Raw genomic sequence first — 110,685 nt, forward strand, 5'->3', positions numbered from 1 at the left:
AAACCACACAGGCCTCACGGACCTGCCGCTGACGCCGTTCGGTGAGGACCAGGCGCTTGAGGCAAAGCGGCACCTCGCCGGCATCGACTTCGACCTGGTGATGAGCTCGCCGCTCCAGCGTGCCGTCCGGACCGCCGAGCTGGCTGGATTCCCCAACCCCGAGATCGTTCCGCACGCCCACGAATGGGATTACGGGGACAATGAGGGCCGCAACAGCGCCCAGGTGCGCCGGGAAAACCCCGACTACCTGATCTGGAAGGACGGCGCCCCCAACGGGGAGAGTCTCGAGCAGGTTGCGGCACGGGCCGACCGCATCATCTCGCGCGTCCAGGCCGGCTGCCACACCCCGGCGGACCAGGACCCCGATGCTCCGCCGGTCCAGAACGCCCTGCTGGTCGCACACGGACACTTCCTCCGCGTTGTGGCTGCCCGCTGGCTTGAGTTTGCTCCGGTGGAGGGGCGGCGGTTCGTCCTCGGTACGGCGGCTGTCTGCTCCCTGGGCTGGGACAAGCACACGCCGGCCATTGTTCAGTGGAATCTCTAGGGCGAAATAAACCGAGAAATTTTTGAATTAATTAGTTCGACCCCTATGCCAACGCCTCAGCATGGGGTAGATTGACTGTCGAGCCACTGGTCCTCCAGAACATTCCCCAGAGAGGACCAGGGCCTACGGTTCTATTAGTTATCTTTCGGACAGGAGGTAGGGATTGTGAATAACATGTCGAGCGGCCTTCTGACCCGCGGACCCAATCCGGCCTTCGTCATCCGCGGCCACTAGCGGCCTCCTGCGCCTGCACGGCGCCTTCCGGGGCATCCCGAACCACCTAAACGGCGGTCTTTCTCCCGCTGCTCCTCCCCGGTATTGCCGCGCCGCGGATTATTAATTCTTTCCTCTTAATTCCCCTTGCCGAAGGATAACCGTGTCAAAGTCCCAATCCCTTTATGGCCAATTACCCTCGAATGTAGAAATACCCAACGCTGGACAATTCATCATGTCCGGATCATTCACCGTCCTTCCCGCTGTGCCATCCGACGCGGTCAGCCGCACCTCCCTGGGTGGCGGACAGGACGCCACGGCCATGCCGGGCTTCCATCGGAAGCGGAAGGTGAAGCGTACGCTGAGGGCGCTCCGGCGGAATTTCGCCCGCTGGCAGCAGATCCAGGGCCCCGAAGCGGGATCCGCACGCGAAAGTGCGGACCGCCTCCTCCTGCCCCAGCACTTCCTGAACATCCGGTGAGCACCGGCCTCCCGGCCGGAGGAATGTGGAGGCGCCCCGCGGCGTTGTATCGTTCAAGACGCTAGTCGCAAGCGGACCATGGGGAGAGGAGGAACGATGCCCCCCGTGAGACGTGTGGCGATGTTGTCCCTCCATACCTCCCCCCTCGAACAGCCGGGAGCCGGTGACGCCGGCGGCATGAACGTCTACGTGCGTTCCGTGGCGCTGGAGTTGGCGAGGGTGGGTGTCGAAGTCGACATCTTCACCCGAAGGACGGGCGAGGAGCGGCCCTCCTGGGAAGAGATGGCGGACGGCGTCCGGGTGCATCACCTGGCCGCCGGCCCGCCACACCGCATTCCGAAGGAAGCCCTTCCCCAGCTGACCGGAACCTTCACAGCGGCCCTGGCCGACGTCGCCGGCGCCCTGGCCGGCGGCGGCGTCGACGTGCTTCACTCCCACTACTGGGTGTCCGGAACGGTGGGCCTGACCGTCGCCCGCAAGCTGAGACTGCCCCTCGTCCACTCGATGCACACCATGGCGAAGGTCAAGAACCTGAGGATGAAGAACCTTGGCACGGCGGAACCGCCGGTCCGGGTCAGTGGTGAGCAGGCCGTCGTCTCCGGAGCCGCGCGCCTGATCGCGAACACCTCGACGGAGGCCTCGGAGCTTGAATCCCTCTACGGGGCGCACGCCGAGAGGATCGACGTGGTGGCCCCCGGCGTCGATCTCGAAACCTTCAATCCCGGCTCGCGTGAGGTCTCCCGGTCCCTGCTGCAGTTCCCCCAGCGTTCCTTCCATGTCGTGTTCGCGGGACGAATCCAGAAGCTTAAGGGACCGCAGGTGCTTGTGGCCGCCGTGCGCGAACTCGTGGAGCGCCGTCCCGACATCCCCCTGACCGTCAGCATCCTCGGCTCCCGCAGCGGCTCCGACGCCCTGAAGCTGCAGCCGCTGATCGATGACGCCGGGCTCCACGACATAGTGCGGCTGTATCCGCCGGTCAAGGCCGCCCAGCTCGCCCACTGGTTCCGTGCGGCCGACGTCGTCGTCATGCCCTCCTTCAGCGAATCCTTCGGACTTGTGGCGCTCGAGGCGCAGGCCTGCGGCACACCGGTCCTCGCCGCCAATGTGGGCGGGCTGCCCCAGGCCGTGAGCGACGGCCGAACGGGCCTGCTCGTTGAGGGCCACTCCGCCGGGGGGTGGTCGGCCGCCCTTGAAAAGCTGTTCGACGACACCGCCTACCGGGAGGCGCTCGGGCGCGGTGCCGCCGTGCATGCGCTTGCCTTTGGCTGGCAGCGCACCGCCCTGCTGACGGCCCAGAGCTACCGCACCGCCGTGGAGCGATTCTCCTCCGTTGCGGCGCGGTGATCCGGCCGCCCTAGGATAGGACCGTGAACCGCGACGAACTTGCCAGCTACCTTGATTCCGTCCGCATCACCGGGGAGGTGGCCACCCCGCGGGAGAACAACCTCGACCACATGCGCCGATTCCTCGACGGGAATGAGCACCTCGAGTTCGGCGTGCGCACCACGCACCCCTGGACCTTCGACGAGGTCTTCACCCTGATGCATGAGAAGGTCGGCACCAGCGCCGACCCGTCCCACACCACCGGCCAGGACACCATCGACGCCGCCAAGTGCGTGGCCGCACTCGACCGATTCGCCGATCGGCTGGGCCGCTCGGTCCGGGCCGGGGAACGCATCCTCTTCGCCACGGGCCATCCCGGTGGTCTCCTTCCGGTCCACGCGGCCCTCGCGTCCGCCGCCGCACAGGCCGGCGCCGAGGTGATGGAGATCCCGCACGGAATCCGGTTTCGGGAGGGCGACGTCCGCCAGGTCCAGAGGGTCCTGGCCTGGCACCAGCACGGGAACCTGATGCACACCCACTACCCGCAGCCGATGCGCCTCGTGCTTGCGTCCCTCGCTGCCGCCGGCAGGCCGGGGCCCGAGCTGGTGGTCGCCGACCACGGCTGGGCGGGAGAAGCCGCGGCCGCCGGCGTGCCGGCACTCGGATTCGCCGACTGCAACGACCCCGGCCTCTTTGTTTCCGAAGCCGAAGGCCAGCTCGAGGTGGCCGTCCCCCTCGACGACAACGTGCCGCCCGTCCTGTATGTGCCACTAACGGAATATGTATTGGAGCGGGCAGGGCTTGCCGGAGCGCCGGCACTGCGCTGATAGGTTGGCCCCATGAGCGACCTTGAGATTGCGCGCCGCGCGGCGATCCGACCCATCGAGGAAATTGCCGATGCGGCGGGGGTCCCGCGGGATGCCCTGGAGCCCTACGGCCGGTACAAGGCGAAGATCGATCCCACCCGCCTCGCGGACCGCCCCGGGCGCCCCGGGCGGGTTGTGCTGGTGAGCGCCATGAGCCCAACCCCCGCCGGCGAGGGGAAGTCGACCTGCACCGTGGGGCTCGCCGACTCCCTCGCCCGGGCAGGTCAGCACGTGATGATCGCCCTGCGGGAGCCTTCCCTCGGCCCGGTGCTTGGGATGAAGGGAGGCGCCGCGGGCGGCGGATACTCCCAGGTGCTGCCCATGGACGAGATCAACCTTCACTTCACCGGGGACTTCCACGCCATCACGTCGGCAAACAACGCGCTCGCGGCGCTCGTGGACAACTCAATCCACCAGGGCAACCCGCTGAACATCGACCCGCGGCGGATTACCTTCCGGAGGGTCCTCGATATGAACGACCGGGCCCTGCGCAGCGTCGTGGTGGGCCTCGGCGGTCCGGCGGAGGGCACGCCCCGTCAGGACGGCTTCGACATCACGGCCGCCTCCGAGATCATGGCGGTGTTCTGCCTGGCCACCGACCTCGCCGACCTGCGGGAGCGGCTCTCGCGCATCACCTTCGGCTACTCCTACGACCGCAAGCCGCTCACCGTCGCCCAGTTGGGGGTCGAGGGGGCGCTGACCCTGCTGCTGAAGGACGCCTTCAAGCCGAACCTCGTCCAGACGATCGCTGGAACCCCCGCCCTGGTGCATGGCGGGCCGTTCGCCAATATCGCCCACGGCTGCAACTCCGTGGTTGCCACCCAGACCGCCCGGCGCCTGGCCGACATCGTCGTCACCGAGGCCGGTTTTGGGGCCGACCTGGGCGCCGAAAAGTTTCTCGACATCAAGGCCCGCTCGGCCGACGTCGCACCCGACGCCGTCGTGATCGTGGCCACCATCCGGGCACTTAAGATGCACGGCGGCGTGGACAAGGCAGACCTGGCTGAACCGAATTCCGCGGCGCTCGAGGCGGGCACCGCCAACCTGCTGCGGCACGTACGCAATGTGGAGAAGTTCGGATACTCCCCGGTCGTGGCGATCAACCGCTTCGCCACCGACGGCGACGCCGAGCTCGACTGGCTGCTGGGCTGGTGCGCCTCGCAGGGCATCGCCGCCGCCGTCGCCGACGTGTGGGGCCAGGGCGGCGGCGGACCCGGGGGAGACGACCTGGCCGCGGCCGTCCTGGCCGCCCTCGACCAGCCGGCGGACTTCCACCATCTGTACCCGCTGGAGCAGCCGGTGGAAGAAAAAATCCGGACCATTGTGCAGGAGATCTACGGAGCCGACAACGTCGACTTCTCGGTGCCTGCGCTGCGCCGCCTCGCCGAGATCGAGGCGAACGGCTGGGGGGAACTGCCGGTGTGCATGGCCAAGACCCAATACTCGTTCTCCGATGACGCAACCCGGGTCGGAGCACCCACCGGATTCACGGTGCACGTCCGGGACCTCATCCCAAGGACCGGCGCCGGATTCATCATCGCCCTCACCGGAGCAATCATGACGATGCCGGGGCTGCCGAAGGTCCCCGGAGCCCTCGGCATGGACGTCGACGCCGACGGCAACGCGGTCGGGCTCTTCTAGGCCCCTGCCCGCCGACCGGGCCGATCGGCGGGCCGCGTCGCCGGAGCTGCCCAGCAATCGGCGGCGCTCGGTGGCCGGAAGCGGGCCGGATGGAAAGCCGCCGGCCGTGCCTTAAACGGTCCGGCCGCCTGCCTGAACCAGGAAGACGGCCGGAACCTGCCTCGGGCGGAGCCTAACGCTCGAGGTCGCCGCGGATGAACGCCTCGACCTTTTCGTGGGCAATGTCATCCGCGTACTGCTCAGGCGGGGACTTCATGAAGTAGCTCGACGCCGACAGGATCGGACCGCCGACGCCACGGTCGAGGGCGATCTTCGCCGCCCGGATGGCGTCGATGATGACACCGGCGGAGTTGGGGGAATCCCACACCTCGAGCTTGTATTCGAGCGACACGGGGGCGTCGCCGAAGTTGCGGCCCTCGAGGCGGACGAACGCCCACTTCCGGTCATCGAGCCAGGCCACGTAGTCCGAGGGGCCGATGTGCACATCGTCGGCGTGAAGTTCGGCCTTCACGTTCGAGGTGACGGCCTGGGTCTTTGAAATTTTCTTGGACTCCAGGCGGTCGCGCTCGAGCATGTTCTTGAAGTCCATGTTGCCGCCGACGTTCAGCTGGTACGTGCGGTCCAGGGTCACGCCGCGGTCTTCGAAGAGCTTCGCCATCACGCGGTGCGTGATGGTTGCGCCGATCTGGCTCTTGATGTCGTCGCCGACGATCGGCACGCCGGCGGCGGTGAACTTGTCGGCCCATTCCTTGGTGCCGGCGATGAAGACGGGCAGCGCGTTGACGAAGGCCACGCCGGCGTCGATGGCGCACTGGGCGTAGTACTTCGCGGCGTGCTCCGAGCCCACCGGCAGGTAGCAGACGAGGACATCGGCCTTGGTGGCCTTGAGCTGGCCCACGATGTCGACCGGTTCCTCGTCGGATTCCACGATGGTCTCGCGGTAGTACTTGCCCAGGCCGTCGAGCGTGTGGCCGCGCTGGACGATCACGCCGGTCGGGGGGACGTCGGCGATCTTGATGGTGTTGTTCTCGCTGGCGCCGATCGCTTCGGCGAGATCGTGGCCGACCTTCTTGCCGTCGACGTCGAAGGCCGCGACGAACTGCACGTCGCTGACGTGGTAATCGCCGAACTTGACGTGCATCAGGCCGGGGACCTTGGCCGACGGATCCGCGTCCCGGTAGTAGTGCACGCCCTGTACAAGGGACGCGGCACAGTTGCCGACGCCGATGATTGCCACCCGGATGGGGTTAGTTCCCACAGTTCTCCTCAAAAAGCACGCTGAAGTGTAATAGGCCCGTTCAGCCCCGTAATAGAGGGTCGGGCAGAGAGTGTCCAGTCTACGTCCATTTGGGCGTATGCCGGTTGGACTCTATCAACCTTGCAGGGTCCCCGTTCACCGCACCCGGTCCGGGCGGGCCGCGGCGGGGTCGAAGGCCACTGCCGGATCCTGTCCTCGAGGTTCCGGTGCGGGCCCCGTCGATGCCGCGGATGGCTCGGGTAGGCTGGGGCGAGCACGGATTCCCAGCGAAAGAACCCACGTGAGCGCAGCTTCATTCCGATACGAAAAACTTGGCCCGGAGGACTTCGACCGGATCGCCGGCGGGCACCCCGACGTGGTTGTTCCGCTTGAGCAGACCCCGGACTGGGCCGGGTTCGAGACCGCCCTCGGTCGCCGCCCCTACGGGATCTGGGGGTACTACGACGGCGAAACACTCGTTGCCATCGCCAGCTACCTCCTCATCCAACGGCGTCTGAGGACTTCCCTTGTGGTGGTCAACGGGCCTGTGTGGTTCGCGGAACGGACGCCGGCCGCCGAACGCACCCTGATGACGACTGTCCTTTCGCAGTTCGCGGCCGATCCCGGGGTCGACCCGCTGTATATACGGATGCAGGTATCGACACCACAGCCACCGGCGGAGGGCCCCCTGGAGCACGGCTGGTTCGAGCGGGAGATTGTCGTCGATCTCACGCCGGAAGAAAAGGACCTGTTCCGGAGCTTCAAGCCCAACGCCCGCAACAGCATCCGTCGGGCCCAGAAATCCGGGGTGGAAGTCCGAAGTATTCCCCGCGAGTTATGGAGCGAGACCTTCCGGCAGGAGCTTTTCCCGATCATGAGGGAGACCGCCGAACGCGATGGATTCGAAAGCTTCGCGTCCGACTACTACGAGACACTCCTGGCCGAACTGGGCGACTACCTCCGCCTGCTCGTCGCCTACCTCGACGGAAAGCCGGTGAGCTGGCTCATCACCAGCGAGTACCGGGGCTCCGCGGTTTACTACTTCGCCGGCAGCACCCAGCAGGCGCGCAAGATCTTCGCGCCCTACCTCCTGCTCTGGGAAGCCTTCCGGGAGCTCAAGGCCGCGGGCAACGGCACCTGCGCCCTGACCGGCATCGTCAGCGAGAACTACCCGCAGCTCGCAAACGTCACCACCTTCAAGCGGAACTTCTCCAAGAACGTCGTCGTGGTGCCCACGACGTATGACCTCCCCGTGAAGCCGCTGCAGTACCGCACCCTCGCTGCGGCCCTCCGCGCCCGGCGGAGCCTGCCGGGACAGGTACGGGCTGCACGGAAGGCGCTGGCCGCCGCGCGCGGCACCATCGCCGCCAAGGTCAGGCCGGCCACCGCCGCGCCCGCCCAGCCCGGCACTGTCCAGCCCGCTACTGACGCACGGCCCGCCTGAGGAAAGTGAGAACCGATGGTTGACGTCGAGGTTGTCGGTTCCGGGCCCAACGGGCTGGCAGCGGGCGTGGTGTTGGCCCGGGCGGGTCTGAGCGTACGCGTGCACGAATCGGCGGCGACCATCGGAGGCGGATCGCGCACCCTCCCGCTGATGGAGGAGGGGGCGGTCCACGACGTCTGCTCGGCGGTCCACCCCATGGCGCTTGTCTCGGAGTTCTTCACCTCCTTCGAACTTCGCCGCCGCATCGGGTTCGCCATCCCCGAGGTTTCCTACGCGCACCCGCTCGATTCCGGGCGGGCAGGAATCGCCTATCGCAGCCTGGAGCGGACCGTGGCGGAACTGGGTGTTGACGGCCCGGCGTACCGGCGGCTGATGCAGCCCCTCATCGATTCCCGGGACGGCATCCTCGCGCTGACGCTGAATCACCTGCTGCGCGTGCCGAAGAACCCGCGGGCCGCGGCACGGCTCGCGGCGGCCGTCCTCGACCAGGGCTCGCCGGCCTGGAACCGGCGGTTCCGGGGCGAGGAGGCCCCGGCGATGCTGACCGGGGTCATGGCGCACCCCGTCGGACCGCTTCCCTCGCTCACGGCCGCCGGAGCCGGCATGGTCCTCGGCCTGCTTGCGCACGCCGGCGGCTGGGCCATCCCCGTCGGCGGCTCCCAGGCGATTGCCGACGCCATGGCCCGGGACATCGAAGACCACGGCGGCGAGATCCTCACCGGCTCCCGGGTGCGCTCCCTCGCGGAGCTCGGCGGTGCCCGGGCGGTCCTGCTGGACGTTGCCCCGCCCGCACTGGTGGAGATGGCGCGGGGACGGCTTCCGGGAGGGTACGCGCGGGCGCTGCGCAGGTTCCGCTTCGGCAACGCCGCCTGCAAGGTCGATTTCCTGCTCTCCGGCCCCGTGCCGTGGACCAATTCCGAGGTGGCCCGGGCCGGCACCGTCCACCTTGGCGGAACCCGGGCCGAGGTGGCGGCGGCCGAGGCGGACGTCAACGCCGGACGCCACCCGGAGCGCCCCTACGTCCTTGTCTCCCAGCCGTCGCTGTTCGACCCGACCCGGGCGCCGGCCGGCCGGCACACCCTCTGGACCTACTGCCACGTGCCCCGCGGCTCCACGACGGACATGACCGAGGCCATCACCGCCCAGATCGAACGCTTCGCCCCCGGCTTCCGCGACCTGATTGTCGACTCGCACTCCTCGACGGCCGCCCAGCTCGGGGAGTACAACGAAAATTATGTCGGCGGCGACTTCGGCTCGGGCGCCGTCGACCTCCGCCAGATGATTGCCCGCCCGGTGCTGGCGGCCCACCCGTGGGCGACCCCGCTGAAGGGGGTCTACCTCTGCTCCCAGTCGGCCCCGCCCGGACCCGGCGTCCACGGCATGGCCGGATTCCACGCCGCGAAGCTTGCCCTGCGGCGCGAGTTCGGGCTGGGAATGCCCGAACTGGGAATCGGCTGAAGGCTCAGCCGCCCAGCAGCGGCGCGAGTGCCTTCACGAGCTGCTGGCCGCCGAGGACGAGGAAGAGCAGCGCCGTAATGCCCAGGGCGATATTCGTCGACGGCTTGTTGGCCCAGCGGGCGGGAATGCGTTTCCCGTTCAGCAGTCCGAGCAGGGTCACCGCGAGGAACGGCATGAACAGCGAACCCAGGACGCCGTAGGCGAGGATCAGGCCGATCGGCTGGCCCAGGGCGAACAGGATCATCGGCGGGAAGGTCAGCCACAGCACATAGAACCGGAAGTATTTCCCTCCCACCCGGGTGTCGGGATGGCCCGATTCCTTACCGCGCATATTTCCCCAGAAGTCGGCGAACATGAGGGAGACGCCGTTCCATACGCCGAGGATCGAGGAGAAGGATGCGGCCCAGAAACCGACGAGGAATCCGGTGCCGACGACGTCGCCGTATTCGTCCTTCAGCACTCCGTACAGGTCCAGCAGGCCCTCGTCCCCTGCGCTGATCGAGACGCCCGCCGAACGCACCACCTCCGCGCCGACGATGAGCATGGCGACGACGAAGATACCGGTCATCACATAGGCCATTGAGTTGTCGATGCGCATCACCCGCATCCATTTCGGGGTGTACCAGCCTTTTTCCCGCAGCCAGTAGCCGTAGGCGGCCAGGGTGATGGTTCCACCGACGCCGCCGGCGAGGGCGAGGGTGTAGAGGACCCCGCCGTCCGGAATTCTCGGGAGCAGGCCGGTGAACATCGCCGGAATGTTGGGCAGCGCGATGACGGCCAGTCCCACGACGGTGATGAACATCAGCCCCACCAGGACGGCGGTGATCTTCTCGAAGGTCGCATACTTGCCGAACCAGACCATCACGAATCCGAGCAGGCCCATGGCAATCGCCCAGGCCCACAGCGGCAGCACCGGGAAGACGGCGGCCAGGGGCAGCGCCGCCGAGGACATGGCGGTGGCTCCGTACACGAAACCCCAGATCATGATGTAGGGGCCGAAGTACCACGTGGTCCACCGCCCCAGCGACCGCCACCCCTCAAAGATCGTTCGTCCGGTGGCGAGAGTGAACCGTCCGACGCCCTCCACCAGGATGATCTTCAGGACCACGCCGAGCACCACGGCCCACAGCAGGCCGTATCCGAAGCGGGAGCCGGCGACGAGCGTGGCCACCATGTCCGCCGCGCCGACCCCCGTGGCGGCAACCACGAGTCCTGGCCCGACGAGCTTCCATTTCGCGGGAGCACCGCCGTCGTCGTCGATCCTGTCCTCGTGCTCAGTGGGAGTGGGGGGAGTGCCGCCGGTAGTCGCCATCGACCAGGGGTCCTAACTGTTGATACCTTGTGCGGATGAGACCGCCCGAGGCGGGTCCGCCGGTCGTGTGCATTCTGTCACAGGCCCGGTGTTGGACCCGGGATGCCCGGCGTGCCCGCCGCGGTCCGGGACACCGCCCTAGGAGGCACCGATGGACACTCAGACAGCAGGCGACCCCTACCGCCTGGAACGCTTCGTCACCGCCCAGGACGTGGGCGGCACCTACCCGCGGGCCCTCCGCGAAATCCGGGCCGGGCGCAAGCAGAGCCACTGGATGTGGTTCGTCTTTCCCCAGATCCAGGGCCTCGGGAGCAGCGCGACGGCCCGCGAGTTTGCCATCTCCTCCCTCGCCGAGGCGCAGGCCTATCTCGCCCACCCCGTGCTCGGGCCCCGGCTGCTCGAATGCGCCGCCGCGGCCGCCGCGCTGCCGGGGCAGAGCGCGGAAGCCGTCTTCGGCGGCATCGACGCCCGGAAACTGCATTCGAGCGCGACCCTCTTCCACCGGACCGCCCCCGGCGAGCCGGTGTTTTCCGACCTCCTCGCAAAGTACTTCGACCTCCAGCCCGACACCGCCACCGACGAACGCCTCTAAACAGTGATCCTGGGCAGCGCCGCCGGCCGGCGGGCGCCTTTGCCCGGCCGGGGTTGCCAAGGTAAGATCGATGTGGTTTCGACCACAATTTCATATGCCTTTGACCTGCAGCGGGAGAGTCCTGCCGCGAATATCCACTCGGCAGGCGCCGTAGGAGCAAATCCTCCCCAGGAATCTCTCAGGCCCAGTACCGCTGCGGTTAGGCAACTCTGGAAAGCAGCGCACCGGCCCCGAGGGCAGGCAGCGCTCACCGAAGGTGCAAGCAGGCACGGAGCCCTGCGGAAACTCTCAGGTCCAAGACACAGAGCGGGGAGGAACTCGAAAAGGGACGCGCTTCCAGCGCTTGAACGTACGGAGTTTCCATGACCGCCCATGCCGACCTGGCTTCCACCTTCGCCGACCGCCACATCGGTCCGCGCACCTCCGACGCCGCGCAGATGCTGTCGGTCCTCGGATACCCCAGCATCGACAAGCTCGTCGACGTCGCCGTTCCGGCAAGCATCCGGTCCGCCAAGGCCCTTGATCTTCCTGCTGCGCTCAGCGAACCCGAGGTGCTGGCGCAGCTGCGCCGGATCGCCGGCCGCAACCGGACCGCTGTGCAGATGATCGGCCAGGGCTACTTCGACACCGTCACTCCTCCGGTGATCCGCCGCAATGTCCTCGAATCCCCCGCCTGGTACACCGCCTACACGCCCTACCAGCCGGAAATCTCCCAGGGCCGCCTCGAGGCCCTCCTCAACTTCCAGACCATGGTCCAGGACCTCACCGCCCTGGACATCGCCAACGCGTCGCTGCTCGATGAAGCCTCGGCCGTCGCCGAGGCCGTGCTGCTGATGCGCCGCTCGGGCAAGAACAAGTCAGGCCGCACCGTCCTCGACGCCGACTGCCTCCCGCAGACCATCGCCGTGGTCCGCGGCCGCGCCGAGGCGCTCGGCTTCGAGGTCGAGATCGCCGACCTCGCCCAGGGCCTGCCCGACGGCGACATCAACGGCGTCGTCCTCCAGCAGCCCGGTGCCTCCGGTGCCCTGCGCGACTCCACCGCGGTCATCGCCGCCGCCAAGGAGCGCGGGGTCCTCGTCACGGTCGCCGCCGACCTGCTGGCCCTGACCCTGATCACCGCCCCGGGCGAGCAGGGCGCCGACATCGCGGTCGGCTCCGCCCAGCGCCTTGGCGTTCCGCTGTTCTTCGGCGGACCGCACGCCGCCTACATGGCGGTGCGCAAGGGCCTCGAGCGCATGCTGCCCGGCCGCCTGGTCGGGGTGTCCAAGGACGCCGACGGCGCCCCCGCCTACCGGCTGGCCCTCCAGACCCGCGAGCAGCACATCCGCCGCGAAAAGGCGACGTCGAACATCTGCACCGCCCAGGCGCTGCTGGCCATCACCGCCAGCATGTACGGGGTCTACCACGGCCCCGAGGGCCTGAAGGCGATCGCCGAGCAGACCCACCGACGTGCCGTCGACCTCGCCGGCCGGCTGACCGCCACCGGAGTGAAGATCGTCCACGACACCTTCTTCGACACCCTGCTGGTCAGCGTGCCCGGCCGGGCCGCTGAACTCGCGGACCGCGCCGAGGAGCTCGGCTACAACCTGCGCCGCGTCGACGCGGACCACCTCGGCATTTCCTGCGATGAGACCACCACCGAGGACCACATCGCCGCCGTCGCCGGCGTGTTCGGCGCCGGCAGCGACGCCGGTTCCGGGGCAGCGGACACCCGGACCCGGATCCCGGCCGGACTGCGCCGCACCTCGGCCTACATGACCCACCCGGTGTTCTCGCTGCACCGTTCGGAAACGGCGATGCTGCGCTACCTGCGCCGCCTCTCCGACCGCGACCTGGCCCTCGACCGGACCATGATCCCGCTGGGCTCGTGCACCATGAAGCTCAACGCCACGGTGGAGATGGAAGCGATCTCCTGGCCCGAGTTTGCCTCGATCCACCCGTTTGCGCCCGCCGCGCAGACCGAGGGATGGCGCGAACTCATCACCGATCTCGAGGAGCGCCTGGCCGAGATCACCGGTTACGCCAAGGTGTCCCTGCAGCCCAACGCCGGCTCGCAGGGTGAGCTCGCGGGCCTGCTCGCCATCCGCGGCTACCACCGCTCACGCGGCGACGAGAACCGCACGGTGTGCCTGATCCCCTCCTCGGCGCACGGCACCAACGCCGCCTCCGCCGTCCTCGCCGGTATGAAAGTGGTTGTCGTGGCCACGGCCGCCAACGGCAATATCGACCACGACGACCTCAAGGCGAAGATCGAGCAGCACGCCGAGAACCTCTCCGCGATCATGATCACCTACCCCTCGACCCACGGTGTGTTCGAGGAGGATGTCCGCTGGGTCTGCGAGCAGGTGCACGCGGCCGGCGGACAGGTCTACATCGACGGCGCGAACCTTAACGCCCTCGTGGGGCTGGCCAAGCCGGGTGAGTTCGGCGGTGACGTCTCGCACCTGAACCTGCACAAGACGTTCTGCATCCCGCACGGCGGCGGCGGCCCCGGCGTCGGGCCGGTCGCCGTGGCTGAGCACCTCATCGACTTCCTGCCCGGGGACGCGAACCGGGACATCACCACCGACGAGGCCGCCGGCGGCGCCCCCGTGTCGGCGTCGATGTACGGCTCGGCCGGAGTCCTTCCCATCTCCTGGGCGTACGTGGCCCTGATGGGCGCGGAGGGCCTGACCAGCGCCACCGCGCACGCCCTGCTCGCCGCGAACTACATCGCCGCACGCCTCGACGGGCACTTCCCCGTGCTGTACACCGGCGCCCAGGGGCTGGTGGCGCACGAGTGCATCCTGGACCTGCGCCCGCTCACCGCGAAGACCGGGGTCACCGCCGAGGACGTCGCCAAGCGGCTCATCGACTACGGCTTCCACGCGCCCACGCTGTCCTTCCCGGTCGCGGGAACGCTGATGGTGGAGCCCACCGAGTCGGAAAACCTCGCCGAGCTCGACCGGTTCATCGACGCCATGATCGCCATCAAGGGCGAGATCGACCGGGTTGCCGACGGCGAGTGGACCGTCGAGGAAAGCCCGCTGCGCCAGGCCCCGCACACCGCCACCACGCTCATCGGAGACGACTGGAGGCAGTCCTACCCGCGCGAGCTCGCCGCGTACCCGCTGCGCTCCCTGCGGCACGACAAGTACTTCCCGCCCGTGCGGCGCATCGACGGCGCCCACGGTGACCGCAACCTGGTGTGCTCCTGCCCTCCCATCGAAGCCTTCGAGGACTAAACCCAATGCCCAAGCAGACCCCGCTCTACACCCGGCACGAAGCCCTCGGTGCCTCCTTCACCGATTTCGGTGGCTGGCAGATGCCGCTGAAGTACGGCAGCGAGCTCGAAGAACACCACACGGTCCGCCGAGCCGCCGGCCTGTTCGACCTCTCCCACATGGGTGAGGTCCTGGTCACCGGACCCCAGGCGGCCGAGTTCCTCAACTACGCGCTCGTGGGCAACCTGGCGGTGATGCCGGTGGGGAAGGCGAAGTACTCCCTCATCTGCAACGCCGACGGCGGCGTGATCGATGACCTCATCACCTACCGCCTGGCTGAGGACCGCTTCCTCGTGGTGCCCAACGCCTCCAACGCCGACACCGTCGCTTCGGAGCTGCGCGACCGCGCCGCCGACTTCGACGCCGTGGTGGAGGACCAGTCGGAGTCCACCGCCCTGGTGGCCGTCCAGGGGCCCAACGCAGAGGCGATCCTGCTGGCAATGGCGGCCCCTGGCGACGCCGAGGCCATCACCTCGCTGCGCTACTACGCCGCCGTCGAGGTCGAACTGGTCGGGGTGCCGGTCCTGCTGGCCCGCACCGGGTACACCGGTGAGGACGGATTCGAGCTGTTTGTCGGCAACTCCTTCGCGGTGCGCGTCTGGGACGCGGCCCTTGAGGCGGGTGCGGGCCACGGCCTGATCCCGTGCGGCCTTGCCTCCCGGGACTCCCTCCGCCTCGAGGCCGGCATGCCGCTCTACGGAAACGAGCTAGGCCTCTCAACCAACCCCTTCGAGGCCGGTCTCGGTCCGGTGGTGAGCCTCAAGAAGACCGAGGACTTCGTGGGCCGCTCCGTCCTGGAGCCGCTGAAGGCCGCCGGGCCGGCACGCCGCCTGGTCGGGCTGCGCGGCACCGGCCGGCGCTCCGCGCGCGCCGGGTACGACGTCGTCATTGACGGCGCGGCCGTGGGCACGGTGACGTCGGGGCTGCCCAGCCCCACCCTCGGCTACCCGGTGGCGCTGGCCTACGTCGACTCGGCCCTCGCGGAGCCCGGCACCGAAGTCCAGGTCGACCTCCGTGGCCGCCCTGAGCCCTTCACCGTCGTGGAGACACCGTTCTACAAGCGCGCCAAGTGACGCCGATCGACGGCTCCATCGCACCAGGGGGACTTCAGTGACCATCAGCGCATTCGACCTGTTCAAGATCGGCATCGGCCCGTCCAGTTCACACACCGGCGGGCCGATGACGGCCGCCTACCTGTACACGGAACTGCTGCGGGGAGAGGACCTGCTCGAGCGGGTCGACCGCCTCCAGGTCGAGCTCTTCGGATCGCTCGGCGTCACCGGGCACGGTCACGGCACGGTGAAGGCGATCCTGCTTGGTCTTGAGGGCAGCCAGCCCCATCTCGTCGATCCGGCCACCGCCGATGAACGGGTGGGACGCATCGGCGAGCTGAAGTCGCTGCGCCTTGCCGGAGAACGTACCATCGGCTTCGATCCCGACCGGGACCTCATCCTGCACCGGCGTCAGCGGCTTGAATATCACACCAACGGAATGCGCTTCCAGGCCTGGGACGCCGAGGGAACCCTGCTTCGGGCGCGCGACTACTTCTCGGTGGGAGGCGGATTCGTCCTCGACGAGAACCAGATCGGCGTCGAGACGCAGCCCGGACCCGAGGTCGTCGTGCCCTTCCCGTTCAATACAGCCGACCAGCTGCTTGAACTATGCCGCAAGCACGATATGTCGTTTTCCGAGATCGTGCTCGCCAATGAGAAGGCCTTCCGGAGCGAGGAGGAGGTCCGGGCGGGCCTGCTGCAGATCTGGGAGGTCATGCAGGACACCATCCGCCGGGGAACCAGCACCGGCGGCGTCCTGCCCGGAGGGCTTGCCGTACGGCGGCGGGCCGCCCGCCAGCTGGAACTCCTCGAGAAGGCCAACGACCCCGAGGACCGGCTCGGAACCATGGAATGGGTGACCCTGTTCGCTCTGGCGGTCAATGAGGAGAACGCGGCCGGCGGCCGTGTGGTCACCGCGCCCACCAACGGCGCCGCCGGCATCATCCCGGCCGTCCTCAAGTACTACGTCGACTTCGTTCCCGGCGCCAGCGACGACGGCGTCGTACGCTTCCTGCTGGCCGCCACCGCCGTCGGGGCCCTGTTCAAGAAAAACGCGTCCATTTCCGGTGCGGAGGTGGGATGCCAGGGCGAGGTCGGCTCCGCCTGCGCCATGGCGGCCGGCGCCCTGGCCGAGGTGCTCGGGGGCACTCCGGAGCAGGTGGAAAACGCCGCGGAGATCGGGATCGAGCACAACCTCGGTCTGACCTGTGATCCGGTCGGCGGGCTGGTGCAGATCCCCTGCATCGAACGCAACGCGGTCGGCGCGATCAAGGCCATCACCGCCGCGCGGATGGCGGTCCGCGGCGATGGGCAGCACCACGTCTCGCTCGATATCGCCATCAAGACGATGCGCGACACCGGGGCGGACATGATGGACAAATACAAGGAGACGGCCCGGGGCGGGCTCGCCCTGAATGTGGTGGAGTGCTGAGCGGGAAGGTTCCGCTCGGCCGCCCCCAAGATGCTAGACGGCAGGGACTAGACGGCAGGGACTGGACGGCAGGGACTAGACGGCGGTCTGGACGGCGGCCTGGACCGATTTGCTCCGCTGCGGGGCGAGTTCGATCACGATGTCGCGCAGGAGTCCGCGCAGCTCCTCGGACTCAAGGCCCTCGCCGGTCATGAGGGACCGCTCGATGTCCTGCGCCTGGGCGAGGGCCATCAGCCCGGCTTCGGTGATGGTGATGCGCTGGCTGCGGCGGTCGCGGGTGTCTCGGATGCGGGAGATGAAGCCCTGCCGCTCGAGCTTCTCAAGGGTCTTGCCGATGGTCTGGGCCTGGACATGCACGGCCAGGGCGAGCCGCGCTCCGGTCATGGTGCCCTCACGGGACAGGACGCCCAGGGTGGTGTAGCCAGCGTGGGTGATGCCGATATCGAGGAGTCGCTCGTTCCACGCATGGTCCACCAGCCGGGCGGCGGTGGTGAGGAGGCGGCTTGTTGACCACTCGTTCAGGTTCGGCATGACGGTACTTCTTCCAGACGCTAGTTGATCCCTGTCTCTCCACTATGAACCTAAATCTTCAAGTTTTCCCTGTGATCCGCCCAAAGCTTTAAGCAAGGGTGCTTAGGAAGCGGGATGCCTGGGCCTGAATTTCCCCCGACCATCGTCGAGCCCGCGCCGGTGATGTGTGAGGAAGGTCTCGATGGCTCCACGTACCTGATCAGGAGCGGTGTGCTGGACGACGTGGGGCTTACCTGCAATCTGCACAAGCGACCCAAGGCGCGCGGCCGCGGCGAGTTCCCGGCACCAGGGCTCCCGTGCCACGGGATCCCGTGAGCCGCGCATCACCAGGACGGGACATTCAACGGCCCGGACCGCCTCCTCCAAGGCGTATGCCATCATGGGTCGCAGCTCCTGCAGGTACCAGCGCGGGCCGGTCCGCAGGTAGTCGGTGAAGACCATGAGGTTTACTGCCGGTGGTTCTCGAAGGGTGTCGAGCGCAAGGTCCGCCGCCTGCCGCCAGACCGAGCGGCGCCTCTTGTCCACCACCGGGCCGATCAGCACGATCCCGGCAACCCGCTCGGGGTCCTGAAGTGCGGCCGCGGTGACGATCTGCGCTCCCATGGAATGGCCGATCAGCACGCAGTTGGCTACCCCAGCCCCGGCCAGGGCGTCCAGCAGGACGGCGGCATGGTCCTCCACGGAGAGCGCGGGGCCGGGGGACGGGTTGGGCCCGAAGCCCGGCAGGTCCACGGCATAGGTGTCGGCCGTCGCTGTGAGTTCGGCATGCAGGCGGTCAAGGTAGCGGTGCGACATTCCGATGCCGTGGATCAGGATAAACGGCGGTTCTGTGCTGCCCGTGGGCCCGGGGGAAAAGTGGATGCGGAGGATGTGCCCGCGCAGGCGGACAGTCGAGACAGTGCGGGAGACCATTTGGCGAGTGTAGCCCGGCCTTCCATCCGCCAAAGTTCAAGGAATCCTCAAGTTTGGACAGCGGTTCCCCGGATTTTCTGGCAAGGTATTGCTATGCCCGATATCCATGAACCACGCACCGCCCTCATCGTCGAGGACGACGAGGACATCCGGGAGCTGCTGGGCACGGCACTGCGGTTGAAGGGATTTTCGATCCTCGAGGCGGCGACCGGGCACGAGGGCCTGGCGAAGGTGCGCGAGCATCAGCCCGACCTGATCACCCTGGATTTGAACCTCCCCGACCTCGACGGGGTCGAGGTCTGCCGCCAGTCAAGGGCGATGAGTGATGCCTATATCGTGATGGTGACCGCGCGCCAGGACGAGATCGACCGGCTGCTGGGCCTGGAGACCGGCGCCGACGATTTCATCGGCAAACCGTTCAGCCCGCGCGAGTTCACGGCCCGCGTCTCGGCCATGTTCCGCCGGCCGCGCACAGGCCCCGGCGTGGCCGGCAACGGCAGCTCCCCATTGCTGCGCCACGACGGACTGCTGATGGATGTCGAGGGTCGCACCGTGAGCCTCGACGGCGAGGAGCTGGCCCTGACGAGGATCGAGTTCGACCTCCTCGAGGCCCTGCTCGACGGCGCGTCGCGGGTGTGGTCCCGCGAGGCACTCCTCGACCGGGTCTGGGGGGACGGCTGGGCGCTCGACCACCACCTCGTGGAGGTGCACATCCGGAACCTCCGCCGGAAGCTCAGCGACGACACCAGCAATCCGCGGTTCATCCGCACGGTCCGGGGCGTCGGGTACCGGTTGATTCCGCTGACACCGGTGCGCTGAGGCCGCCGCGGCCGACCAGCTCTACAGCAGGCTGAGCTCGTCGAGGGCATCACGCAGCCCCGGCGCGCTTCCCCGCTCGTCATCGATGCTTTTCCGTTCGCTTTGAACGACATCGGGCCGGTCGGTGATGATTCCGTCGACCGGCACCCGCAGGAACGTCCGGATCGCATCGGGGTCGTTCACCGTCCACACCCACAGCTCCTTGCCGCGGCCGCGCGCGAGGGCGGCGAGTTCCTCGGTGAAGAAGGACTGCTCCACCACGAGGAAATCGCCCGGCTCCCCCTCCAGGGTGCCGACATTGGCGGCCACGGTGTAGCCCACCCGAAGCGCGGGCCGCTTCTCCTCGATCTCCCGGACCACCTCGCTGCTCAGGGAATGGTAGATGTGATGACCGGTCGCGCCGATCGAATCGAGCTCCGCCAGGAGCCGGTCCACCACCTGGGGCGATTCGTGCCCGTGCAGCTTGAGTTCGATCAGGAGCTTCACGCCGAGCTCCTCGGCCCGGAGGACGTAGTCAATGAGGGAAACCATCGAATCGCTGTACCCGCCGACACTCACGTCGATCGCCTCGGCCTCGGCGAGGGTCAGCTCGTAGGTGTTCACGTTGAGCCCCGAGACGATCCACAGGTTGACGTCGTGGCTGAGGATAAAGCGCCCGTCCCGGGTCTCCTGGGCGTCGATCTCGACGAAATCCGGGCGCACCCGCGCCGCCGCCTCGAGGGCGCCGATCGTGTTTTCCACGCCTCCGCCGACGAACCCGCGGTGGGCGATGATCTTGGTGGACCCGGAGTCCGCGGGCACGCTTCCGGCCGCCGGGAGGATCGACGCCGACTGGACGGCCGTGGCTCCCATCACCGTCAGGCCGAGGACCACGAGGGCCGCCTGCCGCCGCCTGGAGCGGCCCCGCCGGTGGGGTTCCGGGGGCGCCGGGGCAGGCGGCGGTGCCCCGTCGGGAAGGCCAGTGCGCCGGTGGCTGTAGGCGGCGGTCAGGGCGTGGAGGATCACGACGAGCGCGAAACTCAGCACCACCGCGGAGCCGACATTGGCGATGCCGTAGCCGGCGGCCGCCACGGCGGGGGCGATGGGCGGGGCGAAGCGGTCCGCAAGGGCGGCGCCGAACACCACCGCCTCGGTCAGCAGGGTCGAGAGCGCACCGGCGCCGGCGGCGACGATTCCGATGACGGCGGCAATCCGCCAGGACTGGCGTCGGGTCGCCGCCAGGCTGCCGGCCACGGCGCGGCCCGGAGACTTTCCTTCGATCACCAGCAGCGGGAAGGTGAAGATCAGGCGGAGATTCACGTACAGGAGTACGGCGAGGACCGTGCCGTACAGGGCGGCGCTCACCGGCGCCTTGAGCATCTCGCCGCTGACGAACAGCGGCACGGCGATGCCCCGGGTGACCGTGGAGAACAGGCCGAATCCGCCCAGGGGCATGACCAGCAGGACATAGACGATCAGCAGGGGGGACTGGTAGTGGACCACCGCCCGGATGGCCCGGGCCACGTCCTCGATCACCGGCCGCAGCTGCAGGGGCAGGGCGCACTGCTGGCGGTGGACCAGCACGATCAGGGTGACAAGCTGCACGCTCACCACCGCGAGGGCCGCGACCACCAGCAGGATCATCAGCAGCAGCGCCACGGGGTGCGCCAGCACCATCCCGAGGTTCTGGTCACTGATGCGGGGCAGGCCCGATGCGGCCAGGACGAGGCGGAAGAGTGCCGACAGGGCCGGGAGCGCCAGCAGGATGGTGGCGCCGTTGAGGACCAGGGAGGCGAGCTGAAGGGGGAGGAACCCCCTGAGCGCCTCGGTCAGGGCCTTGCGCAGGGATGTCCGCAGGGGAAAGGGCGCCGATGGCACGCGGGTTTCGGGCGCGCCGGTTGAGCGCCCGATCCGCTTGGCCATGTACATCTCGCGTATCCCTTCGGGTCTCCGGAGCCCCGGAGCGCGCGTCGGTGGGCCGCCAGCGGAGCATTTACCGAACCACTCTAGGCCCAGCGGGCCGCCGCGGGGACCGCCGCTAAGCTTTAGGGGTGGCTCACCTTGACGTTTCCAACATTGATTATTTCCTCTCCGACGGACGGCAGCTGCTCAATGCGGTCTCCTTCCGGGTCGGGGAAGGCCACAAGACCGCCCTGATCGGGCCCAACGGCACGGGCAAGACAACGCTGCTGCGGATCATCGCCGGAGACCTGACCGCCGATGAAGGGGCGGTCACCCGCTCGGGCGCCCTGGGCATCATGCGCCAGTTCGTGGGGCAGGTGCGTGATGACACCACCGTCCGCGACCTCCTGGTCTCCGCCGCGCCGCCGGCCCTCGCGCGGGCGGCGAAGGCCGTCGATGACGCCGAGCTGGCCATGATGGAAACCGATGACGAACCCACCCAGATGCGCTACGCCCAGGCGATCGCCGACTGGGGGGACGGCGGCGGGTATGAACTGGAGACCACCTGGGACGAGGTGACCATGGCGGCCCTCGGCATTCCGTTCGACCGCGCCCAGCACCGGGCGGCATCCACCCTCTCCGGAGGTGAACAAAAACGCCTGGTCCTCGAGGCGCTCTTCTCCGGGCCGGACGAACTGCTCCTGCTCGATGAGCCGGACAACTACCTCGATGTGCCAGGCAAGCGCTGGCTCGAGACGAAACTGGCCGAGTCGCGCAAGTCGGTGCTCTTCGTCAGCCACGACCGGGAGCTGCTGGCCAACGCCGCCACCCGCATCGTCACCCTTGAGCCCGGCGTCCTCGGGGCGTCCGCCTGGACCCACGGCGGAGGATTCGAAACCTACCTCAAGGCCCGGCAGGACCGGAACGCCCGGTTCGAGGAGCTGCGGCGCCGGTGGGATGAGGAGCACCTGAAGCTCAAGGAACTCGTGAACATGTACAAGAACAAGGCCGCGTTCCGCTCCGATATGGCCAACCGTTACCACGCGGCGCAGACGCGGCTGGCGAAATTCCTTGAGGCGGGCCCGCCGGAGGCCCTCCCCATGGAACAGAACGTGTCGATGCGGCTGCGCGGAGGACGGACGGCGAAGCGGGCGGTGGTGGCCTCGAAACTGGAACTGACGGGCCTGATGAAGCCGTTCAGCACCGAGATCTGGTTCGGCGACCGGGTCGGCGTCCTGGGCTCCAACGGGTCCGGCAAGTCCCACTTCCTGCGGCTGCTCGCAGGCGGGGGGACCGACCCGGACAAGGAACACCAGCCGGTGTCCGACGTCGACATCGCAGAAGTGCCGCACGAGGGGACGGTCAAGCTCGGGGCGCGCATCCGTCCGGGATTTTTCGCCCAGACCCATTCGCGTCCGGACCTGCTGGGCCGGACCCTCCTCGATATCCTGCACCGCGGCGATGAGCACCGCTCGGGCCTGGGACGGGAGGCGGCTTCGGCCGTTCTCGACCGGTACGGCCTGGCGGGACAGGCCGAACAGCGGTACGACTCGCTCTCCGGCGGGCAGCAGGCGCGGCTGCAGATCCTGCTGCTCGAACTCTCCGGCGCCACCCTGCTGCTGCTCGACGAGCCGACCGACAACCTCGACCTGCACTCGGCCGAAGCGCTCGAACACGCCATCGACGCCTTCGAGGGAACCGTCCTCGCCGTCACCCACGACCGGTGGTTCGCCCGCAGCTTTGACCGGTTCCTCGTCTTCGGCTCCGATGGGAAGGTCTATGAAAGCAAGGAACCCGTCTGGGATGAGGGGCGGGTCGCCCGGGCCCGCTGAGCCGGGCACCGGACGCCGGCGGCCGGTTCGTCCCTGCCGGCGGGTTTCGTCCGGGCCGGGACGGAGGGCGGACCGGTTTGAAAGCCACCGAAGGACGCGGCTACGGTGGCAGGGTGAACCCCAACCTGAAGTCCGCCGTCTGGGCCACCTTCGCCATCTTCGGGCTCAACGGCCTTGTCTTCGCGAGCTGGGCCGCCCGGATCCCCGCTGCTTCGGCAGCGCTTGAGCTCAGCTCGGGCCAGATGGGTGCGCTGCTGCTGGTTGGGGCGGTGGGTTCGGTGCTGTCCCTGCCCCTTGCCGGTTTGATCTCGGCACGCGTCGGCACGGCGAACACCGTGCGGATCGGAGGAGCTGCAGCGGCGCTCGCCGCGGTCACCGTCGCCGCCGGCCTGCAGTTCCAGTCGGTGCCGCTGACCGGGGCGGGACTGTTCCTCTTCGGTTCGGGCGTGGCGCTCTGGGACGTCGCCCAGAACATCGAGGGCGCCGACGTCGAACGCCGGCTGCGGCGCACCATCATGCCGCGCTTCCACGCCGCCTTCAGCGGCGGCGCGTTCCTCGGGGCGCTGCTGGGCGCCGGCCTTGCCGCCGTCGACGTCGACCTGCCGGCGCACCTGGTGGCCGTTGCGGTCCTGTCCCTCGCCGTGTCTCTGTGGATGCCCCGGTATTTCCTGCCCGTGGCTGCGCCCGGGCACACCGCGCAGGTGCCGGTGGCGGGCGGCAGGTTCTCCGCCTGGCGTGAGCCGCGCACGCTGCTGATCGGACTCGTGGTGCTGGGTGCAGCGCTGACGGAGGGCGCCGCCAACGACTGGGTGGCCAAGGCCACCGTTGACGGGCTGGGCAGCAGTGAAAGCGTCGGGGCCCTCATGTTCGCCGTCTTCGTCGCCGCAATGACCCTCGTCCGCTTCGTCGGCGGGGGATACATCGACCGCCACGGGCGGGTCCGGGTGCTTCAGGCGAGCCTGGGAACCTCCCTCGCGGGCCTCCTCCTGTTCGTGCTCGCCCCCAATGTCCTCCTGGCGGGGGTGGGGGCCGTGCTGTGGGGTGCCGGGGCCGCACTGGGCTTCCCCATGGGCATGTCCGCGGCCGCCGATGACCCGCGCCACGCCGCGCTGCGGGTCTCCGTCGTCTCGACGATCGGCTACACGGCCTTCCTCGCGGGCCCGCCCCTGCTGGGCTTCCTCGGTGACCTCGTGGGGATCCGCACCGCCCTGCTCGCCGTCGGCGCCGCAGTGCTCGCGTCGTTCCTCGTCGCCCCCGCCGCCCGCGAACGGGCCAGCGAAGAGCACACGGCAATTTTGGATAAGGACAGAACCTGACCTGATTGGTGCGGGGTCGTGGGAGTGCGCGCCTAAGCTTTTCCGCATGACAATGATTGAGGCCTCCGGTCTGAAGAAGACCTACCGCTCAAAGAGCGGCCCGGTCCATGCCCTTGCCGGGATGGACCTATCCGTGCCCCGCGGAACGGTGAAGGCGCTGCTCGGCCCGAACGGCGCCGGGAAGACCACAGTGGTCAAGGTGCTGACCACGCTGATCCGGCCCACCGAGGGCACCGCCCTCGTCGACGGAATCGACGTCCTCTCGAACCCGAAAGCGGCCCGCCGCATCATCGGGGTCTCGGGCCAGTATGCGGCCGTCGACGAGAACCTCACCGGCTTCGAGAACCTTGAAATGGTGGGCCGGCTCTACCACCTGAGCGCCCGCGAGGCCAAGCGCAGGGCCCAGGACCTGATCGAACAGTTCGAACTCACCGAGGCGGGCAACCGGCCGGTAAAGGGTTTCTCGGGCGGCATGCGCCGCCGGATCGACCTCGCCGGGGCACTGGTGATCAACCCCAAGGTGCTCTTCCTCGACGAACCCACCACGGGACTCGATCCGCGCAGCCGCCTCTCGCTCTGGGGGATTATCAAGAACCTGGTCAGCGACGGCACCACGCTGCTGCTGACCACGCAGTACCTCGAGGAGGCGGACCAGCTCTCCGACGACATCGCCGTGATCGACGGCGGGCGTGTCATCGCCGAGGGAACGGCAGATGAACTCAAGGCGCAGATCGGCGGCCACCGGGTGGTGGTCACCCTGGTGAACCCGGCCGACGCCGGAGCGGCGCGGGAAATCCTCGGCCGCCACGGTGACGGGGAGGCCACCGTCGGAACCGACGGCCGCACGGTCGAGGTGGGCGTGATCAACGGGCCGCGGGCCCTGCAGTACGTCCTCGGCGACCTGGGGCAGGCAGGGGTCGAACTCCACGACGCCGGCATGCGGCGCCCCAGCCTCGATGATGTCTTCCTCAAGCTCACGGGCCGGCACGCCGAGAACACCGATGAGAACGCCCCTGCTGAGAAGGAGAACGCGAAATGAGCGTCCTGGCCCCCGAAAACCGGCAGGCCCGGCCCGCGCCCGAGCCCGGTGCCGCCTCGATGTGGCTGTCCGACGGATGGACGGTCACCAAGCGCAACCTGACCAAGCTCAAGCGGTCCCCGGACATGCTTGTGTTCGCCGTGCTGCAGCCGATCATGTTCGTGCTGCTGTTCAGCCAGATCTACGGCGGCTCCATCCAGGTCCAGGGCACCGACTACACCCAGTACCTCATGGCCGGGATCTTCGCCCAGACCGTGATCTTCGGCTCGACCTTCTCCGGCTCGGCGATGGCCCAGGACCTCAAGGACGGCATCATCGACCGGTTCCGGACCCTGCCGATGAGCTCTTCGGCGGTTCTGGTCGGACGCACGAACAGCGACCTGGTGCTCAACGGCATCTCCATGCTCATCATGATGGCGACCGGGTTCGTCGTCGGCTGGCGGGTGAACGCCCCCTTCAGCAGTTTCCTTGCCGGCATCGGGCTGCTGCTGCTGTTCTCCTATGCCTTCAGCTGGGTCATGGCACTGCTGGGCATGAGCGTGAAGTCACCGGAGGTCATCAACAACGCCTCCTTCATGATCCTGTTTCCGCTCACGTTCATCTCCAACGCCTTCGTCCAGAGCCAGACCCTTCCGGCGCCGCTCGAGGCGTTCGCGAACTGGAACCCGGTCTCCGCGCTGGTCCAGGCGGCACGGGAGCTCTTTGGGAATGTCGGTTCGGTGCCCACCCCGGATGCCTGGCCCATGCAGAACGCCGTGCCGACGGTCCTGATCGGCGCGATCCTGATGCTGCTGATCTTCGTTCCGCTGTGCATCCGCAAGTTCGCCTCGATCAGCTCCCGCTGAACGCTGTCTCCACACCCGGTCAGGCGGGTTTCATCCGCCTGACCGGGTGCGGGCGGTTTCTCCCCCTAGAGTGGCAACCGGGGGGCCTTGTCCGACCGCGCCTTCCTTACCCGGCAATCCAGAGGACGTTCCCATGATCGAGGCCCAGGGCCTGTTCAAACGCTACGGCGACAAGACGGCCGTCAACGGCATCTCCTTCACCGTCCACCCCGGCAAGGTCACAGGGTTCCTAGGGCCGAACGGCGCCGGGAAATCGACGACGATGCGCATGATCGTCGGACTCGACACGCCGAGCGCCGGCTCCGTGAGCGTGAACGGCCGCCGGTACGCCGAGCACCGGGCACCGCTGCGGGAGGTGGGCGCGCTGCTTGAGGCGAAGGCCTTCCACACCAAGCGCAGCGCCTACAACCACCTGCGGGCCATGGCCGCCACCCACGGGATTCCGAACAGCAGGGTGCACGAGGTCATCGAGATGACCGGGCTCGGGCCGGTCGCCAAGAAGCGGGTCGGCGGATTTTCGATGGGGATGGGCCAGCGCCTGGGGATTGCCGTGGCGATGCTCGGCGACCCGCAGACCGTCATCCTGGACGAACCCGTCAACGGGCTCGACCCCGAGGGCGTCCAGTGGATCCGGCACCTCGCCCGCGGCCTCGCCGCCGAGGGGCGGACCGTCTTTCTCTCTTCCCACCTCATGTCCGAAATGGCGATGACGGCGGACCACCTGATCGTGATCGGTCGCGGCCGGATCATCGCCGATGCCCCGGTCTCCGAGATCATCGCCGGCCGCGGACAGCTTCGCACCCGCGTCCGCACCGACCGGCCCTCGGAGCTGCTGGCGGCGCTCGGCGGGGACGGCACGACCTCGACCCTCCTTGAGCCCGACCTGCTCGAAATCACGGGTCCCGATCCGCGCCGGATCGCCGAGGCGGCCCTGCGCCAGCAGGTGCTCGTATACGAACTGACCCCCCTGCAGGCCTCCCTCGAGGAGGCGTACATGGAACTCACCGCCTCCGAAGTCGAATACTCCTCGCACGACCTGCCCCTCGGCGCACGGGCCCAGGATGTCCCCGAAGGAAGCCGATCATGAGCACCTCGACGTCAACCCCCGCCGCTCCGGCCGGGGCCCGCCGTTCCGACGGACCCCGGCTTAGCTTCGCGCGCGTGCTGAGGTCCGAATGGATCAAGGTCACCACGGTGCCCTCGACCGTGATCCTGCTCGCGAGCACCCTCGTGGTGATGGTCGGCCTGGCCGCCCTGGCCTCCTGGTCCCTCCAGACGGGCCAGGCCCAGCTTGACTCCGGCGGACCACCGCCGCAGATGGGTCCTCCGGGGGATCCCCTGCCGGACTTCGGCGACCTCGCCCGCGGCACTCCCTCCTCGGGAATCATTTTCGGGCAGCTCCTCATCGCCTCCCTCGCCGTGGTGCTGATCGCCTCCGAGTGGGCCACCGGGATGATCCGGTCGACAATGGTGGCCGTGCCGAAGCGGGTGCCGGCCCTGCTGGCGAAGAACGTTATCGTCGCCGCCGTCTCATTCCTGATCGGAGCCGCCGCCGCGCTCCTGTCCTATGTTGTTGCCCAGCCCATCCTGGCCGTCGAGGACCTCGATTTCGCCCTCACCGATGACAAGATCGTGGCGAGCATCGTCAACACCGGCACCTATCTTGCCCTGATCGCGGTGATCTCCATGGGGATCGGCACGCTGTTGCGCAATACCGCAGGGGGAGTCGTGACGGCCGTCGGGCTCTTTTTCGTCCTTCCCGTAATCGTGGTGAACCTGATCTCCGGGCTGGCCGACTGGATCCCCGACGCCGCACGCTTCCTGCCGACCAACGCCGGGGAACAGCTCGTCGCCGTCGTCGCCGAAGAAGGGGCCCTGACCCAGCTCGAAGGCGGCCTCGTGATGGCGGCCTGGGCCGTCGTCCTGCTCATTGCCTCACTGCTGGTGACCCGCAGGCGCGACATCTGACGCAGCCGCTGCCGACCGGTTTCCGCCCGGTCCGGAGCCCGTTCTGCGGGCTCCGGACAGCGGAACCCGGCCGTTCTCTGATGTAATCGAAGGCATGTCCGACGCACTGACCCACATCAATGACCTCGGCGCGTATGTCAGCGCCTCCCCCTCAAGCTTCCATGCCGCGGCCGAGGGCGGCCGGCGTCTCCAGGCAGCCGGTTTTGTCCGCCTGCTCGAGGAGGAGGTCTTCCCCGCGGAGCCGGGCAGCTACTTCGTGATCCGAGATGGAGCGCTGATCGCCTGGGTCCTCCCCGCGGACGCGGGCGCGACCACCGGCTTCTCCATCCTCGGCGCCCACACGGACTCGCCCTCGTTCAAGCTCAAGCCGAAGCCGACCACCGGCCGGTACGGGTGGCTTCAGGCCGGCGTCGAGGTCTACGGCGGACCCCTGCTGAACTCCTGGCTGGACCGCGAACTCACGCTCGCCGGGCGCATCGTCACTCTCGACGGCCGGGAGCACCTCGTCGACACCGGGCCCCTGCTGCGCTTTCCGCAGCTGGCGATCCACCTGGACCGGGCCGTCAACGACGGACTCGCCCTGGACAAGCAGCAGCACATGTTCCCCGTGTGGGGCCTCGGGGACCCGCGGGAGGCGGACCTGCTCGGACTTGCCGCGTCGACGGCGGGGATCGACCCGGCCGACATCGGTGGCTTTGACCTCGTGGCCGCCGACACGCAGGCGCCCCGGGTCTTCGGTGCCGAGGCGGCCTTCTTTGCGTCGGGCCGGCTGGATAACCTCACCTCCGTGCACGCCGGGCTCGCCGGCCTGCTCGAGGCGGCCACCGGGGAGGAAGAGGGACGCCCCATCGCCGTGCTCGCCGCCTTCGACCACGAGGAGGTGGGAAGCGCCTCCCGTTCCGGGGCGAGCGGGCCCTTCCTTGAAGACATCCTGCTGCGCATCTCCGGTGCGCTGGGTGCGAACCTCGAGGACCGGATGCGCGCCCTGGCCGCCTCCTTCTGCATCTCCGCCGACGCCGGCCACGCCGTCCACCCGAACTACGCCGAACGGCACGACCCGGCCAACCACCCCGTGCTCAACGGAGGCCCGCTGCTGAAGATCAACGCCAACCAGCGGTACACCACCGACGCCCACGGCGCCGCGCACTGGGCGGTCCTCTGCGGCGAGGCCGGAGTGCCGTACCAGGAGTTCGTGTCGAACAACTCCGTTCCGTGCGGCTCAACCATCGGGCCGCTCACCGCCACCCGCCTCGGCATCCGCACCGTCGACGTCGGCACGCCCCTGCTGTCGATGCACTCGGCACGCGAGATGTGCGGGGTCGAGGACCCGGAACGCCTGGCGCGCGTGCTCTCCCGGTTCTTCGTCCGTCCCGCGGCTCAGTCCTGACCGGAGCCCCGAGGGGCGCCGTTCCGTGCAGGGCCAGCTATCCGGTAGTATTGGCAGGTCTGTGCTGATTCCGGCGGCCGGGAAATCCCGTCCGCAGCGGCCAGGCCAACGCTAAAGAACCTCCTGTTACGGAAAGGCCGTGACCGTTTAGCCCAAAGGAGGTGGGTTCACACATGCGTGCATATGAATTGATGGTAATCATCGACCCCGATGTCGAGGAACGTACCGTCGAACCAACACTTGAGAAGTTCCTGAATGTCGTCCGCAACGGCGGCGGCACCGTGGACAAGGTGGATATCTGGGGACGCCGGCGCCTTGCCTACGAAATCCAGAAGAAGGCCGAAGGCATCTACGCCGTCGTCAACTTCACCGCTACCCCCGCCGTGGCAGCCGAACTTGACCGCCAGCTTGGTCTGAACGAGACCATCATGCGCACCAAGATCATCCGCCCCGAGGAGCAGAAGGTAACGGCCGAGTAGTTCGGCACCCTTTCTACTGAACCTATCCCGCCCCGGCGGGACGTGACCCAAGGAGGCACCATGGCAGGCGAAACCACAATCACGGTCGTAGGAAATCTCACCAACGACCCCGAGCTTCGTTTCACGCCGTCCGGCTCGGCGGTGGCGAACTTCACCATCGCATCGACGCCGCGGACCTTCGACCGCCAGTCCAACGAATGGAAGGACGGCGAAACGCTGTTCCTCCGTGCGTCGGTCTGGCGCGAGGCTGCCGAGAACGTTGCGGAGACCCTCACCAAGGGAACCCGCGTGGTCGCCCAGGGCCGCCTCAAGTCACGGTCGTACGAAACCAAAGAGGGCGAAAAGCGCACCGTCATGGAGCTTGAGGTGGACGAAATCGGTCCCTCCCTGCGCTATGCGTCGGCGAAGATCAGCCGTACCCAGCGCTCAGGCGGTGGCGGCGGAGGATTCGGCGGCAACAGCGGGGGCGGCTTCGGCGGGAATTCCGGTACCAACTCCAACTGGGGCGGCGGCCAGCAGGCCCAGCAGCCCGCGGACGACCCGTGGGGCGCACCCGCAGGCGGCGGCTCCCAGGGCTGGGGCAACGGCCCGGATTCCTCCGAACCTCCCTTCTAGGCTCTCCCGAAGTCGGGGCCCGCTCCGTCCCGGAGCCCCTGACTCAAGATTTACCCCGCACATCCCATCCCGCAGAACAGTTCTGCGGGCTCCAATAGATCAAGGAGCACCACGATGGCTAAGGCTGAACTCCGTAAGCCCAAACCAAAGTCCAACCCCCTGAAGGCCGCTGACGTCACCGTCATCGACTACAAGGACGTAGCCCTGCTGCGTAAGTTCATTTCCGACCGCGGAAAGATCCGCGCGCGCCGTGTCACCGGTGTCACCGTCCAGGAGCAGCGCAAGATCGCCCAGGCAATCAAGAACGCCCGCGAAGTTGCACTCCTGCCCTACTCCGGCGCCGGCCGCGGCTAAGGGAAAGGAACCTTTTAATGGCAAAGCTCATTCTGACCCAGGAAGTAACCGGCCTCGGTGCCGCAGGGGATGTCGTCGAGGTGAAGAACGGTTACGCACGTAACTTCCTTCTGCCCCGCGGCTTCGCCCTGACGTGGACCAAGGGCGGCGAGAAGCAGGTCGAGTCGATCAAGGCCGCGCGTTCTGCCCGCGAGCACGCCTCACTTGAGGATGCCCAGAAGCAGGCTGCCGCCCTCTCGGCCAAGCCGGTCAAGCTCACGGTCAAGGCGGGCGACTCCGGCCGCCTGTTCGGCACCGTCAAGGCCGACGACGTCGCGAAGGCAGTTGAGGCCGCAGGCCTCGGCAGCATCGACAAGCGCAAGGTTGAACTGCCGGCCCACATCAAGTCGGTCGGCTCCTACCAGGCGAATGTCCGTCTCCACGAGGACGTAGCCGCCGTGATCGATCTGGACGTCGTCGCGGGCTAGTTCCGCCTGTCCAGCAGTACACCCAAGGGACTCCCGCCACGGCGGGGGTCCCTTGTGGTTAACCGCCGGTTGCGCTCTCCACCGGTGCGTCCGCGCGTCCCGGAGGTATGCGTACTCCGGAATCGATGGTCCCGCCGCAGGAGGGCCCTCCATCCAGCCCCGGCTATTGATCCTCATCACAGCCCCGGGCAACCGCACAGGGCCCTAGAGGTGCCATGCAGGAACCCGGAAGGTGCCTTTGGCGACCTCCCAAGCGGGGATGTCAACATGCAACCTGTGGATGAAGGTTCCGGGGAAATTAGTTTTCCTCCACAGGCACTGGATAAAGTCTGCCCACGTCAGAGGCGGTTTGGTGGGAAAAATAGTTTGTTGTCCACAGGCTTTTCCACATCCTGTGCACAAGACACGCCGCGGAGTCCACAGGTAATCCACAGGGCCTGTGGGGAGCGCGCTTGGTGCCGTGCCCGGCGGCGGCTAGCGTTGCGGAGGATCCCTCACGAATGGGAGTGCCGGGTGATACATCTTCAGTAACCGACCCCGGCCCAGCCGGTCAGCCAGGGGGCTGGCAGGCTGTCGAGGGGAGAGCTTAACGGAAGAAGGCGGCGCCCGTGTCCTTGGCACATGCAGACTCATCACAGGACACCCGGTCGCCGGAATTCGCCCGGACCCCTCCCCAGGACCTGGTGGCCGAGCAGTCGGTGCTTGGCGGCATGATGCTCTCCAAGGACGCCATCGCAGACTGCGTCGAGGTGCTCCGCGGCATCGACTTCTACCGGCCCGCCCACGAGAGCATCTACGAGGCGATTATCGACCTCTACGGCCGGGGCGAGCCGGCGGATGCCGTGACCGTCTCTGACGAGCTCACTAAGCGCGGCGAGATCTCCCGCATCGGCGGGCCCGCCTACCTTCACACCCTCATCCAGTCGGTTCCCACGGCCGCCAACGCCGGGTTCTACGCCGAGATCGTGCGGGAGCGGGCGGTCCTGCGCCGCCTCGTCGATGCCGGTACCAAAATCGTCCAGCTCGGCTACTCCAATGACGGAGAGGTCGACGACATCGTCAACGCAGCCCAGGCGGAAGTGTACGCCGTGGCTGAGCGGCGGACGGCCGAGGACTACGTCGCCCTCAAGGACATCATCGAGGGCACCGTCGACGAGATCGAATCCGCCGGGCACCGCGGGGAGGGCATGACGGGTGTGCCCACCGGCTTCTATGAACTCGACGAACTCACCCAGGGCCTCCACGGCGGCCAGATGATCGTCGTCGCTGCGCGTCCGGCTATGGGTAAGTCGACCTTCGCGCTCGACTGGGCGCGCTCGGCGGCCATCAAGCACAACCTGACAACGGTCTTCTTCTCCCTCGAAATGGGGCGCAATGAGATCGCGATGCGCCTGCTCTCCGCGGAGGCGACCATCGGCCTCCAGGACCTGCGCAAGGGAACCATCAAGGACGAACAGTGGGGCAAGATCGCCACCACCATGGGCCGCATGAACGACGCGCCGCTGTTCATCGACGACAGCCCCAATATGTCCCTGATGGAAATCCGCGCGAAGTGCCGGCGCCTGAAGCAGCGGCACGACCTCAAGCTCGTGGTCCTCGACTACCTCCAGCTGATGTCCTCGGGGAAGCGGGTCGAATCACGCCAGCAGGAGGTCTCGGAGTTCTCCCGTGCGCTCAAACTGCTGGCCAAGGAGCTCAATGTCCCGGTGGTGGCCCTGTCCCAGCTGAACCGTGGCTCGGAGCAGCGGACTGACAAACGCCCCCAGGTCTCGGACCTTCGCGAATCCGGCTCGATCGAGCAGGACGCCGACATGGTGATCCTGCTTCACCGCGACGACGTGTACGACAAGGAATCGCCCCGGGCCGGCGAGGCCGACGTCATTGTGGCCAAGCACCGTAATGGCCCCACGAAGACGATTGTGGTCGGCTTCCAGGGCCATTACTCGCGCTTCAACAATATGGCGGCGGACGGCGGAGGTTTCTAGGCTCCGCGCCTGCCTACTTGTGCGGTCCCAGCTCGTTGATGACGGTCTGGAGCCGGTTTCGCAGATCCTGTGAGGCAAGTCCGTCCTCGGGCATCAACTCGTGCTCGATATTCTGGGCCTTCTCCAGCGCCTTGAGGCCCGCCGACGTGATCGTGATGCGCTGGCTGCGCCGGTCCGCGGTATTCCTTAACCGGGTCACCAGTCCGCGCTTCTCCAGGCGGTCAAGGGTCCGCCCGATCGTCTGCGCCTGGACGTGGACCAGCTGCGCCAGCCGAACGCCGGTCATGGTGCCTTCCCTGGCCAGCACCCCGAGGGTCGTCAGGCCAGCGTGGGTGATCCCAATGCTCAGCAGCTTTTCGTTCCAGGAGTGTTCCACGATCCGGGCGGCGGTGGTCAGGAGGCGGCTGGTCGACCATTCGTTCAGCTCCGGCATGAGGGAGTGTCCTTCCACTAGGTGGTTGCGGTCGTCCTACCCACCACTCTAAACAAATGTTGAGTGAATAGGAAGCATACTTATTATCTCTGCCCCTGATTGGTTCAGCCCGGCGGCCGAGCGGGAACGTCAAGGGGCAGCGCGAACGGGAAAGGCCCGGAGCGTGCTGCTCCGAGCCTTCCCATCCGGCTGCCTGCCCGGTTAGATCCGGCCGTCGCGACGGTCCGAATCGTTCAGTCCGTTCCTGCCATCGCCGTCCACGTCGATCTGCTCCTTGCGGACCTCCTCGTTGACCGTGTGGTCTTCGGTCACCGTCTCCTTGTCGAGGCGCACGCGCTCGACGGGTACGGCATCCTTCTGGATGACCGGCTGCTCTTCGTGGAGGATCACTTCGTGCTCCTCCTCGCTGATCGCGGGCCCGTCCATTGCCGCTCCAACATTGGCGTCGGTGATGGGCTCACGCTCGATGCGCACTTCCTCGCGGCTCACGGGGACCGTCTTGGTGACGTTCTCCGTGACCACGTACTTGCGCAGCCGGGCCCGGCCGGCCTCGCGGCGTTCGGTACCTACACGCAGCTGCTCCTCGGAGAGGGTCATCGCGTCGTCGGTGGTCGGGCCGGAGGTGTCGTGGCCGACGGTGTCGCGGCGGCCGGTCTCGACGTAATCCGTGTCGCGTCGGTCGCTGTCGACGTAGTCCGTGTCGCGTCGGTCGGTGTCGACGTAATCGGTGTCGCGTCGGTTGGTATCCGTCATGCCCGTCGCCATGCCGGCGGTTCCGGTGGTGTCGGTGTATCCGCCGCCGGTGCCGCCAAGCTCATAGTGGCGGTAGAGGCGGTCCTCCTCCTCCGGGCTGAGGTTGCCGTCGGACTCGATGCGCGGTGCGTCCTTGACCTGCGCCTTGGTGTAGGGGACGCGCACATCGTGTCCCTCGACGTCGGCGCCCTGCAGCGGGACGAAGGACTCCGAGGTGCCGAACAGGCCCGTCTTCGCGGTGACCCAGCTCGGCTCACCGGTCTGGTCGTCAAGGTAGATCTGTCCGATTGACCCGATCTTGTCGCCGTCGGAGCCGATGACGTTGCCGCCGCGGCTGAGAATCGTGTCGATGTTTTCCTGGGTAATCATGTCGTTCTCCTTTTGCTGTAGCTCGTGGAAGAGGTCCTGATTTTTTCCTGGCTCTGAGGTCAGCGGTGATGGGATTTTCGAACTCTCCCCCCAAGGGACCACCGGCCTCTAGAGTAAGCACACTTAGTAGTTAATTGAAAGCGTGCTTAGCTTTTATTCAAAGAAAGTTCGACGCGGACGCACCGGCGAGCGCCGGTGCCGGTACGGCGTGGCTTCGCAAATCCGGGGCGTTCTCCGTAGAATCGAGGAAAGGTCCAGCCAAAGGCCACGGAGGATCCCCCGCGGGAGATTCCCGGACCTTCCCGCTGCCTTATTGGCCTGGAAAGGATTCCGGGCTCCTTGGTGGGGCGTCCGAAGCGATGCGTTGACGCCCCCGTCTCTTTCGGGTTGTCTTGCACTCTGCTTCCGGCGGACCTTCTTCTGTGCTCTCGCTGCTCCTGCCATGCTCAGCTCCAGCGCCCGCCCGGGCGAAAAACCGAAAGGCCCGCTATGCCCGACTTGGACGACGAGCGCATCAAGCGCATCATGGTCGCAGCAGCCGACCTGGAAAACGCCGAATTTGAACGCGACCGGCTCGCGCTGGTGTGCCAAGAGGCCGTCGAGCGCGCGCTTGAAGCGGGGGTGAGCCCTGAGGACGCGGCTGCGGCCGCCGGCATTGCCGAGCGCGACGTGGAGCGCCTCGTGGATGCACCGCAGGCCGACGAGGTCGTGCCGCTCCTGACAGCCGAGCCCCTACCGCCCGTAGTGGCGCCCGTATCGCCCGCAGTGGCACCCGTACCGCCCGTGCCGGTGGCTGAGAGTGGAATGGCCGCCGCCGAGGGGTAATCCCGAGGTTGGGTGGTACGTGCAGGACCGCGGGAGCGCTCCGCACGCCCTGAACCCAGCCCGCGGAGGGTAAGTGAACGACCGAGGAGACAGCCGTGAAACAAGCATTGCTGATCATCGACATGCAGAACGCCTACTTCGAGGACGGAACGCTCGAACGGCACCGCCCGGCGCTGACCCGCGAATGCAACCGCCTGGCCCGCCACGCCGCGGAGGCGGGCTCCGAGGTGCTGGTGGTCGTCACCGAGCACCAGCGTGACCGGTCAACCTGGACCCTGAGTATGCTCGAGGACGAGCAGGGCTTTCTCTTCACCGGCAGCCGGCAGGCGCAGCTCGTCGAGGGGCTGGAGGTCGACGGATTCGGGCGGGTGGTGAAGACCCGTGACAGCGCCTTCTTCGGCACCGACCTGGCCGGCAGGCTGCGGACCCTTGGGGTGGAGGGGCTGGTGCTGGCCGGCGTATCGACACACAACTGCATCGCGCACACCGCAGCCGACGCCTTCGCTTCCAACTTTCGAGTGGCCTTCGCCGAGGATGCCATCGCCAGCACCAATGAGGACTACGCCTCCTCCATGCTCACGATCCTCTCGGACGAGTACCGCCAGCCGGTGCTCTCCGGAGAGCCGCTCCTGCAGGCGCTCAAGTCCTCGTCCTAACCTCAAGTCCTCGTCCTGGTCGCGGCGGCGCAGGGGATGGATGACCATGGGGGAGACGTGAAAGGGGAGGGCGCTCGGCGCCCTCCCCTTTCACGTAGGTGCAGTCTGTTCCCGCACCGGGGTGATTAGAACCCGCGGGGGGTGGAGCTCGTGCTGCTGGAGCTGCTCGAGTCCTGGACCTGGCTCTTGGCGTCCTGAGCCTTGTCCTTGACGTCGGAGGCGGCCTGCTGGCCCTCCTGCTTGACGTTCTGTGCGGACTGGGCCGCGGTCTCCTTGACGGATTCCATTGCCTCCTGGGCCGGCTCCTTTAGGCCTTCGACAACCTGCTTCGCCTGATCGGCGACACCACTGGCGAGCGGGGCGGCCTGCTCCTTCAGGTTGGAGGCAGCCTCCTTTTCCTTTTGGCTTGCCGGGATCAGCGAGGCGGTCAGCAGACCTGCGCCGAAGGCGATGAGCCCGGCGGCGAGCGGGTTGCCCGCGGTCTTGTTGGTGATCTGCCGCGGCGCGTCCTGCACGGCGTGACCGGCCTGCTGGGCGGCCGACTTCGCCGAGCCGGTGGTCGAGCCGGTCTTGTCGGAGACGCCGGACTTCAGGTCGTCTGCCTTGCCCATCACGTTCGACTTGACGTCGTCTGCCTTGCCCATCACGTTCGACTTGACGTCGTCTGCTTTGCCCATCACTGAATCCTTGACGTTGCTGAAGGTGTTCTTCACCTTCTCGGTCTGGCGGTGCGCGATGTTGGACGGGTTGACCTTATCGGCCACTGCGTCAACGTCGGTACCAAGTTCACGGCGGGTGCGCTCGATGTCGGCGCGGATTTCTTCTGGCGTCTGGCTCATGGGGTCTGCTCACCTGGTTTCAGTGTTGGCGGAATTTCCTTGACGGTTTCGGCCGTGGTCGGCAGGCCGCGGATCTGTTTCATTTCCTTCTTGCCCATCGCCGCGAGAATCGCGGCGATGATGCCCCAGATAACCGCGACGATGACCGCGGCCCATCCGATCGGCATGATGACATCCAGTCCCCACATCAGAGCGAGGGACAGGAACAGGAGCACGAAGTGTCCTCCGACGGCGGCACCGGCAAACATTCCGGCGCCCTTGCCTGCATTTTTGCCGGACTCGGTCAGCTCTGCCTTGGCGAGGGCAACTTCCTGGCGCATCAGCGTCGAGAGGTTGCGGGTCACGTCCGAGAGCAGCTCGCCCACCGAGTTGTTGGCGGCCCGCTGTTCAGCCTCCGAGGGAGGCGGCGGAGCGGCGGAGTGGGCTCCGCCGGTGTATGCGTCGCTCATTAGCGCAGATCCCTTTCATCAGGAAGCGTGCCCACGGGCGGGGTTCCCGGGGGAATGGTCGGGTAGTCGGAGGCCGGGTCGACGAAGGCCGGTGAGGACTCGGCGACGTGGGTGCCCCGTGACGTCTGCGGGATAGAGGCCGTGGTGCCGGTGTAGGCGGGGGTACCCGTGTAGGAAGGGGCGCCGTAGCCGTAATCGCTGCCCGGCGTCGTGTTCAGGCGATCCTGGCCCGACTTGGCGTCGGCCTGGGCTCCGGCCAGTCCACGGGTCAGGCGGCCTACGACGAGGCCCGCTCCTGCCGCAATCGCGAGGAAGGCTCCCGGACGGCGGCGGGCAAAGCCCTTGACGTCCTCGAGGATGTCGGTGGCGTCACGGTTCTCAAGCCAGCCGGCGACGGAGTTGGTCCGCTGGGATGCCTGCTGAACCAGGTTGGACACCATCTTGTTGTCGGACTTGTCCGCCATCGAGCGGAGCTCGTCGCTGATCGAACGCAGGCCCTCGGTCGCCTTCTGCTGCTGCGCACCGGCCTGGTTCTTGAGGTCCGATCCGAGTCCGCTGACGAGGCCCTTGGCCTGGGTGCCGGCTTCGGCGGCGACGTTCTTGGCTTCCGAGGCGGCGGTCTGCGCTACGTGCTGTGCGGCGCCCGCGCCTTCCTTGCCGACCTCCTTGGCCTGGCCCTTGGCGACCGAGGTCGTCGACTCGCCTGCCTGGGTGCTGCCGCTCTCGTAGTTCGAGCCGGTGGTTGACGGAACCAGTGGATCCTGCGGCCAATTCTGCGTAGTCATGTTAGTTCCTTACGTTGATATTGCCGGTGAAACGGATGCTCCATCGTGTAAGCGATGCGTTCGTCCGGCGGCGTCCGCCTGACTTACTTCCTAAAGCTAAGCATGCTTACTTTAATCGCGCAAGCCACTCGGGGCATTCCTGCAAGTTTTAAATAAGTACGCTTACTATCTTCCGGAAATGCTAATCAAAGGTCTAGCGTCGAAGCAAGAGGTCCGGCGGATGCCCTGCCTTCGAGGGCGGGGTGCCGCAAGGCCGGACCGGAACGGGGAAGGTGTCCACCAGTGTTTCTTCACAAGCAGGAACTGCAGTACAAGGCCTCTCCGGATGCGCCCGACGCCGTCTATGCGCGGAAGCTGCAGGAGGTTCTCGGCGGCCAGTACGGCGAAATCACAGTAGCCCTCCAGTACAGCTTTCAGGCTTGGAACGCCCATGTTCCTGGGAAGTACAGGGACCTCCTCTTCGGGATCGGGGCCGAGGAGTTCGGCCATGTCGAAATGCTCGCGACCATGATCGCCCAGCTGCTGGAAAAGGCCCCGCTTGGCATTACGGAGGACGCCGTCCAGTCCGATCCGGCCGTGGCGGCCGTCCTGGGCGGTACGGACATGCAGCACGCCATTGTCGCCGGTGCGGGCGCCCGGGCAGTGGACAGCATGGGGAACCCCTGGCAGGGAAGCTACATCACCGCCAGCGGAAACCTGCTGGCCGACTTCACGGCCAATGCCAACGCGGAAATGCAGGGCCGCCTCCAGGTGGCACGGCTCTATCACATGACGGATGACCACGGGGTGCGGGACATGCTCTCCTTCCTGCTGGCCCGGGACACCATGCACCAGAACCAGTGGATGGCGGCGGCTCGGGAACTGCAGGAGTCGAAGATGGAAGAACTGCCCGTACCAAGCAACTTCCCCCTGAAGAAGGAAGCCCGGGAGGTCTCCTACCAGTACCTCAACTTCTCCGATGGCAAAGCCGCGGCCGAGGGGAGCTGGGCGTCCGGCCCGACTCCGGACGGGAAGGGCGAGTTCAGCTATCACGAGGGACCCACGACGCGGGCTCCGATGCCGTCGGCGACCCACCCGGACTCACGTTTCTACGGCACCACAGAAATACCCAATGTCGTGGAAAAGGCTGCGGGAACACTGCAGGACAAACTGAACCGCGAATAAGACTCTGTCCATATCAACCCATGAAAGGGAGAAGCAATGACATCGAACAATAGGGTGGCCACGGGGAAGACCACCGTGCAGAAAGCGGCTCAGGCGGTCGGGGCGGTATTCGTCCTGGTCGGAATCCTCGGCTTCATCCCGGGCATCACCACCAACTACGCGTCCCTGGCATTCGCCGGGCACCAGTCCGGGGCACTGCTCCTCGGCCTGTTCCAGGTCTCGATCCTCCACAACATCGTGCACCTGCTCTACGGGATCGCCGGCCTTGCCATGGCCAAAACAGCCTCGGGGGCGAAGAACTACCTGCTGTGGGGCGGGGTCATCTACCTCGTCCTCTGGCTGTACGGCCTGTTCATCGACAAGGCCTCGGCGGCCAACTTCGTGCCGCTGAACACCGCCGACGACTGGCTGCACTTCGTCCTGGGCGTCGGCATGATCGCCCTCGCCCTGCTGCTTGGCCGCGGCGCGAGCCGCACGACGACCCGGTCCGCAACCCGCCGGTAACCTCCTATCCGCCGTCGGCCACCGCTGGGGGTGGTCGGCGGCCCTGCTGCCGGGGCGTCCACCTACAGGGTGGGTGCCCCGGCAGTTCCCTGTCCGGGAAGGAACCGGCAACCGCCGAAGGAAAACGAAGTATGCTTAGCGTTCAGTTGTGACCCCGGCTCTCCGGCCTGAATCAGAAAGCCGGCCCGAAAGAGAAAGAGTGTCCGATGAAGCAGCCCACGGCGCGCGGAAATGTCAGCGCACTTCTCCTGGAGATCACCACCGGCGAGCCGCCCGCCGCGGCTAAGGCTCAGGACCTGGAGGATGCGGTGCGGAACGCGCTCGCCCGCACCGCCGACATCGTCGTCGACGATGACCTCCAGTTGGCCCTCTTCTGCCTGTACGAGCTTCACTACTCCGGCCTCGACGGTGCCGCCGAGGGCTGGGAGTGGGACCCTGGCCTGATCCGGGTCCGCCAGCTGATCGAGGCCGTCTTCGAGGAGCGGCTGCGAACCGCCGTGGTGGTTGACGCGGCTCCGGAGCCCACCAGCGAGGCCGTGGCGGCTGAACTTTTCCGGATGACCGGAGAGGACACCGGCCCGAGCATGTCGCGCTTCGTCGCGAGGGAGGCAAATGCGGAGCAGCTGCGGGAGTTCCTGATCCAGAAGTCGATCTACCAGCTCAAGGAGGCGGACCCGCACACCTGGGCCATTCCCCGCCTGACCGGGCGCGCGAAGGCCGCCCTCGTTGAAATCCAGGCGGACGAGTACGGCGGAGGACATCCGGACCGGATGCATTCGGCGCTCTTCGCGCGCACCATGCGTGCCGTCGGCCTCGATGACACCTACGGGGCCTACATTGACGCGGCTCCTGCCATCACGCTCGCCTCGACGAACATGATGTCGCTGTTCGGGCTGAACCGGCGCCTGCGCGGCGCCATCGTGGGACACCTGACCGCGTATGAGATGACCTCCTCCCAGCCCAACCGGCTCTACGCCCGCGGGTTCGCCCGCCACGGCTACGGGGAGGACGCCACCGGATACTTCGAGGAGCACGTCGAGGCCGACGCCGTCCACGAGCAGATCGCCGGGCGGGACCTTGCCGGGGGCCTGGTCGAGGCCGATCCCCGGCTCCTGGGAGACGTACTCTTCGGAGCGGCGGCTGCCCTGCTCGTGGACTCCTGGATGACCCGGCACATTATGGATGCCTGGGCCGAGGGCCGCTCCTCGCTGCAGCCGGACCGGTCGTTCGCCGCATGAGCCCCGCCGATCCGGCCCCGCGCGCCGGGGACGCCCGCAGCGGCACTCCGGCTGCCTCGATCGTCGCCTGCCCCGACGGTCCGCTGCTGGTCCGCGGCGAATTCGAGGTGGTCACCCCCGACGGCGAGGCGCTGCCGCGGACCCGGCGCACCGTGGCGCTGTGCCGGTGCGGGGCCTCGGTCCTCAAGCCCTATTGTGACGGGTCCCACAAGCTGATCGGATTCAAGACCGAGCCTCCCGCGCCATAGCTGCGCCGGTGCTGGCTCCGCGTTTATGCTCGAGCCGGGGCCCAATCCGGTCCCGGGCGCGAAGGGTGGCGGTGATCGAATGGATCTGAACAGCGACGTAGGGGAATCCTTCGGCAACTGGACCTTCGGCGACGACGCCGCGGTGATCCGGTCGGTCTCCAGCGTCAACGTTGCCTGCGGCTTCCACGCCGGCGACCCCACCGGCATCCGGTCGACCTGTGCGGCCGCGGCGGCCGCGGGCGTGACGGTGGGCGCCCACCCGGGATACCGCGACCTGGCCGGCTTCGGGCGCCGGTTCCTGGACGTCGCGCCCGCAGAGCTCGCGGACGACCTCATTTACCAGATCGGCGCGCTCCAGGCGCTGGCCCGCGCGGCCGGCACCAGGGTTTCCTACGTCAAACCCCACGGCGCGCTCTACAACACCATCGTCCACCACCAAGGCCACGCGCGGGCGGTCGTGGATGCGGTGCGCGGGGTGGATGAAACCCTGCCGCTGCTGGTCCTCCCGCACTCGGAAATCGAACGCGCCGCCCGCGCGTCGGGCCTCCGGACCGTCGTTGAGGCCTTCGCCGACCGTGCCTATACCCCGGAAGGAACGCTCGTCGACCGGCGCGAGGAGGGCGCCGTGCTGCACGATACCGGCGAGGTCGTCGAGCACGTCCTGCGGATCGCCACCGAAGGGAGGATCCGGGCGGTGGACGGATCCTCGGTGGACATCGCCGCCGAAAGCATCTGCGTCCACGGCGACACCCCGGGGGCGGTGCGGATGGCCGCCGCCGTGCGCGACGCCCTCACCGGCGCGGGAGTGGCCATCGCTGGATTCGCCTGACATGGACCCGGGTGTTCCGATCCGCGCCGTGGGTGACCGCGCCGTCCTCGTCGAGCTTCCCGGCCTGCCCGAGGTGCTCAGCCTGCAGGCGCAGCTGGAAGCGGAGCCGTCCGAAGGCCAGCTCGACGTCGTGGCCGCCGCACAGACCGTCCTGGTCACCGCCGGGTCTCCGCGGCAGGCCGCCGGGATCGCCCGGCGGATCCGCTCCCTGGACTTCTCGGTTCGGCCCCGCGCCGAGGAGGCCCACATCGACATTGAGGTGGTGTACGACGGCGCCGACCTCGCGGAGGTGGCCCGGCACGCCGGGCTCAGTGAATCCGGAGTTATTGAGGCCCACACCTCGCAGGACTGGACCGCCGCCTTCGGGGGCTTCGCGCCGGGATTCGCCTACCTGACCGGCGGCGACCGGCGGCTGGAGGTGCCGCGCCGGGCGTCACCGCGGACGTCGGTTCCGGCCGGCTCGGTGGCCCTCGCGGGAGGCTACTCGGCCATCTATCCGCGCGAATCCCCCGGCGGCTGGCAGCTGATCGGGCGTACGGACGCCGTGCTGTGGGACCTCGGCCGGGACGTGCCGGCCCTCATCCGGCCGGGCCACCGGGTGCGTTTCACCGCCGTCCGGGAGTCGGTCAGCACGTCGGCGCGGCCCGGCGCTGCGTCCGGCGGTCCCGCGACCCAGCCCGCCCGGCGGCGCCGTGGAGCGCCCCATGACGTTTCCGTTCCTGCCTCCGGCCCCGGGGCGTTCGTCGTGGAGACGGGGCTGTCCAGCGTGCTCGAAGATCTTGGGCGTCCCGGATACGCGGCCCTCGGCGTGGCGGGTTCCGGTGCGCTCGACCGGGGGTCCTGCCGCCAGGCCAACCGGCTGGTCGGCAACCCGTCCGGCGCCGCCGTCGTCGAATCGCTCTTCGGTGGCCTGGTCCTCGAGTCCCGGTCGGAACTGGTGCTGGCGGTGACCGGGGCGCCGGCACCCTTGGCGGTGACCTCGCCCGGGGGGACCCGGCGGAGCGTTGACACCTGCGCTCCCTTCCTGCTGCGGGCCGGGGAAAGGCTTGCGGTCGGGGCGCCCGCCGAGGGGCTGCGCACCTATACCGCGGTCCGGGGTGGCTGGGAGGCGGCTCCGGTCCTGGGGAGCCGGTCAACCGACGTCCTCTCCGGCCTCGGCCCCGAGCCCCTGGCCCGCGGCGGGTTCCTCCGCGCGGGCACCGACCCCGGCAGCGCGGTGGGAAACCCCGAGCTGCCCTCGGCTGTGTCCCGGCCGGCGGTGCTGCGGATCGTGCCGGGGCCCCGGGCCGACTGGTTCGCCGACGGGGAACCCGCCCGCCTGTGCGCGGCGCGGTGGACCGTCACACCGCAGTCGAACCGGGTCGGCCTACGCCTCGACGGCCCGGCGCTGCGGCGGGTGGAATCCGGAGAACTGCCCAGTGAGGGCGTCGTGCGGGGAGCCCTTCAGGTGCCGCCGTCGGGCCTTCCGGTGCTGTTCCTCGCCGACCATCCCGTGACCGGGGGATACCCGGTGATCGGCGTGGTGATTTCCGAAGACCTCGACCGGGCGGCGCAGCTGCCGCCCGGAGCGGAGGTCCGGTTCGAGGCGTCCCCCGGGCACTCGCCCTTCCCGGCCGGTCCCCGGGTCAGCCCCCTGCCACCGACTGGATGACCATCACGGTGTCGCCGGGCTCCACGGGCGTGTCAAGGAGCTCCAGCCGGCGCACGTCCTCGCCTCCGACATAGATATTCACGTAACGCCGCAGCGCGCCGGTCTCATCGCGGATCCGCCGCTCAAGCAGCGGCCTCCCTTCGGACAACCGGTCGAGGAGGCCTCCGACGGTCATCGGTGCGTCCGCCGGCAGCACCACCTCGCTGCGCCCCTCGACCAGCGGGCGCAGGAGGGTCGGAATCAGGACGCTGACGGAATCCACGGCGGAACGCTCAATCCGCGACGACGGCGGCGCGCACCGTGAGGACGTCGGGAAGGTGGGAGGCGACCTCCACGAAGGATTCACCCTCGTCGGCGCTCGCATACACGCTGCCACCGCGGGTGCCGAAGTACACGCCGACGGGGTCGGCGGCGTCGACGGCGGCCGCATCACGCAGCACGGCGTTGTACTCCCGGGTGGGCAGGCCGCGGTGCAGCCGGGACCACGACCCGCCGCCGTCGTCGGTGCGGTGCACCGCGAGTTCGCCGTCCGGCGGGATCCGCTCGCCGTCGGCCTTCAGCGGAATGACCCACGCGGTGCCTGGCCGGCGCGGATGGGAGAGCATGACGAAGCCGAAGTCCGACGGCAGCCCCTCGGCGATTGAAGTCCAGGTGTCGCCGGCGTCAGGTGTGGCGTAGACGCCGTGGTGGTTCTGCGCATACAGGTGCCGCGGGTTTCCGGCGTCGCGGGCGATCTTATGCACGCACTGCCCGAACTCCGGCTGCGGATCGGGCAGGAAGTAGGCGGAGATGCCGCGGTTGCGCGGCTCCCACGAGGTTCCGCCGTCCACCGAGCGGTAGACCCCGCCGGTGCTCATGGCGACGTGGATCGAGTCATCGGCCGGGCTGGGGAGGACGGTGTGGGCCGCGGCCCCGCCGTACCCCGCGCCCCACTCACTGCGGTGCGGGTGGTCCCAGAGGCCGCGGTTGAGTTCGAAGTGCTCCCCGCCGTCGGTGGATTTCCAGACGGAGATCGGCTCGCACCCGGCCCACACCACACCCGGCCGGCCTTCGGAGTCCGGCTGGATCTGCCAGATCCGCTCAAGGGCGGCGCCGTCGTCCGAATCGAAACCGATGCTTCCGCGTTCCGGCTCGGTCCAGGTGGCGCCCAGGTCGTCGGAGTGGACGACCGACGGCCCCCAGTGCTCCGACCGCGTGCCCACCAGGATGCGGGTGCGCCCGCCCCGCGTGTCGATGCCGACGCCGGGGACCTCCTGCATGAGGAACAGCGGATCGGACAGGGTCCAGGACCGGCGGTTCCGGCTGGTGGCCAGCCAGAGTCCCTTCTTGGTGCCGATGGCCAGCACCGTGGTCGCCTGGTCGTTCATAGCTGCCCCCAAATGGCTGCGTGAGCGGGATGTCGCAGGAACATTGGAAGAATGGCATACGCCACCGGATCTGTATAGGGTCGTCGGGCCCGCCGCGGTACCCGCCACGGCGGCGGCGGCATCCCGGGCCGGAACCGCTCACTAGACTTCCCTCATGGCCATCTTCATCGACCCGCCCCGGTGGCCGGCCCACGGTACCGAGTTCTCCCACCTCATCTCCAATGACTCGCTGGCAGAACTTCACGCCTTCGCGGCGGATGCCGGAGTGCCGGAGCGGGCCTTCGACGAGGACCACTACGATGTGCCGGCCCGCCGCTACGCCGATCTCGTGCGCCGGGGCGCGGTGGAGGTGAGCGGAGGGGACCTGACGCGGATCCTCGTCGCCAGCGGACTCCGGATACCGGCCCGCCGCCGCGCCAAACGCCTGAGGTCGGTGCTGGCCGGCCGGTGGGAGGCCCTCCTGCCCGGAACCGCGGACCTGGGGGCGGGCCTGGTGGAGCGGTGGAGTGAGCCGCACCGCGCCTACCACGATCTCCGCCACCTGCTCGCGGTGCTCGAGGCGCTGGACACCCTGCTGGAGCCCGACGACGCCGGGCTGCGCCGGCCGGTGCTGCTGGCGGCGTGGTTCCACGACGCCGTGTACGCCGGGCAGGCCGGACAGGACGAGGATGCTTCGGCCGCGCTCGCCGCGGACCTGCTGCGCAGGGTGCTGCCTCCCGCCGAAGTCTCCGAGGTGGAGCGGCTGGTGCTGCTGACCCGCACCCATGCACCGGCCGCCGGCGACCGGGCGGGGGCCCTGCTCTGCGACGCGGACCTGGCGGTGCTCGGCGGCAGCGGGGGAGACTACGACGCGTACGCCGCGGCGGTGCGCAAGGAGTACGCCCACGTCCCGGACGACGCGTTCACCGCCGGGCGGGCCGATATCCTCCGCCAGCTGCTGGCACTCGACACGCTCTTCTCCACCCAGAAGGGCGCGGCGCTCTGGGACGGGAGGGCCCGGGAGAATCTGCAGGCCGAACTGGCCCGGCTGGAGTCGCCGGGATCCCCCACGGCCGGTTAGCGTCCGGTCGGGCCGGCTCCGCCGTCGCCGTCGCGTGGGCGCAGCGGATGCTCACGCCAGTCCGGGGTTTCCGGCCGGCTGCCGTAGCCGGGACGGAAAAGTGGCTCATCGGGGTCCTCCACGGGACCCCTCGGCGGGGCCCCACGCCGGTGGGTGAGCCAGTAACCCCAGGCGAGCAGGGCCGCTGCAGCAAGGACCATCGCCATGCCGACCGCAAGGTTAAGCCCCGCCGTCGGGGCAACCGGTTCGCCCGTGGCCGCGGAGGTGGCAAATTCGGAGACGCCCTGCGGGACGAAGAGGGTGCTCGTAAGCAGCAGTGCCGCGCCGGAAACGTATTGTTTCACGCCGATTCTCATGATCTTCCCCTGGGTGTCGTGCCCGTGCTCCGTTGTTCCATCAAGCCTAGGTGATGCGGGGACGGCCGGCAGGCAGGAACGGCTCAATGCAACCCCGGCCACCGGGAGTCACCGGGCGGCGCGGCACCTCCCGACCGGTCCTGGAGTCCGTCATCTAGGGAAGTTCTGCTTCCTAAAATCTCCGCGGTCCTCTACAGTTCTTCGTAAATGAATGCTATTCATTTTGTGATCTAAGTCATTTCAACTCTGGAGAATTCCCATGCGGACCATCACAAGCGACGTCGTCGTTATCGGCGCCGGCCCCTCGGGGCTCACAGCAGCGCGCCAGCTGCGCCGGGCCGGCCATACCGTGACGGTCCTGGAAGCCCGCGACCGGGTCGGTGGGCGGACCCACACAGATGTCATCGAGAGTGCAACGCTCGAAGTCGGGGGCCAGTGGGTGTCACCCGACCAGACGGCCCTGCTGGGGCTGCTCGGAGAACTTGGCATGGAGACCTACTCCCGGTACCGCGAGGGAGAATCGGTCTACATTGGCGCGGACGGAACGCCTGTGCGCTACACCGGCGAGATGTTTCCGGTTTCCGCCGGCACGCAGGCCGAAATGGCGCGTCTCATCGATGTCCTTGACGGGCTCGTCGGCCAGATGGACGTCAAGGCACCCTGGGAGCACCCGCAGGCCCGTGAGCTCGACACCATCTCGTTCCATCACTGGCTGCGCCAACAGTCGGACGACGAGGAGGCCTGCAACAACATTGGCCTGTTCATCGCCGGAGGCATGCTCACCAAGCCCGCCCACGCCTTCTCCGCGCTCCAGGCGGTCCTCATGGCGGCATCGGCCGGATCCTTTTCGCACCTCGTGGACGAGGACTTCATCCTCGACAAGCGGGTGGTGGGCGGCATGCAGTCGGTCTCCGAACGGATGGCCGCCGAGCTCGGAGAGGCCGTCCTCCTCAACAATCCCGTGCGCACCCTGCGCTGGTCGGAGCATCCGGATGGAAGAACCGAGGTGACCGCCGAGGCGGACAACGCCACCGTGCGGGCCCGTTACGCCGTGGTCGCGGTGCCACCGAACCTGTATTCGCGGATCTCCTACGTGCCGGCTCTCCCACGCCGGCAGCACCAGATGCACCAGCATCAGTCCCTCGGACTCGTCATCAAGGTGCACGCCGTCTACATGACTCCCTTCTGGCGCGACAACGGCCTGTCGGGCACCGGATTCAGCGCAGGATCCATCGTGCAGGAGGTCTACGACAACACCAATCACGGCGACAGCCGCGGAACACTCGTCGGATTCGTGTCGGACGAGAAAGCCGACGCCATGTTCGACCTCGAGCCCACCGAACGCCGGCAGCGGATCCTCGAATCGATCGCAGGCTTCCTCGGGCCCCAGGCACTTCACCCCGAGGTGTACTACGAATCGGACTGGGCATCGGAGGAATGGACCCGCGGTGCCTATGCCTCCAGCTACGACCTCGGCGGCCTGCACCGGTACGGGCGCCACCAGCTCACCCCGGTCGGACCCATCCACTGGTCCTGCTCGGACCTTGCGGCGGAGGGGTACCAGCACGTGGACGGAGCGATCCGCATGGGCCAGCTCACCGCCACCCAGATCATCGCGGCCCTTGCCGCCCAAAGCGCTGCAACCATCCACTAGTCAGCGCACGGCGGCCGCCTCCGGCCCATCAGCCCGGGAGGACAGCCGTCGACAACCCATCGAAATGCACAACTGACAGGTAAATCGAGGAGTTCTTGTGGAAGGAATGAATTCCCGTGGATCCAGCGCCGCAGCGGCGCCGGAACGGGAGCAGGCCCTGCGCCGGGTGATGGGAACCCCCGCGCTGGTTATTTTCGGGCTGGCCTATATGGTCCCGCTCACGGTCTTCACGACCTACGGTCTTGTCACGACCCTCACCGAGGGCCACCTGCCGGCGGCATACGTCGTCACCCTCGCGGCCATGATGTTCACGGCCCTCAGTTATGCCTTCCTCGTCCGGGTCATACCTTCGGCCGGATCTGCCTACAGCTTTACCCAGCGCATTTTCGGGGGCCACGTAGGTTTCGTGACCGGGTGGACGCTGATGCTCGACTATCTCCTCCTTCCACTTATCAACTACCTCCTGATCGGCCTGTACCTGAACGCCCAGTTCCCCTCAATACCGATGTGGGTGTTCACCGTGGCAGCGATCGCCCTGGTCACCGTGCTTAATATCGTCGGAATCTCCGTCGTGCGGAATGCGAACCTGGTCCTCGTCGGCATGCAGATCGTCTTCGTTGCGGTGTTCATCGTGCTGACAGCCGGCAGCATCTCGACGGGCCAGTCACTTGTGGCGCCGTTCTTCTCCCCTGACCTGCGGCTTGGCCTAATCCTGAGCGGTTCGGCGATCCTCTGCCTTTCCTTCCTTGGCTTCGATGCGGTTTCCACAATGTCCGAGGAAGCGAAGGACCCGCGGCGCACGGTGCCGCGCGCCGTCCTGCTGACCACGCTGATCGGCGGAGCGATGTTCATTCTGATCTCCTGGGTGGCCCACCTTGCGTTCCCGGACTGGCAGGAGTTCACCGACCCCGATGCGGCCGCCGTTGAGATCATGAACAGTCTTGGCGGCAACGCCATGGCTGCCTTCTTCCTGGCCGCCTACATCGCCGGATGCGTCGGATCCGCCATGGCGTCGCAGGCAAGCGTTTCACGCATCATGTTCGCGATGGGGCGGGACGGTGTGATTCCCAGGTCCGTCTTCGGCCGGGTCAGCGAGCGCTTCCGCTCTCCGGTCGGGGCGATCCTCGTTGTGTCGGCCGTCTCCCTGCTGGCACTTGTCCTTGATCTTGGAACAGTGGCATCGGTCATCAGCTTCGGTGCCCTGTTTGCCTTCTCGCTGGTGAACCTTGGAGCCATCAAGCACTTCCTCGTCGACCACGGCCGGAGGAGCGGACGCGACCTGCTCAAGTACGGGCTGGTCCCTGCCATCGGGTTCCTCCTCACAGTGTGGCTGTGGTTCAGCCTTTCGGCATCGGCCTTCGCCGTGGGATCGATCTGGCTGGTGATCGGGGTCGCCTATCTCGTCGTCCTGACACGCGGTTTCCGACGCCCGCCACCTCAGGTCGACCTCGACGAGAAAACAGTCAGCCCGGCCACGAGCAGTGCCTGAGCGCTGCGTCCACGATGAAGGAGTGGATCCAATGAAAGCCGACCTGATTGTCCTGGCCAGGACGGTCCACACGCTGGACGGCGGCATGCGGCCGGTCGAGGCGGTGGCCGTCCGGGACGGTATCATCACGGCGGTCGGCAGCCGGGAGGACATGGACGGATGGAGGTCCGCTGACACCGAAGTGGTCGATTTCGGTGCCGGAACCCTCACCCCGGGGCTTGTTGACGGACACCTCCATCCGGTGATGGCGCTGGACACCGTCCGGGGCTGCGACCTGTCCGGCGTGCAGACCATCGAGCAGCTGCGGGAAGCGCTGCACCGTGAGGCAGCCGCCCAAGGGCCGGGGGAGTGGGTGTTCGCCTGGGGGTTGGACCCCACGGTTTTCGGACCGGTGCCGCTGCACCGGAAGGTGATCGACGACGTCCTTGGCGGCCGCCCCTGCCTGGTGAGGGTCTTCGACGCCCACTCGGCTCTGGCCAGCAGCCGTGCGTTGGCCGCAGCGGGAATCGACGGCCCGCTGACGGCCGACGCGGACCCGGGCATCGTGCGTGACGACACGGGCGCCCCCACCGGGCTCCTGCTTGAGTGGGATGCGATCAGCGCTGTCACCTCCGCTCTTCCCGAAGACAACTTTGCGACGCGCAGGATGCGGCTCAAGGAATTCCTTCGGGCCCTGTCCCGGGCCGGACTGACGGCCGGGCACGTCATGGACCTGAATAAGGACTCGCTTGAACTCCTGGCAGCGCTCGAACGGGACGGTGAACTGCCGCTTCGTCTCTACTGCGCCCCATGGTGCATGCCGGGAAGCACCGAAGCCGATCTGGGTGCGATCGCCGATCTCGTGCAGCTCAGCGGCCGGCGGTGGTCCGTCAACGCGGTCAAGTTCTTCATCGACGGCACCATCGACAACGGCACGGCGTGGCTCTCCTATCCCGACGTCAACGGAGAATCAGCCGCGCCGTTCTGGCCGGATCCGGCCGACTACACCAAGGCCGTGCACTATTTCGCGTCCAGGGGCATCCGGACGGCGACCCATGCGATCGGCGACGCCGGCATCACCCGTGCCCTGGACACCATCGCGTCGATTGCGTCCTCGGCGCCTGCCGTCATCCACCGCATCGAGCACATCGAAACGGCCTCCGATGAGGTAATCCGGCGTTTCGCCGCCGCGGGGGTGGCGGCGAGCATGCAGCCCACCCACTGCACCCACTACACGCGGGCCGACCACAGCGACAACTGGTCGACGCGGCTGGGTGACGAGCGGGCCGACCAGGCGTGGCGCTGCCGGGACCTGCGAGAGGTTGGGGGGACCCTCGTGCTTGGCTCTGATTGGCCCATCGCACCGTTCGAGCCCCTGCCGATCCTGGCCGACGCCCAACTGCGGCGACGGCACGACCGTCCCCTCGAGGCGGCGGTTGGGCCGGCCCAGGCCCTTACACCCCTCCAGGCGCTCGAAGGCTACACAACCCATGCCGCCCGTGCCGCGGGGCTCTCCGAGATCACCGGATCCATCACCGTGGGCAAACGCGCGGACTTCACCGCGTTCGAATGCGATCCCCTGGCGACGCCCCCGGAAACGCTCGCAGCCAGCAGAGTCCTTGGCACCGTCGTCGGCGGTGTCGTGCAGTTCACCGACGGACTCGAGCTCGCCGCACCAACAATAGGAGGAGCACCATGACCCGCCATCAATCCACACGCCGTCACCTCTCCGCAGTCCGCCACACCGAGGCCCGGACCCTTCCGGTGGGCAGCCAGGGCGAAACCGCCTCGGAGCGCGGCCAGGGCACACGGGATGCACTGCAGTGCGCACCCGGCTGCGCGTTTTGCACCGGGCCGGAAACGGACTGACCCCTGACCCGACCGACCCGGTGAAGACAATGCTGGAGTGGGGGCGATCCGGTCAGGCAGGTGCGCTCAGTGGGTGCGGCCGGCTGCGGAGGCGGGCCGCTCAGAGGACCTTTGAGAGGAACTGGCGGGTCCGGTCGTGCCTCGGATTGGAAAATACCTGATCGGGCGCTCCACTTTCGATGATGGTGCCTGCGTCCATCACCACAACGCGGTCCGCGACTTCCCGGGTGAAGCCCATCTCGTGACTGACGACGATCATCGTCATGCCCGCTTCGGCAAGGTCTTTCATCACCGTGAGGACCTCGCCCACCATCTCCGGGTCCAGCGCGCTGGTGGGTTCATCGAACAGCATGAGGGCGGGGCGCATGGCAAGGGCCCTGGCGATGGCTACCCGCTGCTGCTGACCCCCGGAGAGCGAACGCGTTCGTGCATCCGCCTTGTCCGAGAGACCTACGCGGGCGAGCAGTTCCCGGGCGTATTCATTGACCTTCGACTTCGGCTGATGCCTCACCTCCACGGCGGCGAGGGAAATGTTCTCAAGCACGCTCATGTGTGGAAAGAGGTTGAAGTGCTGGAAGACAAAGCCGATGTCGGCCCGCTGGCGGGCGAGGTCGCGGGCGGAACGTTCAACGACCTTGCCGTGCTTATTCACGCGCTGGCCGATGAGTTCACCGTTGACGCGGATCTCGCCCGAGTCGATGGACTCGAGCCGGTTGATCGTGCGGAGCATCGTTGTTTTGCCGGCGCCGGAGGGGCCCACCATGACGACGACCTCCCCCCGCGCCACGGTCAGGTTGACGTCCGACAGGATGCGTTTGTCGCCAAACGATTTGCATACATCGACGGCCTGGACAATGTTGTCGTGCGGGTCGGAGGGCGGAGTCGATGCTGAGGTCGAGGCGGCGTGCTGCGTAGTCATTTTCACTCCGTTAGGCGGCGTCGGCGGGCTGCAGTGCGAGGGCGGGGGCCGGGGTTGCCTGCTTGCGGCTTCGGATGCCGAACAGGCGCTTGAACACCGGTTCCGCGCGCGGCAGGCCGGCCCTGACGTTCAGTGTGTTCTCGATCGCTGTCTGGATGAAGGTCCACACCGTCGTCAGGAGAAGGTAGTAGAGCGCGACCACGATGTAGATCTCGAATACCTTGAACGTCGCGGCGCTCATGGTGCTCCCGACCTGGAACATCTCGCTGACACCAATGATCGACAGGATCGACGTACTCTTCATCAGGCCGTTGAACGAATTGCCCAACGGCGGCACCATGATCCGGATGGCCTGCGGAACGATGATCTTGCGCATCGAATGCATGGGTGTCATGCCAAGCGACAGCGCCGCCTCGTTCTGGCCGCGGTCCACGGATTCAAGGCCGGATCTGACGATTTCCGAGATGTAGGCGCTCTCATTGAGCATCAGCCCAATGATCGCGGCCTGCACCGCGCCCTTGATGAGACTGCCGAGGACATCCGTATCCTCGAACCGGAAAATGTTCGCGGCGGCGAAACCGGTATAGATGATCACGAGCTGAACCAGCAACGGCGTGCCACGGATGACCCAGATGTAGAGGCTCGCAAAGAGCTGGAACGGCAGGAACCGGCTGCGCCCCATGAGTGCGATGACCAGTCCGAGAAGAAGGGCGAGAGCCATCGCAACGACCGAAATGATAACCGTGAGCGCGAGGCCGTTGAGGAACTGAGGGCTCGGCGAGAGAAGGCTCTCCCAGAAGTAAGGCCAGTCGAATTTCATGTGGTTGCTCCAGTTATTTATTCGGCGTTTGCAATGTCCTGGGCCTCAAATCCCCACTCCTTCAGGATTTCGGCATAACGGCCGTTTTCGACGATCGTGCCGAACGCGTCCTCAAGGGCTTCATGCAGTTCGGCGTTCTCCTTGAGCGTCGCTGCTCCGATCTGGACCTGGCCCACGGGGTCGCCCACGACCTGGAAGTCACCATCGGACTGCTTCTCGTAGTACTTCATCAGCTCGTAGGTGTCCACGAACGCATCCGCCTGTCCGGCAACCACCTGCTGGAGGGCGTCCGCACTTCGGTCGAGAAGCGAGATTTCCACGGGTTCCATGCCGGCGCTCTCGCATTCTGCGGATTTCTCCTCCAGCAGACCTGCGCCCGTGGCGCCCGTGATGGCGGCGGCCCGGACTCCGCACAGGGTGTCGTCAAAACCCGTCACGCCGGCGGGATTCTCCTTGGAGACCGAAACGCCGGAGCCCGAGAGCAGGTAGGGGACGAAGTCGGCAATCTCCTCCCGCTCCGGTTTGATGTACAGGGTCGACATGATCACATCGCACTGCTTGGCCTGGAGGGCGGGAATCAGGCCGGCGAAAGCGTATTCGGGGAAAGCCGTCTCGAGGCCCATCTCCTCGGCCATGCTCTTCGCGATGTCGACCTCGGCACCGACCGGTGTACCGTCAGCCTCCGCAAAAATGTTGGGCGGGGTGCTGAAATTAGCACAGGAGGTGAGGACGCCGTCCTTCACAAGCGGAAGGTTCGCCGACCCGGAGCCCTGGCCTTCCGCGGATTCGGCCTGACCGCCCCCGCAGCCGGTGAGGGCCAGCGCTAGAACGGCACTGCCGGCATAGGCGAGACGCTGCAAGGGGGAGGAAAACGTGCGAATCATGATGTGCCTCACATTCTGGACGGTGTTCCAGAACTTTGACAGTTGGTAGGACCAACTGTCAAGCTATCTAAATCTGATTATGCGAAGGGGCTCGTTGGACCTTCGGGAGGAGCGAAAGTGGAATGGTCATCAATGCGGCGGTCGCCCGCCCTGTCGGTCCCTGACCGTCTGGCGGTCGACCTTGAGCGGCTGATCCTCGAGGGGGAGTTGAAGCCAGGGGACCGTCTGCCAACCGAACAGGAACTGGGGCAGCTTTTTGGGGTTTCCCGCGTCTCCATCCGTCAGGCGCTCCACCAGCTTGATGCCCGGGGCCTCATCGACCGGAAGCCCGGCCGCGGGACAATCGTGCGCTCGGCTGCCTCGCGCGGCGGTCAGGCCGGTACCGCGCTGACGACCCTGTTGAATTCCTCGGCCAACGGCACGGCCAACGGCACAACCGAGCTCGCCCGGATCATGGAACTTCGCGCCATTATCGAGCCACCGATCGCTGCGCTGGCCGCGGATAGGCTGACCCAGGCGGACACCGAACAGCTCCGTGGTCTGGTCGAGGAGATGGAGCGGGAAACCGACCTCGAACGGTATGCCGAACTCGATCGGATCTTCCACCAGGCGATCTCCCAGTACACCCATAACCCCCTTTTGGCGCAGCTGACGGAGCTGATCGCCACCGAGATCGCCCCCAGCCGGCGCCGCTCCGTTCAGAGCCCGGAGCGGCGGGCCGCATCAAGTCTTGCCCACCGGCGGATCTTCGAGGCCCTGGCGGAGCATGACGCGCCGCGCGCCGAGACCGAGGCGCGTGCCCATGTCGAGTCGGTGCTCCGTGAGGCACTGCGGGCCGCAGCCGCCACCGAACCACAGCCCATCCTCAAGGAGCAGGAATGACCCAGGCCTCCACGCCACGGCGCCCTCCGGTTGGAGGCGCGGTCTCCACCTCCCACTACCTCGCGACGGAGGCCGGGGCCCAGGCCCTGCGCGACGGCGGCAATGCGGTCGATGCCGCCATCGCGGCCGCCGCCGTCCTCTGTGTTGTCTACCCGAATAATGTTGCCCTTGGCGGAGACCTCGTCGCCCTGGTCCGCGACCCGTCGGGCCGGGTCAGCTTCGTGAACGCAACCGGTCGGGCCTCCAGGCAGGAACGGCTGGAGACCCTGAGGCAACGCCACGGGGACGCCCTTCCCGACCGCGGCATCGACACCGTCACTGTTCCGGGGGGTGTCCGTGGATGGATCACCCTTGCGGGCCTGGGCGGACGACTTGGCTGGGAGGACCTGCTTTCCCCCGCCCTGAGCTGCGCGCGCGACGGCGTTCCGGTGGCCCGCTCACTGGGACGGGCGATCCGGCTCGAGCGTCAGGCCCTCAATGCGGACCCCGGGTGCCGCGACGTTTTTCTGCCCGGCGGAACCGCCCTCGTGGAGGGGGATCTGCTGGTTCAGCCGGCACTTGCAGATACCTTCGAACAGTTGATTGCGAAGGGTCTTGACGACTTTTATGCCGGCGGCGTGGCACGCCAATGGATCGATGGGCTTCGGCGGCGGGGAAGCGCAATTGCCGAAGACGAGGTGTCCGGGTACGCCCCGACGGTCGAATCTCCCCTCACTGGAAAGGCGGGTGGAACCGAGGTTCTGACCAGTCCTCCCAACACGCAGGGCTTTTCCCTGCTCCGCACGCTGCGCGCGCTGGAAGACGACAACCTCGGTGACCCCCTCGGTGCCGATGCAGGCAGGCTTGCTGAGATTTTCGCCTCGAATAACGGTGTCCGCGCGCGTTGGCTCTCCGACCCGGACACCGCACGGCTTTCGGCCGAGGAACTGATCTCCATGGCCGTGAACGACGCGGAGAGTGATGCGAGGGCGGCCACCGGGGACACTGTCGGGCTGGTGGCCGTCAGCGACGACGGCTGGTCGGTGTCGCTGGTGCAGTCGGTGTTCTGGGCTTTCGGCGCCGCAATCCTTGAACCGTCGACAGGCATCCTCTTCCAGAACCGCGGAACGTCGTTCTCCCTGGACCCCGACCACCCTGCGGCGTTCGCGGGCGGACGGCGGCCACCCCATACCCTGATGCCTGTGCTGGTGCTCCAGGACGGCGAGCTCGCCTACGCGCTGGCGACCATGGGCGGCCAGGCGCAGCCGCAGATCCATGCCCAGCTGCTGCTGCGGCTGCTCAACGGCGCGTCCGCCATTGAGGCGACCAGCGCGCCCCGTTGGGCCGTCGGTGCCCAGGACGACGGAGACACCCCTGCGACGGTGACCGTCGAAGCGGACGCGCCCGCAAGCGCCCTCAAATCACTCCGCGTCCGCTCCAACAGGCTCAAGGTGGTTCAGCCGCGGGACGAACTCCTGGGGCACTCCAATGTCATCCGCGTCCTGCCCTCGGGCTTCGACGCGGCCAGCGACCCGAGGTCCGACGGTTCGGCCATCGTCGTCGGTGCCCGACCCGATCTGGATCCGAACCTGTGACGCGGCAGGCCGAAATCCCTCCCGGTACTGCCGACCCGGCAGGATCGCCGCTGGCACTCATATCGCTCGGTCTGGTCGCCGGCTACCTCTCCGGGCTTTTCGGCGTGGGAGGCGGCGTCGTTGTCGTTCCTGCCCTGCTTCTGCTGGGAGTCGATCAGCGCATCGCCGTCGGAAGCTCTGTGGCCGCAATTCTCCCCACCTCGATCGTCGGAGCCACCGGGTACGCCCTGTCCGGCAACGTCGACTGGATCGCCGGGCTCATGCTCGCGCTCGGCATCGTTGCGGGAGCACAGCTTGGGTCCTACCTGCTGGCGCGGCTGCCCCGGGACCTGCTTTTCTGGCTGTTCATGGCTTTCATGGTCGTGGTCGTGGTCAGCCTGTGGATCGTCATCCCGGAACGCGACGACGCCATCTCGCTGACGCCTCTGAGTTCCGTGGCTCTCGCCCTCACGGGTGTGGTCACCGGCATCCTGTCCGCACTGCTTGGAGTCGGAGGCGGCATCATTATCGTGCCCATCCTCATCTTTTTCTTCGGAGCGAGCGATCTCGTCGCCAAAGGGACATCGCTGCTGATGATGGTCCCGGGTTCAATTTCTGCCACCCTCGGCAATGTGCGCCGCAATAATCTGAGCATGCGGCTTGCGGCATATGTCGGTATCAGTGCTTGTCTTGCCTCCCCCCTTGGCCTGTTGACGGCCCACGCCATCTCGCCGCTATGGTCCAACGCGGCCTTCTCGGCGCTCATGGCCCTCGTCGCGATCCAGCTTCTCGCCAAGCGGCTTCGGGCCCGGGGCAGCACTGCATGATTCAGTGCATGCCGGCCCGGTAATCCACGGCGCACGAGGGAAGGCGGACAATGCGAGCAGCACACGAGGGTCAAGGATCCGCAGCAGGCTCCTCTCCGGTTCCGTCCCGGACCGCCCGTCGGCGCCCCGGCCGGCCGGCGGGGACCGTCCTCGATAAAGCCAGCATCACCAGGGCCGCACTCACGGTAATCACCAGCAAGGGCTACGACGGCCTCACCATGGCGGCCCTGGCGGGGACACTGGGGGTTGCACAGTCGGCCCTCTACAATCACGTGGCCTCCAAACAGGACGTTCTGCTGCTGGTTGAGGATCATCTGATCTCGGGAGTGGACGTCTCCCGGTTCGGTTTGGACACCTGGGAGGAAGCCGTCGGGACGTGGGCGTGGAGCTACCGGAACGTCTTCGCGAACCACACCCCGCTGATCCCCGTCATCGCCGTACTCCCCGTCACTGGTGCCCCCCGGACCCTGGCGATGTACGAGGCGGTCAGCAAGGGATTCCTGGATGCCGGTTTTCCGCCGGAGCGCATCGTCTCCGCCATTGTGGCCCTTGAGTCCTTCATCTTCGGCTCCGCCTATGACGCATCGGCCCCGGCGGACATCTTCAATGTGGGCTCCATGACGGGGTCAACCCCCTCCTTCCGCGCCGTCGTCCGTGCGCAGGATCTGAAGCATGCCGGCCGGCCGGCGGATGCTGCTTTCGGCGCCGGCCTTGAGGCCCTGATCAATGGGCTGCGGATCCAGCAGTAACACGGCTCCGCACTCCTTCCCGGCGGGCGAAGCTCCAGTGGCGCGGCACGCCGGGTCTCAGGAACGGCCCAGCGCTTCCCGGACCCGTGGGGCCACTTCGGTGCCGAAGAGGCGGATGTTCTCAAGCAGGACATCCTTCGGCATCGGCCCCAGCCCGTACTTGAGGTCGAACCGGTTCACCCCCAGTGCCTTCATACTCCGGACCATCCGCCGCGCCACCGTCTCGGGGGATCCCACATAAAGCGAGCCGACGGCGATCTCCTTCTCGTAAAATTCCCGCGTGATCGGCGGGAAGCCGCGCTCGTAACGCGCCTCCAGCTGGAAGGTTTCGTACGTCGGCCAGTACTCCTCGATGGCCTGCTCGTCGGTGGCCGCGACATGACCGGTCGAGTGCAGCCCGATCGGGAGCTCACCGAAGCCCGCCTCGGCGGTCGCCTGCCGGTACAGCTCGCTCAGCTTGGCAAAACGTGCCGGGTTGCCGCCGATTACGGCAAGCATCAGGGGGAAGCCGTACTGCGCCGCGCGCACCACCGACGCGGGGTTCCCGCCGACTCCGATCCAGGTAGGCAGGGCACCGGCCGTGGTCCGCGGGAAGACCTCGAGGCCGTCCAAGGCGGGGCGGGTGGTGCCGGACCAGGTGACAGGCTTCTCGGACCGGAGCCGGGAGAACAGCTCAAGCTTCTCCTCGAACAGGCGGTCATAGTCCTCGAGGTCGAAGCCGAACAGGGGGAAGGATTCCTTGCTGGAGCCGCGGCCGAGAATCACCTCGGCCCGACCCTGGGAGACGGCATCGAGGGTCGCATACCGCTGGAAGACGCGGACCGGGTCATCCGAACTCAGGACCGTAACGGCCGAGCCGAGCCGGATGCGGGAGGTCTGGCCGGCGACGGCCGCCAGGACGATGTCGGGCGCCGAGAGCGGCATCTCCTCAACGTGGTGCTCGCCGAGGCCGAAGAAATCGAGGCCTGATTTCTCGGCGGCCACACCTTCACAAACCAGGGCGTGGATGCTGCGGGGCTGGCTGAGCAGCTCTCCGTTCCTGTCTGTGGTCACGTCGCCGAAACTGTCGACGCCGATCACGATCGGGTACTGCTCGAGGATGTCAGCCATTTCATCTCCAACGCTTTGAGTCTGCAGTTGATGTGTCAACTACAGACGAAGATAGGACGGACTAGTGGACATGTCAATAAGGCTCCCTTCTCCTCGGCAAGTTGACATATCAACTACCAAGGCTTATTGTGGACATGTCAACAACACCTGGAGGGAATGTCATGGCTGCCTACAGCGCCGCGAAAGAAAACCGGGGCAACCATCCAGCCCGTCGAAGCCCCACGGGCACCGAGCTCGCCGTCTGGCGCAGACTCCTCGATACGACGGCCGAACTCCGGCGCCGCATGGCCACCGTCCTGAGCGCCTCAAACCTGTCAGGCCAGGACTACGAAGTTCTTCTGGCGCTCGTCGAGGCCGACGGCCGCCAGGTGCGGTCCTCGGAGCTTGCGGGGGCGATCAACTGGGAACGCAGCCGGCTCTCGCACCACGTTGGCCGGATGGAGAAGCGGGAACTGGTGCGCCGCGAGGAATGCCTGACGGATAACCGGGGCGCCTTCGTCCGGCTCACCGACGCCGGAGCCGACGCATTCCGGCGGTCCTCCGTGCCGCAGCTGCAGGCGGTGAAGGAGCACTTCGCCGACGCGCTCACCCCGGCACAGCTTGAGAACCTTGCCGACATCCTCGACTCACTCCAGCGACACTTCCAGTCCGATTCCTCCAAGGAGGACCCACGATGACCAGCCCTACTTCAACAATCACCCTGCCGCGGATCGGAATCCTCGGAGCAGGCCATGTCGGCCCGGCCATCGGCCGGGTTGCCATCGAGGCCGGCTACCCGGTCTCCATCGCCGGGTCCGGCGACCCCGCTAAGATCGCCCTCATCACCCAGATCCTCGTTCCGGGGGCGAAGGCCGACTGGCCCGCACAGGTGGCGGCCGAGGCCGACATCGTGATCCTGGCGATCCCGCTGCACAAATTCAGCACCTTCGACCCGTCCCTGGTGGCGGGCAAGGTGGTCGTGGACCTCATGAACTACTGGGCACCCATCGACGGCACGCAGCAGCTGTTCGAGGACCCGCGCTATGGCAGCAGCGAAATCATCCAGCGGCACCTCAGCGGATCCCGGGTGGTCAAGTCCTTCAACCACGCCGGGTACCACGAGATCGAGGCGGAACGCCGCCCGGCCGGTTCCCCCGACCGGCTGGCCCTGGGGGTGGCCGGTGACGACCGGGAGGCGGTGGAGCTGGTCGCCGCCCTGGTGGAGAACATCGGCTACGACGCCGTCCTGCTGGACAGCCTCCACGAGGGTCGGATCCTCGAACCCGGCGGGCCGGTCTTCGGCGCTTCGCTCACTAAGGAGCAGTTCGCGCAGGTCCTTACCGAGAAGACCGCGGCCTAGGCCGCACCGCCGTCGGCGGTAACCCCGCCAGGGACTCCGCGGGACTGCCCGCACCTCCACCAGATAAAGGAACAACTGTGAACGACTCACCAAGCCTGCGGACGGGCTTTCCCCTGACCTTCGGACTCGACACCTTCGGTGATGTCCATTCCGACGAGAACGGGACCCTCAAGTCGCACGCCCAGACGATCCGCAACATCGTCGAGCAGGGCGTCCTTGCGGACTCCGTGGGCATTGACTTCTTCGGTATCGGCGAGCATCACACCGACGACTACCCGCTCTCCGCCGGCGACCTGGTCCTCAGCGCCATTGCAGCGCAGACCAGGAAGATCCATCTCGGCTCGGCCGTGACCGTGCTGAGCTCCGATGATCCCGTCCGCGTCTTCCAGCGGTACTCCACCCTGAATGCGCTGTCCTCGGGGCGGGCCGAGGTGATCCTGGGCCGCGGTTCGAGCATCGATTCGTTCCCGCTCTTCGGCTACGACCTCAGCGACTATGAAGTGCTCTTCGAGGAGAAGTCGGAGCTGTTCGCCGAGCTGCTCAGGGGAAAACCCGTCACCTGGACCGGCACAACCCGCGCCGCGCTCAAGGACCAGGACGTCGTCCCGCACCTCGAGGCTGAGCCGTTTCCCACCTGGATCGGCGTCGGGGGAAGCCCGCAGTCGGTCGTCCGGGCCGCCCGCCACGGGTACAACCTCATTCTCGCCATCATCGGCGGGTCGCCCGCCCGTTTCCAGCCGTTCTCCAACCTCTACCTCGAGGCACTCGAGCACTTCGAGCGCCCGGCCCAGCCGATCGGCGTGCATTCCATGGGCCACGTGGCCGCGACTGACGAGCAGGCCCAGGAGGAGTTCTGGCCCCGGTACCTCGCGGTGATGAAGCACGTGAGCAAGACCCGCGGGTTCGCCATTCCAACCCGGGAATCGTTCAAGCACGAGATCGGCCCGCACGGTTCCATCTATGTCGGCTCCCCCGAGACGGTGGCCCGCAAGATCGCCGCCAACCTCAGGGTCCTCCACGCGTCCCGGTTCCAGCTCAAGTTCGGTATGACGGGCCTGGCGCACACCGCGGTGATGAACAACATCGAGCTGTACGGGACCAAGGTGATCCCGCTGGTCCGCGAGATCCTCGGCAGCGAGTCCTAAAGCTTCGCCACGGCGTCCGCTCCGGGCCCTCCCGCGGTCCTCAATGGCGAGGACCGCGAAGGGCCGGGGCGCCGTGGCGTCGACCGTTGAACCGGTGGCCGGCCTCAGTCGGCCGCCAGACCGGCGACAGGGGAGAGCCGAGCGGCCCGGCGGGCCGGGAGCACCGAGGCGAGGAGCCCGGCAGCGACCGCCACGGCGAGTACCGCCGCGATCTGCCCAACCGGCAGGGACAGTTGAACGGTGGCAAGCTCGCGGAGCGCCGACTGTGCGCCGAGCACTCCATATCCAATCCCGAGGCCGGTGCCGAGCAGGGCGGCGACGCCGGCGATCAGCACCGCCTCGACGGCGAGCATGCCGCGCAGCTGCCCCCTCGTGAGGCCGAGCGCGCGGAGCAGGGAGTTCTCGCGGCGCCTCTCAAGCACCGACAGTGAGAGCGTGCTGGCGACGCCGATCAGGGCGATCAGCACCGCCACCGCAAGCAGCGCGGTCACGATCAGCAGCATCACATCGATGATCTCGTTGTAGGCGACACGCTCGACGGCCGCTCCGGAGACCTGGTTTTCGGGCACCCCGGTCACGGCGGCGAGCTCCGCCCGGATCTCAGACAGGGCCGGGCCGTCCAACCCGTCGTCGAGCTGCAGCCAGAACGTTGTGCCCAGGTAGTCGGCGAGGGTTCCGCCGGCGGAAGCCTGGCCGGAGCTTTCCCCGGTATCCCCGGTGAATGCTTCCAGGGCGTCCGGCGGGGTTCCGCCCAGCTGCTCCGCCGTGGCCTTGGTGATCAGCGGCACGAAGAGGGTCGAAGCCGTCGCCGTGACCGGCAGTGTCGCGGGCCCGTTCGCCGTCTCGAGGGTGATTTCGGTCTGCGCCAGCGTCTGCGGCGCCAGGACCATCCCGTCGGTCAGGACCGTGTCCTGGGAGCGCAGGACAGCGGCCAGCTCCTCCGGATCGGCGGCGTATACGAGCCGTCCGCCGTCCTCGTCGCTGGACAGCAGCACCGGGGTCAGTTCCACCGCTGACTTGACGCCCTCGACCCCCAGGAGGGCCTGGGCATCGGCAGTGGACGCCGTGCCGCCCGGAAGGCTGCCCGCCGCCCCGGATACGCCCCCGAGGCCGGAGACCTCGACGTCGACGAGGAAGTTTTCGGCCAGCTCGGCGTTGAACGAGGTCCGGGCGCTCTGCGCCCCGACGATCATCATCATCACCAGGGTCACGCCCACGATGAGGGCCGAGGACGAGGCGGTGGTCCGCGCCGGGTTCCGGACGGCGTTGAGGGAGGCGAGCTGTCCGGCCAGTCCGAGGGGCCGGGCCAGCCGTCCGACCGCGGCGACGCAGAAGGGGACGAAGAACGGCGCGAGAAGGATGACGCCGAGGAATGAGACACCGCCTCCGGCCACGGCCGGAACCAACCCGGCCGAGAAGGCACCCAGCACGAGCAGAGCCCCGCCCGCCACGAGTGCCAGAAGGCCGAGGGTCAGGCGCACCCTGCCGCTCCTGCTCTTCACATCCACCGGCGCGCCGGGGCGCAGCGCGGCCAGGGGGGCGACGCGGGTGGCGGCGCGCGCCGGGACGACGGCGGCGAGCAGGGTCATCAGGATACCCACCACCAGGCCGGCCACCACGGCCGACGGGGGAACAGCGAGGACAGCGACCGAACCGGTGTCGGTCCGCCGGGCCAGGCCCACGAGAACCGCAAGAACCCCGACGGCGAGGAGCACGCCGAGGACGGAGGCCACCACCCCGACGACGCCGGCCTCGACGAGCACCGACCTTCGGATCTGCCGGCGTTCCGCGCCGATGGTGCGCAGCAGGGCCAGCTCCCGGGTGCGCTGGGCCACCAGCACGGAGAAGGTGTTGGAGATGACCAGTCCGGCGACCAGGACGGAGACGGCGGCGAAGGCAAGCAGGACCGCCGTGAGGATGTCGTCTCCATTCGAGAGGGTCGCGACGACCGCCGTGGTCTGCTCGGCCGCCGTGCGCACGATGATGCCCTCACGCTGATCCGCGGGCAGGTCGTTGAGGGCAACTGAGGCGGCGGCCGCGACGGCGCTGGGATCCGCGCCCGGCGCCAGGGCCAGCTGCACATGGTCCACGACGGTCTCGCCGCCGGTGGCTTCCCGCACCAGGGAGGCCGGCGCGAGCACGTGGACGGTGTCGGAGAGGGTCGGATCCGGGCTTCGTTCCGTCAGGCCGGTTACCGTCAGGGCTCCGGCCGGGTCGGTGGAGGGGCCGCCGGTAACGATGGCCACGGTGTCACCAGGGGTTACCTTCAGGCGGGCGGCCGAGGTGCTGTCAATGGCCACCTCGTTCGGCCCCGACGGCGCGGAGCCCTGCGTCACCTCGGCGGTTTCCAGTTCCCCCGGTGCCGTGCTGGTGAGCGCGGCGGACGAGGTGCTGGACCCCGTGGTCAGCTGGGCAAATGCCCGTTCGAAGCCGTGCGCGGCCGCCACCCCGGGGAGGGCTTCGAGGGTCCCGACGGCGGCGGGTGGAACTCCGAGCCCTTCAGGCCCGGAGACCACGAGGTCGGCCTTGGCGTAGGAGGCCCCGATGCTCGCACCGAGAGTCGCCTTGGTGGTGGCACCGACGGTGAGGGCCGCGGAGACAAAAGCCACACCGAGCATGACGGCGAGGCCGACGGCGATGAAACGCCGGGCGTGGACGCGTACCTGCGCCAGGGCTACCTGCAGCACGTCAGGCCCCCAGCTTCGCGAGGGCGCCGAGGATCGCCTCGGGAGTCGACTGCTGCAGGTCACCGACGAGGGCCCCGTCCTTCATGAGGACCACCCGGTCGGCGTACGAGGCCGCAACCGGGTCGTGGGTCACCATGATGATGCTCTGGCCCATCTCCCGTGAGCTGCGGCGCAGCAGGGACAGCACCTCCGCCCCGGTGGCCGTGTCGAGGTTGCCGGTGGGTTCGTCACCAAAGATAACGTCGGGGCGGGTCAGCAGGGCCCGGGCGACGGCGACGCGCTGCTGCTGGCCGCCGGAGAGCTCGTGCGGCCGGTGGGCGAGCCGGTCGGTCAGTCCCAGCGTCGAGGAGACCTGCTTCAGCCATTCCCGGTCCACGGAACCGCCGGCGAGGGCGACGGGCAGGGTGATGTTCTGCTCGGCGGTCAGGGTCGGCACCAGGTTGAAGGCCTGGAACACGAATCCCACCCGCTCACGGCGCAGGCGGGTCAAAGCGGCGTCGGGAAGGCCGGTGATCTCGGTCCCGCCGATCCACAGCTGTCCGGCATCGATGCTGTCAAGGCCGGCCAGGCAGTGCATCAGGGTGGACTTGCCCGACCCGGACGGGCCCATGATCGCCGTGAAGCGCTCCCGTTCGAAGTCAAGCGAGACGTCCCGGAGGGCGTGGACGGCGGTTTCACCGCGCCCGTAGCTTTTGGAGACACCGCGGGCGGCGACGGCGCCGGTCGGGGTGGGGGAGATTGAACCCGCAGGGGGCACGGGTGAATTCATTGCGATGGTCATAATTCCACGTTAGGTGCCGGGGGCACCGGCCGAATCAGCGCAGGGGTGGAGCTTTCGGCCCGGACCTCATACCAGGGGATGACACGGAGACCGCTGCTCCCGCCGCAGGGAGCCCCGGCGGGAGCGACCCGGCTCAGGGGCGGACGATACCCATCTCGTAGGCCATCACGACGGCCTGCACCCGGTCCCGGGCCTCGAGTTTCGCGAGGACCCGGCCCACATGCGTCTTCACCGTGGCCTCGGCAAGGAACAGCTTCGAGGCAATCTCCGGATTCGACAACCCCTGAGCGATCAGTTCGAACACCTCGCGCTCGCGGGGCGTGAGCCGGGCGACCGCGGCGGCATGGGCGTCGCGGACCGGAGAGGGCCGGCGCAGCAGCGGTGCCACATGGTCAAGCAGGCGGCGCGTAGTGGACGGCGCGATGACGGCGTCGCCCCGGTGGACCGTCCTGATCGCCTCCAGCAGTTCCTCGGGCGGTGCGTCTTTCAGGAGAAAGCCGGACGCCCCTGCATGTATTGCCGACAGCGCATATTCGTCGAGGTCGAACGTCGTCAGCACCACGATCCGCGGCCCGGACCCACCGCCTCCGGCCTCCGCGAGAATGCGCCGGGTCGCCTCGATGCCGTCCATGCCTGGCATCCGGACGTCCATCAGGACGACGTCGGCCCGGGTGACGGCGAGCGTCCGAACCGCCTCCTGCCCGTTGGCGGCCTCGCCGATTACCTCGAGGTCGGGCTGTGAGTTGATCAGCATGGCGAATCCGCTGCGCACCAGATGCTGGTCATCGACGATCGCGACCCTGATGGGGGCCGCTGCCTGCCCGGGAGGCACTTCTCCTGTGGTGGTGTCCATCAACGTTCTGCTCCTGTGGTCGGGAATCCGGCGGCGCTGCGCATGGGCCTATGCCTCGGTGTAGGGGAGGAAGGCCTCAACGCGGAAGCCCCCGCCGCTGCGCGGCGCGGCCGACACGGTGCCATCGTAGAGGCGCACCCGCTCACTCATTCCGGTGATGCCCAGCCCGGCTCCTGCGGTGGCGGGGTCGGCCGCCGCACCCCGGCCGTCGTCGTCAACGGTGATGCTGAGCCCGCGGGGGCCGTAGCTGAGCGTGACCTCGGCGGTCGTTTGGGGTCCGGCATGCTTGAGCACGTTGGTCAGCGCTTCCTGGACCACGCGGTAGGCGGTGAGTTCGGCGCCGAGGGGAAGCGGCCGCCGTGGCGTGTCGATGCGGCGGCAGGACACGCGGATGTCCGCCCGCCGCACCGACCTGACGAGAGAATCGATGTCTTCGAGGGTGGGCAGCGGACGCGTAGACGCACTTTCGTCGCCGCGGAGGACGCCGAGCAGGCGCCGCATCTCGCGCAGCGAGCCGCGTCCGGTGTCCGCGATGGTGCCCAAGGTCTGCGCCGCAAGTTCCGGTTGCTGCGCACTGGCGTAACGTGCGCCGTCGGCCTGGGTGATGATCACCGACAGGGAATGCGCGACGATGTCATGCATCTCCCGCGCGATGTGGCTGCGCTCGTCGGCGGCGGCAAGGTCGCGTTCCTGCTGGCGCTCGACCTCGAGGCGCCGGGTGCGGTCCTCAAGGGCCTGATAGGCCCGACGCCGCGACCGGGCAAGGTCCCCCATCGTCCAGGCCAGCAGCACGAGCGACTCGACGAGAAACAGCGAGATCAGGAACAGCGGCCCGCCCCCGTTGACTCCGAGGAAGGTCAGCGACCCGCCCCCGCCGAGACCAAAGATCCCCCCGTACCGCACCATGCCTGCGGCTGCGCCCAGCAGGGCGAACCCCAGCCCGACGAGGCTCGCCCACCGCGGGGCGTAGGCGGCCAGCGTGTAGACGGTGATCAGGATGACGATCTGCGCCGGAACCGGGTCGATTCCGGCCAGGAGCTGCAGCACCGAGACCCCGGCGACGATGCCGGCCGAGAGCAGCAGCCGGGACCTGCGCCAGGCGAGCGGTGCCACCAGCGCGATAGTCACAGGGATGAGCAGGGAATTTCCGACCACCCCGCGGGCGATGAGCGGCAGGATCAGGAGCACAAGCAGTCCCAGCGCGAGGCAGGCGTCGACCGTGCCGGGATGCGCGCGCACCCAGCGCGCGAGCCGGAGGTGGAGGTCCATGAGGTTCAACTCTAGGCCCGGGGGGCCCCTGCTGCATCCGACCCAGGGTGGACATCGCACGCTCCGCTAGGTGCGCAGCCAGCGGTTCAACTGAACCGCCTGGCCGTGGTGCGTACCGGGATGGGAGCCCGTGATCTGAAAGCCGGCACGTTCGGCGACGCGTTCGCTGGCGGTGTTGCCCGCCATGGTCTCCAGCGCCACGGCGGAGAAGCCCTGCGAGGACAACCACTGCGAGAGAAGGCGCACCGACCCGGTGGCCGCGCCCCGGCCACGGACGGCGGGGGACAGGACATAGAAGAGCTCGGGTTCGGCGCCCTCAACCTCGGCCATCCCCGCGGTTCCCACGGGCGAACCGTCGAGGAGGACCGCATACCGGCCGGCGAGCCGCTCCCGGTGACGCTCCTTCGTCCGAGCGATCCGGCGCCGGGCGTAGTCCTCGTCCATGTCCGCAGGGTAATACGTCCACGCGGGCACGTCGGGTACCCGGCTCAGTTCGTATTCCAGCCGCCAATCCTCATCGGTCAGGGCCCGAAGGGAAACACTCTCGTCACGGAGCTCGCTGGGCAGTGGGACGGGGAAGGCCATAAACCGATCATTGCATCGACGGCGGAGGATCGGAACCGGTCCGGCAGCAAGCGGCTGTGAAGCACAAAAGCCGGTGCCGCGGGTCTTTCCCCCTCGCGGTGCCGGCCGGTGACGGAATCGCACGCTACATTGGAGCCCATGCCCGGTGCACCCGCTCAGCGTGTCGTCTTCCACGGGGTCACGGGCAGCGGGAAGTCCTCGGCCGCCCGCGCCTATGCCGCGGCCGCCCGGCTCCCCGAATATTCGGCCGATGACGATGTCGGGTGGCTTCCGGGCTGGCAGAACCGGCCACCCGAGGAGCAGCGCCTCATTTCCGCCGGTATTGCCGCGCAGGAGCGCTGGGTCATCGACAGCGCCTATTCGGGCTGGCGGGACATTCTGCTCGCCCGGGCGGAGCTCGTGGTGGCGCTTGATTACCCGCGGTGGCTCTCCCTGTGGCGCCTGATTCGGCGGACAATCCGCCGGTGCGTGACCCGGGAGCAGGTGTGCAACGGCAACATCGAGTCGTTCCGCCGGGTGTTCACCCGGGATTCGATTCTCCTGTGGCACTTCACGGCGTTCCCGCGGAAACGGGAGGCACTCGAAAGGATGAAGGCGGACCCGTCCATGCCTCGAGTGATCTCGTTCCGGCGTCCGGCGGACCTCGACGCCTGGATCGACCAGGTCGGGCGGGACGCCGCCGGCGCCTGATGGCTTCGCGCCGGAGCTAGCCCAGTTGTTCGTCGACGGCCCGCATAAAGGCGGCGACGAGGGAACGTCGGTCGGCCCGCAGCCAGGCCAGCGCCAAGACGGTCGGCGGCAGGCCGTCAACCGGACGGATGCTGACCTCGGAACGGCTGTAGAGATGCGCGTTGCCTTCGGACAGCAGCACCACCCCGAGCCCGGAGGCGACCGCCTCGAAGACGGCATCGGGTGTCTCGGCGGTCGCGCCGATGACCGCAGGCCTGCCGTTCCGCTCCGGTGCGGCGATCCAAAAGTCCCGCAGGGTTCCGGCCTCGGGTGGCAGGGCAATGATCGGTTCCTCGAGCAGGTCGGCGAAGGCAACCCGTTCCTGCCGTGCCAGAGGATGGTCGGACGGCAGCGCGACACACCGCCGTTCCCGGACGATGGGGAGGACGTCAAGATCGTCGGAGGGCGCGGGCAGCCACAGGAAGGCGACGTCGCTGGTTCCGTCGTCGAGCCCGGCGCCACGGCGCGCCCGCTCAGCTGTCGAGCACGAGGTCTTCCGTGGGGCGGGCGCAGCAGATCAGTGCCTGGCTGTCGGGTGGCGTTTCCAGGGGATCAGGCTGGTAGGCCACCCTCCCCGAGATGACCGCCGTGAGGCAGGTGTGGCACACCCCGGTGCGGCAGGACCACCGGGTGGGCACGTCGCAGGCCTCGGCGAGTTCGAGCAGGGACGTGTCGCCCGCGCGCCACCGGGCGGTGAGGCCGCTTCGGGCGAACGTCACCGCAGGCCCGGTGCCGGGCTCGCCGGAGGGCTGGTGCGGGGGCACGGTGGCGGAATCAACAAGCCCGGGATTGATCGGCGGCAGGGTGCTGAACAGTTCGGAGTAGATCGACCCGGCGTCGACGCCGAGGTCGGTGAGCGCATCCGTCATGCTGCCGATGAAGGCGGGCGGACCGCAGAGATAGGCCGCCGCGCCCGCCGGAACCCCCAGGGCCCGAAGCTGGTCGACGGTCGGCCGGCCGCTGAAGGAGTCCGCCACGGGAGCCGTCGCCCGGGTGTAGAAGATGGCGCTGCGGGCGTGGGCAAGCCGGTTCAGATGTCCCCGCACCTCCCCGGCGAACACGAGCTCGCCGGGGTTCCGGGCGACGTGGATCCACCAGATCTCCCTGTCGCTGCCGGTGCGGGCGAACTCCTGGAGCATCGGCACCAGCGGGGTCGCGCCGACCCCGGCCGAGATGAGGAGTACCGGACCGGTTCCGGCGTGGAGCCGAAACTGACCGCGGGGGGCGGCAACATCGATGGTCCCGCCGACCAGCACACCCTCGTGGAGGTAGCGGCTCACCAACCCGTGTTCCTCCTGCCTGACACTGATCCGGTAGGTGTGCGGGTTGGGGGCGTCCGAAATGGAGTAGCTGCGGACCGACACCGCCTCGTTCACGGAAACGCGGAGGGTGAGGTACTGGCCGGGGATGAACGGTCCGAGTGGAACGTCGTCGCCCGCGTGAAGGTACACGGAGGTGATGGTCGGGGTTTCGGGAACGGTCTTCGTGATCGTCATCGGCCGGAATCCGCTCCAGCCGGGCTCCTCGACGGGTGCCCCGGTCACGGTGGCCTTTGCCAGATCGGTGTCCAGCAGGTCCTGGAAGGACTGCTGCCAGCCGGGGCTCAGTGCCGGAATGTCAACGGCCTTCCGCAGTGCGGCCTGCGAGCGGTTCGGCAGGTACAGCAGCGCGTCGGTCTCCGCGACCGTCAGCCGGTGGGGCCCGTTGAGCGTTCGAATGATCGGGTCACCGGGCCGGACTTCGCCCTCGGTGATGACCCGCAGGTAAAACCCGGGACGGCGGTGGTCCACCAGGAGTGCGGGCATCCGCGGTTCCTCGAGCCGCATGCCCACGCGGAAGCAGGTGACGCGGGGCTGGGTCACCTCGAATTCCGCCTCCCCAATGCGGTAGCGGTCCCCGATGCACACTTCGTCGTCGGGCAGCCCGTCGATGGTGAAATTCTCACCGAAGGAGCCGGGCGTTAGATCGCCGCGGCCGAGGAAGCTGGACCAGTGCTCGTAGGACTGCCGCTGGTAGACCAGCACCGCCCGCTGCTCACCGCCGTGCCCGTGCAGGTCGCCCTGGCCGTCACCGTCGATATTGAGCCTGCGGACCATCAGCGGCCGCTCCACCGGGCTCTTGTAGACGCCGGTGTGCACCGTCTTTCCCTGCCAGGAGACGCCCTTGGGGACTCCAACGTTCAGTGACACCAGCCTGCCGCAGGCCATGCCCTCGACCTCCGTCATGGCGCCAAGCCTACGTCGGGCATCGACCGGTCACCAGAGCCACCCACAGGGGGACGGCCGGTGCTGCGGCCCGGGCCGCGCGGTTCCGCGGAAGATCGGTGCTCGTTGCTGCGGCCGCGGCGGTAGATTACGGGAATCCGTCACGAAGGGCGCCGCCCGAGCAGGAGGCCTGGGCCGCAGCCGGCCCGTCAGGGGTCAAGCAGCCCCCGCAGCCACAGGTCCCGGTTCTTGGCCACGTAGGCGGCCGCCCGGCGCCAGTGGTCTCCATGGCCGGCACGGTACATCGACCCCCACGGTTCCCGCCCGGTGAGGTGCGAGCGGTGCAGCAGGGCGTGCATGGCAGCGGCCCGCTCCGCCATGACGCGGGGGAGCTCGCCGCGGAGCTCCTCCCCGGCGCCGTATCCGTCGATGAAGGCGCGCAGCCGTGCCGCGGCCCGGGCGGGTTCCTGGTGGTAATCCGAGAGGGTGAAGGCCTGTGCCGCGTAGGCGAGATCCCACAGCCGGGTGCTGGGCCCAGCGCCGTCCCAGTCGATGAAGACCCAGCGCTCGCCGATGATGAGGTTCCAGGGAGCCAGGTCGTTGTGGCACACCAGATCGGCGGCGGCGGGCGGAATGAGGACATCCCATCGGCTGGCCTGGCTGCTGTCGAACTCCCGGCTCGCGTCGTGGATCCGGCGGACCATCCGGCCGACTCGGGCCAGTTCCTCAAATGTCAGGGGAGGGAGCTCCAGGGCGGGAGTGCCGGGGATGAATTCGATGACCTGCCGCCCGGAGTCGTCCCGCCCGAAGGCCTGCGGTACATCGACGCCTGCCGTTCGCACCGCGTCCAGAAAGGCGTGCACGGCGGGGGTTGCGGCGGTCCAGGGTTTTCGGACGGTCGCTCCAATCCGCACGACGTCCGGGGTAGCGTTGCCCCCGGTGAGCGGATGTTCCTCGGTGTCCATCTCGTCAGACTAGTCGGCGGCGGCCGCCCGTGCTGCTGCGCCCGGGTCCAGCGCCGCGCGTGGCTCAATTCGTCGTGCGGTCCGGAGATCCTGATCCCGCAACGACCTCTTCGATCCTGTCGAGAGTGATCGTCCGGCCCGCCACTTCGACCCGCCCATCAGCGGCTTGAAGGGGGAGGACCACCACCTCGGGCCCAAGGCTGTTGAACTTGTCCCACCTGCTCGGTGCGAAGCGGGCGGCACCGGCGGAAGGCTGCAGGTCAATCCTGGTCGGGTTCCCTCGGTGGATGGTCGTTGTCCCAAGAACCGGCTGGAAGGTCAGGGCACCCGCTGTCGGCGTCACTAGGCCATAGTTCCACTTTCGAAAACGCTCACCTTTGGGGGCCTCCGGGAGCCGGATAGAACACGCGAACTGCCCTCGTTCCACGACCCTCCGCAGGGACCGGCGCTGCCAGCGGACCACGAATGCCATAACGATCGCGAGAGTGACGGTGAAGAAGGCCGCCGACAGCGCCGCATGGGCCGGCGTCTCCCCGGACGCCACCTTTAACAGGAAGTAGAAGACACCGCCGGCTAGGAAAATCAGGGCGTAATGCAACCGACGGCGGTTTTTGGTCATGCCTGACTGTAAGGGGCAGGTCGGCATGCCGACAGCATCCCGGTTCGTGACGGCCGGACATGTGCGCCTTCCGCCTCTTGTATCAAATCATTCTCCGGACCCGGTTTGCTGCTGGCTGTAAATGAGTCCATACTCGTTTCACGCACAATGTGACCCTCCCCACACCGGGGAGCGGCCGGGGTCCCGGGACCGACATGGGCGGGCGGCTTTCGAAGCCGCCTCCGCGATGGAAAGCCCTCGGAATGCCCGCTGTGCCAGCCATTTCCGCCTCGGCCGACCCACGTCCGGCCAGCACAAAGGAGACCCATGCAGTTGCACGGAAGGTCCAAATTTGCCGCCCTCGCCGCGATGTGCGCGTTGGCGCTCACCGCCTGCGGAAGCCCGTCCGCCGCCGCCCCGGATGCATCGGCCGGCAAGGCCGACGGCGTCTCCCTCGTCTCGCCGGGCAAGCTGACGGTCTGCACCCACCTTCCGTTTGCCCCGTTCCAGGTCAACGATGATTCGGGCAAGACCGTCGGGTTCGACATCGATCTGGTCAACCTCGTGGCCAAGCGGCTCGGTGCCCAGACGGCCATCATCGACACCCCCTTTGAGGGGATCAAGTCCGGCGAGGACATGGCCACCGGCAAGTGCGATATCGCCGCCGCCGGCATGACGATCACGGACGCCCGGAAGGAAGCGATCCTCTTCTCCGAGCCGTACTTCGATGCGACCCAGGCCCTGCTGGTGCCGGACGGCGCGGACGTCACATCCCTCGAGGGGTTGGAGGGCAAGAAGCTGGGCGCCCAGTCGGCCACCACCGGCCTCGACTACGCGCAGGCGCACCCCGAGTGCGGGTGCGAAATCATCGAGTTCCAGGACCTCGCCTCACTGACGCAGGCACTGATGACCGGTCAGGTGGATGCAGCCATCAACGACCTGCCCGTCTGGACCGAGGCGCTGAAGGCCAACCCCGGCAAGGCAAGCATCAGCACCCAGTTCGACACCGGGGAGCAGTACGGCCTCGGTATGAAGCTGGGCAACACGGCGCTCAAGAAGGTCGTGGACGAGGTGCTTGCGGAGGCCAAGAGCGACGGCAGCTACGACGAGATCTACAAGGAATGGATCGGGGACGTGCCGAAGAGCTGATCGGCTGCCCGCGGCGGCCGCCGGCCGCCGCGGGCCGGAACCGGACCACGTGCAGCACCAGTGAGGAAACCATGAGCACACAGACCACCCATCCCGCCACGGAGGCCGCAGCGCCACGGCTGACACGCCGGCAGAGAGCCCGACTCTCCCTCGGCGTCCAATACGCTCTCGGGATCGCCGTCATCGGCCTCCTGGCGTTCATGACGGACTGGGCAACCTTCAGCGCGGCCTTCCTGAGGTTCGACATCCTCGAACGGATGCTCCCGCGGGTGATCCTCATCGGCCTGGTGAACACCATCATCTACGCTGCCCTGGCCTTCATTTTCGCGTTCGTGGTCGGGCTGCTGCTGGCCGTGATGAGGCTGAGTTCGGTTGCGGCCTACCGGTGGTTCGCCGGCGCGTACGTCGAGTTCTTCCGCGGGGTACCTGCCCTCGTCGTCCTCTTCATGGTCGCCTACGGCATCCCCAACGCCTTCCCTGGGTTCCAGTTCCCCGGCGACAAATACGGCATGGTAATGGTCGGCCTCGGCATCACCGCTGCCGCCTACATGGCGGAGACCTTTCGGGCCGGGATCCAGGCGGTCCCGAAGGGGCAGCTTGAGGCGGCCCGCACCCTCGGCATGAGCCACACCCGGACGATGGCGACGATCGTCATCCCGCAGGCCTTCCGGGTCGTGATCCCGCCGCTCACCAACGAGATGATCCTCCTGGTCAAGGACTCGTCCCTCGTCTATGTCCTTGGGGTCACCGCCGCCCAGTACGAACTGACGAAGTTCGCCCAGGACTTCCTGAACCGCTCCGTGAACGCCACCCCGCTGATCGTCGCCGCCCTGTGCTACCTGGCGATCACCCTTCCCCTGTCCGGCCTCGTGCGAAGGCTCGAAGCCCGCTACGCGAAAGCACGCTGACCATGCCTACCCAACCGATCCCGGCACCAGGCTCGCACGCCATCTCGATCCGCAATCTCAAGAAGAGCTTTGGCTCCAATGAAGTACTCAAGGACATCTCCCTCGAGATCGAACCCGGGGAAGTCGTCTGCATCATCGGTCCCTCGGGCTCGGGGAAATCGACCCTGCTGCGCTGCGTCAACCTCCTGGAGGTCCCGACCTCCGGAACCGTCCTCGTCGGGCCGGACGAGGTGACCCACCCCGATGCGGACCTCGACCGTATCCGCCGGCGCATCGGCATGGTGTTCCAGTCCTTCAACCTCTTCCCCCACCTGACCGTCCTCGAAAACCTCACCGTCGCCCAGATCAAGGTCTTGAAGCGGCGCAAGGAGGACGCGATCGCGACCGCGCGCCTCAACCTGCACCGCGTCGGCATGTCCCACAAGGAAGACGCCTACCCCGGACAGCTTTCCGGCGGCCAGCAGCAGCGCGTGGCGATTGCGCGGTCGCTGTCGATGGAGCCGCAGCTCATGCTGTTCGACGAACCGACGTCGGCGCTTGACCCCGAGCTCGTCGGCGAGGTCCTGGCCGTGATGAAGTCGCTCGCCAACGAAGGCATGACCATGGTCATCGTCACCCACGAGATGGCCTTCGCCCGTGAGGTCGCGGACCGGGTGGTCTTCATGGACGGTGGCTACATCGTCGAGCAGGGACTCGCCCTGGAAGTCATCGGCAACCCTCAGGAGGAGCGCACCCAGTCCTTCCTGCACCGGGTCCTCAACCCGATGGTCATCGACGCCGCCGAGGTCATTGAAGCGGAAGAGCTTTCGACGGCCTGACCCCTCGCCGGTGCCTGGCGAAGCGCGCAGGTACGGAAGGGGGAGCCGTGCAATCACTGGACAGCGGAACGAGGCACACACAGATATGACGATCGAACTGACAATGGCGCCGGCCGCGTCGCCCCTGGCGCCCCGGTGGCTCGAGGCTCCCTCCGACCTGAATGCCCTGCCCTCCAAACTCTGGGCAAGCACCGTGAGCCGGTCGGCGTCAGGGGAGCTGACCATCGGCGGCGTCGGTGTGTCGCAGCTGGCCGGGGAGTTTGGGACCCCCGCTTACGTGGTGTCCGAAGACGACTTCCGGCAGCGGGCGCGCGCGTTCCGCACGGCCTTTCATGAGGCCTTCGCGCCGCTGTGCGGCGGGGCCGACGTCTACTACGCCGGCAAGTCGTTCCTCTGTGTCGAGGTGGCGAAGTGGGTGGCCGAGGAAGGGCTGCGGCTGGACACCTGCTCGGGCGGTGAGCTGGCACTCGCGGCCCGGGCGGGCATCGAGGGTGCGAATCTCGGCCTGCACGGCAACAACAAGTCCGATGCCGAACTGGTCCGAGCCCTGGAGATGGGGGTCGGCAGGATCATCGTCGACAGCCTCCAGGAACTGGCGCGCGTCGGAGAGCTCGCGCGGGAGCGCGGCACCACCGCACCCGTGCTGCTGCGGCTCACTCCCGGCGTCCACGCCGAGACGCACGAGTTTATTGCAACGGCGCACGAGGACCAGAAGTTCGGTCTTTCGATGGCCTCCGTCGACGGGCGACCGTCCGCCGCCGAGGCCGCGGTGGCGGCCGCTTTGCAGGATGCGGGCGTCCGGCTCCTGGGGATCCATTGCCACATCGGCTCGCAGATCTTTTCGTCCGAAGGGTTCGCCCTCGCCGCCGAGCGCCTCCTGGAGTTCATCGCCGGGATGCGCACGAAGCACGGGCGCGTGCTGGAGGAACTTGACCTGGGCGGCGGGTACGGCATCGCGTACACCATGGCCGATCACCCGCAGGACCCGAAGGACGTCGCCTCGGCCATGGCCCGCGTGGTCGGCGATACCTGCGGCCGCCTGGGCATCGAGGTTCCGCGGATCTCCATCGAACCCGGCCGCGCCATCGTCGGCAGTTCGACCTTCACCCTGTACGAGGTGGGGACGCTCAAGACCAATGCCGTCGAGCACGAGGGCGGCCTGTTCCCCCGGCGTTACGTTTCCGTCGACGGCGGCATGAGCGACAACCCGCGGCCCCTGCTGTACGGAGCGGATTACTCCGCGGCCCTGGCCTCCCGCAGGTCGGGCGCCGACCCGTCGCTGTCGCGGGTGGTCGGTCGGCACTGTGAGAGCGGGGACATTGTCGTCCGCGATGTCTACCTGCCCTCCGACCTGCGCCCCGGGGATCTTCTCGCCGTGCCCGGGACGGGGGCCTACTGCTGGGTCCTCTCAAGCAACTACAACTACACGCCCCGACCTCCGGTGGTGGCGGTCGCCGAGGGCCGGGCGCGCCTGATCGTCCGGGGCGAGACGGAGGACGACCTGTTCCGCCGCGATGTCTGGTCCTGAGGATCCGGCATTTGCCCGACGCGGGAATCTTTCCACAGGAATCGGCTTGGAGGCAGGGATCGGAAAGTAGCATGACTTCCAGTTCCGGGCGGCCGGGGCGGTGAGGTAACGGATGCATTGACGGAGGTAGGGCATGTCCGAGCAGGAAGCTCCAGCGGGTCTTCCCGTGTTTGAAAGCATTCGACGCCAGCTGTCCGAGATGTCTGCCGCCGAGCGCAAGGTGGCGCGCACCCTGCTCGGCGGGCCGGCGGCGACGGGGCTCGCGTCCTCGACCAAGCTGGCGCGCCTTGCGCAGGTCAGCGGACCCACCGTGATCCGGTTCGTGAACCACCTCGGCTACGCCACCTATGCGGACTTCCAGGACGCGGTGAAGGGCGAGGTGGTCGCCCGGGTGACGACGCCGGTCGAGCTGTACCCTGAGGCGCCAAGTGCCGGGGGCGGTGCGCTCGATGACTTCTCCGCCACCCTCGGCTCGGCGATCTCGGACACCCTGAACCGCCTCTCGCCGGAGGATCTCGCGGCGGCGGGGGAGCTCCTTGCCGATCCACGCCGGAAGGTGCTCGTCTTCGGCGGATGGTTCAGTTCGTCCCTGGCCCGGCACCTCGCCGCCATGCTCCAGGAGTTGCGGCCCGGCGTGGAATTTATCGATGAAGCGCGCACGCAGCGGGTGGCGGCCCTGTGCGATGCCGACAAACGTACGATCGCCGTCGCCTTTGACTTCCGGCGCTATGAGGCCGAAACCGAGAAGCTCGGCCGGGCGCTCGTCGACCAGGGTGCGAAACTCGTCCTCTTCACCGACCCGTGGCTGTCCCCGCTGGCCGATGTGGCAAGTGCGGTGCTGCCCGCTTCGGTGGGAACACCACGGCCGTTTGAGTCCTACGTGTCGAGCATGGCCGTGGTGGAGGCGCTCACCGCGCGGGTTGTCGACCTGACCTCGGCGGCCTCCCGGGCCCGGTTCGAACGCTACGGATCGTTCGTCGACACCCTGGTTCCACATTGGGAGTACCGGCGGGGGATCGACACCGCGGAACCCGGCTCCGGGGCTCCTAGCTAGCGTCGGGGTGATACATCGGGGCCAGTTTCCCGAGCGGGTCGATCCGGCGTAGCAGGGCATCGCTGATCGCAGCCAGCTGGGAGAGCTGCTCCGGCGTCAGCGCGTCGATGACATGGTGGCGCACCGTGTTCACGTGGCCGGGGGCTGTGGCGACAACCTTGCGCCGCCCCTCGGGGGTCAGTCTGGCATTGGTGGCCCGCGCATCCTCCGGACAGGGGAACCGCTCGATCAGCCCGCGGGACTCGAGCCGCCGGACGACATGGGAGAGCCGTGGCAGCGTTGCGTTCGTCTGGGCCGCGAGCGAGGTCATGCGCAGGGTGTCTTCCGGAGCTTCCGAAAGCATGGCTAGCACGTAGTAGTCGAAGTGGGTGAGGTCCGCGTCCCGGCGCAGCTGGGAGTCAAGTACTCCGGGCAGCAGTTCGACGACTGCGACAAACCGTTTCCAGGCGGCGAGTTCCTCTTCTGTCAGCCATTGGGTATCCACGGCTCTATTCTCGCAAGAAAGGGTGGAACCGATGACGCCGCCGCGCACGGCCCGAGCCTGCGGGTGCAGGCTCCGGGCGGCGGCCTCAACGGCTGCCGCCCCGATTCCTGGGCGCGGTCGCCACGGGCGGACAGCTAGGACTGGAGGGCGAAGCCGCCGGCCCAGGAGATCTTCTCGCCGGCGGCGAGGGTGATCTGCAGGAAGCCGAGCGCCTCCACTTCGCGGGCGCGGCGCAGCGAGCCGGCGTCAACGGCCTTGAGCCCACCGCCCTTGATGATGTCCGCGAGCTGCGACTTTGCGTCAGCGTCGTCTCCGGCGAGCAGCACAGTGGTGGGCTGACCGGCGATGGTTCCCTCCGCAAGGGTGGCGGCGAAGGTGGTGCTGAAACCCTTGATGACGCGCGAGTCGGGGAGCGCGGCCTGGATCTCGGCGGTCGCCGAGGAGTCAGCGGGCACTGTCAGGGAGTCGAACGTCGCGAAATCGAGCGGGTTGGTGACGTCCACGACAATCCTGCCGGCGAACTGCCCGCCGCGCTGGGCCAGGACCGCGCTGATCGCCGGGTAGGGGACGGCGAGGACAACGATGTCTCCGGTGACGGGCTTGTCCGTATCACTGCTGCCGAGAAGTTCGACCGTGTTGCCGCTCTTTTTGACGATGCCGGCGATTGCCGGACCCATATTGCCCTTACCGAGGATGCTTACTGTGGTCATGACGGTCTCCTTAGACTTGTGCATCTTTAGTTGATGCTACAAGTAATTTAGCAGACGATAGTTGAAGATACAACTGATCGCCGATCCCCCTCCCCACTGTGCGGAGCGGAGCCGGGGAATTATCTTCCACTTTCATAAGTTGATACGTGAACAGGATCAACAAGTCCTAAGTCAGGAGTATTAATACCTTCTGACGGTACTCCGGCCGAGGCAGATCAGCCCCAACGCCCCGCCAATTCACCAACCAGCAAGGAACTGAATCATGGATTACAAGCTCGAACTCATCATCCTGCCCGTCGCCGACGTCGCCGCCGCGAAGGCGTTCTACGACAAGCTCGACTGGCGGCTCGACGTCGACATTCAGGGCGAGGGCGGCTTCCGGGCCGTGCACTACACCCCGACCGGATCCCACGCCTCGATCATCATCAGCAACGGCCTCACCGACGCCGCCCCCGGCTCCACCCGCGGCACCTACCTCGTGGTCGACGACATCGAGGCCGCCCGCGCCGACATCGCCTCCCGCGGCATCGAGGTCACCGAGGTCTTCCACGAGGCCGAGGGTGGCATCCCCAGCGTCCGGACCGAAGGACGCACCCCGGGCCTGGCCCCGGAGCGCGCCAGCTACTTCTCCTTCGCAATCTTCAAGGACCCCGAGGGCAACGAGTTCATCCTCCAGGAGATCACCACCCGCTTCCCCGGCCGCGTCTAACTGGCCTTGCCAGGGCCGGAACCCGCGCGGGTTCCGGCCCTGGCTCCGGCACCGGCCGATGCCGCGGACCCGCATTCACTCATCGGGCCCGCGGCATCTCTGTGCCGTTCTGCCGTTCCGGAGGCGCACCTTTCGTGACGGCAACCATCAATTACCCTCGGTGAGTTTCATGAAAGGAACCTCCATGCCCAACCTTCCTTCGAATGTGAATTCGACACCCCCCGATACCGCGTCACCGCGTTCCGCCGGGCGCACGCGGCACCGCTGGATCGGTGCCGCTGCGGCGGCCGCCGCAGCGCTGGTGGTCGGCACTGTCTCCGCAGGGGCCTCCGAGCCCAAGTCGGGACCGGAAAGCTGGGTGACCAAGGGCCAGGAGCTGCCGGCGGGCTTCAGCGACACCTTCGAGAGCCGCTTCGTGGAGGCCAACGGCATCCGCCAGCACGCGGTGATCGGCGGGGAAGGCCCGGCGGTGCTGCTGGTGCACGGTTGGCCGGAGGATTCCTACGCCTGGCGCTCAGTCATGGGGCCGCTGGCCGAGGACCACACCGTGATCGCCGTGGACCAGCGTGGCATCGGCCTGACCGAGAAGCCCGCGGACGGCTACGACTCGGCCACCCTGGCCGATGACCTTGCCGCGCTGATGACCGAACTGGGTCACGAGAGGTTCTCCGTGGTCGGCCACGACACCGGATACTTCATCGGCTACGCACTGGCCGCGGACCACCGCGACCGGGTCGACCGGTTCGCCGGCGTTGAGGTTCCGGGCCCTCCCGGGATCACCAAGGGCGGTCCCTCGCTGTTCTCCGATGAGCCGACCAACAACCGGCTCTGGCACATCCCCTTCAACCGGGTCGACGACGAACTGATCGTGAACCTGGTCCGGAACAGCGCCGAGGAGTTCTACCGCTACGAATACCGGATCCAGGGCGGCGGGTACACGCCGTCGGAGCAGGCGATCAAGTACTACGTCAAGCAGTACAACCGCGACAAGGACAGCCTCCGCGCCAGCTTCGAGCTCTACCGCGAGTGGGATACCCTGGTCGCGCAGAACGCCGAACGCGCCAAGACCCCGCTGACCATCCCCGTGATCGGCATCGGCGGCCAGAAGAGCTGGGGGCCGGCCGCCGCGGCGGGGATCAAGGCCGCTGCCCCGCAGGTGCAGACCGCCGTCATTCCCGGCGCCGGCCACTGGCTTGCCGAGCAGGCCCCCGAGGAACTGGTCAACGTGCTGCGCCCGTTCCTGGCCGCGGACGCCCGGTAGGCTCCACCTCACCAGCACCACCTGCGAAGCCCATCACCGTTGCGGTGGTGGGCTTCGCTGCATCCGCGGCCGGGAGCGGGGCGTTGCCGGCGCCCAGGAATCAGCGTGACCACCTCGGCCAGCGGCGGCCCGCGGTGGGGCTGGAACCGCGCGTCGGTAACACAAGGCGAGTGTCTGGTCGGCCTCCATGTGCAGTCGGTAGGATGCCACGCGTGCGGTGTAATCCGGCAGGGCATCTGGGTCGGGACCGTGGAAAGAGGCTGAGCCTCCACGGTCATGCCGACCTGCGCGGCCTTGTCTCCGCACCGGTTTCCGTGGACGAGCATCTGCTCGGCCGCCTCCGGCAGCCAACTGCCGGCGGCGTGGGTCCCTGCGGCCGCGACGCCCCGCTCCCGGGCGGAGCTCCGCGCCGGTGAAGCGGTGGCGCGGGAGTGTGCTTCTGCAACCCGCCCGGCGTGTGTCCATACCCTGCCAATCCAGTTGAACTGTCAGAAGTTCGGGGCCCCTCCACCACCGTCGCTGGCGCGCCCGGGCACAACTAAGGAACTGAATCATGGACTACAAGCTCGAAGTCATCGTTCTGCCCGTTGCCGATGTCGCCGCCGCGAAGGCGTTCTACGACAAGCTGGACTGGAGGCTGGATGTCGACCTCAAGGGCGAGGGCGGCTTCCGCGCCGTGCACTACACCCCGACCGGATCCCCTGCCTCCATCATCATCAGCAGCGGCCTCACCGACGCCGCCCCCGGCTCCACCCGCGGCACCTACCTGGTCGTCGACGACGTCGAGGCCGCCCGCGCCGACATCGCCTCCCGCGGCATCGAGGTCACCGAGGTCTTCCACGAGGCAGACGGCGGCATCCCCACCCCCAACACCGAGGGGCGCGTCCCGGGCCTGGCCCCGGAGCGCGCCAGCTACTTCTCCTTCGCGATCTTCAAGGACCCCGAGGGCAACGAGTTCATCCTCCAGGAGATCACCACCCGCTTCCCCGGCCGCGTCTGACCCAGAATGACCAACGGGACCCGTGCGATGCGCACGGGTCCCGTTGGAGGTGGACCAGTTGAGGCTGGTGTCTGGTGCGGCGCCAACAGCCCGCCGGGGCGGAGCTCAGCGGCGCGACCTGCGGTTCAGGAAACGGGTGAGGATGCGGGCGCGGAGGCGCAGCAGCTGGGGCACGAGGCCGTAGATCACGATGGGGACGGCGACCGTGGCGAGGACCAGGGTGCGCAGGACGGGGTGCAGCAGCTCAAGCCACTGGCCGAAGGCGAGATTGATGATGGTCAGCGTCGGGAACACGGACAGCCAGATGATCAGCGCCATCTGGTGGGTGTTCGGCGGTGCGGGACGGCGCGGGGTGACCGTGGAGGCCGGGGCGGTGGACGCGGTGGAGGTGGACATCGTTTCTCCTAGGGAGATCTTTTGGTGGTGAAGAAGTGAAGCGGAACGGCCCCTGGGTGTCCCGGTCGGGGTGGGGGTGTTCCCTGTAGGGGCGGTGCGCCACCGCCGCCTCTTTGTTGGTCTGTTGCCGATTCAACGCGGTGAAAGGCCGCGCTTATTCCGCGCCCCGCGCTCTCCCACGTTGCGCACTGTCCGGCCAGGCGGACTTCCATCCGCCCTGCGCCGCCGGAGGCGAATACGGGATGTGTTCGCCTCCGGCCTGCGCGGACTACAGATGGACTGTCCTGCGGCCTCCGGCATCGGAGGCCGGAGCGGGTTACTTGACGGAGACGGCGGCCTTCTCGATGAGCTCTGACACGTCCTAGGGCGCCTCGAGCGTGGAGAGGTGGCCGGCGTCGACCTTCTCGATCACGCCGTGGGCACGGTGGGCCATGGCCAGCTGGCCGTCAAAAAACCGCCGATGCCCTGGTGCTCCTGCGGGACGGCGTGCTCGTAGGCAGCTACCTCGACGACGCATCCAAAGCCCGACTGGCCTTCCTTCGCGTTGCCCGCTCGATCGCCGGCCTGCGGTAATCCGGCCCTAACGCAAGTCCTGCGAAGCCCGTCGCCGTCCCGGTGATGGGCTTCATCCATGAGGGCGAGTCCCCGGTTGGCGGTCTTAGGTAAGGCTAAGCTAAGGTTCCCTGTGTGATCGAAGCAACTGAACTTTCGGGCCTGGAAGCCAGCGACCTTGTGCTGCGCTATGGGGACCGGGACGTGGTCCACGGCGCGGCGCTGACCCTTGAACCGGGCCGGATCCTTGCCCTCGTCGGGCCCAACGGCAGCGGCAAGTCGACCCTGTTGCGGGCGTTGGCCCGGTTGCACCCGGCGTCCACGGGGGCGATCACCGTGACCTCCTCGGACGGCGCGGCGGCCGACGCGCTGATGATGAAGCGCAGCGACTTCGCCCGGCACGTAACGCTGCTGTCCCAGAGCAGACCGGTACCCCACGGGCTGAGCGTCCGCGATGTCGTCGAGTTCGGGCGCCATCCGTACCGCGGCCGGTGGCGGGCCGCAGACCCCGAGGGAGCCTCGGCCGTGGAGCGCGCCATGGAGCTCACCGGTATCACTGCCCTGGCCGGCCGGGGTGTGCACGAACTTTCCGGCGGGCAGCTGCAGCGTGTCTGGCTGGCGGGATGCCTGGCCCAGGACACCTCGGTCCTGCTCCTCGACGAGCCAACCAATCACCTGGACCTGCGCTACAAGGTGGAAATCTTCGACCTGCTCCATGACCTTGCCCGTGTGCACGGCGTGGCGATCGGGGTGGTGCTTCACGATCTCGACGAGGCGGCCGCACTCGCCGATCACGTCGTGGTGCTCTCCGGCGGCCGGATCGCCGCCGCCGGGCCCGCCTCCGAGGCGCTCGACGCGGACCTGCTCAGCGACGTCTACTCAATTCCCATCGTCACCCACACCGACCCCCTGACCGGCCGGCTGCGTACGCGCGCCGTCGGACGGCACAGCGAGAGACAGATCTCCCCACCCGAAAGGTCAATCCATCCATGAAGATCTCCAAGGCTCTGGCCGCCACGGCCGCCGCGGCACTGCTGCTCACCGGCTGCGGCACCACCGAAGACGCCGCCGGTGCGGCATCAAACGGCTCCGGAGGCGGAGAACCCGTGACCGTGACGGACGCCCGCGGCGTCGACGTTGAGTTCGACGCTCCGGCGACCCGGGTCGTCGGCACCGAATGGAACGTCGTCGAGAACCTTACGACCCTCGGCGTCATGCCCGTCGGCGCCGCCGACATCAAGGGGTACAAGGACTGGGTGCAGGCCGGCAAGCTCGACGACACCGCCACGGACATCGGCACCCGCGGCGAGCCGAGCCTTGACACGATCGCCTCGCTGGACCCGGACCTGATCGTCGCGACCACCGACCTGGCCGAAACCGTCATCACGCAGCTTGAGGAGCTGGCTCCCGTCGTCGTCGTGAAATCGGCCGACGCCGGCCGGCAGATCGACCAGGCCAAGGACAACCTCAGGCTCGTTGCCGAAGCAACCGGCACCGAGGCCAAGGCCGAGGACGCCATTGCCTCGTTCGACGCCGCGGTGGCCGAGGGCAAGGCCACCCTTGAGGAGGCGGGGCTGGCCGGATCCAAGGTCGCCTTCGCCGACGGCTGGGTTGCCGACGGAACGGTGTCAATCCGCCCGTTCGCCAAGGGCTCCCTGCTGACCGACATCAACACCGCACTCGGACTGGCCACCCCGTGGACGCAGGAAGGCGACCCGGCCTACGGCCTGGCCTCCACCGACGTCGAGGGCCTCACCACCCTCGACGCCGACAGCTTCGTCTACATCACCAACAGCGCCGACGGCGACTTCACCGAGGAACTTGCCGACAACGCCGTGTGGACGTCCCTGCCGTTCGTGAAATCCGGTCAGGTGCACCGCCTCGACGACGGCATCTGGATGTTCGGCGGCCCGGCCTCGATGACCCAGTACGTCGAGGCCATCACCGCGGCCCTGACCGAGTAGCGCCAGCCGCGTCATGACCGAGACCGTGAAGAGGGCCGCCCCGGCCGCCCGGCCCGCACCGGCCGAACCGGAGGCCGTGGCGGGCGCGCCCGTGCTCCCGCACCCGCGCCCCGTCCCGCGCGCCCGGGGTTCGGCTGCGGTCACTGCCGGCGTCGGGCTCGTGGTTCTGGTCATCTTCGCCTTGATCCACCTCACGCAGGGCACCGCCGACGTCGGACCCGCCGACCTGCTGGGGCTTCTGACCGGGGGCGGCTCCGACCAGGAGGCGGCGGTGCTGGTCGCCTCCCGCATCCCCCGGCTGGCTGCCGGAGCCCTGGTCGGTGTGGCGCTGGGGGTCGCTGGAGCCGCGCTCCAGTCAGCCACCCGCAACGTCCTGGCCGCCCCGGACACCCTGGCGGTCAACGCGGGCGCCCACTTCGTCATCGTCGCCGTCGCCGCCTTCGGCATCACCCTTCCCGCCCTGCTCTCCGGCGGCCTAGCCTTCATCGGCGGGCTGGCCGCCGCCCTGCTGGTCCTTTCCCTGTCCGGGGGCGGCGCCAACGGCAACGGCGGGCCGATCCGCCTGGTGCTTGCCGGCACCGCGCTGGCACTCGGGCTGCATTCGGCCACCGGCGCGCTGCTGCTGCTCTTCAGCCAGGAGACCACCGGGCTTTACGCCTGGGGCCAGGGCAGCCTCGCCCAGTCCAGGCCCGACGAACTGCTGCAGTTCACCCCGGTGGTCCTGGCGGCCGCCGCAGGGCTTGTGGTGCTGTCCCGCCGGCTGGACCTCCTCGGCCTTGGTGATGACGCCTCCCGGCTGGCGGGAGCGGATCCGCGTTTGGCCCGCGTGGGCGCGGTCGTCCTTGCCGTCGTGCTCTCCGCGTCGGCGGTGGCCATCGCCGGCCCGATCGGGTTCGTGGGGCTGTGCGCGCCTGCCATGGTGCGCCTGCTGGCCTCCCGCGTCCGCGGCCTGGGCCGGCACCGCGCGCTGCTCCCCGTTTCCGGACTGGCCGGCGCGGTGGTGGTGATCGGGGCCGACGTGGTGGTGCGCGGTGTTTTCGGCGCCCAGGCAGGAGTGGAGGTGCCGACGGGCGCGGTCACCACAGTCTTCGGTGCGGTGTTCCTCGTGGTCCTGGCGCTGCGCATGTCCGATGCCGGCCTGAGCGCAGCCGGGGACGCGCTGGCACGGCTGCGCTCCCGCAGGTTCTTCCTGGCCGTCCTGGCCGGCCTGGTGTTTCTCCTGGTCGGGCTGCTGGTGGCCGGAGCGCTGCTCGGCGATGCGAAACTGCTGCTCGGTGACCTGGCCAACTGGCTCACCGGCCGGTCCGGCGACCGCGTCAGCGCGGTGCTGGAAACCCGGGTGCCGCGCGTCGTGGCGGCTGTGCTCGCCGGTGCGGCACTGGCGATCGCCGGGGCTCTGATCCAGGCGGTCTCAAGGAATTCGCTGGCAGAACCGGGCATTCTTGGCGTGTCCGGAGGGGGCGGGCTGGCCGCAATCCTTGTCATCACCACCGTCCCGCTGGCCGGATCCTGGCTCATCACCGGGTCGGCGCTGCTGGGCTCGGCGGTTGCGGCGCTGCTGGTCTTTGGGCTGGCGTTCCGCGGCGGGCTGCAGCAGAACCGCCTGGTGCTGATCGGCATCGGGGTTTCAGCCGGGCTTGCGGCGGTCATCACCGTCCTTTTGGTGGCCACCGACCCCTACAACCAGACCAAGGCCCTCACCTGGCTCTCCGGTTCCACTTACGGCCGGACCTTCGCCTCGACCCTTCCGCCGCTGGCGGCGCTCGCGCTCACGCTGCCCGTGCTCACCGGCCTGCGGCGCGACCTTGACCTGATCGCCGTCGACGACGATTCCCCCCGGGTGCTGGGCGTCCGGCTGACCGCCTCGCGGCTGCTGGTGCTCTCCGCGGCGGTGCTGCTGACGGCCGGGGCGGTGTCCTCGGTGGGCGTGATCGCCTTCGTGGGCCTGGTCGCACCGCATGCCGCCCGCAGCCTGGTGGGGGCGCGGCACGTGCGGGTGCTTCCCGTGGCGGCGCTCATCGGAGCCTGCACGGTGGTACTGGCGGACGCGGTGGGCCGGACGGTGATCGCCCCGGCGCAGATCCCCGCCGGGATCATGACCGCACTGGTGGGCGCGCCGTACTTCGTCTACCTGCTGTGGCGCTCGCGCGTCGACCGGACCGCCTAGACGGGCGGACAGGCGCCGTGCAGAGCAGGACCGAACTCCTCCGGAATCATCCCCCTTAGAGGAGCAGTTCGGTGCCGTGCGCCGTCGTTTGGGGGAATCCGAGGTTCGATCCTCCGAGGAAGGTGAGCTGCTGTGCGGTCAGCGCCAGCCGGTTACCGATCGTGACCGTGGCCAGCAGCAGCGCCTGGACCGCATCGATGCCCAGTGCGTAGCCGTCGGATTCCTCCGCTCCCGGCCCCTCGATCCGGAAAGCGCAGTACCAGTCACCGGGGGCATCCGGCATCCGCTGGGGTGCACAGAGGCTCACGGTGACGCCGCCGCCGTCACCCGTCCGCAGGGACCGCGACGCGATGGCGCGCGAGGGGTTGAAGGCGTAAGGGGATCCTGAGTCAGTCATGACCCCAGTCCTATCAGCGTTCCGGCCGGAGGCCCCGCTTTGCCGCCGGCGGCTCCGAAAAGATCAGCCAAAAGAGTGACGCCCCCGGGCCGGAATCTCCCTCCTACTGCTGACGCGCCGGCATGCCCTCCGCACCTACGCTTCAGGGGTCAATCGACCACCCCTCCCGCGCCGCAACCGGTGCCGGAGCAACCCTGAGGAAAAGAAGAACAATGGAAACGCTGCAACGCATCGAACGCTTCACCCTGGTGCAGAAGCTCACCGTGCTGGTGAACCGTTACGAAATCCGTGCCACCGACGACGCCGGCGCACCGGGCGCCCTGCTCGCCGTCGCCCAGCAGAAGCGGGCGGCCTTTCGGGAACAGGTCACCTTCTACGCGGACGAAGGGAGAACCACCGCTCTGTTCTCGTTTCGGGCTCGGCAAAGCCTCGACGCCGGGGCCACCTATGACGTGTTCGACGTCGGCGGCAGGCCGATCGGCAGCTTCCGGAAAGACTTCGGCAAGTCCCTGCTGCGCTCCACCTGGCACCTCGACGCCAAAGGAGTGAAGGCCGTGGGCAGCGAACGCAGCGCCGGCGTGGCGGTGGCCAGGCGGCTGTGGGACCTGACGCCGATCGCCGACTTCCTCCCATCCCCGTTCCTGTTCCACTTCGACTTCCTCGACACGGCCGGTCAGCCTGTCCTGACCTCGGAACGCCGCCGGTCGCTGGGCGACAGCTATCGAGTCACCGTCCCCGGAGGGCAGGTTGATGGGCGGGTCGCCGCCGCCATGGCCGTCGCCCTCGACGCACTGCAGGCCCGGTAGTTCCCGGCAGTTGGCGACGCCCCTGCGACGGCGACAGCCGGGCCGGGGGCGCGTCGCGGCCCCGCGGGAATAATGTAAGTGGCCGGCAACTTAGACGGGGTGGGAGGACGGTGTCCCCGGATCACCCCCACAAGGAGTTCCACTCCGGCCGTCCCGGGCACGGCATCCGGCGTCATTCGAAAGACGTACGACGGCGTGCCCCGGGATCATCCCTGAGGCCGGTTACCGGGCACCTGCCCCGGCCTAGGTTGGGAGAAAGCCTGCAGAAGCAGGCTTCCAGAACGCATTTCACTATTCGAAGGACGCAGTCATGATCGAGGCACAGGCACTCTCAAAGCGGTACGGAACCAAGACCGCCGTCGACGCTGTGTCGTTCACCGTGCAGCCCGGCAAGGTGACGGGATTCCTTGGCCCGAACGGTGCGGGCAAGTCCACCACCATGCGCATGATCGTGGGCCTCGACAACCCGAGCGGTGGCCGGGCCGCCGTGAACGGGCTGCCCTACGCCCAGCACAAGGCGCCCCTGCGCGAGCTGGGAGCCCTGCTGGACGCCAAGGCGGTCCATCCCAAGCGCTCCGCCTACACCCACCTGCGCGCCCTGGCCGCGACCCACGCCATCCCGGACAGCAGGGTCCGGGAAGTCATCGAACTGGCAGGTCTCGGTCCCGTCGCCAAGAAGCGCGTGGGCGGATTCTCGCTCGGGATGGGGCAGCGCCTGGGGATCGCCTCTGCGCTCCTCGGCGATCCGCAGACCGTCATCCTCGATGAACCGGTCAACGGACTGGACCCCGAGGGCGTCCAGTGGGTGCGCCGCCTTGCCAAGTCTCTCGCCGCCGAGGGGCGCACCGTCTTCCTCTCCTCGCACCTCATGTCGGAGATGGCACTCACGGCCGATCACCTTATCGTGATCGGGCGCGGACGCATCATCGCCGACGCTCCGATCCAGTCGATCATCGACGGTCAGGGTGCGGCCCGGGTCCGGGTCCGCGCGGACCGGCCCCAGGACCTCCTCGGCAGCCTCGCCGCCGACGGCGTCTCCTCGCAGATCCTGGAGCCCGAACTGCTCGAGGTCACCGGTGTGGAGCCCCGCCGGATCGCGGAAATCGCAGTACGCAACGGCGTCCTGATCTACGAACTGACACCGATCCAGGTGTCCCTCGAGGACGCCTACATGCAGCTCACCTCTCAAGAAGTCGAATACTCCTCGCAAAGTCCGCTCTCCAGCGGTCTCCTTGCGGCTTCAACCGAAGGACCCCGAGCATGACCACGCCAGCCACCACCGCACCCACCCCCGCCCTGCCGGACCCGCGTCCGCATCCTCGGCACGAATTCGGATCCGACGTCTCCTTCGGCCGGGTCCTGAAGTCCGAGTGGATCAAGATCACCAGCGTGCCCTCGACGGTCATCCTGATCATCATCACCACCGTCGTCATGATCGGCCTGGCGGCCCTGCTCGCCTGGCAGACCACCCTGTCGCTCAACCTCGAGGCTGATCCCGAGATGGCCGCGCAGATGCAGGGGTCGTCCGACGCCGCTTCCGCCGCACTCGGCATCCCGGGGTCGGGCCTCGCCTTTGGGCAGCTCCTCATCGCGTCGCTCGCCGTGGTGCTCATCGCGTCCGAGTGGGGAACCGGAATGATCCGCTCGACCCTGGTTGTCGTTCCGCGCCGGAGCCTCGCCCTGCTCGCTAAACAGTCCGTCATGGCCGGCATCTCCTTCATCGTGGGTGCTGGGTCGGCCCTCGTTGCCTACTTCGTCGTCCAGCCCGTCCTGAACACCGCGGATCTGGGCTTTGCCCTCAGCGACGACGGTGCGCTCCTGCACATCGTGAACACCGGGCTGGTGCTTGCCCTCGTCTCCATCTTCGCGATGTCCATCGGCACCCTGATCCGCAACACCGCGGGCGGGGTCGTCACCTCGATCGGCGTCCTGCTCGTCCTGCCGATCCTCTTCACCGTCTTCGGTGCGGGCACGGAGTGGGTTGCCGACGCTGCGCGGTTCCTGCCGAGTTCCGGCGGAGATCAGATGGTGGCGACAACCATCGCCGAGGGTGCCTTCACCCAGTGGCAGGGTGCCTTGATACTTGGCGGTTGGTCGCTCCTGCTCCTGACCGCATCGCTTGCCGTCACCAGGAAGCGGGACGTCTGATCGCCCCCTACACTCGCACCATGGAATCGACCCATGAGTGACACGCCCTCGGTGAGGGGGTCCGCGCAAGGAACGGACGGGGGCTCCCTCACCGAGCTCAATGCCCGCAGGCGCGGTCCCCTCCGGCGGTACTTCCGCCGCCACCCCCGGACGATGGACGCCGTCGTCGTCCTGGTGTTCCTGGTAATCGCCCTCCCCGATGCGATCGTCGTGACCGTGGAGTCCGGCAACGGGCCGGGCGTGACCGGCGTTCTCCTGGCGGCCGGAGCGCTCGCCGTCCGCCGCGGCCGACCCCTGATAGTCCTCGCCCTCGTGGCGTTGCTTGAGACACCGGTAACCCTCCTCACCGGGGGGACCGTCGCTGTCAGCGCCGCCGTCCAGATCGCCCTGTACACCGTGGCTGTGGCCCATCCGCTGAGGAAGTCCCTCCCCGCAGCGGTTGGTGCAATTATCCTGACGGTCTCCGCCATCCTCCTGTTGCCGAACGAAAGATTCGCCGAAGCGCCCGGCGTCATCTTCCTGCTGATCGGGTTCCTCGTGATGTTGTTGGCCGTCGCGTTCGGGATCGGGGTCAGCGTCCGGCGCGGCCGCGAGCACGAGGACGAGGTACGCCGTTGGGCCGCCCGCAACGCGGAACTGGCCTCGGCGGAGGAACGGAACCGCATCGCCCGGGAGATGCACGACGTGATTGCGCACTCCCTGACGGTCATGGTGGCGCTCGCCGATGGTGCCGCCGTCGTGATGAAGCGCGACTCCGACCGTGCGCTGGCCGTCCTCGGTGAGCTTTCCAGCACGGGCCGCGCGGCAACCGCCGACATGCGCCGGGTCCTCGGCGTCCTCCGCCTTGAGGCACGGGCCGGTTCCCTTGAGCCGCTGCCGGCGTCGGGTTCGCTGGCGCAGCTGTTCGACGGCTTCCGTGCGGCAGGCCTGCCGCTGCGCGTGACGAGCAGTGGGCCGGGGCTGCCTGAGGATCCGGCATTCCAGCTCACCGTGTACCGGATCATCCAGGAGTCACTGACCAACGTCCTGCGTTACGGCAAGAGCGTCACGGCCGTGGATGTCTCCATCGCGAGGGCCGGGGACCGGGTGGCCCTGCGGGTCTCCGACGACGGGCGGGGCGCCATGGACCAAGCGGTGTCCCTCGGCTCCAGCCGGGGTGTCGCCGGCATGCGGGAGCGCGCCGCAATATATTCAGGTACCGCCCAAAGCGGTGCGAGGCCCTCGGGCGGCTGGGTCGTTGAGGCGCAGCTGATTGTTCCGGACACCGGCGACGGTGCGGGACACCAGGAGAGGAAAAGGAACAATGACAACGAACCCCACCACGCAGGGCGCACCCATTCGGGTCCTGCTCGCCGATGACCAGCCGCTGCTCCGGATGGGTTTCCGGCTGATCCTCGAGGGCGAGCCGGATCTCGAGGTGGTGGGGGAGGCCGGCACGGGGGAGGAGGCGGTCCGCCTTGCGGGCAGGCTGGTTCCCGACGTCGTCCTGATGGATGTGCGGATGCCGCTGGGGGATGGGATCGAGGCCACGCGGCGGATCACCGCATCCGGGGTGGCATCGCGCATCATCATCCTGACCACCTTCGACCTCGATGAGTATGCGTTCGCCGGGCTGCAGGCCGGAGCGTCGGCCTTCCTGCTCAAGGATGTGGCGCCGTCGGACCTCGTCTCGGCGGTGCGCGTGGTGGCCAGCGGTGATGCGGTCGTCGCGCCGCGGGTCACCCAGCGGCTGCTGGAAACCTATGTGAGGTCACTGGCACCGGCGCAGGCAGCTCGAGCGGTGCCGGATAAGCGGCTGGCCGACCTGACCCCGCGGGAGCGGGAGGTCCTTGAGGCGGTGGCGGAAGGTCTGTCGAACGCTGAGCTGGCGAAACGGTTCTTCCTCTCGGAGGCGACGGTGAAGACCCACGTGCGGCGCATCCTGATGAAGCTCGGCCTTCGGGACCGGGTGCAGGCGGTGGTATACGCCTACGAACACGGCATCGTGGTGCCCGGCCCGGCGCAGTGAGCGGTTACCGCCCTGACTCCACAGGGGCGCCCGGCGGGACGGACGCTCAGTCCCGGGCGGCACGGGCCGCCAGCCCAGCGGCGTATCCGGCCGAATAGGCCTCTTCGGAACCCTGCCGGAACATGTCCTCTGCCGCCGGACGCACCAAACTCGCTGCGCCGGGGGTGGAGTCCAGGTCGGCGTCGTCGACCACGAAGCGCGAAAGTCCGCGGACGACGGCGACGGGGACCCCTTCGGCCTTTCCCTTGACCAGGTCGGCGGCGGCGGCAATTTCATCGCCGACCGCCGGAACCGATGCCTTAAGCAGGTGGCCTGAGCGGTCGCGGGTCCCGCGGAGGTCCTCAAGCACCTGCACCCCTGCCGCCCCGATGGCCGCATCCGTCTGGCCCTGCCGCCAGGGCCGGCCGAGCGTATCGGCCATGATGACGCCGAGCCGCAGCCCGGTGGCCTTCCTGAGGCTGCGGCACAGCCGCCGGGCCGAGGCGTCCGGGTCGACGGGCAGCAGCAGGACGGTGCCCGCCGCCGTATTGCTGGTATCGACTCCCGCCGCCGCCGCGATGATCCCGTTGCGGTTCTCAACAATGCGCGTCACACCGCCGGGGTGGGTCCTGGTGGCGACGACCCTCACGGTTTCCCGGGTGATTGCCTCCTCCCGGTCCTCCGCCCGCACCAGGCGGCCCTCGGCTTTGGAGAAGATCTTCGACGACACCACGAGGATGTCGCCGTTCCGCAGCGTCCCGGCCGAGACCTCCCGGATCACTTCCCCCAGATCCGTACCCTCGGTGATTTCCCCGATTCCTTGGAGCGCGAAGGCCCGTAGCTGATCCATGCTCACCACCTCAGGGCGGGAAGGACGCTGCGGGAGAACTCATCGATCCACTCCCGCTGGTTGCGGCCGACGTTGTGGAGATAAATGGTGTCGAAGCCGAGGTCAACGAACCGCTGGATCTGCGCGCGGTGGACGTCGGGATCCGCCGAGATCACCATGCGCCCCTCAAAGTCCTCGGGCCGGACCAGTTTGGCCATCTGCTCGAGTTCAAAGGGCGAGCGGATGTCACCCTTCGGGAACTTCATGCCGCCGTTGGGCCACTCCGTCATCGCGTTGGCCAGGGCGGTCTCGTCGGTGTCGGCCCAGCTGAGGTGGAGCTGGAGGACCTTCTTCAGGGTGTCCGGGTCCTTGCCCGCCTCGGCCGCCCCCGCATGGAACCGCTCGAACAGCGACTCGATTTTCTCGAGCGGCGCGCCGACGGTGATCAGCCCGTCGGCGTGTTTGCCTGCCCGCTTCGCAGTCACGGGGCCGGCCGTCGCGACGTGGATTTCCGGCGGAACCTCGGGCATGGTCCACAGCCGGGTCGATTCCATCTTGTAGTACTGACCGTTGTGGCGGACATCCCTGCCGGCCAGGGACGCCGTGAACAACTTCGTGATGATGTCGATCGCCTCGAACATGCGGTTGATCCGCTCGGGGACCTCCGGCCAGTACCCGCCCACGATGTGCTCGTTCAGGGCCTCGCCTGAGCCCAGCCCGAGCCAGTGCCTGCCCGGATACATGGCGGCAAGGGTCGCCGAGGCCTGCGCCACCATCGCCGGGTGCCATCGGAACGTGGGCGTGGTGACGCCCGGTCCGAAGCCGCCGCGGGTGCGTTCACCCACGGCGGCCAGGACGTTCCACACGAACGAGGACTGCCCCTGGGCCGGCACCCAGGGCTGGAAATGATCGGCCGCCATCACCCCGCTGAAGCCTCTTTCCTCGGCGTAGGCGGCCAGCGCGACCGCCTCGGTCGGGTGGAACTGTTCGAGCATGGCGGCGTACCCGATGTTCGACGAGGTGGTCATGGCAGTTTCTCTTTCACGGTAGAGGGAGGTGTGCCGGCAGGGGGCCGGTGCTAGCGGCGTGCCAGGGGGGCCAGTTCGCGCCACTCGGCGAGCGGGAGCCCCGGCTGCCCATTCATCACGTGCAGGGCCACATGGTCGGCACCTGCTGCGTGGTGTTCGGCGATGCGGTCCGCGATCCGATCCACACTGCCCCAGGCGACGGTGGCATCGATCAGCCGGTCGCTTCCGCCCGGGACGAGATCGGCATCGGTGAAGCCGAGGCGGCGCAGGTTGGCCTGGTAGGCCGGGAACCCGATAAACATGCCCACACCGCGGCGGGCGATGGCGCGTGCGCGAGCGGGGTCTTCCTCGAGAACGACGCCGAGGTGCGGCGCGATCAACGCCTCCGCACCCAGGAGGTCCCGGTATCCCGCATTCGATTCGGCGGTGACCAGGAAGGGGTGGATACCCGCGGTGCGCCGGCCGGCGAGGTCGACCATGCGGGGGCCAAGGGCTCCGAGCAGGCGCTGGGAGGGCGGAAGGGCCGGTGCCGCGCCGTCGAGCAGGTCGAGGTACTTGTTCATCTCATTGATCGGAGTGGTGAAGTCCTTGCCGACGGCTGCGGCCGAGTGGGGATTGCTGACTCCGAACCCGCTCATCAGCCGGGGCCCGAACTTGCCAGTGAGGCGGTCGTGCTCGGCCGGGGCGACGTCGGCGTCCGCGCCCCAGATGCTCATGACACCGAAGGCGACGGCAGCCTCACTGCCGGCGTCGAGCATCCGCTCCGCTGCGTTCCACATGCCTGGGCCTCCCGCACCGACAAGCCAGATGGCACCCCAGCCCTGGGAGTGGAGCTCGGCTGCCACCTCGGTTGCCGCTGCTGGCTCGATGCCGCTGAGCTCAATGCTCCACATGCCAACCCGGCCGAGTGCTACGGGGGCGTTCTGATCATTCATGGGGTCTCCATCGTCCGGACCATGGCTGGGCGCGCTGCCTGCCAGGTGTTTCATTCGTATGCGTTTCGTATGTGCAAGGGCGGAGGAGTGTCCTCCGAGGCGCCGCCGGCGCACCCCACGGCCGCGGTTTCCGGAAGGCCGTGGGGTGTGCTGGCTGGCGGGGCTCAGGCGGTCCAGCCGCCGTCGTTGGAGATGGTGGCTCCGGTGAGGTAGTTGGCTGCGTCGCTGGCGATCCAGGCGACGAGGGCCCCGACGTCGGCGGGGGTGCCGAAGCGCTTCAGGGCAGTCATGCCGGCCATGATGTGAGCGGATTCGCCATCGGCGGGGTTGCCGTCGGTGTCGATCGGGCCGGGCTGCAGGAGGTTGGCGGTGATACCGCGGGCCCCGAGGTCGCGGGCCAGGCCCTTGGTGAAGCCGACGAGGGCGGCCTTGCTCATGCCGTAGATCGCACCGCCGACGAAGGGGATGCTGATGGCGTTGATGCTGCCGATGGTGATGATCCGGCCGCCGTCGGGAAGGTGCTTGAGGGCCTCCTGGGTGGTGTAGACGGTGCCGCGGATATTGAGGTCGATGGAGGCCTCGATGTGCTCGTCGGGGGTTTCGGTGAAGGGCTCGAACCAGCCGCCGCCCGCGTTGTTGACGAGGATGTCCAGGGAGCCGAGGGCGTCCACGGCGTCCCGGACGCCCTGGCGGGCGGCGTCGGGGTCGGAGTTGTTGGCGCGCACTGCAACGGCCTGGCCGCCGGCGGCGGTGATTTCGGCGACGAGGGCCTCGGCGGCGTCGGCGGAGGACCAGTAGGTCAGGGCGACGGTGGCGCCCTGGGCGGCCAGGGAGCGGGCGATGCCGGCTCCGATGCCGCGGGAGCCGCCGGTGACGAGGGCGGTCTTGCCGGAAAGGCTTGTGTTCTCAGACATTGGGTTCCTCAGGGGGAGTGGCCGTGGCCATGATTTTGTATCGTACGGTACGTATAACGAGCTGTGAATGAGGATATTCCCAATTCTGGACAGTTTGTTCTAAAAAAATGAGATCCAGTGTGTGGCTGCCGTGGGTGGAGTCACGGCGCGCCCCGGCGGGCCGTGACTCGAGTCATATTATGTTCCATGCGGTACGTATATCCCGTTTTAGGTGCTATTCTCGGAGCACCTCCATCGGCGCGTCTGCCGATCGGGTGGCCTCGATCTGGGCCACGGGTGGGCCAACTCCAGCGCTTCAAGCGAAGCGTTCCCTGCGCCCCCTGGACGGACAATGTTTTCCACCCCCCGATACCTCGCGACTGCCGGTGCCCTGATCCTCCTTGCCGTCGGCTGCGCCGGCCCCTCGCAGACGGCGTCCTCCCTGATGGAGCCCCCGGGCGGCACGGCCGCCGCAGGATATCCGGTGACCATCGACAACTGCGGCACCCCGGTCACCTTCGAGTCGGCGCCCGAGCGCGTCGTCACCATCAAGTCGACCGCCACCGAGATGCTGCTCAGCCTCGGCCTCGGAAGCACAATCGTCGGCAGCGCGTTCGCCGACGGGCCGCTGCCCGACGCGCATGCTGACGTCCGGATTCCGGTGCTGTCCGACCAGCTTCCGGGGACCGAAGCCACGCTGGCCCTGGAACCGGACTTCGTCTACGGGGGTTGGGAGTCGAACTTCTCCGCCGAGGGAGCCGGGGACCGCGCGTCCCTTGAGGCACTCGGCGTTCGGACGTACGTCTCGCCGGCCGCCTGCAAGGCTGAGGGCTACAAGCCCGATCCACTGACCTTCGACTCGATCTTCGACGACATCACGGAGATGGGCCGCATCTTTGGCGTGGAGGCACGGGCCGACCTGGTCGTCTCGCAGGAGGCGGACAAGTTGGCGTCGATCACTGCGGACGGGTCGGGCATGTCCGCCCTGTGGTACAGCTCGGGGGAGAAAACCCCGTACGTGGGAGCAGGCACGGGAGCACCCCAGCTGCTGATGGAGACCGTGGGCCTGCGGAACGTGGCCGCGGACATCGACGACAGCTGGAGCGCCATGTCCTGGGAGGCGGTGGCAGCGGGCGATCCCGACGTGATCGTCCTCGTTGACGCGGCCTGGAACACCGCCCAGCAGAAGATCGACCACCTCACCGCCAACCCGGCCACGGCTCAGCTCCGCGCCGTCCGGGAGTCCCGCTACCTCACCGTTCCCTTCGCGGGCGGCGAAGCGGGCGTGCGAAGCGTCGACACGGCACTGGCCCTTGAGGAACAGCTGCGTCAGCTCGACCCACTCGATCCGTGAGCCTGCAGCACCGCACCCGCCCTTGGGACGGCGCACCGCCCGCCGGCCGGCCGTTCGCCGCAGTGCGCAGGGCAGGGGCACGCCCGGCCGCGCTGTGGCCGCTGGCACTCGGAGGCGTGCTCGCCGTCTCCGTGGTGCTTGCGCTGACCATCGGGCCGGCCGACATCTCACCGCTCCAGGCCGCACGCTCGGCCGCCGGCCGTGTCGCCGGCGCCGGCACCGGCACCTCTCCGGCAGGTCGTGACGCGGCGGGCCTGTCGTCGGTGCAGGAGGCCATCCTCTGGCAGTTGAGGCTGCCGCGGCTGCTGACTGCCGCCTTCGTCGGCGCCGGGCTCGCCCTCAGCGGCGCCGTGATGCAGGCCCTCACGCGGAACCCTCTTGCGGATCCCTACCTCCTGGGACTGAGTTCGGGGGCTTCCCTGGGTGCCGTGTCGGTCCTGCTGCTCGGTGCCGCCGTCGTGCTTCCCCTCGCGGCGTTCGCCGGGGCGATGGCAGCGCTGGTCCTTACCCTGACCCTGGCCGCCGCGGCCGGGTCGATCAGCCCCTCCCGTACCGTCCTCGCCGGCCTCGCCGTCTCCTCGGCCGCCTCGGCCCTGACCTCCTTCGTCATCTTCTTCTCCGCCAAGGGGGATTCCTACCGGGAGGTTCTGAACTGGCTCCTCGGCTCATTGGCCGGCAGCACCTGGACCTCGGTGGCGATCACCGCGGCCGCGTTCCTGCTCGCGGGGGTCCCGATTCTGCTTACGGGAGGACTGCTCGATGGATTCTCCTTCGGGGACAACGCCGCCGGCGCCCTCGGGCTCAACGTCCCGGTGCTGCGCTGGGTGCTTCTCGCCGGAACGGCGGTGCTGACCGGGGCAATGGTCTCGGTCAGTGGCTCCATCGGCTTCGTGGGGCTGATTCTTCCCCACGCCGTCCGGCTGCTGACCGGGGCGCGGCACCGGGTCCTGCTGCCGGCCGTGGCACTGGCCGGGGCGGTCTTCCTGGTCTGGGCCGACACCCTCGCCCGCACGGTGTTCGAGCCGCGGGAGATCCCGGTGGGGATCGTTACCGCTCTGATCGGCGCACCGGTTTTCGCCGTGCTGCTGTGGCGGCGGAAGACACAGACATGAGCACGGCAGGGCAGGCTGCCGCCGGGGAGCTCCGGACGCACGGGCTCGCCTACAGCGCGGGCCGGCGCCTGATCCTCTCCGGGATCGAATGCGCTCTTCCCGGCTCCGCCGTCACGGGCCTGCTCGGGCCCAACGGGGCCGGCAAGTCCTCCCTCCTCCGCCTCATCGCGGCGGTCCTCAAGCCGACGGCCGGGCAGGTCAGCCTCGCCGGAACGGATCTGCGGAGCCTGAAGCGGAAGGCGCGGGCGCAGCACGTTGCCTTCGTTGACCAGCAGGTCGACGCCGACGTCCCCCTGAGCGTTTCCGACGCCGTCCTGGTCGGGCGCCTGCCCTACCGGCCGGCGTACGCCGCGGAAACCAGCCGGGATGAGTTCATTGTGCAGCGCAGTCTGGCCCAGGTGGGCCTTGAAGGATTCGGCGCACGGCGGCTCGACAGTCTCTCGGGCGGGGAGCGCCAGCGGGTGCATATCGCCCGCGCACTGGCCCAGGAGACCGGGGTGTTGCTGCTCGACGAACCGACGAACCATCTCGACCTCAGCGCCCAGGCCGGGGTGCTCGGACTGCTCCGGGGGCTCGCGCGCGGCGGGTCCACTGTCGTCGCGGCGTTGCATGACATCAACCTCACGGCGGCGTACTGCGACCACGTCGTTGTCCTGGCCGGGGGACGGGTGGTCGCCAGCGGAGAAACCGCCGGCACGCTCACGCCCGAGCTGATCCGCTCCGTGTACGGAGTGCCCGCGGTGCGGCTCGACAACCCCCTGACGGGGCGTCCGGTGTTCGCCTTCGGCGGGACGGATCAGCCATGACCTGGAACCTCGTCATCCCGGTGAAAGGGCTCCATCTTGCCAAGTCACGCCTGCGGCGGAAGCTTGGCAGCGTCGAGGACCTCGCCCTGGCCTTTGCCCTCGATACCCTTGCGGCCGCCCAGGAGAGCCGCACCGTACAAAGGGTCATCCTGGTCAGCAACGACGCGCGGATGCGGGCCGCCGCCCCGCCAGGGGTGCTGATCGTCGATGACCCCGGCATGGGCCTGAATCCCGCGGTTGCGGCGGGCCTCCGCCGGGCAGGGCCCGGCCCGGCCGCGGTGGCGACCGCCGACCTGCCGGGCGTTCGAGCCGCCGACTTCGACCGGGTCCTCGTCGCGGCCGGACGGTCACGGCGGGCGATGGTCACGGACCACTCCGGCAGGGGAACCACCCTGCTGGCCGGCCGGGTGCCGGACCTCGACCCAAAGTTCGGGCCGGGCTCCCGTCAGCGGCACGAAGGGAGCGGTCACACCCTGCTGGATGTGCCGCAGTCCTCCCCGCTGCGCTGGGATGTCGACGAGCTGACCGATCTCACCTTCCTGCTCCGGCGTGGTGTCGGGGCACATACGGAACGGGTCGCCGCCGCCCGGGGGCTGCCGGCCGCCTAGGCCGTCCGTGTTCCAGCGGCGAGGTTCAGAGCCTTGGCCACGATGGCCGCCGATGACTCATCGGAGGTCATCCACAACGGGACGGCCCGTGCCGCCATCCCGGCAGCGTGCAGCCGCCCCAGTGCCCCGGCGTCGGTGGAGTCCACGAGCCAGCCGTCGAGGACACCGCCAGCCGGTCGGGATCCATAGTGCAGGCCGACGGCGGCGGCAGAGACCTCCACGCCAATGGTCCGCAGACACAGCTCGGCCATGCCCCGCACCGCGGCGCCGCCGATGATCGGTGACACCCCGATGACCGGCGCCGCGGTGTCACGCAGCGCCTCGCCCATGCCGGGCAGCGTGAGGATGGTTCCGATGGACACCACGGGATTCGACGGGGCGAACAGCACGACGTCGGCCGAGGCGACCGCCTCGAGCGCGGCCGGGGCGGCAGCCGCGGACTCGAGACCCTGCTGAACGAACCGGCGGGTCGGGATATTGCCCCGGTGGCGCACCCACCACTCCTCGAAGTGGATGAACCGGGTCTTCCCGTCCTCGTCGGCCACCTCGACGTTCGTCTCCACCTCGTCATCGGTGGCCGGCAGCAGCCGCACTCCGAGGTTCCAGCGCGCCGCCAGGCGTTGAGTGGCTTCGGTGAGGGAAAGCCCTTCACGCAGCAGGGCGGTGCGGGCGATGTGGGTCCCCAGGTCGAGGTCCCCCAAAGTGAACCAGGGCCAGCCCACCCCGTACGCGGTCAGTTCGGCGCTGACCCGTTCCGACTCGCCCGCCCTGCCCCAGCCGCGCTCGGTGTCGTTCGCCCCGCCGAGGGAATACATCAGGGAGTCGAGGTCGGGACAGACCCGCAGTCCCGTGAGCCAGAGGTCGTCCCCGGTGTTGGCGATGACAGTGATATCCAGGTCCATCGCGGCGGCAAGGGTCCGGGCGCCACGGACGAACCGCGCTCCACCGACCCCGCCCGCGAGGATCGTCACTCTTGTCATTGCCTGCCTCCGGTCGTCTCGGCGCTCGACTCAATAGTAGGGGAGACCATCGCGTCGAACGTCCCCTCCCTGGGCACCATGCGGGCCGGTCAGACTATTTCTGTTCCCCGCGGAATAAAAATCGAACGGCCCTAGTTCTGATCAATGTAGTCAAAAACTTTAGGGCTCGGGCCCGGATCGGAATCAGACACATGTCACAGGAATTTGCAGGCAAAGTAGTGCTCGTCACCGGCGGAAGCCGCGGCATCGGCGGGGCGACCGCGCGGGCCTTCGCGGCGGCCGGGGCGGACGTCGCCATCAGCTACGCCGGAAACACCGAATCAGCCGAGAAGACCGTCGCCGAGCTCCAGGCCCACGGTGTGCGCGCCGCGGCGTTCCAGGCCGACCAGGCCGACCAGGCCCAGGCGGTTGCGCTCATCGAGCGAGTCGTCGGGCACTTCGGCAAGCTCGACATCCTCGTCAACAACGCCGGCATCACGGTGTGGGCCCCGGTGGCCAGCGAGTTCGAGGACTTCGACGCCATCGAACGCCAGCACCGGATCAACTACACCAACATCGTCGCGGCCATCCGCGCCGCCATCCCGCACCTGCCCGAGGGCGGGCGCATCATCAGCATCGGCTCGGGCGTCGGCACGCGCGTCGGCTCGCCGGGACTGGCTGATTACGCCGGAGCCAAGTCCGCACTGGCCGGCTTCAGCCGGGGTGCCTCCCGCGACCTCGCAGCCAGGGGGATCAACATCAACGTCCTGCAGGCCGGCTACACCGACACCGAGATGAACCCGGAAAGCGGCGACATGGCCGAGGTGTTCAACTCCTACACTGCACTGGGCCGGTTCGCACGCCCCGAAGAGATCGCCGCTGGTGTGCTCTTCCTCGCCAGCCCGGGGGCGTCCTACGTCACCGGCACCGTCCTGAACATCGACGGTGGCTACGGAGCGTAGTTCCTCTGCAGGACGGGCCGCCACGCCACCGGCGTGGCGGCCCGTTTTGTTAGGCCCGGATTTTTCGCCGTGCCGGGGTGCCTGCAGGAGGCCTTCGGGCCCTGCCGGCGCCACGGACGGGAAATTTCCCGCGCTGCAATTATGTTCCCCAAAGTATGGATGAGCTGCTCTTCCGAAGAGCATGGTGACGGACGGCAGGAGGGGAGTGGGTGTCATGGCGGTCCGAGGCAGGCCCCGGGAGTTCGACGTAGACCAGGCATTGGAGCGCGCCGTCGACGTGTTCTGGCGCCAGGGATACGAGGGAACCACCCTCGAGGACCTCACGACGGCGATGAGCATCAGCAGGCCAAGCCTGTATGCCGCCTTCGGCAACAAGGAGGACACCTTCAGGCTGGCCGTCGTCCGGTATGCCCAGGTCGAATTGGCCTACGTTGACGAGGCGCTGGCGAAGCCGACCGCCCGGGAGGTCGCAGCCCACTACCTGCGCAAGAACGTTGAGGCAATCACCCTGCCGGGACGGCCGCCGGGGTGCCTTTCGATCCAGGGCGGACTCTCGAGCCATCCCCAGGACCAGCGGATCGTGGACTTCCTGACCTCCAGCCGCAGTGCGGGGGAGCAACGATTCGTCGAGCGCTTCCAGGAGGCCATCGAAGCCGGTGACCTGTCCGCCGGCGAGGACCCGACTGATCTCGCACGGTATCTGGCCTCCGTTACGGCGGGCCTCGCGGTTCAGGCCGCCGGCGGCGCCGGACGGGCCGCACTCATGAAGGTCGCTGAGCGCGCCCTGTCCGCCTTTCCCGGCTAGGCGCCAGGGAAGGCGGCCGATCCATTGGGGAGTGGCATTAGCCGCCGCCCACGGGGCGCCGCCGGGCGGCAGGCCCGCGCCGTCGACCCGGGGATCGAGGACTAGGAACCGGCCGGCTGCTGTGCGACGTATTCACGGAAGCCCGCGACCTTGCCACCCCGGATCGTCAGGATTACGCAGTGGCGTGCGTGGTAGGGGGCGCCGCCGATTTCGCCGCGGCTGATGTCCTCGAAAAACACTGTGTCCCCTGCGACGGTGGTCGCGGTGCGAGTGATCTCTGTCAGGCGGTGCTCGCCGCCGAAAAAGCGCAACTGCTGCTCAAGGAACTGCCGTCCCTCGACGCCGGTGTAGCTTCCGGCTCCGGGCTCGGTAGGCCAGGCGACGGGCAGCTCGTCCTCGACATAGGCGAAGAAGGCGTCCCAGTCACCGTTGGTGAATCCGGCGCAGAGCCGCTCGTAGATGGTCTCGGCGATGGCAGTGATGTCGTTACTCATGGGGAATCCTTTGGGGAAAGGGTGGATGACGGCCCCGGCGACCCGGATCCTGCGCCATTCACCGGCTACGGAGGCCTCTTGAAAGGGGCCTGACCTGGAGCGGCTGGCCGGCTGCTGCAAGTGCAGCACATGGACAGTTCTTGTCTTAATTGTCCATTATCGAGGCATGTAGAGGAAATTGCCGGCACCAGTAGTGATCAACTGCACTCCGCCGACGGCGGTCCATCAGGAGCCGAAGCGCCGCAGAGCCGAGGGAGAACTCCCCGCCGCGGGAGTTCCCCCTGCTGATCCTGGCTGTTCTTTCCTCTCCTACGGTTATGCGATGCCCTCGCGGCGGGCCGCGATCATTTCGACGCCCAGGCCCCAGAGGCGAGCAGCGGCCCCGGTATCCAAGGCGTGGGGGTGGACCCCGTGCTGCGAGTTGGGGTCGGTTGTCTGTTCTGCTTCGTTGTTGTCTTCGAAGTAGAGTCCGCCGATTCCCTCGAGCAGCGGCGAAGCGGCCAGCAGGACCGACGTCGATGCTCCCTGCTCCAGGGTCTTCCAGGGGTAGGCGTCGAAGATGGCCTGGGTCTCGGGGTTGTTCTCCTGGTGGCGCTGCAGGCCCGTGCGGATGCCGCCGGGCATCAGCGAGTTGGCGGTGATGCCATCCTTCGCCCACCGCCGGTTGGCCTCCACGGCCAGGAGCACGTTCGCCGTCTTAGATTGTCCGTAGGCAAGCCATTCGTTGTACTCGCGGTTTTCGAAGTGGATGTCCTTGAAGACCACCGGGGACACCAACTGCGCGCTGGAGCTCACTGACACGATCCGCGCGTTGCCCGCGGCGGCCAGGGCCTCGTGCAGTCCCAGGGTCAGGGCGAAGTGGCCCAGGTAGTTGGTGGCGAACTGCAACTCCCAGCCCTCAGGGGTCAGGCGGCGCTCGGGCAGGGCCATGATCCCGGCATTGTTGACCAGGATGTGCAGCGGGCCTTCCCATGCTGCGGTGAAGGCGTCGATTGAGGCCTGCTCGGTGAGCTCCAATGAGGCCACGTGGACGCGGGGGTTGCCGGTTTTTGCGGTGATCTCCGCGGCGGTGCGCTCGCCCGCTTCAAGGTTCCGCACGGCCAGGGTGACCTCGGCCCCGGCGGCGGCCAGGGCGCGGGCGGTCTCGACGCCGATGCCCGAGGCGGCCCCGGTAACCACGGCGCGCCTGCCGGTCAGATCCACGCCGGCGATCACCTGATCGGTCGTGGATTCGCGGGTGAACGGTGTGGTGAAACGAGTTGAAGCCATGATTCTTTCCTGTCGTCGGAGCCGGATTCGGCTACCATGGAACCGGAGGAATCTCCGGATTCCTTTCATGCTAACCGGAGGATTCTCCGTTTTATTCCGACTGATCCTAGATGCCCTGCGCCGGCCCGACATGACCGAAAGCTGGACCCTCAATGCCCTCCGCCGAAAGCCGGCCGCTGCGCGCCGACGCCCAACGCAACCGCGCCGCGCTGCTCGCGACAGCGGTGCGCCTGTTCTCGGAGGAGGGCCTTGATGCCACCCTCGACGCCATCGCGCGGGAGGCCGGTGTCGGGATCGGCACCCTCTACCGGCACTTTCCAACCCGGGAAGCCCTCATCGTTGCGGCCTACCGCAACGAACTGGCGACCGTCGGCAGCGCCGTACCGGAACTGCTTGCACACCTGGAGCCGCGGGCGGCCCTGCGCGCCTGGATGGACCGCTTCATGGACTACATGACGACGAAGATCGGCATGGCCGACGCCCTCCATGAGGTCATCGCCTCCGGCGGAACCCCCTATGCCGAGAGCCGGGACCTGCTGAATGCGGCGATTCAGGAGCTGCTCGATGCCGCTGTTGCTCGGGAGGGGGCGCGCAGCGACATCCCTGCCGACGACATCCTGATCAGCCTGGCCGGAATTGCGCTGGCCGCCGGAGGGTCCTCTCAGCGGGCCCAGGCAGGCCGGCTGATGGATCTGCTCGTGGACGCCCTCTACAGCCGGAGGAGCTGACACCCGTCGATGCCGGCGCAAACCCGCGGCTGTCACAAAACTCCGGGGGGGCGCCAAATCGTTGACTGCTTCCGGGGATCCTGACAGCGTTTCACTTCCATGTGGTCTCACGATGCCAGGGAAGGATCATTCGAGATGACTACTACCGAGGGCGCTGCCGCCCCCAAAACCTCAAGCACGATCACGCGCACCCATACCACACAGGTCGATGGGCACACGGTGTTCTACCGGGAGGCCGGAGACCCCTCGAAACCCACCATCCTGCTGCTTCACGGCTTTCCCACCTCCTCGCACATGTTCCGCCGGCTGATGAGGGACCTGGCCGGGGATTTCCATCTGGTGGCCCCGGACATGATCGGGTTCGGCTTCTCCGACGCGCCGCAGGTGGACGGTTTTGAGTACTCCTTTAAGCACCTGACCGACATCACCGTGAAGTTCATCGACCAGCTGAAGCTCGATCGATTCGCCGTATACATCATGGATTACGGCGCGCCGATCGGACTGAGCATCGCCAGCACCCAGCCGGAGCGGGTCACTGCCCTGCTGGTGCAGTCCGGCAACGCCTATGTGGAGGGCTTCACGCCGTTCTGGGACATCCTGTTCGCCCATGCCAAGGACCGGCCCGCCAACGAGGCCGGCGTGCGGAAGTATTTCCTGCCCGAGCGGACCAAATGGCAGTACACCTTCGGGGTCCCGGAGGACCGGCTGGACCGCCTCTCGCCGGAGACCTGGACCCTTGACCAGACCCTGATGGAGCGCCCGGGCAACACCGAGATCCAGCTGCAGTTGTTCTGGGACTACCAGTTCAACCTGGACCTTTATCCGGGCTTCCAGGAGTACTTCCGCACCCACCTCCCGCCGACCCTGATCACCTGGGGGAAGAACGACCCGATCTTCGGCGCCGAGGGCGCCAAGGCCTATCTGCGGGACCTGCCCGACGCGGAGCTGCACCTGCTCGACGGAGGCCACTTCGCCCTGGAGACCCACGGGGACGAAATCGCCGACCTCATTCGGGACTTCCTCCACCGGAGAGTGGGGTAGGAATTCGGCCGGTAGGCTGCTGTAGATTCCCCCGATGGTAGACACCGTCATGGATTCGCTTGACATTGTCTTGTTGCTCCTCGATCCCGGGTAAACTTGGTCGATGACTACTCAGCGGCCGTTCACGAGGGAAACGTTGACCGGAGACTTCGCCCGGGGCCAGTTCCCCGAGGTGCGGTTCGCCATGCTCGAGTTCGTGGGCCAGTTCCTCCTCGACTTCGAACGCGCAGCGGAGCGGGCGGGCCTCACCCTGGCTCAGGCGCGGGTCCTCGGCTTCGCCGCCCTCAAGCCTTCCTCCATGCGGGAAATCGCCGAGCAGTTTGGATGCGATCCCTCCAACATCACGGCCAAGGCCGACAAGCTCCTCGAGCTCGGGCTGGTGCGGCGCTTTGCCGATCCACGCGATGCCCGCATCAAGCTGATCGGAGCCACCGACGCGGGCTTCGAGATGTCGAAGAATCTGTGTGAGACCCGGGAGTGGATTGCCGAAGTGCTCGGCTCCCTCACCGATGACGAACTGACGACGGTACGCACCGCGTTCCACCTGCTGACGCGGCCGACAAAGGCGATGCAGCAGTCGACGGCGGAGAGCCAGCCCATCCCGGTGTAGATCGGCCAGAGAGCGCGGTAAGACCTCCCTGTACGTATGCATGACAGTCTCAGCTAAATACATGATAGTCTCATGTAGCCGATCATGCGGGCAGCCCCTCTGCTCGCCGGTCTTTGAGAGGAAACCCAGTGAGCCCCGAACGAGCAGTGCAGGAAGTTATGGCCCGATACACCCGCTCCACCGACCGGCGGGACGGCGTCAGCCAGGGTGCCCTGTTCACCGACGACGCCGTCATTGAAATTTTCGAGAAAACCTTCGACGGCGACTATCAGCGAGTCGGGGACCCCATGATTGGCGGCGCCGCCGTGGCCTACGCCGTTGACAACTTCATGGCCCCGCACGCACCCGGGGGATCAAGCCACCATCTCCCGGTCGACTCGATCATCGAGGTCAATGGTGACGCCGCCCATTTCAACGCACAGTTCGTGGTGTTCAAGGTCCAAGGCAGCGTCCGTCCGGACGGCGGATGGCCCGAGGGAGCGCTGGGTGCCCAGGGGACCGTCACCCCGATCGAGGCCGGATACTACGACACCGAGCTGCGCCGGATCGACAACGAGTGGAAGATCGTCCACCACAAGGTCCTCATGGACCTGCCGATGGCCCTGCCCGGAGCCTAAGCCTCCGGGCAGACCGCACCGCCACGCATCCCTCCCGGTGAAGAAATAGGCGACCCGGCCTCACGGTTAAATCAGTACCGGCTCCCGACGATACAGCGTCAAGTAGCAGGGCTTTGGGGGAAATGACTGCCGTCCGGCGCAGCACAGCTACTCCGGACCACCCGATCAAGGCTCTGGTTCCGCCGGCAGGGCCCCCTGTGCGGGCCGCCAATCATTCCTCCCAAAGGACCGCAATGAGCAAGCATTACGCAAACATCGCCTTCACCCCCGCGGTGCGGCAGGTGCAGGAACACCACGGAACCGCCGGCTATTTCCCTCCTAAGGACACCGCTGCACCCGCCGATTCCCCTGCCGACCCGCTGGGGCTGCGCGAGCAGACCTACCTTGAGGGGCGGGACGGGATGTATCTCGCCAGTGTGGGGGAGACCGGGTGGCCTTACGTGCAGTTCCGCGGCGGACCGCCAGGTTTCCTCAAGGTCCTGGACAAGCACACCATCGGCTGGGCGGATTTCCAGGGCAACCTGCAATACGTGAGCACCGGTAATATCCGGGCGATGGGGAGGGTTTCGATCATTGCCGTCGACTATGCGAGCCAAACCCGCCTCAAGCTCTTTGGCCGCGCGCGGATCGTCACTCCCGAAGACGGTCCGGACGTCCTCAAGGCCTTGACCGTGGAGGGCTACCAGGGGGTGGTCGAACGCGCCGTCATCGTTGAGGTCGAGGCTTTTGACTGGAACTGCCCGCAGCACATCACCCCCCGGTATACGTTGGCCGAACTCGAGGAGGTCATCGACCCGGTCCGCCAGCGAATCGGCCGGCTTGAAGCCGAAAACGCCGCCCTGCGGGCTCGGCTCGCCAGGGTCTGAGGTTCTGCTGCCTGGTCCGCGCCGCCCGAAGTTAGGTGACGCGGGGCTATGCACCTAGGAGGAGCCGGCCAGGGGAAACATGTCCGAGTGTCGGCCGGCCAGATCAGGATCTGCATAAATATGCAGCCTGCTGATGAGGGTGCCGCGGAACTCGAACACATTGCACATCCGGCCCCCGCTGCGGGATTCCCCGGGAAAGGGTGTGCCGTCGGACAGGGTGCCGGTCTCGACCCCCTCAACCACCACACGATTGCCGGACTGGGTGACCACCATTGACCGCTCATCATGGTTGAAGCGTGAAACTGCAGTGGTGAGGGCCTGAACCAGGCGGACAAGCTCCTCCTTGCCGTGGGTGGTCCCGAACTGTGGGTAATACGCCCGGGCATCCTCGGTGAACAGGTCTAGGAGGGACGGGTCCCCCGCGTCGACCTTCCGGAAGTACTCCTTTGCGAGCCTCAGCAGTTCGTCCGGGGACGCCCCATCCGGGCTGTTTCCTTCACTGGTATCGGTCATGCTCGATTGTCCGGCCGTCCCCCTGGCTACGCAACAGCCACCTTCGGCCGGGCCTTCCCGGTGGGCGGGAACAGCTGATTCAGGCCGGGAAAGGCGGATTGGCGCGACGGAACCCGGTCCCGTGTTCCGTCACATTGGGGCCATTTCACGCATACCGTTCGGCCGCTGGCCCCTCTGCGCGACCATTGCACTACCGGGCGCCGGTACTCGATGCGGAGCTCGGATCCCCCACTGCAGAGTCGGAAGGCGTAGCGATGAGCTTTGTAACCACCAAGGACGGCACCGAAATCTTCTACAAGGACTGGGGCAGCGGCAGGCCCGTGGTCATGGCCCACGGCTGGCCCCTGAACTCCGACAGCTGGGAATCCCAGCAGCTCTTCCTGGCCAGCAACGGCTACCGGGCCATCGCCCACGACCGGCGCGGGCATGGAAAATCCACCCAGACGTGGGACGGCAATGAGATGGACACCTACGCCGACGACCTCGCCGCGCTCATGGATGCTCTTGACCTGACCAATGTCACCCTGATGGGTTTCTCGACCGGCGGCGGGGAGATCACCCGGTACATCGGCCGGCACGGCACGTCCCGGCTGGCCCAGGCGGTGCTGATCTCGGCCGTCCCGCCGCTGATGCTGAAGACCGACGACAATCCCGGCGGCGTGCCGATCGACGTCTTCGATGGGCTGCGGGAGAGTTCGCTGGCGGACCGGGCCCAGCTCTACCGGGATCTGGCCTCGGGGCCGTTCTTTGGCAACAACAAGAACCCCGGGGCGGCCAGTGAGGGGGTGCAGATGTCCTTCGTCACCCAAAGCCTGGCCTCGGGGCACCGCAACGCCTTTGAGAGCATCGCGGCGTTCTCCGCGACCGATTTCCGGGAGGACCTGAAAAAATTCGACGTGCCGACCCTGGTCATTCACGGCACCGAGGACCAGATCGTGCCCTTCGACGTCGGAGGCAACGCCTCCCACGCCCTGATCAATGGAGCCCAGTTCAAGGCCTACGAGGGGGCCCCGCACGGCCTGGCGGACACCCACAAGGACCGGCTGAACAACGACCTGCTCGAGTTTCTGAACACGGTCAGCTGACGGGCACAGCCGCGGCCGGGCGTCCGGCCGCGGCTGCGCCCACGCAGACCAGGGCGGTGTCGAAGCGGTCCTTGAACGGCCTCGAGGCAGGTGCGGTTACCAGCTTTGTTGGAGGGGGCGGCCTTCTTCGTAGCCGGCGGCGGATTGGATGCCGACCAGGGCGCGGTCGTGGAATTCGGCCAGGGAGCGGGCTCCGGCGTAGGTCATGGAGCTGCGCACGCCGGCGGTGATCATGTCCAGCAGGTCCTCCACGCCGGGCCGGGCGGGGTCCAGATACATTTTGGAGGTGGAGATGCCCTCTTCGAAGAGTCCCTTCCGGGCCCGGGCGAAGACGTCCTCGGTGCGGGTGCGGTTCTGCACCGCCCGCGCCGAGGCCATGCCGAAGCTTTCCTTGTAGCGGCGCCCGTCGCTGTCGGTGTGCAGGTCCCC

The 110,685-nt window shown here is 67.9% G+C and carries 110 protein-coding genes, 1 pseudogene and 1 riboswitch (1 of these 112 only partly in view); of the genes and pseudogenes, 72 read left to right on the forward strand and 39 right to left on the reverse strand.

All coding sequences use genetic code 11. From position 1 onward, the window contains the following. From QZX79_RS00005 to QZX79_RS00025, 5 genes are all read left to right on the forward strand, one after another. A partial coding sequence (locus QZX79_RS00005; protein ID WP_294563047.1) for a histidine phosphatase family protein occupies positions 1-544 on the forward strand: 544 nt, incomplete at its 5' end. 448 nt (positions 545-992) lie between these two features. Continuing rightward, a complete protein-coding gene (locus QZX79_RS00010) occupies positions 993-1,238 on the forward strand; it encodes a hypothetical protein (protein WP_294563049.1) in 246 nt (81 codons plus the stop codon). Between the two features lie 96 nt (positions 1,239-1,334). After that, positions 1,335-2,582 carry a D-inositol-3-phosphate glycosyltransferase gene (mshA, locus tag QZX79_RS00015; protein ID WP_294563051.1) on the forward strand — a complete coding sequence of 416 codons (1,248 nt, stop codon included), beginning with the start codon at positions 1,335-1,337 and terminating at the stop codon, positions 2,580-2,582. A 23-nt stretch (positions 2,583-2,605) separates the two neighbouring features. After that, positions 2,606-3,388: a phosphatase gene (locus tag QZX79_RS00020; protein WP_294563053.1), complete on the forward strand. Its 783-nt coding sequence runs from the start codon at positions 2,606-2,608 to the stop codon at positions 3,386-3,388. 12 nt (positions 3,389-3,400) lie between these two features. Beyond that, positions 3,401-5,068 (forward strand): formate--tetrahydrofolate ligase, encoded by a 1,668-nt coding sequence (locus QZX79_RS00025; protein ID WP_294563054.1) that lies wholly within the window; start codon positions 3,401-3,403, stop codon positions 5,066-5,068. A gap of 172 nt (positions 5,069-5,240) precedes the next feature. On the opposite strand, the gene QZX79_RS00030 is transcribed toward QZX79_RS00025, so the two are convergent. Beyond that, positions 5,241-6,326: an inositol-3-phosphate synthase gene (locus QZX79_RS00030; protein WP_294563055.1), complete on the reverse strand. Its 1,086-nt coding sequence runs from the start codon at positions 6,324-6,326 to the stop codon at positions 5,241-5,243. Positions 6,327-6,606: 280 nt separating this feature from the next. Between QZX79_RS00030 and QZX79_RS00035 the strand changes: the two genes are divergently transcribed. Continuing rightward, a complete protein-coding gene (locus QZX79_RS00035) occupies positions 6,607-7,749 on the forward strand; it encodes a peptidoglycan bridge formation glycyltransferase FemA/FemB family protein (RefSeq protein WP_294563056.1) in 1,143 nt (380 codons plus the stop codon). A gap of 15 nt (positions 7,750-7,764) precedes the next feature. Continuing rightward, positions 7,765-9,207, forward strand: coding sequence for an NAD(P)/FAD-dependent oxidoreductase (locus QZX79_RS00040; protein WP_294563058.1), 1,443 nt, complete (start codon positions 7,765-7,767; stop codon positions 9,205-9,207). Positions 9,208-9,211: 4 nt separating this feature from the next. Here the strand turns inward: QZX79_RS00040 and QZX79_RS00045 are convergent, their stop codons facing one another. Continuing rightward, positions 9,212-10,519: an Nramp family divalent metal transporter gene (locus QZX79_RS00045; RefSeq protein WP_294563060.1), complete on the reverse strand. Its 1,308-nt coding sequence runs from the start codon at positions 10,517-10,519 to the stop codon at positions 9,212-9,214. Positions 10,520-10,670: 151 nt separating this feature from the next. Between QZX79_RS00045 and QZX79_RS00050 the strand changes: the two genes are divergently transcribed. The 4 genes from QZX79_RS00050 (at position 10,671) to QZX79_RS00065 (ending at position 16,858) form a co-directional block, all read left to right on the forward strand. Further along, a complete protein-coding gene (locus tag QZX79_RS00050; protein ID WP_294563061.1) occupies positions 10,671-11,111 on the forward strand; it encodes a DUF1810 domain-containing protein in 441 nt (146 codons plus the stop codon). Positions 11,112-11,212: 101 nt separating this feature from the next. After that, positions 11,213-11,314, forward strand: a riboswitch (glycine riboswitch). A gap of 159 nt (positions 11,315-11,473) precedes the next feature. Then, the gene (gene gcvP / locus QZX79_RS00055; RefSeq protein ID WP_294563063.1) at positions 11,474-14,335 is read left to right on the forward strand and encodes an aminomethyl-transferring glycine dehydrogenase; all 2,862 of its coding nucleotides are present in this window, start codon (positions 11,474-11,476) and stop codon (positions 14,333-14,335) included. 5 nt (positions 14,336-14,340) lie between these two features. Beyond that, the gene (gene gcvT, locus QZX79_RS00060; RefSeq protein WP_294563065.1) at positions 14,341-15,447 is read left to right on the forward strand and encodes a glycine cleavage system aminomethyltransferase GcvT; all 1,107 of its coding nucleotides are present in this window, start codon (positions 14,341-14,343) and stop codon (positions 15,445-15,447) included. 37 nt (positions 15,448-15,484) lie between these two features. Then, positions 15,485-16,858, forward strand: a complete 1,374-nt coding sequence (locus tag QZX79_RS00065; protein ID WP_294563066.1) for an L-serine ammonia-lyase — start codon at positions 15,485-15,487, stop codon at positions 16,856-16,858. A 75-nt stretch (positions 16,859-16,933) separates the two neighbouring features. Here QZX79_RS00065 and QZX79_RS00070 read toward each other — a convergent pair whose 3' ends face one another. Both QZX79_RS00070 and QZX79_RS00075 read right to left on the reverse strand, forming a co-directional pair. Continuing rightward, the gene (locus QZX79_RS00070; protein ID WP_294563067.1) at positions 16,934-17,389 is read right to left on the reverse strand and encodes a MarR family winged helix-turn-helix transcriptional regulator; all 456 of its coding nucleotides are present in this window, start codon (positions 17,387-17,389) and stop codon (positions 16,934-16,936) included. A gap of 102 nt (positions 17,390-17,491) precedes the next feature. After that, complete coding sequence (locus QZX79_RS00075) at positions 17,492-18,301, reverse strand: alpha/beta fold hydrolase (RefSeq protein ID WP_294563068.1); 810 nt, start codon at positions 18,299-18,301, stop codon at positions 17,492-17,494. A gap of 93 nt (positions 18,302-18,394) precedes the next feature. On the opposite strand from QZX79_RS00075, the gene QZX79_RS00080 reads away from it, so the two are divergent. Further along, positions 18,395-19,120, forward strand: coding sequence for a response regulator transcription factor (locus tag QZX79_RS00080; RefSeq protein ID WP_294563069.1), 726 nt, complete (start codon positions 18,395-18,397; stop codon positions 19,118-19,120). Positions 19,121-19,141: 21 nt separating this feature from the next. On the opposite strand, the gene QZX79_RS00085 is transcribed toward QZX79_RS00080, so the two are convergent. Next, positions 19,142-21,028 carry a glycerophosphodiester phosphodiesterase gene (locus tag QZX79_RS00085; protein ID WP_294563071.1) on the reverse strand — a complete coding sequence of 629 codons (1,887 nt, stop codon included), beginning with the start codon at positions 21,026-21,028 and terminating at the stop codon, positions 19,142-19,144. A 122-nt stretch (positions 21,029-21,150) separates the two neighbouring features. On the opposite strand from QZX79_RS00085, the gene QZX79_RS00090 reads away from it, so the two are divergent. The 12 genes from QZX79_RS00090 to dnaB all read left to right on the forward strand — a co-directional run bounded on the left by QZX79_RS00090 (position 21,151) and on the right by dnaB (position 33,288). Further along, positions 21,151-22,833 (forward strand): ABC-F family ATP-binding cassette domain-containing protein, encoded by a 1,683-nt coding sequence (locus tag QZX79_RS00090; RefSeq protein WP_294563072.1) that lies wholly within the window; start codon positions 21,151-21,153, stop codon positions 22,831-22,833. Between the two features lie 77 nt (positions 22,834-22,910). Then, positions 22,911-24,149, forward strand: a complete 1,239-nt coding sequence (locus tag QZX79_RS00095; RefSeq protein ID WP_294563074.1) for an MFS transporter — start codon at positions 22,911-22,913, stop codon at positions 24,147-24,149. 46 nt (positions 24,150-24,195) lie between these two features. After that, positions 24,196-25,188 (forward strand): ATP-binding cassette domain-containing protein, encoded by a 993-nt coding sequence (locus tag QZX79_RS00100; RefSeq protein WP_294563075.1) that lies wholly within the window; start codon positions 24,196-24,198, stop codon positions 25,186-25,188. 59 nt (positions 25,189-25,247) lie between these two features. Continuing rightward, positions 25,248-26,033, forward strand: coding sequence for an ABC transporter permease (locus QZX79_RS00105; RefSeq protein ID WP_233091815.1), 786 nt, complete (start codon positions 25,248-25,250; stop codon positions 26,031-26,033). A 133-nt stretch (positions 26,034-26,166) separates the two neighbouring features. Then, positions 26,167-27,120 (forward strand): ABC transporter ATP-binding protein, encoded by a 954-nt coding sequence (locus tag QZX79_RS00110; protein WP_294563076.1) that lies wholly within the window; start codon positions 26,167-26,169, stop codon positions 27,118-27,120. Then, positions 27,117-28,001 carry an ABC transporter permease gene (locus QZX79_RS00115; protein ID WP_294563078.1) on the forward strand — a complete coding sequence of 295 codons (885 nt, stop codon included), beginning with the start codon at positions 27,117-27,119 and terminating at the stop codon, positions 27,999-28,001. Before QZX79_RS00110 ends, QZX79_RS00115 begins: the two co-directional genes overlap by 4 nt. Positions 28,002-28,095: 94 nt before the next feature. Next, positions 28,096-29,388 carry a M18 family aminopeptidase gene (locus tag QZX79_RS00120; protein ID WP_294563080.1) on the forward strand — a complete coding sequence of 431 codons (1,293 nt, stop codon included), beginning with the start codon at positions 28,096-28,098 and terminating at the stop codon, positions 29,386-29,388. Between the two features lie 173 nt (positions 29,389-29,561). After that, the gene (rpsF, locus tag QZX79_RS00125; RefSeq protein WP_120165970.1) at positions 29,562-29,867 is read left to right on the forward strand and encodes a 30S ribosomal protein S6; all 306 of its coding nucleotides are present in this window, start codon (positions 29,562-29,564) and stop codon (positions 29,865-29,867) included. A 60-nt stretch (positions 29,868-29,927) separates the two neighbouring features. Further along, positions 29,928-30,482: a single-stranded DNA-binding protein gene (locus QZX79_RS00130; RefSeq protein WP_120165972.1), complete on the forward strand. Its 555-nt coding sequence runs from the start codon at positions 29,928-29,930 to the stop codon at positions 30,480-30,482. A 114-nt stretch (positions 30,483-30,596) separates the two neighbouring features. Next, on the forward strand, positions 30,597-30,836 hold the full coding sequence (gene rpsR, locus QZX79_RS00135; RefSeq protein ID WP_005273147.1) for a 30S ribosomal protein S18: 240 nt from the start codon (positions 30,597-30,599) through the stop codon (positions 30,834-30,836). Between the two features lie 17 nt (positions 30,837-30,853). After that, complete coding sequence (gene rplI, locus QZX79_RS00140) at positions 30,854-31,303, forward strand: 50S ribosomal protein L9 (RefSeq protein WP_294563095.1); 450 nt, start codon at positions 30,854-30,856, stop codon at positions 31,301-31,303. 608 nt (positions 31,304-31,911) lie between these two features. Further along, entirely contained in the window at positions 31,912-33,288 is a 1,377-nt protein-coding gene (gene dnaB / locus QZX79_RS00145; protein WP_133404248.1) for a replicative DNA helicase, read from the forward strand. Between the two features lie 13 nt (positions 33,289-33,301). Here dnaB and QZX79_RS00150 read toward each other — a convergent pair whose 3' ends face one another. Next, positions 33,302-33,721, reverse strand: a complete 420-nt coding sequence (locus QZX79_RS00150; RefSeq protein WP_159617423.1) for a MarR family winged helix-turn-helix transcriptional regulator — start codon at positions 33,719-33,721, stop codon at positions 33,302-33,304. A gap of 201 nt (positions 33,722-33,922) precedes the next feature. After that, positions 33,923-34,843 carry a PRC and DUF2382 domain-containing protein gene (locus QZX79_RS00155; RefSeq protein WP_294563098.1) on the reverse strand — a complete coding sequence of 307 codons (921 nt, stop codon included), beginning with the start codon at positions 34,841-34,843 and terminating at the stop codon, positions 33,923-33,925. Between the two features lie 489 nt (positions 34,844-35,332). Between QZX79_RS00155 and QZX79_RS00160 the strand changes: the two genes are divergently transcribed. Beyond that, positions 35,333-35,668: a hypothetical protein gene (locus QZX79_RS00160; protein WP_294563100.1), complete on the forward strand. Its 336-nt coding sequence runs from the start codon at positions 35,333-35,335 to the stop codon at positions 35,666-35,668. Between the two features lie 95 nt (positions 35,669-35,763). Then, the gene (locus tag QZX79_RS00165) at positions 35,764-36,324 is read left to right on the forward strand and encodes a cysteine hydrolase family protein (protein ID WP_294563102.1); all 561 of its coding nucleotides are present in this window, start codon (positions 35,764-35,766) and stop codon (positions 36,322-36,324) included. A 125-nt stretch (positions 36,325-36,449) separates the two neighbouring features. Here the strand turns inward: QZX79_RS00165 and QZX79_RS00170 are convergent, their stop codons facing one another. From QZX79_RS00170 to QZX79_RS00180, 3 genes are read right to left on the reverse strand one after another with little or no spacing between them, the layout of a single operon-like run. Beyond that, positions 36,450-37,163 carry a DUF3618 domain-containing protein gene (locus QZX79_RS00170; protein ID WP_294563104.1) on the reverse strand — a complete coding sequence of 238 codons (714 nt, stop codon included), beginning with the start codon at positions 37,161-37,163 and terminating at the stop codon, positions 36,450-36,452. Continuing rightward, complete coding sequence (locus QZX79_RS00175) at positions 37,160-37,612, reverse strand: phage holin family protein (protein WP_294563106.1); 453 nt, start codon at positions 37,610-37,612, stop codon at positions 37,160-37,162. The genes QZX79_RS00170 and QZX79_RS00175 overlap by 4 nt, the downstream gene beginning before the upstream one ends. Next, complete coding sequence (locus tag QZX79_RS00180; protein WP_294563108.1) at positions 37,612-38,397, reverse strand: hypothetical protein; 786 nt, start codon at positions 38,395-38,397, stop codon at positions 37,612-37,614. The genes QZX79_RS00175 and QZX79_RS00180 overlap by 1 nt, the downstream gene beginning before the upstream one ends. Before the next feature lie 282 nt (positions 38,398-38,679). On the opposite strand from QZX79_RS00180, the gene QZX79_RS00185 reads away from it, so the two are divergent. The 6 genes from QZX79_RS00185 to QZX79_RS00210 all read left to right on the forward strand — a co-directional run bounded on the left by QZX79_RS00185 (position 38,680) and on the right by QZX79_RS00210 (position 44,031). Next, a complete protein-coding gene (locus QZX79_RS00185; protein ID WP_294563110.1) occupies positions 38,680-39,561 on the forward strand; it encodes a manganese catalase family protein in 882 nt (293 codons plus the stop codon). Between the two features lie 36 nt (positions 39,562-39,597). Next, positions 39,598-40,065, forward strand: a complete 468-nt coding sequence (locus QZX79_RS00190) for a DUF4383 domain-containing protein (RefSeq protein WP_294563112.1) — start codon at positions 39,598-39,600, stop codon at positions 40,063-40,065. 206 nt (positions 40,066-40,271) lie between these two features. Beyond that, a complete protein-coding gene (locus QZX79_RS00195; protein ID WP_294563114.1) occupies positions 40,272-41,303 on the forward strand; it encodes an iron-containing redox enzyme family protein in 1,032 nt (343 codons plus the stop codon). After that, a complete protein-coding gene (locus QZX79_RS00200) occupies positions 41,300-41,551 on the forward strand; it encodes a CDGSH iron-sulfur domain-containing protein (RefSeq protein ID WP_198812886.1) in 252 nt (83 codons plus the stop codon). Before QZX79_RS00195 ends, QZX79_RS00200 begins: the two co-directional genes overlap by 4 nt. Positions 41,552-41,630: 79 nt before the next feature. Next, positions 41,631-42,380, forward strand: a complete 750-nt coding sequence (locus QZX79_RS00205; protein WP_294563118.1) for a LamB/YcsF family protein — start codon at positions 41,631-41,633, stop codon at positions 42,378-42,380. Position 42,381: 1 nt separating this feature from the next. Continuing rightward, positions 42,382-44,031 carry a carboxyltransferase domain-containing protein gene (locus QZX79_RS00210; RefSeq protein WP_294563120.1) on the forward strand — a complete coding sequence of 550 codons (1,650 nt, stop codon included), beginning with the start codon at positions 42,382-42,384 and terminating at the stop codon, positions 44,029-44,031. On the opposite strand, the gene QZX79_RS00215 is transcribed toward QZX79_RS00210, so the two are convergent. After that, on the reverse strand, positions 44,006-44,293 hold the full coding sequence (locus QZX79_RS00215) for a MoaD/ThiS family protein (RefSeq protein WP_120166003.1): 288 nt from the start codon (positions 44,291-44,293) through the stop codon (positions 44,006-44,008). The genes QZX79_RS00210 and QZX79_RS00215 overlap by 26 nt on opposite strands. Positions 44,294-44,303: 10 nt before the next feature. Continuing rightward, complete coding sequence (locus QZX79_RS00220) at positions 44,304-45,398, reverse strand: exo-alpha-sialidase (protein WP_294563123.1); 1,095 nt, start codon at positions 45,396-45,398, stop codon at positions 44,304-44,306. Between the two features lie 154 nt (positions 45,399-45,552). Between QZX79_RS00220 and QZX79_RS00225 the strand changes: the two genes are divergently transcribed. Then, the gene (locus QZX79_RS00225; RefSeq protein WP_294563125.1) at positions 45,553-46,458 is read left to right on the forward strand and encodes a DUF4031 domain-containing protein; all 906 of its coding nucleotides are present in this window, start codon (positions 45,553-45,555) and stop codon (positions 46,456-46,458) included. On the opposite strand, the gene QZX79_RS00230 is transcribed toward QZX79_RS00225, so the two are convergent. Further along, positions 46,455-46,802 carry a hypothetical protein gene (locus tag QZX79_RS00230; RefSeq protein WP_294563127.1) on the reverse strand — a complete coding sequence of 116 codons (348 nt, stop codon included), beginning with the start codon at positions 46,800-46,802 and terminating at the stop codon, positions 46,455-46,457. The two genes, QZX79_RS00225 and QZX79_RS00230, sit on opposite strands and share 4 nt — an antisense overlap. Before the next feature lie 271 nt (positions 46,803-47,073). Here QZX79_RS00230 and QZX79_RS00235 point away from each other — a divergent pair, with 271 nt between their 5' ends. From QZX79_RS00235 to QZX79_RS00245, 3 genes are all read left to right on the forward strand, one after another. Further along, on the forward strand, positions 47,074-48,468 hold the full coding sequence (locus QZX79_RS00235; RefSeq protein WP_294563129.1) for an NAD(P)/FAD-dependent oxidoreductase: 1,395 nt from the start codon (positions 47,074-47,076) through the stop codon (positions 48,466-48,468). Positions 48,469-48,574: 106 nt separating this feature from the next. Further along, positions 48,575-49,957, forward strand: coding sequence for an APC family permease (locus QZX79_RS00240; RefSeq protein WP_294563131.1), 1,383 nt, complete (start codon positions 48,575-48,577; stop codon positions 49,955-49,957). A 31-nt stretch (positions 49,958-49,988) separates the two neighbouring features. Next, positions 49,989-51,635 (forward strand): amidohydrolase, encoded by a 1,647-nt coding sequence (locus QZX79_RS00245; RefSeq protein ID WP_294563133.1) that lies wholly within the window; start codon positions 49,989-49,991, stop codon positions 51,633-51,635. Between the two features lie 270 nt (positions 51,636-51,905). Here QZX79_RS00245 and QZX79_RS00250 read toward each other — a convergent pair whose 3' ends face one another. From QZX79_RS00250 to QZX79_RS00260, 3 genes are read right to left on the reverse strand one after another with little or no spacing between them, the layout of a single operon-like run. Further along, on the reverse strand, positions 51,906-52,724 hold the full coding sequence (locus QZX79_RS00250) for an amino acid ABC transporter ATP-binding protein (RefSeq protein ID WP_294563135.1): 819 nt from the start codon (positions 52,722-52,724) through the stop codon (positions 51,906-51,908). A gap of 10 nt (positions 52,725-52,734) precedes the next feature. Further along, on the reverse strand, positions 52,735-53,544 hold the full coding sequence (locus QZX79_RS00255; protein WP_294563137.1) for an amino acid ABC transporter permease: 810 nt from the start codon (positions 53,542-53,544) through the stop codon (positions 52,735-52,737). Positions 53,545-53,561: 17 nt separating this feature from the next. Next, positions 53,562-54,428: an ABC transporter substrate-binding protein gene (locus QZX79_RS00260; protein WP_294563139.1), complete on the reverse strand. Its 867-nt coding sequence runs from the start codon at positions 54,426-54,428 to the stop codon at positions 53,562-53,564. A gap of 117 nt (positions 54,429-54,545) precedes the next feature. On the opposite strand from QZX79_RS00260, the gene QZX79_RS00265 reads away from it, so the two are divergent. Genes QZX79_RS00265 through QZX79_RS00280 form a run of 4 tightly spaced genes read left to right on the forward strand, consistent with a single transcriptional unit; the run spans position 54,546 to position 58,439 of the window. After that, entirely contained in the window at positions 54,546-55,310 is a 765-nt protein-coding gene (locus QZX79_RS00265) for a FadR/GntR family transcriptional regulator (RefSeq protein WP_294563141.1), read from the forward strand. Next, entirely contained in the window at positions 55,307-56,884 is a 1,578-nt protein-coding gene (locus QZX79_RS00270; protein WP_294563143.1) for a gamma-glutamyltransferase family protein, read from the forward strand. Before QZX79_RS00265 ends, QZX79_RS00270 begins: the two co-directional genes overlap by 4 nt. Next, complete coding sequence (locus QZX79_RS00275) at positions 56,881-57,690, forward strand: sulfite exporter TauE/SafE family protein (protein ID WP_294563145.1); 810 nt, start codon at positions 56,881-56,883, stop codon at positions 57,688-57,690. Before QZX79_RS00270 ends, QZX79_RS00275 begins: the two co-directional genes overlap by 4 nt. A gap of 50 nt (positions 57,691-57,740) precedes the next feature. Continuing rightward, positions 57,741-58,439, forward strand: coding sequence for a TetR/AcrR family transcriptional regulator (locus QZX79_RS00280; protein WP_294563147.1), 699 nt, complete (start codon positions 57,741-57,743; stop codon positions 58,437-58,439). Positions 58,440-58,496: 57 nt separating this feature from the next. Here QZX79_RS00280 and QZX79_RS00285 read toward each other — a convergent pair whose 3' ends face one another. Then, on the reverse strand, positions 58,497-59,549 hold the full coding sequence (locus QZX79_RS00285; RefSeq protein WP_294563149.1) for an LLM class flavin-dependent oxidoreductase: 1,053 nt from the start codon (positions 59,547-59,549) through the stop codon (positions 58,497-58,499). A gap of 161 nt (positions 59,550-59,710) precedes the next feature. Between QZX79_RS00285 and QZX79_RS00290 the strand changes: the two genes are divergently transcribed. From QZX79_RS00290 to QZX79_RS00300, 3 genes are all read left to right on the forward strand, one after another. Then, positions 59,711-60,226, forward strand: coding sequence for a MarR family winged helix-turn-helix transcriptional regulator (locus QZX79_RS00290; protein WP_294563151.1), 516 nt, complete (start codon positions 59,711-59,713; stop codon positions 60,224-60,226). After that, positions 60,223-60,888 (forward strand): NADPH-dependent F420 reductase, encoded by a 666-nt coding sequence (locus QZX79_RS00295; protein WP_294563153.1) that lies wholly within the window; start codon positions 60,223-60,225, stop codon positions 60,886-60,888. Before QZX79_RS00290 ends, QZX79_RS00295 begins: the two co-directional genes overlap by 4 nt. A gap of 77 nt (positions 60,889-60,965) precedes the next feature. Further along, positions 60,966-62,033, forward strand: coding sequence for an LLM class flavin-dependent oxidoreductase (locus QZX79_RS00300; RefSeq protein ID WP_294563154.1), 1,068 nt, complete (start codon positions 60,966-60,968; stop codon positions 62,031-62,033). 104 nt (positions 62,034-62,137) lie between these two features. Here the strand turns inward: QZX79_RS00300 and QZX79_RS00305 are convergent, their stop codons facing one another. The 5 genes from QZX79_RS00305 to QZX79_RS00325 all read right to left on the reverse strand — a co-directional run bounded on the left by QZX79_RS00305 (position 62,138) and on the right by QZX79_RS00325 (position 68,208). Further along, positions 62,138-64,720: an ABC transporter permease gene (locus QZX79_RS00305; RefSeq protein ID WP_294563156.1), complete on the reverse strand. Its 2,583-nt coding sequence runs from the start codon at positions 64,718-64,720 to the stop codon at positions 62,138-62,140. Between the two features lies 1 nt (position 64,721). Then, complete coding sequence (locus tag QZX79_RS00310; protein WP_294563302.1) at positions 64,722-65,489, reverse strand: ABC transporter ATP-binding protein; 768 nt, start codon at positions 65,487-65,489, stop codon at positions 64,722-64,724. Between the two features lie 145 nt (positions 65,490-65,634). Beyond that, positions 65,635-66,354 (reverse strand): response regulator transcription factor, encoded by a 720-nt coding sequence (locus tag QZX79_RS00315; protein ID WP_294563158.1) that lies wholly within the window; start codon positions 66,352-66,354, stop codon positions 65,635-65,637. A 48-nt stretch (positions 66,355-66,402) separates the two neighbouring features. Then, the gene (locus tag QZX79_RS00320) at positions 66,403-67,623 is read right to left on the reverse strand and encodes a sensor histidine kinase (protein ID WP_294563160.1); all 1,221 of its coding nucleotides are present in this window, start codon (positions 67,621-67,623) and stop codon (positions 66,403-66,405) included. Between the two features lie 66 nt (positions 67,624-67,689). Beyond that, a complete protein-coding gene (locus QZX79_RS00325) occupies positions 67,690-68,208 on the reverse strand; it encodes a GNAT family N-acetyltransferase (RefSeq protein WP_294563163.1) in 519 nt (172 codons plus the stop codon). Between the two features lie 138 nt (positions 68,209-68,346). On the opposite strand from QZX79_RS00325, the gene QZX79_RS00330 reads away from it, so the two are divergent. Next, the gene (locus tag QZX79_RS00330; protein ID WP_294563164.1) at positions 68,347-68,898 is read left to right on the forward strand and encodes an adenylate kinase; all 552 of its coding nucleotides are present in this window, start codon (positions 68,347-68,349) and stop codon (positions 68,896-68,898) included. Between the two features lie 16 nt (positions 68,899-68,914). On the opposite strand, the pseudogene QZX79_RS00335 reads toward QZX79_RS00330, so the two are convergent. The 4 genes and pseudogenes from QZX79_RS00335 to QZX79_RS00350 form a co-directional block, all read right to left on the reverse strand. Continuing rightward, positions 68,915-69,394, reverse strand: a pseudogene (locus tag QZX79_RS00335) (LysR family substrate-binding domain-containing protein); the annotation flags it as partial. A gap of 16 nt (positions 69,395-69,410) precedes the next feature. Next, positions 69,411-71,162, reverse strand: a complete 1,752-nt coding sequence (locus QZX79_RS00340) for an MOSC domain-containing protein (protein ID WP_294563166.1) — start codon at positions 71,160-71,162, stop codon at positions 69,411-69,413. 188 nt (positions 71,163-71,350) lie between these two features. Then, on the reverse strand, positions 71,351-72,106 hold the full coding sequence (locus QZX79_RS00345) for a phosphotransferase (protein WP_294563168.1): 756 nt from the start codon (positions 72,104-72,106) through the stop codon (positions 71,351-71,353). A 64-nt stretch (positions 72,107-72,170) separates the two neighbouring features. After that, positions 72,171-72,725, reverse strand: coding sequence for a hypothetical protein (locus tag QZX79_RS00350; RefSeq protein ID WP_294563171.1), 555 nt, complete (start codon positions 72,723-72,725; stop codon positions 72,171-72,173). A gap of 306 nt (positions 72,726-73,031) precedes the next feature. Here QZX79_RS00350 and QZX79_RS00355 point away from each other — a divergent pair, with 306 nt between their 5' ends. The 5 genes from QZX79_RS00355 to QZX79_RS00375 all read left to right on the forward strand — a co-directional run bounded on the left by QZX79_RS00355 (position 73,032) and on the right by QZX79_RS00375 (position 78,161). Continuing rightward, positions 73,032-73,853 carry an ABC transporter substrate-binding protein gene (locus QZX79_RS00355; RefSeq protein ID WP_294563174.1) on the forward strand — a complete coding sequence of 274 codons (822 nt, stop codon included), beginning with the start codon at positions 73,032-73,034 and terminating at the stop codon, positions 73,851-73,853. A 71-nt stretch (positions 73,854-73,924) separates the two neighbouring features. Then, positions 73,925-74,761 carry an amino acid ABC transporter permease gene (locus QZX79_RS00360; protein ID WP_294563176.1) on the forward strand — a complete coding sequence of 279 codons (837 nt, stop codon included), beginning with the start codon at positions 73,925-73,927 and terminating at the stop codon, positions 74,759-74,761. A gap of 2 nt (positions 74,762-74,763) precedes the next feature. Beyond that, a complete protein-coding gene (locus tag QZX79_RS00365) occupies positions 74,764-75,579 on the forward strand; it encodes an amino acid ABC transporter ATP-binding protein (RefSeq protein WP_294563178.1) in 816 nt (271 codons plus the stop codon). A gap of 85 nt (positions 75,580-75,664) precedes the next feature. After that, the gene (gene lysA / locus QZX79_RS00370) at positions 75,665-77,107 is read left to right on the forward strand and encodes a diaminopimelate decarboxylase (RefSeq protein ID WP_294563180.1); all 1,443 of its coding nucleotides are present in this window, start codon (positions 75,665-75,667) and stop codon (positions 77,105-77,107) included. Between the two features lie 133 nt (positions 77,108-77,240). Continuing rightward, complete coding sequence (locus QZX79_RS00375; RefSeq protein WP_294563182.1) at positions 77,241-78,161, forward strand: MurR/RpiR family transcriptional regulator; 921 nt, start codon at positions 77,241-77,243, stop codon at positions 78,159-78,161. Here the strand turns inward: QZX79_RS00375 and QZX79_RS00380 are convergent. Continuing rightward, a complete protein-coding gene (locus QZX79_RS00380; RefSeq protein ID WP_294563184.1) occupies positions 78,154-78,645 on the reverse strand; it encodes a MarR family winged helix-turn-helix transcriptional regulator in 492 nt (163 codons plus the stop codon). The two genes, QZX79_RS00375 and QZX79_RS00380, sit on opposite strands and share 8 nt — an antisense overlap. A gap of 134 nt (positions 78,646-78,779) precedes the next feature. Further along, complete coding sequence (locus QZX79_RS00385; RefSeq protein ID WP_294563186.1) at positions 78,780-79,355, reverse strand: NADPH-dependent F420 reductase; 576 nt, start codon at positions 79,353-79,355, stop codon at positions 78,780-78,782. Positions 79,356-79,617: 262 nt separating this feature from the next. Between QZX79_RS00385 and QZX79_RS00390 the strand changes: the two genes are divergently transcribed. From QZX79_RS00390 to QZX79_RS00400, 3 genes are all read left to right on the forward strand, one after another. Further along, a complete protein-coding gene (locus QZX79_RS00390) occupies positions 79,618-80,064 on the forward strand; it encodes a VOC family protein (protein ID WP_294563188.1) in 447 nt (148 codons plus the stop codon). Between the two features lie 184 nt (positions 80,065-80,248). Continuing rightward, positions 80,249-81,325 (forward strand): alpha/beta fold hydrolase, encoded by a 1,077-nt coding sequence (locus QZX79_RS00395; RefSeq protein WP_294563189.1) that lies wholly within the window; start codon positions 80,249-80,251, stop codon positions 81,323-81,325. Between the two features lie 553 nt (positions 81,326-81,878). Beyond that, positions 81,879-82,325, forward strand: a complete 447-nt coding sequence (locus QZX79_RS00400) for a VOC family protein (RefSeq protein ID WP_294563191.1) — start codon at positions 81,879-81,881, stop codon at positions 82,323-82,325. A 105-nt stretch (positions 82,326-82,430) separates the two neighbouring features. On the opposite strand, the gene QZX79_RS00405 is transcribed toward QZX79_RS00400, so the two are convergent. Continuing rightward, on the reverse strand, positions 82,431-82,721 hold the full coding sequence (locus QZX79_RS00405; RefSeq protein ID WP_294563193.1) for a hypothetical protein: 291 nt from the start codon (positions 82,719-82,721) through the stop codon (positions 82,431-82,433). A gap of 687 nt (positions 82,722-83,408) precedes the next feature. Between QZX79_RS00405 and QZX79_RS00410 the strand changes: the two genes are divergently transcribed. Genes QZX79_RS00410 through QZX79_RS00420 form a run of 3 tightly spaced genes read left to right on the forward strand, consistent with a single transcriptional unit; the run spans position 83,409 to position 87,404 of the window. Continuing rightward, positions 83,409-84,266: an ABC transporter ATP-binding protein gene (locus QZX79_RS00410; RefSeq protein WP_294563195.1), complete on the forward strand. Its 858-nt coding sequence runs from the start codon at positions 83,409-83,411 to the stop codon at positions 84,264-84,266. Continuing rightward, positions 84,263-85,237 carry an iron-siderophore ABC transporter substrate-binding protein gene (locus QZX79_RS00415; RefSeq protein ID WP_294563197.1) on the forward strand — a complete coding sequence of 325 codons (975 nt, stop codon included), beginning with the start codon at positions 84,263-84,265 and terminating at the stop codon, positions 85,235-85,237. The genes QZX79_RS00410 and QZX79_RS00415 overlap by 4 nt, the downstream gene beginning before the upstream one ends. Positions 85,238-85,250: 13 nt before the next feature. After that, the gene (locus QZX79_RS00420) at positions 85,251-87,404 is read left to right on the forward strand and encodes an iron ABC transporter permease (protein WP_294563199.1); all 2,154 of its coding nucleotides are present in this window, start codon (positions 85,251-85,253) and stop codon (positions 87,402-87,404) included. A 55-nt stretch (positions 87,405-87,459) separates the two neighbouring features. Here the strand turns inward: QZX79_RS00420 and QZX79_RS00425 are convergent, their stop codons facing one another. Continuing rightward, positions 87,460-87,801 carry a DUF6968 family protein gene (locus tag QZX79_RS00425; protein WP_294563200.1) on the reverse strand — a complete coding sequence of 114 codons (342 nt, stop codon included), beginning with the start codon at positions 87,799-87,801 and terminating at the stop codon, positions 87,460-87,462. A gap of 212 nt (positions 87,802-88,013) precedes the next feature. On the opposite strand from QZX79_RS00425, the gene QZX79_RS00430 reads away from it, so the two are divergent. The 5 genes from QZX79_RS00430 to QZX79_RS00450 all read left to right on the forward strand — a co-directional run bounded on the left by QZX79_RS00430 (position 88,014) and on the right by QZX79_RS00450 (position 92,763). Beyond that, positions 88,014-88,607, forward strand: a complete 594-nt coding sequence (locus tag QZX79_RS00430; RefSeq protein WP_294563203.1) for a hypothetical protein — start codon at positions 88,014-88,016, stop codon at positions 88,605-88,607. A gap of 310 nt (positions 88,608-88,917) precedes the next feature. After that, positions 88,918-89,871 carry an ABC transporter ATP-binding protein gene (locus tag QZX79_RS00435; protein WP_294563205.1) on the forward strand — a complete coding sequence of 318 codons (954 nt, stop codon included), beginning with the start codon at positions 88,918-88,920 and terminating at the stop codon, positions 89,869-89,871. After that, the gene (locus QZX79_RS00440) at positions 89,868-90,755 is read left to right on the forward strand and encodes a hypothetical protein (RefSeq protein WP_294563207.1); all 888 of its coding nucleotides are present in this window, start codon (positions 89,868-89,870) and stop codon (positions 90,753-90,755) included. Before QZX79_RS00435 ends, QZX79_RS00440 begins: the two co-directional genes overlap by 4 nt. Before the next feature lie 33 nt (positions 90,756-90,788). Next, complete coding sequence (locus QZX79_RS00445; RefSeq protein WP_294563209.1) at positions 90,789-92,114, forward strand: sensor histidine kinase; 1,326 nt, start codon at positions 90,789-90,791, stop codon at positions 92,112-92,114. Next, positions 92,059-92,763 carry a response regulator transcription factor gene (locus QZX79_RS00450; protein WP_294563210.1) on the forward strand — a complete coding sequence of 235 codons (705 nt, stop codon included), beginning with the start codon at positions 92,059-92,061 and terminating at the stop codon, positions 92,761-92,763. The genes QZX79_RS00445 and QZX79_RS00450 overlap by 56 nt, the downstream gene beginning before the upstream one ends. Before the next feature lie 46 nt (positions 92,764-92,809). Here the strand turns inward: QZX79_RS00450 and cofE are convergent, their stop codons facing one another. The 4 genes from cofE to QZX79_RS00470 all read right to left on the reverse strand — a co-directional run bounded on the left by cofE (position 92,810) and on the right by QZX79_RS00470 (position 96,448). Beyond that, complete coding sequence (cofE, locus tag QZX79_RS00455; RefSeq protein WP_294563212.1) at positions 92,810-93,592, reverse strand: coenzyme F420-0:L-glutamate ligase; 783 nt, start codon at positions 93,590-93,592, stop codon at positions 92,810-92,812. Between the two features lie 2 nt (positions 93,593-93,594). Continuing rightward, positions 93,595-94,599, reverse strand: a complete 1,005-nt coding sequence (locus QZX79_RS00460) for a TIGR03557 family F420-dependent LLM class oxidoreductase (RefSeq protein ID WP_294563214.1) — start codon at positions 94,597-94,599, stop codon at positions 93,595-93,597. A gap of 50 nt (positions 94,600-94,649) precedes the next feature. Next, positions 94,650-95,534: a TIGR03620 family F420-dependent LLM class oxidoreductase gene (locus QZX79_RS00465; protein WP_294563216.1), complete on the reverse strand. Its 885-nt coding sequence runs from the start codon at positions 95,532-95,534 to the stop codon at positions 94,650-94,652. A 164-nt stretch (positions 95,535-95,698) separates the two neighbouring features. Next, on the reverse strand, positions 95,699-96,448 hold the full coding sequence (locus tag QZX79_RS00470) for an SDR family NAD(P)-dependent oxidoreductase (protein WP_294563218.1): 750 nt from the start codon (positions 96,446-96,448) through the stop codon (positions 95,699-95,701). A 331-nt stretch (positions 96,449-96,779) separates the two neighbouring features. Between QZX79_RS00470 and QZX79_RS00475 the strand changes: the two genes are divergently transcribed. The 4 genes from QZX79_RS00475 to cofC all read left to right on the forward strand — a co-directional run bounded on the left by QZX79_RS00475 (position 96,780) and on the right by cofC (position 100,307). Further along, positions 96,780-97,781, forward strand: a complete 1,002-nt coding sequence (locus tag QZX79_RS00475) for a putative F420-0 ABC transporter substrate-binding protein (RefSeq protein WP_294563219.1) — start codon at positions 96,780-96,782, stop codon at positions 97,779-97,781. Positions 97,782-97,873: 92 nt separating this feature from the next. After that, positions 97,874-98,893: a putative F420-0 ABC transporter permease subunit gene (locus QZX79_RS00480; protein WP_294563304.1), complete on the forward strand. Its 1,020-nt coding sequence runs from the start codon at positions 97,874-97,876 to the stop codon at positions 98,891-98,893. Beyond that, positions 98,890-99,699, forward strand: coding sequence for an ABC transporter ATP-binding protein (locus QZX79_RS00485; protein WP_294563221.1), 810 nt, complete (start codon positions 98,890-98,892; stop codon positions 99,697-99,699). The genes QZX79_RS00480 and QZX79_RS00485 overlap by 4 nt, the downstream gene beginning before the upstream one ends. Next, complete coding sequence (cofC, locus tag QZX79_RS00490; protein ID WP_294563223.1) at positions 99,696-100,307, forward strand: 2-phospho-L-lactate guanylyltransferase; 612 nt, start codon at positions 99,696-99,698, stop codon at positions 100,305-100,307. Before QZX79_RS00485 ends, cofC begins: the two co-directional genes overlap by 4 nt. Here cofC and cofD read toward each other — a convergent pair. Next, complete coding sequence (gene cofD, locus QZX79_RS00495) at positions 100,304-101,287, reverse strand: 2-phospho-L-lactate transferase (protein WP_294563225.1); 984 nt, start codon at positions 101,285-101,287, stop codon at positions 100,304-100,306. The genes cofC and cofD overlap by 4 nt on opposite strands. 191 nt (positions 101,288-101,478) lie before the next feature. Between cofD and QZX79_RS00500 the strand changes: the two genes are divergently transcribed. Together QZX79_RS00500 and QZX79_RS00505 are read left to right on the forward strand one after the other, a co-directional pair. Next, positions 101,479-102,228, forward strand: a complete 750-nt coding sequence (locus tag QZX79_RS00500) for an SDR family oxidoreductase (RefSeq protein WP_198814319.1) — start codon at positions 101,479-101,481, stop codon at positions 102,226-102,228. Positions 102,229-102,442: 214 nt separating this feature from the next. Further along, entirely contained in the window at positions 102,443-103,033 is a 591-nt protein-coding gene (locus tag QZX79_RS00505; RefSeq protein ID WP_294563307.1) for a TetR/AcrR family transcriptional regulator, read from the forward strand. A gap of 101 nt (positions 103,034-103,134) precedes the next feature. On the opposite strand, the gene QZX79_RS00510 is transcribed toward QZX79_RS00505, so the two are convergent. Together QZX79_RS00510 and QZX79_RS00515 are read right to left on the reverse strand one after the other, a co-directional pair. Next, complete coding sequence (locus QZX79_RS00510) at positions 103,135-103,527, reverse strand: nuclear transport factor 2 family protein (protein ID WP_294563229.1); 393 nt, start codon at positions 103,525-103,527, stop codon at positions 103,135-103,137. A 315-nt stretch (positions 103,528-103,842) separates the two neighbouring features. Then, the gene (locus QZX79_RS00515) at positions 103,843-104,796 is read right to left on the reverse strand and encodes an SDR family NAD(P)-dependent oxidoreductase (RefSeq protein ID WP_294563231.1); all 954 of its coding nucleotides are present in this window, start codon (positions 104,794-104,796) and stop codon (positions 103,843-103,845) included. Positions 104,797-104,948: 152 nt separating this feature from the next. On the opposite strand from QZX79_RS00515, the gene QZX79_RS00520 reads away from it, so the two are divergent. The 5 genes from QZX79_RS00520 (at position 104,949) to QZX79_RS00540 (ending at position 108,658) form a co-directional block, all read left to right on the forward strand. Next, positions 104,949-105,524, forward strand: a complete 576-nt coding sequence (locus QZX79_RS00520) for a TetR/AcrR family transcriptional regulator (protein ID WP_294563232.1) — start codon at positions 104,949-104,951, stop codon at positions 105,522-105,524. A gap of 135 nt (positions 105,525-105,659) precedes the next feature. Next, positions 105,660-106,565 carry an alpha/beta fold hydrolase gene (locus QZX79_RS00525; protein WP_294563235.1) on the forward strand — a complete coding sequence of 302 codons (906 nt, stop codon included), beginning with the start codon at positions 105,660-105,662 and terminating at the stop codon, positions 106,563-106,565. Between the two features lie 103 nt (positions 106,566-106,668). Continuing rightward, a complete protein-coding gene (locus tag QZX79_RS00530; RefSeq protein ID WP_294563237.1) occupies positions 106,669-107,175 on the forward strand; it encodes a MarR family winged helix-turn-helix transcriptional regulator in 507 nt (168 codons plus the stop codon). Between the two features lie 128 nt (positions 107,176-107,303). Continuing rightward, positions 107,304-107,792, forward strand: a complete 489-nt coding sequence (locus QZX79_RS00535; protein WP_294563239.1) for a nuclear transport factor 2 family protein — start codon at positions 107,304-107,306, stop codon at positions 107,790-107,792. 233 nt (positions 107,793-108,025) lie between these two features. Next, a complete protein-coding gene (locus QZX79_RS00540; protein ID WP_294563241.1) occupies positions 108,026-108,658 on the forward strand; it encodes a pyridoxamine 5'-phosphate oxidase family protein in 633 nt (210 codons plus the stop codon). Positions 108,659-108,712: 54 nt separating this feature from the next. On the opposite strand, the gene QZX79_RS00545 is transcribed toward QZX79_RS00540, so the two are convergent. Further along, positions 108,713-109,171, reverse strand: a complete 459-nt coding sequence (locus QZX79_RS00545) for a nuclear transport factor 2 family protein (protein ID WP_294563243.1) — start codon at positions 109,169-109,171, stop codon at positions 108,713-108,715. 254 nt (positions 109,172-109,425) lie between these two features. Between QZX79_RS00545 and QZX79_RS00550 the strand changes: the two genes are divergently transcribed. Continuing rightward, complete coding sequence (locus QZX79_RS00550) at positions 109,426-110,256, forward strand: alpha/beta fold hydrolase (protein ID WP_294563245.1); 831 nt, start codon at positions 109,426-109,428, stop codon at positions 110,254-110,256. Positions 110,257-110,352: 96 nt separating this feature from the next. On the opposite strand, the gene QZX79_RS00555 is transcribed toward QZX79_RS00550, so the two are convergent. Further along, positions 110,353-110,685, reverse strand: the end of a protein-coding gene (locus QZX79_RS00555) for a GuaB1 family IMP dehydrogenase-related protein (protein ID WP_294563247.1). 1,119 nt of this gene lie beyond the right edge of the window; 333 of the gene's 1,452 nt are visible here — the last part of the coding sequence; the start codon falls outside the window, past its right edge; its stop codon occupies positions 110,353-110,355.

The sequence above is a fragment of the uncultured Arthrobacter sp. genome (assembly GCF_902805515.1).
Taxonomy (GTDB): Bacteria; Actinomycetota; Actinomycetes; order Actinomycetales; family Micrococcaceae; genus Arthrobacter_D.

Excerpts from the sequence above, each read along its gene's own strand:
- cofD (WP_294563225.1), bottom strand. The coding sequence starts at position 101,287 with ATGACAAGAGTGACGATCCTCGCGGGCGGGGTCGGTGGAGCGCGGTTC.
- QZX79_RS00440 (WP_294563207.1), top strand. The coding sequence starts at position 89,868 with ATGACCACGCCAGCCACCACCGCACCCACCCCCGCCCTGCCGGACCCG.
- QZX79_RS00470 (WP_294563218.1), bottom strand. The coding sequence starts at position 96,448 with ATGTCTGAGAACACAAGCCTTTCCGGCAAGACCGCCCTCGTCACCGGC.
- QZX79_RS00235 (WP_294563129.1), top strand. The coding sequence starts at position 47,074 with ATGCGGACCATCACAAGCGACGTCGTCGTTATCGGCGCCGGCCCCTCG.
- QZX79_RS00245 (WP_294563133.1), top strand. The coding sequence starts at position 49,989 with ATGAAAGCCGACCTGATTGTCCTGGCCAGGACGGTCCACACGCTGGAC.
- QZX79_RS00355 (WP_294563174.1), top strand. The coding sequence starts at position 73,032 with ATGCAGTTGCACGGAAGGTCCAAATTTGCCGCCCTCGCCGCGATGTGC.
- QZX79_RS00260 (WP_294563139.1), bottom strand. The coding sequence starts at position 54,428 with ATGATTCGCACGTTTTCCTCCCCCTTGCAGCGTCTCGCCTATGCCGGC.
- QZX79_RS00205 (WP_294563118.1), top strand. The coding sequence starts at position 41,631 with ATGGATCTGAACAGCGACGTAGGGGAATCCTTCGGCAACTGGACCTTC.
- rplI (WP_294563095.1), top strand. The coding sequence starts at position 30,854 with ATGGCAAAGCTCATTCTGACCCAGGAAGTAACCGGCCTCGGTGCCGCA.
- QZX79_RS00310 (WP_294563302.1), bottom strand. The coding sequence starts at position 65,489 with ATGAATTCACCCGTGCCCCCTGCGGGTTCAATCTCCCCCACCCCGACC.
- QZX79_RS00425 (WP_294563200.1), bottom strand. The coding sequence starts at position 87,801 with ATGACTGACTCAGGATCCCCTTACGCCTTCAACCCCTCGCGCGCCATC.
- QZX79_RS00525 (WP_294563235.1), top strand. The coding sequence starts at position 105,660 with ATGACTACTACCGAGGGCGCTGCCGCCCCCAAAACCTCAAGCACGATC.
- QZX79_RS00040 (WP_294563058.1), top strand. The coding sequence starts at position 7,765 with ATGGTTGACGTCGAGGTTGTCGGTTCCGGGCCCAACGGGCTGGCAGCG.
- QZX79_RS00105 (WP_233091815.1), top strand. The coding sequence starts at position 25,248 with ATGTGGCTGTCCGACGGATGGACGGTCACCAAGCGCAACCTGACCAAG.
- gcvP (WP_294563063.1), top strand. The coding sequence starts at position 11,474 with ATGACCGCCCATGCCGACCTGGCTTCCACCTTCGCCGACCGCCACATC.
- QZX79_RS00405 (WP_294563193.1), bottom strand. The coding sequence starts at position 82,721 with ATGTCCACCTCCACCGCGTCCACCGCCCCGGCCTCCACGGTCACCCCG.
- QZX79_RS00435 (WP_294563205.1), top strand. The coding sequence starts at position 88,918 with ATGATCGAGGCACAGGCACTCTCAAAGCGGTACGGAACCAAGACCGCC.
- QZX79_RS00025 (WP_294563054.1), top strand. The coding sequence starts at position 3,401 with ATGAGCGACCTTGAGATTGCGCGCCGCGCGGCGATCCGACCCATCGAG.
- QZX79_RS00320 (WP_294563160.1), bottom strand. The coding sequence starts at position 67,623 with ATGGACCTCCACCTCCGGCTCGCGCGCTGGGTGCGCGCGCATCCCGGC.
- QZX79_RS00485 (WP_294563221.1), top strand. The coding sequence starts at position 98,890 with ATGAGCACGGCAGGGCAGGCTGCCGCCGGGGAGCTCCGGACGCACGGG.
- QZX79_RS00460 (WP_294563214.1), bottom strand. The coding sequence starts at position 94,599 with ATGACCACCTCGTCGAACATCGGGTACGCCGCCATGCTCGAACAGTTC.
- QZX79_RS00080 (WP_294563069.1), top strand. The coding sequence starts at position 18,395 with ATGCCCGATATCCATGAACCACGCACCGCCCTCATCGTCGAGGACGAC.
- QZX79_RS00500 (WP_198814319.1), top strand. The coding sequence starts at position 101,479 with ATGTCACAGGAATTTGCAGGCAAAGTAGTGCTCGTCACCGGCGGAAGC.
- QZX79_RS00395 (WP_294563189.1), top strand. The coding sequence starts at position 80,249 with ATGCCCAACCTTCCTTCGAATGTGAATTCGACACCCCCCGATACCGCG.
- QZX79_RS00515 (WP_294563231.1), bottom strand. The coding sequence starts at position 104,796 with ATGGCTTCAACTCGTTTCACCACACCGTTCACCCGCGAATCCACGACC.
- QZX79_RS00330 (WP_294563164.1), top strand. The coding sequence starts at position 68,347 with ATGCCCGGTGCACCCGCTCAGCGTGTCGTCTTCCACGGGGTCACGGGC.
- QZX79_RS00190 (WP_294563112.1), top strand. The coding sequence starts at position 39,598 with ATGACATCGAACAATAGGGTGGCCACGGGGAAGACCACCGTGCAGAAA.
- QZX79_RS00340 (WP_294563166.1), bottom strand. The coding sequence starts at position 71,162 with ATGACGGAGGTCGAGGGCATGGCCTGCGGCAGGCTGGTGTCACTGAAC.
- QZX79_RS00420 (WP_294563199.1), top strand. The coding sequence starts at position 85,251 with ATGACCGAGACCGTGAAGAGGGCCGCCCCGGCCGCCCGGCCCGCACCG.
- QZX79_RS00130 (WP_120165972.1), top strand. The coding sequence starts at position 29,928 with ATGGCAGGCGAAACCACAATCACGGTCGTAGGAAATCTCACCAACGAC.
- mshA (WP_294563051.1), top strand. The coding sequence starts at position 1,335 with ATGCCCCCCGTGAGACGTGTGGCGATGTTGTCCCTCCATACCTCCCCC.
- QZX79_RS00475 (WP_294563219.1), top strand. The coding sequence starts at position 96,780 with ATGTTTTCCACCCCCCGATACCTCGCGACTGCCGGTGCCCTGATCCTC.
- QZX79_RS00100 (WP_294563075.1), top strand. The coding sequence starts at position 24,196 with ATGACAATGATTGAGGCCTCCGGTCTGAAGAAGACCTACCGCTCAAAG.
- QZX79_RS00075 (WP_294563068.1), bottom strand. The coding sequence starts at position 18,301 with ATGGTCTCCCGCACTGTCTCGACTGTCCGCCTGCGCGGGCACATCCTC.
- gcvT (WP_294563065.1), top strand. The coding sequence starts at position 14,341 with ATGCCCAAGCAGACCCCGCTCTACACCCGGCACGAAGCCCTCGGTGCC.
- QZX79_RS00465 (WP_294563216.1), bottom strand. The coding sequence starts at position 95,534 with ATGAATGATCAGAACGCCCCCGTAGCACTCGGCCGGGTTGGCATGTGG.
- lysA (WP_294563180.1), top strand. The coding sequence starts at position 75,665 with ATGACGATCGAACTGACAATGGCGCCGGCCGCGTCGCCCCTGGCGCCC.
- QZX79_RS00315 (WP_294563158.1), bottom strand. The coding sequence starts at position 66,354 with ATGGACACCACCACAGGAGAAGTGCCTCCCGGGCAGGCAGCGGCCCCC.
- QZX79_RS00180 (WP_294563108.1), bottom strand. The coding sequence starts at position 38,397 with ATGACTACGCAGAATTGGCCGCAGGATCCACTGGTTCCGTCAACCACC.
- QZX79_RS00195 (WP_294563114.1), top strand. The coding sequence starts at position 40,272 with ATGAAGCAGCCCACGGCGCGCGGAAATGTCAGCGCACTTCTCCTGGAG.
- QZX79_RS00210 (WP_294563120.1), top strand. The coding sequence starts at position 42,382 with ATGGACCCGGGTGTTCCGATCCGCGCCGTGGGTGACCGCGCCGTCCTC.
- QZX79_RS00050 (WP_294563061.1), top strand. The coding sequence starts at position 10,671 with ATGGACACTCAGACAGCAGGCGACCCCTACCGCCTGGAACGCTTCGTC.
- QZX79_RS00255 (WP_294563137.1), bottom strand. The coding sequence starts at position 53,544 with ATGAAATTCGACTGGCCTTACTTCTGGGAGAGCCTTCTCTCGCCGAGC.
- QZX79_RS00155 (WP_294563098.1), bottom strand. The coding sequence starts at position 34,843 with ATGATTACCCAGGAAAACATCGACACGATTCTCAGCCGCGGCGGCAAC.
- QZX79_RS00200 (WP_198812886.1), top strand. The coding sequence starts at position 41,300 with ATGAGCCCCGCCGATCCGGCCCCGCGCGCCGGGGACGCCCGCAGCGGC.
- QZX79_RS00390 (WP_294563188.1), top strand. The coding sequence starts at position 79,618 with ATGGATTACAAGCTCGAACTCATCATCCTGCCCGTCGCCGACGTCGCC.
- rpsF (WP_120165970.1), top strand. The coding sequence starts at position 29,562 with ATGCGTGCATATGAATTGATGGTAATCATCGACCCCGATGTCGAGGAA.
- QZX79_RS00520 (WP_294563232.1), top strand. The coding sequence starts at position 104,949 with ATGCCCTCCGCCGAAAGCCGGCCGCTGCGCGCCGACGCCCAACGCAAC.
- QZX79_RS00350 (WP_294563171.1), bottom strand. The coding sequence starts at position 72,725 with ATGACCAAAAACCGCCGTCGGTTGCATTACGCCCTGATTTTCCTAGCC.
- QZX79_RS00150 (WP_159617423.1), bottom strand. The coding sequence starts at position 33,721 with ATGCCGGAGCTGAACGAATGGTCGACCAGCCGCCTCCTGACCACCGCC.
- QZX79_RS00295 (WP_294563153.1), top strand. The coding sequence starts at position 60,223 with ATGACCAGCCCTACTTCAACAATCACCCTGCCGCGGATCGGAATCCTC.
- QZX79_RS00070 (WP_294563067.1), bottom strand. The coding sequence starts at position 17,389 with ATGCCGAACCTGAACGAGTGGTCAACAAGCCGCCTCCTCACCACCGCC.
- cofE (WP_294563212.1), bottom strand. The coding sequence starts at position 93,592 with ATGGATCAGCTACGGGCCTTCGCGCTCCAAGGAATCGGGGAAATCACC.
- QZX79_RS00285 (WP_294563149.1), bottom strand. The coding sequence starts at position 59,549 with ATGGCTGACATCCTCGAGCAGTACCCGATCGTGATCGGCGTCGACAGT.
- QZX79_RS00220 (WP_294563123.1), bottom strand. The coding sequence starts at position 45,398 with ATGAACGACCAGGCGACCACGGTGCTGGCCATCGGCACCAAGAAGGGA.
- QZX79_RS00250 (WP_294563135.1), bottom strand. The coding sequence starts at position 52,724 with ATGACTACGCAGCACGCCGCCTCGACCTCAGCATCGACTCCGCCCTCC.
- QZX79_RS00550 (WP_294563245.1), top strand. The coding sequence starts at position 109,426 with ATGAGCTTTGTAACCACCAAGGACGGCACCGAAATCTTCTACAAGGAC.
- QZX79_RS00045 (WP_294563060.1), bottom strand. The coding sequence starts at position 10,519 with ATGGCGACTACCGGCGGCACTCCCCCCACTCCCACTGAGCACGAGGAC.
- QZX79_RS00415 (WP_294563197.1), top strand. The coding sequence starts at position 84,263 with ATGAAGATCTCCAAGGCTCTGGCCGCCACGGCCGCCGCGGCACTGCTG.
- QZX79_RS00385 (WP_294563186.1), bottom strand. The coding sequence starts at position 79,355 with ATGACCACAGTAAGCATCCTCGGTAAGGGCAATATGGGTCCGGCAATC.
- QZX79_RS00445 (WP_294563209.1), top strand. The coding sequence starts at position 90,789 with ATGAGTGACACGCCCTCGGTGAGGGGGTCCGCGCAAGGAACGGACGGG.
- QZX79_RS00225 (WP_294563125.1), top strand. The coding sequence starts at position 45,553 with ATGGCCATCTTCATCGACCCGCCCCGGTGGCCGGCCCACGGTACCGAG.
- QZX79_RS00365 (WP_294563178.1), top strand. The coding sequence starts at position 74,764 with ATGCCTACCCAACCGATCCCGGCACCAGGCTCGCACGCCATCTCGATC.
- QZX79_RS00400 (WP_294563191.1), top strand. The coding sequence starts at position 81,879 with ATGGACTACAAGCTCGAAGTCATCGTTCTGCCCGTTGCCGATGTCGCC.
- QZX79_RS00450 (WP_294563210.1), top strand. The coding sequence starts at position 92,059 with ATGACAACGAACCCCACCACGCAGGGCGCACCCATTCGGGTCCTGCTC.
- QZX79_RS00360 (WP_294563176.1), top strand. The coding sequence starts at position 73,925 with ATGAGCACACAGACCACCCATCCCGCCACGGAGGCCGCAGCGCCACGG.
- QZX79_RS00325 (WP_294563163.1), bottom strand. The coding sequence starts at position 68,208 with ATGGCCTTCCCCGTCCCACTGCCCAGCGAGCTCCGTGACGAGAGTGTT.
- QZX79_RS00280 (WP_294563147.1), top strand. The coding sequence starts at position 57,741 with ATGCGAGCAGCACACGAGGGTCAAGGATCCGCAGCAGGCTCCTCTCCG.
- QZX79_RS00175 (WP_294563106.1), bottom strand. The coding sequence starts at position 37,612 with ATGAGCGACGCATACACCGGCGGAGCCCACTCCGCCGCTCCGCCGCCT.
- QZX79_RS00545 (WP_294563243.1), bottom strand. The coding sequence starts at position 109,171 with ATGACCGATACCAGTGAAGGAAACAGCCCGGATGGGGCGTCCCCGGAC.
- rpsR (WP_005273147.1), top strand. The coding sequence starts at position 30,597 with ATGGCTAAGGCTGAACTCCGTAAGCCCAAACCAAAGTCCAACCCCCTG.
- QZX79_RS00430 (WP_294563203.1), top strand. The coding sequence starts at position 88,014 with ATGGAAACGCTGCAACGCATCGAACGCTTCACCCTGGTGCAGAAGCTC.
- QZX79_RS00270 (WP_294563143.1), top strand. The coding sequence starts at position 55,307 with ATGACCCAGGCCTCCACGCCACGGCGCCCTCCGGTTGGAGGCGCGGTC.
- QZX79_RS00010 (WP_294563049.1), top strand. The coding sequence starts at position 993 with ATGTCCGGATCATTCACCGTCCTTCCCGCTGTGCCATCCGACGCGGTC.
- QZX79_RS00120 (WP_294563080.1), top strand. The coding sequence starts at position 28,096 with ATGTCCGACGCACTGACCCACATCAATGACCTCGGCGCGTATGTCAGC.
- QZX79_RS00375 (WP_294563182.1), top strand. The coding sequence starts at position 77,241 with ATGTCCGAGCAGGAAGCTCCAGCGGGTCTTCCCGTGTTTGAAAGCATT.
- QZX79_RS00170 (WP_294563104.1), bottom strand. The coding sequence starts at position 37,163 with ATGAGCCAGACGCCAGAAGAAATCCGCGCCGACATCGAGCGCACCCGC.
- QZX79_RS00345 (WP_294563168.1), bottom strand. The coding sequence starts at position 72,106 with ATGGACACCGAGGAACATCCGCTCACCGGGGGCAACGCTACCCCGGAC.
- QZX79_RS00530 (WP_294563237.1), top strand. The coding sequence starts at position 106,669 with ATGACTACTCAGCGGCCGTTCACGAGGGAAACGTTGACCGGAGACTTC.
- QZX79_RS00540 (WP_294563241.1), top strand. The coding sequence starts at position 108,026 with ATGAGCAAGCATTACGCAAACATCGCCTTCACCCCCGCGGTGCGGCAG.
- QZX79_RS00240 (WP_294563131.1), top strand. The coding sequence starts at position 48,575 with ATGAATTCCCGTGGATCCAGCGCCGCAGCGGCGCCGGAACGGGAGCAG.
- QZX79_RS00505 (WP_294563307.1), top strand. The coding sequence starts at position 102,443 with ATGGCGGTCCGAGGCAGGCCCCGGGAGTTCGACGTAGACCAGGCATTG.
- QZX79_RS00290 (WP_294563151.1), top strand. The coding sequence starts at position 59,711 with ATGGCTGCCTACAGCGCCGCGAAAGAAAACCGGGGCAACCATCCAGCC.
- QZX79_RS00085 (WP_294563071.1), bottom strand. The coding sequence starts at position 21,028 with ATGTACATGGCCAAGCGGATCGGGCGCTCAACCGGCGCGCCCGAAACC.
- cofC (WP_294563223.1), top strand. The coding sequence starts at position 99,696 with ATGACCTGGAACCTCGTCATCCCGGTGAAAGGGCTCCATCTTGCCAAG.
- QZX79_RS00510 (WP_294563229.1), bottom strand. The coding sequence starts at position 103,527 with ATGAGTAACGACATCACTGCCATCGCCGAGACCATCTACGAGCGGCTC.
- QZX79_RS00110 (WP_294563076.1), top strand. The coding sequence starts at position 26,167 with ATGATCGAGGCCCAGGGCCTGTTCAAACGCTACGGCGACAAGACGGCC.
- QZX79_RS00115 (WP_294563078.1), top strand. The coding sequence starts at position 27,117 with ATGAGCACCTCGACGTCAACCCCCGCCGCTCCGGCCGGGGCCCGCCGT.
- QZX79_RS00160 (WP_294563100.1), top strand. The coding sequence starts at position 35,333 with ATGCCCGACTTGGACGACGAGCGCATCAAGCGCATCATGGTCGCAGCA.